This is a genomic window from Ruegeria sp. BK1, from assembly GCF_056535645.1.
In genome coordinates, this window is sequence record NZ_JBQFIS010000002.1 from 171,650 (window position 1) to 286,992 (window position 115,343).

88 protein-coding genes and 4 pseudogenes (2 of these 92 running past the window's edge) are annotated in these 115,343 nt (G+C 58.7%); 54 read left to right on the top strand and 38 right to left on the bottom strand.

The window, feature by feature from the left end; genetic code table 11:
- From ACR3E7_RS19310 to ACR3E7_RS19320, 3 genes are all read left to right on the top strand, one after another.
- Positions 1-395 carry the end of a class I SAM-dependent methyltransferase gene (locus ACR3E7_RS19310; RefSeq protein ID WP_480504059.1) on the top strand. 436 nt of this gene lie to the left of the window's left edge, so the window shows 395 of its 831 coding nt (coding positions 437-831); its start codon lies beyond the left edge, outside the window; the stop codon is at positions 393-395.
- A gap of 117 nt (positions 396-512) precedes the next feature.
- Positions 513-872 carry a group I truncated hemoglobin gene (locus ACR3E7_RS19315; RefSeq protein ID WP_480504061.1) on the top strand — a complete coding sequence of 120 codons (360 nt, stop codon included), beginning with the start codon at positions 513-515 and terminating at the stop codon, positions 870-872.
- A gap of 3 nt (positions 873-875) precedes the next feature.
- Positions 876-1,898 (top strand): adenylate/guanylate cyclase domain-containing protein, encoded by a 1,023-nt coding sequence (locus ACR3E7_RS19320; protein WP_170771605.1) that lies wholly within the window; start codon positions 876-878, stop codon positions 1,896-1,898.
- Positions 1,899-1,920: 22 nt separating this feature from the next.
- Here the strand turns inward: ACR3E7_RS19320 and ACR3E7_RS19325 are convergent, their stop codons facing one another.
- Complete coding sequence (locus tag ACR3E7_RS19325; protein WP_170771603.1) at positions 1,921-2,547, bottom strand: helix-turn-helix domain-containing protein; 627 nt, start codon at positions 2,545-2,547, stop codon at positions 1,921-1,923.
- A 145-nt stretch (positions 2,548-2,692) separates the two neighbouring features.
- Between ACR3E7_RS19325 and glyA the strand changes: the two genes are divergently transcribed.
- From glyA to ACR3E7_RS19370, 9 genes and pseudogenes are all read left to right on the top strand, one after another.
- Positions 2,693-3,946 carry a serine hydroxymethyltransferase gene (glyA, locus tag ACR3E7_RS19330; RefSeq protein WP_480504063.1) on the top strand — a complete coding sequence of 418 codons (1,254 nt, stop codon included), beginning with the start codon at positions 2,693-2,695 and terminating at the stop codon, positions 3,944-3,946.
- 10 nt (positions 3,947-3,956) lie between these two features.
- Entirely contained in the window at positions 3,957-5,339 is a 1,383-nt protein-coding gene (lpdA, locus tag ACR3E7_RS19335; RefSeq protein ID WP_480504065.1) for a dihydrolipoyl dehydrogenase, read from the top strand.
- A 14-nt stretch (positions 5,340-5,353) separates the two neighbouring features.
- Positions 5,354-6,298: a lipoyl synthase gene (gene lipA, locus ACR3E7_RS19340; protein ID WP_480504067.1), complete on the top strand. Its 945-nt coding sequence runs from the start codon at positions 5,354-5,356 to the stop codon at positions 6,296-6,298.
- A 24-nt stretch (positions 6,299-6,322) separates the two neighbouring features.
- Positions 6,323-7,696: an alanine/glycine:cation symporter family protein gene (locus ACR3E7_RS19345; RefSeq protein WP_480504069.1), complete on the top strand. Its 1,374-nt coding sequence runs from the start codon at positions 6,323-6,325 to the stop codon at positions 7,694-7,696.
- A gap of 79 nt (positions 7,697-7,775) precedes the next feature.
- Complete coding sequence (locus ACR3E7_RS19350; protein WP_170789435.1) at positions 7,776-8,198, top strand: universal stress protein; 423 nt, start codon at positions 7,776-7,778, stop codon at positions 8,196-8,198.
- Positions 8,199-8,214: 16 nt separating this feature from the next.
- Entirely contained in the window at positions 8,215-9,309 is a 1,095-nt protein-coding gene (gene gcvT, locus ACR3E7_RS19355; RefSeq protein ID WP_170791787.1) for a glycine cleavage system aminomethyltransferase GcvT, read from the top strand.
- A gap of 18 nt (positions 9,310-9,327) precedes the next feature.
- Positions 9,328-9,693, top strand: coding sequence for a glycine cleavage system protein GcvH (gene gcvH / locus ACR3E7_RS19360; RefSeq protein ID WP_170775892.1), 366 nt, complete (start codon positions 9,328-9,330; stop codon positions 9,691-9,693).
- 115 nt (positions 9,694-9,808) lie between these two features.
- Positions 9,809-12,663 (top strand): annotated as a pseudogene (gcvP, locus tag ACR3E7_RS19365) (aminomethyl-transferring glycine dehydrogenase).
- Positions 12,664-12,750: 87 nt separating this feature from the next.
- Positions 12,751-13,740: a helix-turn-helix domain-containing protein gene (locus ACR3E7_RS19370; protein WP_480506120.1), complete on the top strand. Its 990-nt coding sequence runs from the start codon at positions 12,751-12,753 to the stop codon at positions 13,738-13,740.
- 100 nt (positions 13,741-13,840) lie between these two features.
- On the opposite strand, the gene ACR3E7_RS19375 is transcribed toward ACR3E7_RS19370, so the two are convergent.
- Genes ACR3E7_RS19375 through ACR3E7_RS19415 form a run of 9 tightly spaced genes read right to left on the bottom strand, consistent with a single transcriptional unit; the run spans position 13,841 to position 23,449 of the window.
- Positions 13,841-14,560, bottom strand: coding sequence for a FadR/GntR family transcriptional regulator (locus tag ACR3E7_RS19375; RefSeq protein ID WP_480506118.1), 720 nt, complete (start codon positions 14,558-14,560; stop codon positions 13,841-13,843).
- A 3-nt stretch (positions 14,561-14,563) separates the two neighbouring features.
- The gene (locus ACR3E7_RS19380) at positions 14,564-15,397 is read right to left on the bottom strand and encodes a sulfite exporter TauE/SafE family protein (protein ID WP_480506116.1); all 834 of its coding nucleotides are present in this window, start codon (positions 15,395-15,397) and stop codon (positions 14,564-14,566) included.
- A 3-nt stretch (positions 15,398-15,400) separates the two neighbouring features.
- Positions 15,401-16,150, bottom strand: a complete 750-nt coding sequence (locus ACR3E7_RS19385; RefSeq protein ID WP_480506114.1) for a DUF1028 domain-containing protein — start codon at positions 16,148-16,150, stop codon at positions 15,401-15,403.
- A gap of 1 nt (position 16,151) precedes the next feature.
- Positions 16,152-17,945, bottom strand: coding sequence for a gamma-glutamyltransferase family protein (locus ACR3E7_RS19390; RefSeq protein ID WP_480506112.1), 1,794 nt, complete (start codon positions 17,943-17,945; stop codon positions 16,152-16,154).
- Between the two features lie 15 nt (positions 17,946-17,960).
- Positions 17,961-18,824, bottom strand: coding sequence for an ABC transporter permease (locus ACR3E7_RS19395; RefSeq protein WP_237215986.1), 864 nt, complete (start codon positions 18,822-18,824; stop codon positions 17,961-17,963).
- A 1-nt stretch (position 18,825) separates the two neighbouring features.
- Positions 18,826-19,770, bottom strand: a complete 945-nt coding sequence (locus ACR3E7_RS19400; protein WP_480506110.1) for an ABC transporter permease — start codon at positions 19,768-19,770, stop codon at positions 18,826-18,828.
- Positions 19,771-19,830: 60 nt separating this feature from the next.
- Positions 19,831-21,342 carry an ABC transporter substrate-binding protein gene (locus ACR3E7_RS19405; RefSeq protein WP_480506108.1) on the bottom strand — a complete coding sequence of 504 codons (1,512 nt, stop codon included), beginning with the start codon at positions 21,340-21,342 and terminating at the stop codon, positions 19,831-19,833.
- Complete coding sequence (locus ACR3E7_RS19410) at positions 21,339-22,436, bottom strand: ABC transporter ATP-binding protein (protein WP_480506106.1); 1,098 nt, start codon at positions 22,434-22,436, stop codon at positions 21,339-21,341. Before ACR3E7_RS19410 ends, ACR3E7_RS19405 begins: the two co-directional genes overlap by 4 nt.
- Entirely contained in the window at positions 22,424-23,449 is a 1,026-nt protein-coding gene (locus ACR3E7_RS19415; protein WP_480506104.1) for an ABC transporter ATP-binding protein, read from the bottom strand. The genes ACR3E7_RS19410 and ACR3E7_RS19415 overlap by 13 nt, the downstream gene beginning before the upstream one ends.
- A gap of 369 nt (positions 23,450-23,818) precedes the next feature.
- On the opposite strand from ACR3E7_RS19415, the gene ACR3E7_RS19420 reads away from it, so the two are divergent.
- The 3 genes from ACR3E7_RS19420 to ACR3E7_RS19430 are packed head-to-tail and all read left to right on the top strand — an operon-like array spanning position 23,819 to position 26,237.
- Complete coding sequence (locus ACR3E7_RS19420) at positions 23,819-24,835, top strand: LacI family DNA-binding transcriptional regulator (protein ID WP_170791749.1); 1,017 nt, start codon at positions 23,819-23,821, stop codon at positions 24,833-24,835.
- A 22-nt stretch (positions 24,836-24,857) separates the two neighbouring features.
- Positions 24,858-25,235: an ATP-binding cassette domain-containing protein gene (locus ACR3E7_RS19425; protein ID WP_480506102.1), complete on the top strand. Its 378-nt coding sequence runs from the start codon at positions 24,858-24,860 to the stop codon at positions 25,233-25,235.
- A 12-nt stretch (positions 25,236-25,247) separates the two neighbouring features.
- Positions 25,248-26,237 (top strand): aldo/keto reductase, encoded by a 990-nt coding sequence (locus tag ACR3E7_RS19430; protein WP_480506100.1) that lies wholly within the window; start codon positions 25,248-25,250, stop codon positions 26,235-26,237.
- Between the two features lie 49 nt (positions 26,238-26,286).
- Here the strand turns inward: ACR3E7_RS19430 and ACR3E7_RS19435 are convergent, their stop codons facing one another.
- The 8 genes and pseudogenes from ACR3E7_RS19435 to ACR3E7_RS19470 form a co-directional block, all read right to left on the bottom strand.
- Entirely contained in the window at positions 26,287-27,312 is a 1,026-nt protein-coding gene (locus ACR3E7_RS19435) for an adenylate/guanylate cyclase domain-containing protein (RefSeq protein WP_480506098.1), read from the bottom strand.
- Positions 27,305-27,649 carry an Hpt domain-containing protein gene (locus ACR3E7_RS19440; RefSeq protein ID WP_480506096.1) on the bottom strand — a complete coding sequence of 115 codons (345 nt, stop codon included), beginning with the start codon at positions 27,647-27,649 and terminating at the stop codon, positions 27,305-27,307. The genes ACR3E7_RS19435 and ACR3E7_RS19440 overlap by 8 nt, the downstream gene beginning before the upstream one ends.
- Before the next feature lie 3 nt (positions 27,650-27,652).
- On the bottom strand, positions 27,653-33,523 hold the full coding sequence (locus ACR3E7_RS19445) for a GAF domain-containing protein (RefSeq protein WP_480506094.1): 5,871 nt from the start codon (positions 33,521-33,523) through the stop codon (positions 27,653-27,655).
- Positions 33,524-34,024: 501 nt separating this feature from the next.
- The gene (locus ACR3E7_RS19450) at positions 34,025-34,402 is read right to left on the bottom strand and encodes a gamma-glutamyltransferase (RefSeq protein WP_480506092.1); all 378 of its coding nucleotides are present in this window, start codon (positions 34,400-34,402) and stop codon (positions 34,025-34,027) included.
- A gap of 19 nt (positions 34,403-34,421) precedes the next feature.
- Positions 34,422-34,511, bottom strand: a pseudogene (locus tag ACR3E7_RS19455) (hypothetical protein); the annotation flags it as partial.
- A 132-nt stretch (positions 34,512-34,643) separates the two neighbouring features.
- Positions 34,644-35,092 (bottom strand): annotated as a pseudogene (locus ACR3E7_RS19460) (universal stress protein).
- Positions 35,089-37,707 carry a TRAP transporter permease gene (locus ACR3E7_RS19465; RefSeq protein WP_170782436.1) on the bottom strand — a complete coding sequence of 873 codons (2,619 nt, stop codon included), beginning with the start codon at positions 37,705-37,707 and terminating at the stop codon, positions 35,089-35,091. Before ACR3E7_RS19465 ends, ACR3E7_RS19460 begins: the two are co-directional and overlap by 4 nt.
- A 105-nt stretch (positions 37,708-37,812) precedes the next feature.
- Entirely contained in the window at positions 37,813-38,775 is a 963-nt protein-coding gene (locus ACR3E7_RS19470) for a TAXI family TRAP transporter solute-binding subunit (protein WP_480719511.1), read from the bottom strand.
- Between the two features lie 205 nt (positions 38,776-38,980).
- Here ACR3E7_RS19470 and ACR3E7_RS19475 point away from each other — a divergent pair, with 205 nt between their 5' ends.
- Together ACR3E7_RS19475 and ACR3E7_RS19480 are read left to right on the top strand one after the other, a co-directional pair.
- Positions 38,981-41,371: a sensor histidine kinase gene (locus ACR3E7_RS19475; protein ID WP_480504751.1), complete on the top strand. Its 2,391-nt coding sequence runs from the start codon at positions 38,981-38,983 to the stop codon at positions 41,369-41,371.
- Positions 41,368-41,979 (top strand): response regulator transcription factor, encoded by a 612-nt coding sequence (locus tag ACR3E7_RS19480; protein ID WP_480504749.1) that lies wholly within the window; start codon positions 41,368-41,370, stop codon positions 41,977-41,979. Before ACR3E7_RS19475 ends, ACR3E7_RS19480 begins: the two co-directional genes overlap by 4 nt.
- 100 nt (positions 41,980-42,079) lie before the next feature.
- Here the strand turns inward: ACR3E7_RS19480 and ACR3E7_RS19485 are convergent, their stop codons facing one another.
- Both ACR3E7_RS19485 and ACR3E7_RS19490 read right to left on the bottom strand, forming a co-directional pair.
- Positions 42,080-44,548 (bottom strand): GcvT family protein, encoded by a 2,469-nt coding sequence (locus ACR3E7_RS19485; protein WP_170789027.1) that lies wholly within the window; start codon positions 44,546-44,548, stop codon positions 42,080-42,082.
- Between the two features lie 112 nt (positions 44,549-44,660).
- Positions 44,661-46,181, bottom strand: coding sequence for a trimethylamine methyltransferase family protein (locus ACR3E7_RS19490; protein ID WP_170775603.1), 1,521 nt, complete (start codon positions 46,179-46,181; stop codon positions 44,661-44,663).
- A gap of 133 nt (positions 46,182-46,314) precedes the next feature.
- On the opposite strand from ACR3E7_RS19490, the gene ACR3E7_RS19495 reads away from it, so the two are divergent.
- The 3 genes from ACR3E7_RS19495 to ACR3E7_RS19505 all read left to right on the top strand — a co-directional run bounded on the left by ACR3E7_RS19495 (position 46,315) and on the right by ACR3E7_RS19505 (position 50,097).
- Complete coding sequence (locus tag ACR3E7_RS19495) at positions 46,315-47,187, top strand: LysR substrate-binding domain-containing protein (RefSeq protein WP_480504747.1); 873 nt, start codon at positions 46,315-46,317, stop codon at positions 47,185-47,187.
- A 237-nt stretch (positions 47,188-47,424) separates the two neighbouring features.
- Positions 47,425-48,375 (top strand): GlxA family transcriptional regulator, encoded by a 951-nt coding sequence (locus ACR3E7_RS19500; protein WP_170783644.1) that lies wholly within the window; start codon positions 47,425-47,427, stop codon positions 48,373-48,375.
- Positions 48,376-48,543: 168 nt separating this feature from the next.
- Entirely contained in the window at positions 48,544-50,097 is a 1,554-nt protein-coding gene (locus tag ACR3E7_RS19505) for a trimethylamine methyltransferase family protein (protein WP_480504744.1), read from the top strand.
- Positions 50,098-50,199: 102 nt separating this feature from the next.
- Here ACR3E7_RS19505 and ACR3E7_RS19510 read toward each other — a convergent pair whose 3' ends face one another.
- From ACR3E7_RS19510 to ACR3E7_RS19525, 4 genes are read right to left on the bottom strand one after another with little or no spacing between them, the layout of a single operon-like run.
- The gene (locus tag ACR3E7_RS19510) at positions 50,200-51,540 is read right to left on the bottom strand and encodes an NAD(P)/FAD-dependent oxidoreductase (protein ID WP_480504743.1); all 1,341 of its coding nucleotides are present in this window, start codon (positions 51,538-51,540) and stop codon (positions 50,200-50,202) included.
- The gene (locus tag ACR3E7_RS19515) at positions 51,537-53,033 is read right to left on the bottom strand and encodes an aldehyde dehydrogenase (protein WP_480504741.1); all 1,497 of its coding nucleotides are present in this window, start codon (positions 53,031-53,033) and stop codon (positions 51,537-51,539) included. Before ACR3E7_RS19515 ends, ACR3E7_RS19510 begins: the two co-directional genes overlap by 4 nt.
- Before the next feature lie 3 nt (positions 53,034-53,036).
- On the bottom strand, positions 53,037-53,954 hold the full coding sequence (locus tag ACR3E7_RS19520) for a dihydrodipicolinate synthase family protein (RefSeq protein WP_480504739.1): 918 nt from the start codon (positions 53,952-53,954) through the stop codon (positions 53,037-53,039).
- A gap of 8 nt (positions 53,955-53,962) precedes the next feature.
- The gene (locus tag ACR3E7_RS19525) at positions 53,963-54,673 is read right to left on the bottom strand and encodes a GntR family transcriptional regulator (protein ID WP_480504737.1); all 711 of its coding nucleotides are present in this window, start codon (positions 54,671-54,673) and stop codon (positions 53,963-53,965) included.
- Between the two features lie 499 nt (positions 54,674-55,172).
- Here ACR3E7_RS19525 and ACR3E7_RS19530 point away from each other — a divergent pair, with 499 nt between their 5' ends.
- The 5 genes from ACR3E7_RS19530 to ACR3E7_RS19550 all read left to right on the top strand — a co-directional run bounded on the left by ACR3E7_RS19530 (position 55,173) and on the right by ACR3E7_RS19550 (position 61,152).
- Positions 55,173-57,836 (top strand): PAS-domain containing protein, encoded by a 2,664-nt coding sequence (locus tag ACR3E7_RS19530; RefSeq protein WP_170789044.1) that lies wholly within the window; start codon positions 55,173-55,175, stop codon positions 57,834-57,836.
- Positions 57,833-58,537, top strand: a complete 705-nt coding sequence (locus ACR3E7_RS19535; protein WP_170789046.1) for a response regulator — start codon at positions 57,833-57,835, stop codon at positions 58,535-58,537. The genes ACR3E7_RS19530 and ACR3E7_RS19535 overlap by 4 nt, the downstream gene beginning before the upstream one ends.
- A gap of 138 nt (positions 58,538-58,675) precedes the next feature.
- On the top strand, positions 58,676-59,431 hold the full coding sequence (locus ACR3E7_RS19540) for a hypothetical protein (protein ID WP_170775582.1): 756 nt from the start codon (positions 58,676-58,678) through the stop codon (positions 59,429-59,431).
- A 121-nt stretch (positions 59,432-59,552) separates the two neighbouring features.
- Entirely contained in the window at positions 59,553-60,281 is a 729-nt protein-coding gene (locus ACR3E7_RS19545) for an SDR family oxidoreductase (protein WP_480504734.1), read from the top strand.
- Positions 60,244-61,152, top strand: a complete 909-nt coding sequence (locus ACR3E7_RS19550) for a sigma-70 family RNA polymerase sigma factor (RefSeq protein WP_480504732.1) — start codon at positions 60,244-60,246, stop codon at positions 61,150-61,152. Before ACR3E7_RS19545 ends, ACR3E7_RS19550 begins: the two co-directional genes overlap by 38 nt.
- Before the next feature lie 10 nt (positions 61,153-61,162).
- On the opposite strand, the gene ACR3E7_RS19555 is transcribed toward ACR3E7_RS19550, so the two are convergent.
- On the bottom strand, positions 61,163-61,900 hold the full coding sequence (locus tag ACR3E7_RS19555) for a hypothetical protein (RefSeq protein ID WP_480504730.1): 738 nt from the start codon (positions 61,898-61,900) through the stop codon (positions 61,163-61,165).
- Positions 61,901-62,424: 524 nt separating this feature from the next.
- Here ACR3E7_RS19555 and ACR3E7_RS19560 point away from each other — a divergent pair.
- Together ACR3E7_RS19560 and ACR3E7_RS19565 are read left to right on the top strand one after the other, a co-directional pair.
- On the top strand, positions 62,425-63,429 hold the full coding sequence (locus ACR3E7_RS19560; RefSeq protein WP_480504728.1) for a hypothetical protein: 1,005 nt from the start codon (positions 62,425-62,427) through the stop codon (positions 63,427-63,429).
- Between the two features lie 168 nt (positions 63,430-63,597).
- Entirely contained in the window at positions 63,598-63,918 is a 321-nt protein-coding gene (locus ACR3E7_RS19565; RefSeq protein WP_480504726.1) for a hypothetical protein, read from the top strand.
- 37 nt (positions 63,919-63,955) lie between these two features.
- On the opposite strand, the gene ACR3E7_RS19570 is transcribed toward ACR3E7_RS19565, so the two are convergent.
- The 6 genes from ACR3E7_RS19570 to ACR3E7_RS19595 all read right to left on the bottom strand — a co-directional run bounded on the left by ACR3E7_RS19570 (position 63,956) and on the right by ACR3E7_RS19595 (position 68,077).
- Entirely contained in the window at positions 63,956-64,654 is a 699-nt protein-coding gene (locus tag ACR3E7_RS19570) for a GntR family transcriptional regulator (RefSeq protein ID WP_170783621.1), read from the bottom strand.
- Between the two features lie 163 nt (positions 64,655-64,817).
- Complete coding sequence (locus ACR3E7_RS19575; protein ID WP_480504724.1) at positions 64,818-66,161, bottom strand: DUF4384 domain-containing protein; 1,344 nt, start codon at positions 66,159-66,161, stop codon at positions 64,818-64,820.
- 29 nt (positions 66,162-66,190) lie between these two features.
- Entirely contained in the window at positions 66,191-66,601 is a 411-nt protein-coding gene (locus ACR3E7_RS19580) for an ExbD/TolR family protein (RefSeq protein ID WP_170783618.1), read from the bottom strand.
- The gene (locus tag ACR3E7_RS19585; RefSeq protein WP_480504722.1) at positions 66,598-67,026 is read right to left on the bottom strand and encodes an ExbD/TolR family protein; all 429 of its coding nucleotides are present in this window, start codon (positions 67,024-67,026) and stop codon (positions 66,598-66,600) included. The genes ACR3E7_RS19580 and ACR3E7_RS19585 overlap by 4 nt, the downstream gene beginning before the upstream one ends.
- Before the next feature lie 10 nt (positions 67,027-67,036).
- Entirely contained in the window at positions 67,037-67,657 is a 621-nt protein-coding gene (locus ACR3E7_RS19590; protein ID WP_480504720.1) for a MotA/TolQ/ExbB proton channel family protein, read from the bottom strand.
- Positions 67,658-67,660: 3 nt separating this feature from the next.
- A complete protein-coding gene (locus ACR3E7_RS19595) occupies positions 67,661-68,077 on the bottom strand; it encodes a hypothetical protein (RefSeq protein WP_170775560.1) in 417 nt (138 codons plus the stop codon).
- A 397-nt stretch (positions 68,078-68,474) separates the two neighbouring features.
- On the opposite strand from ACR3E7_RS19595, the gene tssA reads away from it, so the two are divergent.
- The 22 genes and pseudogenes from tssA to ACR3E7_RS19705 all read left to right on the top strand — a co-directional run bounded on the left by tssA (position 68,475) and on the right by ACR3E7_RS19705 (position 97,998).
- The gene (tssA, locus tag ACR3E7_RS19600) at positions 68,475-69,524 is read left to right on the top strand and encodes a type VI secretion system protein TssA (protein ID WP_480504718.1); all 1,050 of its coding nucleotides are present in this window, start codon (positions 68,475-68,477) and stop codon (positions 69,522-69,524) included.
- A 67-nt stretch (positions 69,525-69,591) separates the two neighbouring features.
- Positions 69,592-70,107: a type VI secretion system contractile sheath small subunit gene (gene tssB, locus ACR3E7_RS19605; protein ID WP_170356373.1), complete on the top strand. Its 516-nt coding sequence runs from the start codon at positions 69,592-69,594 to the stop codon at positions 70,105-70,107.
- A gap of 3 nt (positions 70,108-70,110) precedes the next feature.
- The gene (gene tssC, locus ACR3E7_RS19610; RefSeq protein ID WP_170775556.1) at positions 70,111-71,607 is read left to right on the top strand and encodes a type VI secretion system contractile sheath large subunit; all 1,497 of its coding nucleotides are present in this window, start codon (positions 70,111-70,113) and stop codon (positions 71,605-71,607) included.
- Positions 71,608-71,701: 94 nt separating this feature from the next.
- The gene (locus ACR3E7_RS19615) at positions 71,702-72,196 is read left to right on the top strand and encodes an Hcp family type VI secretion system effector (protein ID WP_170775553.1); all 495 of its coding nucleotides are present in this window, start codon (positions 71,702-71,704) and stop codon (positions 72,194-72,196) included.
- 77 nt (positions 72,197-72,273) lie between these two features.
- Positions 72,274-73,095 (top strand): type VI secretion system accessory protein TagJ, encoded by an 822-nt coding sequence (locus ACR3E7_RS19620; RefSeq protein ID WP_170789073.1) that lies wholly within the window; start codon positions 72,274-72,276, stop codon positions 73,093-73,095.
- Positions 73,088-73,582 (top strand): type VI secretion system baseplate subunit TssE, encoded by a 495-nt coding sequence (gene tssE, locus ACR3E7_RS19625; protein ID WP_170775549.1) that lies wholly within the window; start codon positions 73,088-73,090, stop codon positions 73,580-73,582. The genes ACR3E7_RS19620 and tssE overlap by 8 nt, the downstream gene beginning before the upstream one ends.
- A gap of 4 nt (positions 73,583-73,586) precedes the next feature.
- Positions 73,587-75,464: a type VI secretion system baseplate subunit TssF gene (tssF, locus tag ACR3E7_RS19630; protein ID WP_480504715.1), complete on the top strand. Its 1,878-nt coding sequence runs from the start codon at positions 73,587-73,589 to the stop codon at positions 75,462-75,464.
- Positions 75,428-76,498 carry a type VI secretion system baseplate subunit TssG gene (tssG, locus tag ACR3E7_RS19635; protein ID WP_170789078.1) on the top strand — a complete coding sequence of 357 codons (1,071 nt, stop codon included), beginning with the start codon at positions 75,428-75,430 and terminating at the stop codon, positions 76,496-76,498. The genes tssF and tssG overlap by 37 nt, the downstream gene beginning before the upstream one ends.
- Before the next feature lie 2 nt (positions 76,499-76,500).
- Entirely contained in the window at positions 76,501-79,218 is a 2,718-nt protein-coding gene (tssH, locus tag ACR3E7_RS19640) for a type VI secretion system ATPase TssH (RefSeq protein ID WP_480504713.1), read from the top strand.
- A gap of 110 nt (positions 79,219-79,328) precedes the next feature.
- The gene (locus ACR3E7_RS19645; protein ID WP_331252395.1) at positions 79,329-80,576 is read left to right on the top strand and encodes a hypothetical protein; all 1,248 of its coding nucleotides are present in this window, start codon (positions 79,329-79,331) and stop codon (positions 80,574-80,576) included.
- Between the two features lie 72 nt (positions 80,577-80,648).
- Entirely contained in the window at positions 80,649-81,503 is an 855-nt protein-coding gene (locus ACR3E7_RS19650) for an ion transporter (RefSeq protein ID WP_170775539.1), read from the top strand.
- A pseudogene (gene tssB / locus ACR3E7_RS19655) lies at positions 81,496-81,996 on the top strand (type VI secretion system contractile sheath small subunit); the annotation flags it as partial. The gene ACR3E7_RS19650 and the pseudogene tssB (ACR3E7_RS19655), both read left to right, overlap by 8 nt.
- Positions 81,997-82,629: 633 nt before the next feature.
- The gene (locus ACR3E7_RS19660; RefSeq protein ID WP_480506658.1) at positions 82,630-85,599 is read left to right on the top strand and encodes a type VI secretion system contractile sheath domain-containing protein; all 2,970 of its coding nucleotides are present in this window, start codon (positions 82,630-82,632) and stop codon (positions 85,597-85,599) included.
- 34 nt (positions 85,600-85,633) lie between these two features.
- Positions 85,634-87,736: a type VI secretion system Vgr family protein gene (locus ACR3E7_RS19665; RefSeq protein WP_170789084.1), complete on the top strand. Its 2,103-nt coding sequence runs from the start codon at positions 85,634-85,636 to the stop codon at positions 87,734-87,736.
- Between the two features lie 11 nt (positions 87,737-87,747).
- A complete protein-coding gene (locus ACR3E7_RS19670; protein WP_170772288.1) occupies positions 87,748-88,338 on the top strand; it encodes a DUF6931 family protein in 591 nt (196 codons plus the stop codon).
- A 2-nt stretch (positions 88,339-88,340) separates the two neighbouring features.
- A complete protein-coding gene (locus tag ACR3E7_RS19675) occupies positions 88,341-88,646 on the top strand; it encodes a PAAR domain-containing protein (protein WP_170356385.1) in 306 nt (101 codons plus the stop codon).
- Positions 88,647-88,656: 10 nt separating this feature from the next.
- The gene (tagH, locus tag ACR3E7_RS19680) at positions 88,657-90,120 is read left to right on the top strand and encodes a type VI secretion system-associated FHA domain protein TagH (protein WP_480504710.1); all 1,464 of its coding nucleotides are present in this window, start codon (positions 88,657-88,659) and stop codon (positions 90,118-90,120) included.
- Between the two features lie 36 nt (positions 90,121-90,156).
- Positions 90,157-91,497, top strand: coding sequence for a type VI secretion system baseplate subunit TssK (tssK, locus tag ACR3E7_RS19685; RefSeq protein ID WP_170755852.1), 1,341 nt, complete (start codon positions 90,157-90,159; stop codon positions 91,495-91,497).
- Between the two features lie 93 nt (positions 91,498-91,590).
- A complete protein-coding gene (gene tssL, locus ACR3E7_RS19690) occupies positions 91,591-93,024 on the top strand; it encodes a type VI secretion system protein TssL, long form (protein ID WP_480504708.1) in 1,434 nt (477 codons plus the stop codon).
- Positions 93,021-96,593 (top strand): type VI secretion system membrane subunit TssM, encoded by a 3,573-nt coding sequence (gene tssM / locus ACR3E7_RS19695; protein WP_480504706.1) that lies wholly within the window; start codon positions 93,021-93,023, stop codon positions 96,591-96,593. Before tssL ends, tssM begins: the two co-directional genes overlap by 4 nt.
- On the top strand, positions 96,593-97,279 hold the full coding sequence (gene tagF, locus ACR3E7_RS19700; protein WP_480504704.1) for a type VI secretion system-associated protein TagF: 687 nt from the start codon (positions 96,593-96,595) through the stop codon (positions 97,277-97,279). The genes tssM and tagF overlap by 1 nt, the downstream gene beginning before the upstream one ends.
- Entirely contained in the window at positions 97,276-97,998 is a 723-nt protein-coding gene (locus tag ACR3E7_RS19705) for a PP2C family protein-serine/threonine phosphatase (protein ID WP_480504702.1), read from the top strand. The genes tagF and ACR3E7_RS19705 overlap by 4 nt, the downstream gene beginning before the upstream one ends.
- Before the next feature lie 8 nt (positions 97,999-98,006).
- Here the strand turns inward: ACR3E7_RS19705 and ACR3E7_RS19710 are convergent, their stop codons facing one another.
- Together ACR3E7_RS19710 and ACR3E7_RS19715 are read right to left on the bottom strand one after the other, a co-directional pair.
- Positions 98,007-100,190 carry a serine/threonine protein kinase gene (locus ACR3E7_RS19710; protein ID WP_480504700.1) on the bottom strand — a complete coding sequence of 728 codons (2,184 nt, stop codon included), beginning with the start codon at positions 100,188-100,190 and terminating at the stop codon, positions 98,007-98,009.
- Between the two features lie 39 nt (positions 100,191-100,229).
- Positions 100,230-100,802, bottom strand: coding sequence for an OmpA family protein (locus ACR3E7_RS19715; RefSeq protein ID WP_480504698.1), 573 nt, complete (start codon positions 100,800-100,802; stop codon positions 100,230-100,232).
- A 166-nt stretch (positions 100,803-100,968) separates the two neighbouring features.
- Between ACR3E7_RS19715 and ACR3E7_RS19720 the strand changes: the two genes are divergently transcribed.
- The 4 genes from ACR3E7_RS19720 (at position 100,969) to ACR3E7_RS19735 (ending at position 109,204) form a co-directional block, all read left to right on the top strand.
- Positions 100,969-101,808 (top strand): M15 family metallopeptidase, encoded by an 840-nt coding sequence (locus tag ACR3E7_RS19720; protein WP_480504697.1) that lies wholly within the window; start codon positions 100,969-100,971, stop codon positions 101,806-101,808.
- A 236-nt stretch (positions 101,809-102,044) separates the two neighbouring features.
- Complete coding sequence (locus ACR3E7_RS19725; protein ID WP_480504695.1) at positions 102,045-103,721, top strand: ShlB/FhaC/HecB family hemolysin secretion/activation protein; 1,677 nt, start codon at positions 102,045-102,047, stop codon at positions 103,719-103,721.
- Positions 103,666-107,250, top strand: a complete 3,585-nt coding sequence (locus ACR3E7_RS19730) for a two-partner secretion domain-containing protein (RefSeq protein WP_480504693.1) — start codon at positions 103,666-103,668, stop codon at positions 107,248-107,250. The genes ACR3E7_RS19725 and ACR3E7_RS19730 overlap by 56 nt, the downstream gene beginning before the upstream one ends.
- Positions 107,251-107,269: 19 nt before the next feature.
- Positions 107,270-109,204, top strand: a complete 1,935-nt coding sequence (locus ACR3E7_RS19735; protein ID WP_480504691.1) for a caspase family protein — start codon at positions 107,270-107,272, stop codon at positions 109,202-109,204.
- Between the two features lie 5 nt (positions 109,205-109,209).
- Here ACR3E7_RS19735 and ACR3E7_RS19740 read toward each other — a convergent pair whose 3' ends face one another.
- Entirely contained in the window at positions 109,210-110,265 is a 1,056-nt protein-coding gene (locus ACR3E7_RS19740) for an OmpA family protein (protein WP_170783581.1), read from the bottom strand.
- A 150-nt stretch (positions 110,266-110,415) separates the two neighbouring features.
- On the opposite strand from ACR3E7_RS19740, the gene ACR3E7_RS19745 reads away from it, so the two are divergent.
- Complete coding sequence (locus ACR3E7_RS19745; RefSeq protein ID WP_480504688.1) at positions 110,416-111,879, top strand: caspase family protein; 1,464 nt, start codon at positions 110,416-110,418, stop codon at positions 111,877-111,879.
- Positions 111,880-111,883: 4 nt separating this feature from the next.
- Here ACR3E7_RS19745 and ACR3E7_RS19750 read toward each other — a convergent pair whose 3' ends face one another.
- The 4 genes from ACR3E7_RS19750 to ACR3E7_RS19765 all read right to left on the bottom strand — a co-directional run.
- Positions 111,884-112,288 carry a hypothetical protein gene (locus ACR3E7_RS19750; RefSeq protein WP_170789104.1) on the bottom strand — a complete coding sequence of 135 codons (405 nt, stop codon included), beginning with the start codon at positions 112,286-112,288 and terminating at the stop codon, positions 111,884-111,886.
- Positions 112,289-112,299: 11 nt separating this feature from the next.
- The gene (locus ACR3E7_RS19755) at positions 112,300-113,001 is read right to left on the bottom strand and encodes a hypothetical protein (RefSeq protein ID WP_480504687.1); all 702 of its coding nucleotides are present in this window, start codon (positions 112,999-113,001) and stop codon (positions 112,300-112,302) included.
- The gene (locus ACR3E7_RS19760; RefSeq protein ID WP_480504685.1) at positions 112,971-114,530 is read right to left on the bottom strand and encodes a caspase family protein; all 1,560 of its coding nucleotides are present in this window, start codon (positions 114,528-114,530) and stop codon (positions 112,971-112,973) included. The genes ACR3E7_RS19755 and ACR3E7_RS19760 overlap by 31 nt, the downstream gene beginning before the upstream one ends.
- A 98-nt stretch (positions 114,531-114,628) precedes the next feature.
- Positions 114,629-115,343: the 3' portion of a hypothetical protein gene (locus tag ACR3E7_RS19765; protein ID WP_480504683.1), read on the bottom strand. It continues 3,110 nt past the right edge of the window; 715 of the gene's 3,825 nt are visible here — the last part of the coding sequence; its start codon lies off the right edge, out of view; its stop codon occupies positions 114,629-114,631.

A 115,343-nucleotide genomic window follows, 5' to 3' on the forward strand; every position in this document is an offset into this window, starting at 1 on the left:
GTGGCAAGATCGGTATGGCAAACTGGACACCGGACAGTTTCATCGGACAGTTGTTCAAAACCATTGGGAAGCATGTGCCACCGCCTGCGGGTGTGAACTCTCCGGCGCAATGGGGCAGTGAAACCTGGGTTCAAGAGACGTTTGGAGGCAAGTGCGAAATCACGTCTTTCCGGCGCAAAACCTTCATGTTCCGCTACAGATCGGCCGAGCATTTTCTGGAATACTTCCGCACGTTCTATGGCCCGATGCAGAAAGCGTTCGAGGCACTGGATACATTTGGGCAAGCCGCCTTGCGCGCAGACATGATGACGTTGATCCGGGAATTCGATGTATCGACAAATGACACGTTGTGCATTGCCTCGGAATACGCCGAGATCATCGCGGAACGCCGCTGATTTCGAACGCCATTTCTCCAACGTTTCAACACATATGTTCAGGAACGTTGGAGAAATGCGCATGAGCAAATCAGGGTATGCGGGTGAAGAGTAATTTTCAGATAGGGATTTGTTAAAATGGTTGAGCGCACACTTTACGAGAAATACGGCGGGTTTTCCAAAATCAGCAAAATCGTGATTTCTTTTTACGACAAACTTTTGGACAACGATGAGGTTGGCCCATTCTTTGATCATGTGGACATGACGAAAATGGTAGACCATCAAACAAAATTCATCGCATCTTTGCTAGGTGGCCCGGCTTCTTATACAGACAAACAACTGCGTCAGTTGCATTCGCATCTTGAGATCACGAATGCTCATTTCGATGAGCTGGAAACCGTGTTGCAAGGCGCGCTTCAAAAACACAACGTGGCAGAGGACGATATCGCTGTTGTCCTGGCAGAATTCGGGAAACGTCGTCCTCTGATTGTTAGGTAAACCATGACTATCGAAGCCATCAATGAACAGTTGCTGCGTGCCATCGGTGTGGGTGTTGCGCTTTTGGACCGCGAAACACTTCGGTTCGGGTTCCGCAACGACACGTTCGAGGATTGGTTCAATACCGAAACTCAATCGTCGCATTTGCAGCAGCTATTCCCCGATCTGGAGATTGAGACGGTTCGCAAGAGCTTGTTTGAATCCGGTCGCTATACCTCGGAAATCAGTTTCAAGAAGAAACGCCGGACATTGGTGATCGCGCTGGACTTTACAGTCGCGCATGATGATGTGCTGGTTCTTGTCTGTCAGAACATCACCCGCATCAAAGAGCTGGAGTCTATGATTGATTCCTACTCGATGATGGTTGAGCGCAATACGCGTGAGCTGAAACGGGAAAAGGAACAGGTTGAAAAGCTGTTGCTGAACCTGATGCCGCGGTCTGTCTACGAGGAATACAAGACCTTTGGGGTCGTGACGCCGCAGCTTTACGATCCAGTGTCCGTCCTGATGCTGGATTTCGTGGGTTTCACCGAGATGGTAGCTTCGCAGGACCCCAGCGTGACGGTTACCGAGTTGAACGACATCTACAGCGCCTTTGACCGGATCGGTGAGCAATTCGGTTGCGAGCGTATCAAGACCATTGGTGACGCCTATATCACGGTTGCAGGTTTGCCGGATCCGACGCCGGATCACGCAAAGGCAATCGCCAATACGGCCATTCGTTTTGTCCGTTATCTGACCCGCCGCAACCTGAGCCATCCGCACCAGTGGCGCTGTCGAATCGGGCTGGCCTCGGGTTCGGTTGTGGGCTCGGTCGTGGGTATCCAGAAATATGTCTACGATATTTTCGGACCGGCGGTGAACCTGGCCTCACGCTTGCAAGAGTTTTCGGAACCGATGCAAATCACCGTTCAGGACGAAGTCGCCGAGGTGTTGAAAGATCAGTTCGACATTGAAAGTGTTGGCCTGAAATCCGTTCGTGGCTTTGAACAGCAGGAAATCTGGCGCCTGACGGACAGGGATTGAATGCGTTTTGGCTGTGTCGCCGTCATCTGAGATTTTGCGCGGCAGAGCCTTCCAAAGACACCCAAAGCACCTTTGCATCTTCCTTGCTGGTCGAGATGCAGCCGTGCCCCATTCCACTGTCGTAGTAAAGCGAGTCTCCGGCTTTCATTGGAAGCGGGCGGTAGTGTTCGGACACAAAGATCAATTCGCCACTGATGACGTACATGAACTCTTCTCCGCTATGTCTGATCCAGTTCTCGAACTCTGAGACATCGCGGGCCTTGATCGTGGCGATATAGGGCAGCATCCGTTTGCTGGTTAGTTCAGGGCACAATAGCTCGTGCAGATATGTGGGGGTGTCCCGCGTTTCGCCCTGACCTTTGGGGGTGAAGTCGCGCCGACCCGAAATGCCTGTTTGACCCGATTGCAGGAATAACTGAGGCGTGCTCATATCCAGCGCCTGAGTCAGCCGTCGAACGATGTCAAAGCTGGGGCGGGTCTGGTTGTTTTCGATCTTCGAGAGTGTCGAGCGCCCGATTCCCGCCGCCCGCCCGGCCTCTTCCAGAGTCCAGCCTTTTGCACGCCGCGCGTCCCGAATGGACCGGCCCAGTGCCGCCCCATCGTCATGTTCTTCCGCATTGGAAACATCGCCGGGGGTATCTTCAGACATGTATTCTCCTTGTTTTTCAAAGATTAGCCGGTTTTCCCAAGCTGCACAACTTCACAATTTTGAGAATAATGTTGCTTTAAGAGATATAATTCCACTATAGGAAACAAAATCTCTTACATGGGATTCGATAATACGGGAGGAGACAATGTTCAAAACTTCGCTCAATACAGCAGACCCGGTTATCGCTGCGTCGATCGCACGCGAAAGCCAGCGGCAGGCTGAGCAAATTGAATTGATCGCGTCAGAGAACATCGTCTCTCAGGCTGTGATTGAGGCCCAAGGTTCCGTGCTGACCAACAAATACGCCGAAGGCTATCCGGGTCGCCGCTACTATGGCGGGTGCGAATTTGTGGATGAGGTTGAAGCCGAGGCAATCGAGCGGCTGAAACAGCTTTTTGGTTGCGAATTTGCCAATGTGCAGCCGCATTCGGGTGCTCAGGCAAACGGGGCTGTCAAATTGGCTTTGCTCAGCCCCGGTGACACGATCCTTGGAATGTCGTTGGACGCTGGCGGCCATCTGACTCATGGTGCAAAACCCGCGCAATCGGGCAAGTGGTTCCGGCCAGTACAGTACGGACTGACCGATGCGGGGTTGATTGACTATGATCAGGTGGCGTCTTTGGCGCGGGCCGAGAAACCCAAACTGATCATCGCAGGTGCGTCCGCCTATTCCCGGACAATTGATTTCGCCCAATTCCGCCAGATCGCGGACGAGGTCGGGGCCTGGTTGCTGGCCGATATGGCACACATTGCAGGGCTTGTGGCAACGGGCTTGCACCCTTCGCCGGTCGGTCATGCCCATGTGGTGACGTCAACTACGCATAAGACGCTGCGTGGTCCGCGCGGTGGCATCATCCTGACCAATGATGCGGCGCTGGCCAAAAAGCTGGACTCGGCAGTGTTTCCGGGCCTTCAGGGAGGCCCTTTGATGCACGTGATCGCAGGCAAGGCCGTCGCGTTTGGCGAAGCACTAAAACCTGAATTCTCAACCTATATGCAACGGGTTGTCGACAGCGCCTCGGCCCTTGCCCAAGTGATGATGGCGCGCGGTTGCGACATCGTTTCTGGTGGTACGGACAATCACCTGATGCTGGTCGATCTGCGCCCTATCGGGGTGAAGGGTAAAGACGCCGAAGCCGCGTTGGAGCGTGCAGGTTTTACCTGCAATAAGAACAGCGTTCCCGGCGACCCGGAAAAACCAACTGTGACCAGCGGTATCCGTTTGGGCACTGCCGCCGGATGCAGCCGTGGGTTCGGGCCGGATGAATTCCGCCAGATCGGCCACTTGATTGGCGATGTTCTGGATGCGCTGGTCCGGACGCCCGAAGGCGATGCGACCGTTGAAACACGGACCCGCGATAAGGTCCGCGCCCTGTGCGCACAACACCCCATCTACTGAGAGACGACCCATGAACATTTATGACCTGATCGTCATTGGCGGCGGCCCGGGCGGCTATGTCGCGGCCATTCGCGCCGCCCAATTGGGGATGAAAGTGGCCTGCATCGAGGGGCGCGGGGCGCTGGGTGGTACCTGTTTGAATGTGGGGTGTATCCCCTCCAAAGCGTTGCTGACCTCCTCGGCCAAATATGCCGAACTTGCACATCTCTCCTCCCATGGCATTGCGGTCGAGGGGGCCAGCATCGACGTACCCGCCATGATGGGGCGCAAGGACAAGATCGTGGGTGATCTGACCAAGGGCATTGGGTTTCTGTTCAAGAAAAACGGCGTTGAGCTGATCGAAGGCTGGGCGCGCATTCCCGCCGACGGGCAGGTGCAGGTTGGCGTTAATACCTATGAAGCCAAGAACATCCTGATCGCCACCGGGTCCGAGCCGTCGCCGCTGAACGGGATCGAGATTGATGAGCAGCACGTATTGAGTTCGACCGGAGCCTTGGCGCTGGACACGGTGCCGGATCATCTGGTTGTTGTCGGCGCGGGCGTGATCGGGCTGGAACTTGGGCAAGTCTGGGTGCGTCTTGGCGCTAAGGTTACGGTGGTTGAATATCTCGACCGCGTGCTGCCCGGCATTGATGGCGAGATTGCGAAACTGGCGCAACGGGCCTTGTCCAAACGGGGGCTGAAATTCCAGTTGGGGCGCGCGCTGAAGGCCATCGACAAATCAGAAACCGGATTGACGCTTACGCTGGATCGGGTCGGCAAAGACAAGGAAGAGGTGATTGAGGCCGACAAGGTCCTGATCGCCGTTGGCCGCCGTCCCGTTACGCGCGGGTTGGGGCTGGAAGATCTGGGGATAGCTCTTGACCCGCGCGGCTTTGTTCCGGTTGACGGGAAGTTCCGCACCTCGGTGCCCGGTATCTATGCCATCGGCGATTGCATCCTCGGCCCGATGCTGGCCCACAAAGCCGAAGAGGACGGCGTAGCCTGTGTCGAGATGCTGGCCGGGCAGGATGTTCACGTGGACTACAACACCGTACCGGGTGTTGTGTATACCGACCCCGAGGTCGCCTCGGTCGGCGCAACCGAGGAGGCGCTGAAAGAGGCCGGTACCGACTACACGGTCGGCAAGTTCGCCTTCATGGCCAACTCGCGCGCGCGTTCGACCGGGGAAACCGACGGCGCGGTAAAGGTTCTGGCTGACCCGAGCGGCAAAATTCTGGGCGCGCATATTTGCGGAGCCCATGGCGGCGATCTGATCGCAGAACTCGTTCTGGCGATGACCAAAGGCGCCACCGTCGCCGATGTTGCCGCGACCTGCCACGCACATCCAGCCATGGGAGAGGTGGTGAAAGAAGCCTGCCTCGACGCCATGGGTCGCGCGATCCACGCCTAAGGAAGTTCAGCCAGATGACCATCCAGCTTCGCCCTCGCCACCCGGAAAAGGCCAAAAAGGCCGACAGCGTGATCCCGCGCAAGCCCAAGTGGATACGCCGAAAAAAGATCGAAAGCGCCGAGTACTATGAGACTCGCCGCCTGATGCGCGATCACGATCTGGCAACTGTCTGCGAAGAAGCCGCCTGCCCGAATATCGGCGAATGCTGGTCCAAACGTCACGCCACCATGATGATCATGGGCGAGGTCTGCACCCGCGGTTGTTCCTTCTGCAACGTCGCAACCGGACGCCCGGATGCGCTCGATGTGTTCGAGCCGGGCCGCGTCGCGTCGGCGGTCAAAAAACTGGGCTTGCGCCATGTGGTGATCACATCCGTGGACCGTGACGATCTGACTGATGGCGGGGCCGAACATATCGCACAGACCATCCGCGCCGTGCGTCATCAAAACCCCGGCACCACGGTAGAGGTCCTGACCCCCGACTTTCTGGGCAAGGGCGGCGCGGCGGAGGCCGTCTTCGAAGCTGCGCCGGATGTGTTCAACCACAATCTTGAAACGGTCCCGCATCTCTACCCGACGGTTCGTCCCGGCGCACGCTACTATACTTCGCTGCGCCTGCTGGACGACGCCAAACGCGCCAATCCCGAGATTTTCACCAAATCCGGTCTGATGGTCGGGCTGGGGGAAAGCCTGGATGACGTGCGGCAGGTGATGGACGACCTGCGCGCGGCACAGGTCGATTTCCTGACGGTTGGGCAATATCTGCAACCGACTCCGAAACACCATCCGATCGACCGGTTCTGGACACCGGAAGAGTTCACCCAGCTGGAGCAGATCGCGCGCTCCAAGGGCTTTCTGCTCGTGTCGGCCACACCGCTGACCCGTTCGTCGTTCCACGCGGACGAAGATTTTGCCGCCCTCAAGCAAGCTCGCCAGCGGGCGATTGCTGCCGGGGCATAACCAGACGCACTAGGGAGGAATACCATGGAAGCGTTAAATTCAATCGTAGGGGCCATCAATGGCGTCGTTTGGGGACCGCTGATGCTGGTTCTTATCCTCGGCGTCGGCTTCTTCCTGCAGGTCGGGCTGAAATTCATGCCGATCCTGCGCATTGGCACAGGCTTCAGCCTGCTGTTCAAAGGCCGCGAAGGGCAGGGCGAGGGGCAGATCAGCCCGTTCAACGCGCTGATGACCTCGCTGTCGGCAACTATCGGTACGGGCAACATCGCTGGTGTGGCCACTGCTGTCTTCCTGGGCGGTCCGGGTGCTTTGTTCTGGATGTGGATGACCGCCCTGGTGGGCATGGCCACCAAATATGCTGAAGCCGTCTGCGCGGTGAAATATCGTGAGAAAGACGAGCTGGGCAACTATGTTGGCGGCCCGATGTACTACATCAAGAACGGCCTCGGTGCGAAGTGGGCCTGGCTGGGTGTAGCTTTTGCCCTGTTCGGCGCGGTCGCAGCTTTCGGTATCGGCAACGGCGTACAGGCAAATGGTGTTGCTCAGGTGTTGGAGGCCAATTTCGGCCTGAATACTTCGGTCACCGGCGTTGTTCTGATGGTCTTGACCGCAGCTGTTATCCTGGGCGGAATCACGCGCATCGGTGCTGTCGCGGGCAAGCTGGTTCCGTTCATGGCTGTTGCCTATATCATCGCGGGCCTGCTGGTTCTGCTGATCAACATCGGCAACATCGGACATGCGCTGTCCCTCGTCTTCACCTACGCATTCACCCCGTCCGCCGCCGAAGGTGGGTTCGCGGGCGCAGCCGTCTGGGCCGCCATCCGCTTTGGTGTGGCACGTGGTGTGTTTTCGAACGAAGCGGGTTTGGGTTCCGCCCCGATTGCGCACGCCGCTGCCGAGACTAAAGGTCCGGTAAACCAGGGCCTGATCGCGATGCTGGGTACGTTCATCGATACCATTATCGTCTGCTCGATCACCGGTCTGGCAATCATCGCGTCGGGTGCCTGGACATCCGGTGAATCCGGTGCGGCGCTGACCAGCCATGCGTTCGAACTGTCGCTGCCGGGTATCGGTGGGTATTTGATCGCCATTGCCCTGTCGATCTTTGCCTTCACTACAATCCTTGGCTGGTCCTTCTACGGCGAAAAATGTGTCGAGTTCCTGCTGGGTGTGAAATCCCTGATGCCCTACCGCGTTTTGTGGATCGTCATGATCTACTTCGGCGCAACTGCGGATCTGGGCTTCATCTGGCTGCTGGCGGACACGCTGAACGCCATGATGGCTGTCCCGAACCTGATTGCTCTGGCCCTGTTGAGCCCAATCGTCTTCAAACTGACGAAAGAGTTCTTTGCCTCGGGCGGCCAGTCTGAAGAGCCGGGCGCAAAACCCGCCGAATAGGTTCGGCCCGACCAAAACGGGGGGGCCAACCCGGCCCCCCGCCTTTGAAACAGAATTCCATATCTCGAGGAGAGACGTGATGGCCAAGAAAATCCTGCTGCCGATTGATCATACGGATGACCGTTCCTGGAAACTGGCTCTGCCGGTCGCATTGGAACAAGCGAAATTCTACGGCGCCGAACTGCACGCGGTTTCCGTCATCCCTGAGATAATTCAATTGCCGAACCTGCCTGCGAATTATGGTGCCGGTGCCAAGGATCACGTTCGCAACGCGGTCCAGGCCATTCTGGATCACGGCGATGCCTCCGATGTGGCGATCCACATCGAAGAAGGCAGCGTCTACCGTGAAATCCTGAAACTCGCCTATAAAGAGGGGTTTGATCTGATCGTCATGGCCTCCACCAAGGGCGATTTTCCGAACTATGAAATTGGCCCGAACCTGGCCCGGGTGGTGCGGAACGCGCACTGCACCGTCACGGTCGTTCGCGACCAATCCCGCTAATTGAAAGGTTATAGATATGACATTACCGCGGCGCACGCCTTTGTATGACTTGCATGTTGAGTTGGGCGGGAAGATGGTTGATTTTGCTGGGTGGGAGATGCCTGTTCAGTATTCTTTGGGGATTATGGGTGAGCATTCGCAGTGTCGCGAGAGGGCAGCGGTGTTTGACGTCAGCCATATGGGTCAGGTGATTCTGCGCGGTGAGAATGTGGGGGAGAAGCTGGAAGCTTTGTGCCCGCAGGCTTTTGCGACGCTGAAAGAGGGCAAGGCGCGCTACGGTTTTTTTACGAACGAAGACGGCGGGATCATGGATGACCTGATCGTGTCGAATGCGGGGGACCATTACTTTGTGGTAGTGAACGCGGCGCTGCGGCATCAGGACATTCCGCATATGCGCGAACATCTGGACGGCGTCGAAGTGACCGAGATCTTCGACCGTGCGCTGGTTGCGGTGCAGGGACCCAAGGCCGAGGATGTGGTGGGCGATCTCTGCCCTGCGGCGCGGGATCTGAAGTTCATGGAAACCACGGTGGCGGATATCAACGGCGTTGAATGCCGTATCTCACGCCTGGGTTACACCGGTGAGGACGGGTACGAGATCTCGATCCCCGAGGACAAGGCCATAGAAGTGACCCGCGCGTTCCTGGCGCATGAGGATTGTGAAGCCGCCGGTCTGGGCGCGCGCGACAGCCTGCGGCTGGAGGCGGGGCTGTGTCTTTACGGCAATGACATCGACCAGAGCACCTCTCCGATCGAAGCTTCGTTGGCTTGGGCAATCCAGAAGCGCCGCAAGGAGGAGGGCGGCTTTCCCGGCGCTGCGCGTATCCAAAAGGAACTGGCCGACGGGCCTGCACGCAAGCTGGTGGGCATCAAGCCGACAGGTCGAGCGCCTGCACGTCAGGGCGTGGAAATCCAATGCGCCGAGGGCAATAGCATTGGCCAGATCACCTCGGGCGGGTTTGGCCCCACGGTGGGTGGACCGGTGGCGATGGGCTATGTGGCGGCGGGCCATGGCGCGCCGGGCGAGGTGGTCAACCTGATCATCCGGGGCAAGCCGCAACCGGCCGAGGTTGTGGCGCTGCCCTTCGTCACCCAGAATTACAAGCGTTGAAGTCAGGAGAGAAAGACCATGGCAACCTATTATTCCGAAGAACATGAATGGCTGGATGTGGACGGCGACACGGCCACGCTGGGCATCACCAAGCACGCCGCCGAGCAGCTGGGCGATGTGGTCTTCGTGGAACAGCAGGAAGTGGGTGACGAGTTCGAGAAAGACGGCGAGATCGGCGTGATCGAATCCGTCAAGGCGGCCTCGGAACTCTATGCGCCGGTGGATGGCGAGATCACCGAGGTCAACGAAGCACTGGCCGACAATCCCGGCGCGCTGAACGAAGACCCCGAGGGTGAGGCGTGGATCTACAAGATCAAGATCGCGGACGCGTCGCAACTCGAAGATCTGATGGACGAAGCTGGCTACAAGGCCTTCATCGGCTGATCCAGACCGGGGCCCTGTACAGGGCTTCGCCCGTTCGGGCCGAACCGGCTCGTGATGATGTATCGGAGGCCTGCGTGGTCTCCGCCCGACCTGACTTATTCATAGGAGCGCTGCAATGGCTTTCAAACTGACCGACTACGAAGCCTATGACTTTGCCAATCGCCGCCATATCGGGCCCAGCCCGACCGAGATGCGCGACATGCTCAAGGTGATCGGCTTCAAGACGCTGGACGCGCTGATCGACGCCACCGTCCCGCCCGCGATCCGCCAGAAAGAGCCGCTGGACTGGGGTCCGGCGATGACGGAACGCGATGCGCTGTTCCACATGAAAGAGGTGGCGAGCAAGAACAAGGTTCTGACCTCGCTGATCGGTCAGGGCTATTACGGCACCACCACGCCGGCGCCAATCCTGCGCAACATCCTGGAAAACCCGGCCTGGTACACCGCCTATACGCCCTATCAGCCCGAGATCAGCCAGGGCCGGCTTGAGGCGCTGTTGAACTTCCAGACCATGGTCAGCGATCTGACCGGGCTGGACGTGGCCAATGCCTCGCTGCTGGACGAAGCCACCGCCGCGGCTGAGGCCATGGCGATGGCCAAGCGCGGTGGTCGGTCCAAGGCCAACAACGCCGCCTTCTTTGTCGACCGCAACTGCCACCCGCAGACCATCGCTGTGATCAAAACCCGCGCCGAGCCCTTGGGCATCGACGTACAGGTGGGCGATCCCGACCAACTGGAAGCAGGCGCCGTCTTTGGCGCGATCTTCCAATACCCCGGCACCCACGGCCATGTGCGCGACTTCACCGCCGAGATCGCGGCGCTGCATGAGCACAAAGCGATTGCCATCGTCGCCGCCGACATCCTGTCGCTGGCGCTACTGAAGTCACCGGGTGAGATGGGCGCGGATATCGCCATCGGATCGACCCAGCGCTTTGGCGTGCCGATGGGCTATGGCGGGCCCCATGCCGCCTATATGGCGACCACCGACAAGCTGAAGCGCGCGATGCCGGGCCGGATCATCGGTGTCAGCATCGACAGCCGGGGCAACAAGGCCTACCGCCTGGCGCTGCAGACCCGCGAGCAGCATATCCGCCGCGAAAAAGCCAACTCGAACGTCTGTACCGCGCAGGCGCTGCTGGCGGTGATGGCCTCGATGTACGCGGTCTATCACGGCCCCGACGGCATCAAGGCGATTGCGCAATCGGTGCACCGCAAAACCTCGCGCATGGCCGCCGGTCTGGAAGAGGCGGGCTTCTCGGTCGAACCCGAGGTGTTCTTTGACACCATCACGGTCGAGGTCGGCCACTTGCAGACCACCGTTATGGAGGCCGCCGTTGCCCGTGGCATCAACCTGCGCAAGGTCGGCGAGACGAAAGTGGGCATCAGCCTGGATGAACAGACCCGCGCCGAGACGATTGAGGCGGTTTGGGGCGCCTTCGGCATCGACCGTCAGGATGACAGCTCGAACGTGGCGTACCGCCTGCCGGATTACGCCCTGCGCGAGACGCCCTATCTGACTCACCCGATCTTCCACAAGAACCGGGCCGAGGCCGAGATGACCCGCTATATGCGCCGTCTGGCCGACCGCGACCTGGCGCTGGACCGGGCGATGATCCCGCTGGGATCCTGCACCATGAAGCTGAACGCGACGATCGAGATGATCCCGGTCACATGGCCCGAGTTCGGCAATCTGCACCCCTTTGCTCCGGAAGATCAGGCGCAGGGCTATCATGAGATGATTGCCGATCTGAACGACAAGCTGTGCCAGATCACCGGCTATGACGCGATCTCCCAGCAGCCCAACTCGGGCGCGCAGGGCGAGTATGCAGGCCTGCTGACCATCCGCAACTATCACTTCGCCCGCGGCGAAGGGCACCGCAATGTCTGCCTGATCCCAACCTCGGCGCACGGGACCAACCCGGCCTCGGCGCAGATGGTGGGCTGGCAGGTGGTGCCGGTGCAATCGGATGAGAACGGCAATATCGACCTGAATGACTTCCGCGCCAAGGCCGAGAAGCATTCGGATCATCTGGCCGGCTGCATGATCACCTACCCCTCGACCCATGGCGTGTTCGAGACCACCGTGCAGGAGGTCTGCCAGATCACCCATGACCACGGCGGTCAGGTCTATATCGACGGGGCCAACATGAACGCCATGGTCGGCCTGTCGCGTCCCGGAGACATTGGCGGCGATGTCAGCCACCTGAACCTGCACAAGACCTTCTGCATCCCCCATGGCGGTGGTGGCCCCGGCATGGGCCCGATCGGTGTCAAGGCACACCTTGAAGAGCACTTGCCCGGTCACCCGGAATACGGCACCGCCGTGGGGCCGGTCTCGGCGGCGCCTTTGGCTCTCCCTCGATCCTTCCAGTGAGCTGGGCCTATGTGCTGCTGATGGGTGGCGCGGGTCTGACGCAGGCGACCAAGGTTGCGATCCTGAACGCCAACTATATCGCAGCGCGTCTGCAGGATGCCTATCCGATCCTCTACACCTCCGAGACCGGTCGGGTCGCGCATGAATGCATCCTCGACACCCGTCCGCTGGACGCCGAGGCGCATGTGACCGTCGACGACATCGCCAAACGTCTGGTCGATTCAGGTTTCCACGCCCCGACGATGAGCTGGCCGGTTGCCGGCACCCTGATGGTGGAGCCCACGGAATCTGAGCCCAAGGATGAGTTGGACCGCTTCTGCGACGCCATGCTCTCGATCCGATCCGAAGCGCAGGATATCATCGACGGCAAGATCGACGCGGAGAACAACCCGTTGAAGAACGCCCCCCACACGGTGCGCGATCTGGTCGGCGACTGGGACCGGCCCTATAGCCGCGAACAGGCCTGTTTCCCTCCGGGCTCCATGGGCGTCGACAAATACTGGTCCCCCGTCAACCGCGTCGACAACGCATACGGAGACCGAAACCTCGTTTGCACATGCCCTCCAATGGACGCGTACGCGGAAGCGGCGGAATAATACTCAGATAAATCCCCCGCCCAGCGGGGGAAACACCATCCAAGGAGCACCTTTTCTGACCTTACACAACCAGACTTGGTAAATCTGATGAAACACTACGTTGTTCAAAAAGATCAGGCGAATAGGGACGCAGTGCAGCCAATGGCAAAACGCGTTCGAAACATCGAAGTTGTTCTGCAACGCCCTGAGGATAAAGCGACCGTAGAACCGATTATGTCGTTCTACAGGGCTTTGAACAGGTTGATCGAGGCGCACTCCTATGTCGTCAACCTACGCATTCTTGCTGAAGACAAAGTTGGCGAGCCCCTTTATTGGACTGGTCGCTCTGTCATCTTCTGGGGCGATCACGAGCAGACTTGGCATCCTATTGGATCAGAACGGCTTTGGGTCGCTCAGGTCTTGAACCTTGCGCCTCGGACAATGCTTGTCGGAGGGGCTGTGATGCTGTTGATGCTGGCGGGCGGTTCTGGTCGCAAGCTGGGTGCGGTCCATCCGGGTTTCCAAGCCGGTGCGGCAGAGCAAGGGTTGGAAAGCTGCGGAACATCAACCCATCTTTCTGCGACGGGGCGCCTGCATAGTGCCAATAGCCGGATCAGTTCTCTCAGGTTACTGGCCCGCTTCGTGTCGATTGATCATGGCGAACATATAGCGGATGTATTACGCAAATATATCGGGTTGGAAGAACCGACGCGGGGGAGCGAAAGTCGGGTTGTAAATCGGCTGGTGCGTCGCTCTGGCGGGGACGAATTGGTTATTCATACGCTGAAAACTATGCTGGAGACGATTGAGGAACCGCTTAGTATTTCCGAATTGTCAAAAGTCGTTGGAACATCGACACGTCAGTTGCAGCGACGGTATCTGTGCAAAACGGGCACTAAGCTATTGGACACCTATAAAGAACTTAGATTGGAGCGGGTGCACTGTCTTTTGAGACATACCGACTTACCGTTTTCGGAAGTTGCCATTGCCACGGGGTTTTCGTCGCGGGTGGCAATGTCTCGGGCTTTCTTCAAGCACTACAGGTCAAAGCCGGAAGACAGTCGAAAGCAGCGATATTACGGTAGTTTGGATATTTGAACCTGCGGCAGAGGGTCGTTTTGCATTGAACGCCTTGCCAGTATTGTTTGCGGCTTCAAAGCAGGGAGTATTAGAATTGCGAGGCGCTGATGCTCTCTTTTCAATCCGAGTGAAGATCGGTTAAGTGCTGGGTTAGCCCATAAGTCCTTTCGCGCAACATGGCGTTGGAAACGGACAGCAGATGTGACTGCATAACTTCCGCTGCGCCCTGACTGTCACGCGCGGCAATCGTGCTGAACAATTGTTCATGCTGTTCGCCCAGACGCACCAGTGTCGAGGCGGAATATTGCGTCGCGCGCTGCCGGGTCCACTCCGATTGTTTTCGAACCGCGCGGATTGAATCGTAGACCGTCAGAAACAGCGGATTATGCGCAAGTTCCGCGATCTTGTAGTGAAATACATCGTCGGCGACCCCATAGGCCTGAGTATCAGCCGCATCCAGCGTGGCCTGCATCAGTTGCTCGAGCGTGCGCAGTTCTTTGGTAGAGGCCCGTTGCGCCGCCAGAGCCGCGAGTGCGGGTTCGATCTCTAGTCGCACTTCCATCACGTCGCGCGGCATCACTTTGGCTGCCACAGCCCGGAACGGGCTGGCACCCACTGCGGGCGGTGGTGACACAAAGGTTCCCTGACCGTGGCGGCGAAATACAGTGCCGTCTTCTTCAAGCTGATCCAGTATTCGACGCATCCGGGTGCGGGTCACGTTCAATGCCTCGGCCAGCGCCCGCTCTGGCAGCAGCTTGCCGTTCTTCAGGAAATCACCTGTTTCGATTCCCGCCCGCAAGGCTGTAGTCAGTTCGATATCTGTTGGACAATTTCCCAAAGGTCAGAACGCTCCGATCAGGTCATAGAACATGCGCAAGGACGTAAGCATCAGGAAGGCGCCAAAGGCAAGACGCAATGCACGTTGCGAGATCGTGTGAGCGATGCGTACGCCGACATGGGCAAAGCTGGTCGTCAGCGGGATGATCAGCGCTGCCGCGATCAAGTTGACATAGCCAAGCGAGAAGGGCGGTAGCCCCGTCCGCCCCAGCCCTGTCGCCGCATAGATCAACGCGCCGGGCAGGCCGATGACGAAGCCGATGGCAGCTGATGTGCCGACAGCGCGGCGGATGTCATAGCCCAAAAAGTTCAGTACGGGCACGCAGACCGTGCCGCCACCGATGCCCATCATTGCCGAAATCGCCCCGGCAAATACGCCGGTTGCAGCCCAAACGCGGGGTGAAAAGCTGCGGGGCGGGCCGTCATTGCCGGGCTTGCGAAAGATCATGTCCAGCGCGACCACAGCTGCCACCGTGGCAAAAACAGCAACCAGAATATAGCCGCTGACCACACCGCCCAATATCCCGCCGATCACCACGCCGACCAGAATGGCCGGGGCCCAACGTTTCAGCAACGCCATATCCAGCGCGCCGCGCTTATAGTGCCCCCAGCTTGAGGACAAAGCAGTGAACACGATGGTAGCCAGCGATGTTCCAACCGCCACCTGCATGGTCAGCGCCGGATCACTACCTGTCAGCGACAATGCGAAATACAGGGCAGGGACGATTACGATCCCTCCGCCAACCCCCAGCAACCCGGCCAGAATACCGCCGAACACGCCAGCGGCTGCGGCAATCGCGATCAAGGTCGCCAGGGTGGAAACGTCAATCCCGCCCATGCATCACGCCGAATCAGTGGCCAGTGAACGGCTGACGCGCCCTTCGGCCTGCCGCTGGGCCTCGGCCTCGGCAATCGCTGCGTCAAGGGCGGTGCGGTCGGGATTGCCCGAGAAATTCTGTTCGCTCGGCATCGCCTCGGCGAAATGCAGGTACCGCTCACTGGCGACATCATAAAGCCGTCGCAGTTCGGCCAGCGGATCAGAATGGTCGTCGCTGCGCAGATCTAGCCAAGAATGGGTCTGACCGCGATTGATGACCAAGCCGGCAGCCTGCTTGCCGCGCTTGTCACCGCCTGCACGCTCGCCCGCCTCCATCGCCGCCATCAACCGTTCGGGGAAGGGCAGCGCGCCCTCGGCCGCATAGGTTTCAAAGGTCGCATCCACCACTTCGGGTCCCGCCAGCATATTACCCGCGACCGAGTGCATCTGCCCGATCCGATGCCCGGCCCAGTCAACGCAGGCCGATCCGGTACAGGCGGCGAAATTGCCATGTGCATCCATAAGATGGGCCTGCCGCGCGTCCCGGCCGGTGTCGCGGGCGACCAGATCATCCAATACCGATTGCGCGGCCTCTCCAGCCTCAAGTCGCCTTAAGCCTTCGGTGCCCCAAACCGGGTTCGAGAAAGCTTGCGAAGCGATGGCGCTACGCGGGCCAACATTGGGAACACGCGCGCCACAGGCGAAAAAGCGGCTGGCCACGATAAGGCCGATGGCGCCGGTTTCCGGGTCTTTTGCAATCAGAGAATAGGTCATGTCACCGTCCCACCGCATAAGCTTGCATCAATCGTGGCGTCGCCGCCGCGCGCAGAGTTCCGTCTTTTTCGCGCAGGGCTGCCGTAAGGCGACCCACCGTCCAAGGCTCGGCCACCGAGACTTTGTGGCCGCGTGCGCGCAGGTCCTCGATCACGGTTTCGCCGAATGTGGCCTCGATCATCATCTCGCCGGGGGCGGTGGCGCGGGGATAGAACGAGCCTTGAAAATGCATCGAGTGAAACAGCGGCGCGTCCATGCATTCCTGCAATCCCAGCCCGAAATGTACGAAGCGCAGGAACCAGATCAGCTGCCATTGATCCTGCTGGTCGCCGCCGGGCGTGCCAAAGACCAGTTGCACGCCTTCTTTTTCCGCCAGACTTGGCGTCAGCGTCGTGCGCGGCCTGCGCCCCGGTGCCAGTGAGGTCGGCAGCCCCGGTTCCAGCCAGAACATCTGCGCCCGACTGTTCAGCGGAAACCCAAGCCCGGGAATGACCGGAGAGCTTTGCAGCCATCCCCCCGAGGGTGTGGCCGCCACCATGTTGCCCCAGCGGTCGATTACGTCCAGATGCACCGTGTCGCCGCGCTTCTCGGTCAGGTGCGACATGGTCGGTTCACCCGCGCTGGCGCCGGTTCTGGCCGAGAAATCTCGTTCGGCGCGAGCGATGTAGGCATCGGCCAGATGTTCAAAGCCGGGCACCCGGCCGGGGCGTTGATCCTGCGAGGCATCTGGGGTGATCAACGCGCGGCGCTCGGCGGCGTAGGCGTCGCTGAGCAGGTAATCCATCGGGATGTCGCTATGGTCGGGATCACCGTAATAGGCCTCGCGATCCGCATAGGCGAGCTTCATCGCCTCGATTACTGTATGTACGAACTCTGCCCCGTTGGGGTCCATCGACCCAAGGTCGATCCCCTTGAGGATCGCCAGCGCTTGCAACAGAACCGGACCCTGGCTCCAGGCTTGGGTCTTGTGCACGGTCCAGCCGTGATAGTCATAGGTCAGCGTGTCTTCATACGAGGCCCGCCAGTCGGCCATATCCGCGCGCGTCATCACGCCGGAATTGCGCTGGCCCGAGACATCCATCACCGAAGCCTCGGCCAGATAGTCGAAGATGCGGTCGGCAACGAACCCTTCGCGCCACGCCCGACGGGCAGCGTCGATCTGATCCGTGCGGTCGTCATGCGCGGCTTCGGCATCGGCTACAAGACGTTCATAGGTTGCGGCCAAAGCCGGGTTGGCGAAGTTACTGTGCGGTTCGGGTGCTTTGCCATCGGGCATCCATGTCTCTGCCGAACTGGGCCATTCGTCTTTGAAAAAGTCGGTCAGCCCGTCAATAGTATGGGCCACGCGCGGCAAGACAGGGTGGCCGTCGCGCGCATAGTCGATGGCGGGTTGCACCACGTCCCGCAGGGGCAGTACGCCATGGTCGCGCAGCATCAGCATCCAGCCGTCGAAGGCTCCGGGGATGACCGTGGCCAACAGGCCCGAGCCGGGGATCAGGTTCAGCCCCAACCCCGTGTAATGTTCAATCGTGGCGGCGGCGGGCGCGGGGCCTTGGGCGCACAGCACTTCGGTCTTGCCGGTTTTGGCCGAGTGGAAAATTGCAGGCATGTCGCCTGCGGGACCGTTCAGATGCGGCTCGACCACTTGCAGGGTCAGCGCAGTGGCAACGGCGGCGTCAAACGCGTTGCCGCCCTTTTCCAGAATGCCAAAGCCCACAGCCGAGGCGATCCAATGGGTCGAAGTGACGACGCCAAAGGTGCCTCGGATCTCGGGGCGGGTGGTGAATTCAGTCATTCCTAGTCTCCGAAATCAATGTTCGCGCGGGTCCAGCGCATCGCGCAGCCCGTCACCCAGAAGGTTGAACCCCAGCACCACAAGGAAGATTGCGACGCCTGGCCACATGGCCATCCACGGGGCCTGATTGAGGAAGTTTTTCGCCGTGTTCAGCATCGAGCCCCAGCTAGGCGCAGGTGGCTGCTGCCCAAGGCCAAGGAAGGACAATGACGCCTCGGCAATGATGGCGGTGGCGATGGTCAGTGTGGCCTGCACCAGAACCGGCGGAAGCACGTTGGGGAAAATGTAGCGGCTGAGGATTTTCGAGGTCGGCAAGCCGATGGCGCGGGCTGAGGTGACGTAGTCCTCGGCCCGGACTGATAGCACCTGCCCTCGGGTCAGGCGTATGAAGACAGGGGTCGCAGACAGGCCAATGGCGATCATCGCGTTGGTCAGGGACGGCCCCAAAAACGCCGCCAGAGCGATGGCGAGGATCAGGAAGGGCGCGGCCAAAAGGGCCTCAGTGCAGCGAGAGATGATGGCGTCGATCCAGCCGCCAAAATAGCCTGCGACAATGCCAAGTGGAACGCCCAGCAGCACCGCAATCCCAACCGAGACAACACCTGCCAGCAGCGACGCCTGCGCGCCCCAGATCATGCGGGACAGTACGTCTCGGCCAATTTCATCGGTGCCGAACGGATGCGCTGCTGTAGGTGGTTTGCGCACAGCACCCCAGTCGGTGGCTGCCGGGTCGGGAACCGGCAGGATCGGGGCCAGAAGGGCAATCAGCACGAAAAACGTAACCAGAAAACCGCCCAGCATGGCGCTTTTATGCGTGCGGAATTTCTTCCAGACCCGATTTTCCGGGCGGCGCGAGAGGATGGGATCAGCTAGGGCCATGTCAGGCATTCCTCAGACGGGGGTTCAGCAGCACATAGGCCACGTCAGCCAGCAGATTCATCACGATGAACCCCACGGCTGTGACCAGCACGATGCCCTGCACCACAGCGTAATCGCGGTTGAACACAGCATCGACGACCATCTTGCCGAAACCAGGGATGGTGAAAATCTGCTCTGTCAGAACGGCGCCTGCTATCAGCTCTCCGAATAGCAGGGCGGTCAGGGTCACAATCGGGGTCAGCGCGTTGCGGAAGGCGTGTTTCAACACCACGCGGCGTTCATACAGGCCCTTGGCGCGCGCGGTGCGGACATAGTCGGATTTCAGCACGCCCAGCATCGCCGATCGGGTATGTCGCATCAGCGTCGCGGCCAGCGCAGTTCCCAACACAAAGGCAGGCATCAGCATGGTGGTGATGGATTTCACCGGGTCCTCGGACAGGGGTACATAGCCTGAGGCTGGCAGCAGGTTCAGCTTTACCGAGACCAGCAGGATCAGCATGATCCCCAGCCAGAAATTCGGAATGGAAAGCCCGGACAGTGCCACGATATTGGCGATGTAGTCTGTAATAGTGCCTTTCTTGACCGCCGACAGAATGCCCGCTGGTATCCCGATCACCAGCGCAAACAGGATCGCCATGATGGCAAGCTGGATCGTAACCGGCAGCTTTTCCGTAATCAGCTCGGTCACGGGCTGATTGGTGCGCAGCGAAATGCCCAGGTCCCCCTGCAATGCATTCCCGACCCATGTCAGATATTGCACTGGAATGGGGTCGTTCAGACGATATTTCTCGCGTAGGAATTCCAGCACTTCGGGGTCACGTTCCTCGCCTGCCATGGCCAGCACAGGGTCGCCGGGCAACAGCTTTTGCAGGCTGAACACGAAGATCGAGATCAGCAGGATCGTGGGGATCGCAATCAGGATGCGACGCAGAATGAAAGACAGCATAACAGGGGCTTTCGGATAAAATACCCGCCCGGCTGGAGGACCGGGCGGGCCGTGAGTGGCTTATTTCTCCAGTTTCACGCCTTCCAACCGGATCATCCCATCCGGATAGGGGGTGAAGCCCGAGAGGCCATCATCAAGTGCCCAGATCCATGTCTGGTGATACAGGTACACGATGGGCATATCCTGAGCCAGAATGTCCCGTGCAGCGTCATAATCCGCCTTTCGCACATCAAAATCGGTCGAGGCGCGGGCGTTGTTCAGCATCTCGTCCACTTTCGGGTCCGAGTAATGGCTGTCATTGATGCCGCCACCGGTGGTCATGAACTGGTGGATATTGCCATCCGGGTCCACGCGGCCCGACCACCCGATCTGGCTGGCCTGATAGTCACCGGCACTTTGATCGGCCAGCAGGGTGGCAAATTCCTTGGACGTGATCTCGATTCTGATCCCGGCTTCGGCCGCCATGGCCTGCACGACCTGCATCAGTTGTAGCGGAACGGTGGTGTTGGGAACCTGAACCTCAAGGTCGATCCCGTCGGGGAAGCCCGCCTCGGCCAGCAGGGCCTTTGCTTTTTCCACGTCACGCGCGGGCACCGGGTGATCGGCGTCATACCATGGAGACGTGGGCGGGAAGGGCTGGTTGCCCGGCGCAAACGCACCTTCGAACACAACCTGGTTGATCGCATCGCGGTCCAGCGCATAGCTGAGCGCCTGACGCAGACGTTTGTCATTGCCCCACGGGTTGTCGCCCTTGTCACCATTATTCACATTGACGGTAATGCCCTGATATCCAAGCGAAACAGCGCGTTCAACGTTGATCCCGCCATCACCTTCAGCCTGCGCGAGGTCAGTCGCGGCCAGACGTTCCAGCATGTCGATGTCACCCGATTGCAGGTTGGCCAGACGGACGGTTGTGTCCGGAATGGGCAGGAAGGTGACGCTATCGAAATGGATTTCACCCGCGTTCCAGTAGTCAGGGAACCGCTCGAGCGCGATACGATCCTGAGCGACACGTTCCTTGAACTTGAACGGGCCCGAGCAGACTGGGTTCAGACCAAAATCCGCCCCTGCCGCCTTGGCTGCCGTCGGAGAAACCATCATGCCTGAGCGGTCGGCAAATTGCGCCAGCAGGGTCGCGTCGGGCGCGGCCATGGTAAAACGAACAGTGTAGTCATCGACCACATCGACACCGGTCACGGACTTCAGCTCGGACTTACGGCGCGATTCCTCAAGGTTCTGCGACCGGTCGATATTGTCGGCCACGGCCTGTGCGTTGAACGGCGTGCCGTCATGGAACACCACGCCTTCGCGCAGGGTCATGGTCAGGGCTTTGCCGTCCTCGCTCCATTCCCAGCCGGTGGCCAGTTGCGGGATCAGCTCAAGGTCAGGGGTGATGTCGACCAGCTTATCACACATCGAGGCATAGACGATGCGGCCAACAAATGTGCGCGACTGATCGGGGTCCAACACATCTGCGTCGGATTGCAGAGCGATGCGCAGGTCGGCGGCTTGCGCGCTGAGCGCGATTGCACCGAGCAGTCCGGCCAACAGACCGGTTTTCAAGACATTCATGGTGTTTCCTCTCTGTTTTCGGCAGAAGCCGGGGGCGTTTGGACAGCCGCGCGATACAGCGCGAACCGCTCTTCTGCTCCGGCGCTGCGGCGTCGGGGCGGGGCCGGTTTTCCGGCCTCTGGTATGGTTTTCCAATGATGGCAGGCGACGTGATGGCCCCTGCCTGCGTCCTCCAGAACTGGGGGTGTCGTCCGGCAATTGTCCTGCGCAAAGGGGCAGCGGGTATGAAACCGGCACCCTGCCGGTGGCGCAGACGGACTGGGTGTTTCCCCGTTCAGCGCCATGTGATCACGTTCACGCCCTGGCTCGGGTTCCGGGATCGCGGATAGCAGTGCGTGCGTATAGGGGTGGCGCGGTTCCTCGAACACCTGATCGGCGGGGCCGGTTTCAACTACCTGCCCCAAATACATCACAGCGATGCGGTCGCTCATATGCCGGATAACGGCCAGATCATGAGCGATAATGACCAGCGTTAGATCCAGATCCTCTTTTAGATCGTTCAGCAGATTTACCACCTGCGCCTGTACCGACACATCCAAAGCCGAGACCGGTTCATCCCCGATCAGCAGCCGGGGACCCGAGGCCAGCGCACGGGCAATTCCGATCCGCTGGCGCTGGCCACCCGAGAATTCGTGCGGATAGCGGTTGGCGTGATCTGGAAGTAACCCGACCTGCGCCAATAGCGCGGCAACCTTTTGGCGACGCGCGCCCTCATCAGGCTCATGCGCGTGCACTTCTAACGGTTCGCCGACCAATTTGCCCACCGTCATTCGGGGGTTCAGGGACGAGAACGGGTCCTGAAACACGAATTGCATCTGTTGGCGCAGCGGGGCCATGTCACGGCGGGGCAGGTCCTGAACCTCTTGCCCGTCAAACAGAACCTGACCCGAGGTTGGCCGATCCAGCCGCATCAACAGCCGCGCAAGCGTTGACTTACCGCAACCGGATTCTCCGACGATGGCAAAGGTTTCGCCCTTATGCACCGACAGAGAAACACCATCGACCGCGCGCACTTTGGTTTTGCGCTCGAACAGGCCGGTGCCGAGTGTGAAATGACGGGTGAGGTTTCGTGCCTCAAGGATTACATCGCGCATCTGACCCCCTTGAGCTGCTCCAGCGGGGCATAGTGGCAAGCCACTGCGTGGTTTTCCCCGACATCAGACAGCACTGGACGATCGGCGCAATCCTCGGTCGCAAAGGGGCAGCGCGTGCGAAAGCGGCAACCCTGCGGCATGTCCGCCAGCGCAGGCACGGTGCCGGGCACAGTGATCAACCTGTCGAGAGATCCGCTCATGCGCGGGACCGAGCTCATGAGGCCAATGGTGTAGGGGTGTTGCGGATCATCGAACACTGCATCCACCGGGCCGCTTTCGACGATCTGTCCGCCATACATCACCGCCACATTCGTTGCGATTTCAGCGACAACGCCCAGATCATGGGTAATGAACACCGCGCCCATTCCTGTTTCAGCCTGAAGTTCCCGGATCAGGTCAAGGATCTGGGCCTGAATGGTGACGTCCAGGGCCGTGGTCGGCTCATCCGCGATCAGCAGCGAGGGATTGTTGATCAGCGCCATCGCGATCATCACCCGCTGCCGCATTCCACCTGAAAGCTGGTGGGGATATTCGTTCAACCGCTGTTCCGGGGCCGGAATGCCAACGCGCCGCAGCATGGTCAGTGCGCTTTCATCGGCTTCTGCAAGAGTGCAGTTGCGGTGATGCAGGACCGCCTCGGTGATTTGATCTCCGATCTTGAACGCGGGGTTGAGCGAGGTCATCGGCTCTTGAAAGATCATCGCCATCCGGTCGCCCCGCGTAGCGGCGTCCAGTTGCTGCGTCCGCAGGTCGTATCTGCGGCCTTCGAATTCTAATTCACCCGAAGGGATTTCGATCACATCGAGCGGCAACAACCCCATCAGCGCCATGGCGGTCACCGATTTCCCGCAGCCGGATTCGCCCACGATACACAGTGTATCGCCTGCTGAGACGGTCAGGTTCAATCCGTCTACGGCGGTGGCAGTTTGGCCACGAAAAGACAGGCTGAAGTCCGAAAGCTTCAGGATGGCATCTCTTTTTTCAGGCTCAATATTGGGTTTTGAGCTGGGCACGAGTGAAACCTTTATAGCAACCTATACGCAATTGGTTGCATTGCGGCAAAATGTTTGTCAACGGATGATTGAGGTTTTTTGATCGTGCAATGGTTGTTTTGAGGAAACTGCCCGATTTGTAGGCATCGCTTTTTGGCGCGGTCTTGAACACCTTAGTACAGCAACTGAGTTGGTGATTTTGGCTACTGCTTTGAACATACGGCCGAAATGTTCTTTCTCTGCGACGTGCCGGTGCACATGCCTAGGAAGTAAGCGGATAAGCGTCGAGCTGAGGGTCGAATGGATTCCAAATTCGTCGCCAAAACCCGATTGAAACATTTCAAAATAGCTTGAAACGTTTTAAATGGTGATTCTCGCAAGGTGGAAAAAATGAAAAACCCGACGATTGTTGACATAGCGAAACGTGCTTCGGTTTCGGTCGGGACCGCATCGAACGTGATGAACCGGCGTCCTGTGGTTTCGAAAGCGCTTGTCGAAAGGGTCGAAGCCGCAGCAGCCGAGCTTGGCTACAACCGCAATACGTTGGCCGCCAGCCTGCGCAGCAGCAGAACCGGGGTTATCGCATTGGTTGTGCCCAATATCGAAAACGCATTTTTCTCGGAAGTATTGCAAGAAATCGAGAACCTTGCGCTGGATAGCGAGAAAAGCGTCATGTTTATGACGACAGGCGAGGACGAGGCGCGAACGCGCCGACACTTGCAAGCAATAATTTCCCGGCGTGTGGATGGGCTGATCATTGTGCCTGCCTTCGACTACCAGCCCGCTTTGGCGGAACTTGAGCGATACGGTATTCCGATCGTTGTTGCCGATAGGATTTCACAAAAAAATCCATTTCCCTCAGTCTCTGTCGATCACAAGGCAGCCGGCGAAATGGCAGGCCGGCATCTATTGGAGATTGGCGCACGCGATGTCGTGTATTTTGGGCACAGCCGTCCCGATTACTGGATTCTGAAACAGCGAGAAGATGGGTTTAGTGCCGCTCTGGCCAACCAGCCTGAGCAGGTATCGGTCAGGTCGTTCAGCCTGTCTTTGGACGTTTTTGTAGGCAAAGAACAGGCGCTGACAGCGTTGAAGGCCCTGGATAAGCCACCGCAGGCGATTTTTGCGGCCTCGAACCTTGCGTCGAAAAGTGTATTGCCTGCGCTTCAGGCCAAAGGGTGGTCCATTCCCGGTGATACACGCTTTTTGGCGATGGATGACTTCGAGGCGCTGACCATGATGCAGCCGGGCATCTCTGTGATCAGCCAGCCTTCGGCCCAGATCGCCAGTCAGGCCTGGCAGAAGCTGATGCATTTGATTGATGGGGAAGAGGCGGGCGAAAACGCTCTGTTGCAGCCAGAGTTGATTGTTCGTGGTTCAACACCCGTCATAGCCGCAAGTGCGTGACAATGGCCGCGGGGGTAAAGACATGACCCAATCAGGCTCGACCCTGGCCGAGAACATCTTTGCCGACGGGATGCCTCGGAAACGCTTCGGCTTTGTGGATTGCGCTGCAGCCGAAGCACAAGCGGCGGCGCTGTTGGGACCATTGGGATTTACGGGCGATCCGCGCACACCGATGGCGCGGTTGAGCACCGGTGACAGGCAACGAGTTGAGATCGCACGCGCCCTTCATTGTAACCCGCGTGTGCTGATATTTGACGAAGCCACCACTTCGCTGTCGCGCAGCGAACGCGAACGCCTGTTCAACGTGGTTAAGTCGATCCGCAACGGCCGAAAAGACAGGGCGAAGACCATGGCAATTCAATGCCGTCGGGCAAAAAAAACTGGTACGATGTTTACTTGAAGGAAAATGAAGATGGATAAACGGCGGGTGGGTCGGACTGACCTCGTAGTTGATGTTTTGGGCCTCGGTGGCGCTCCACTGGGTGGAAATTTTGTGGACCTTGGCTATGGTCAGGCTGCCGAATTGATCCAGGCCGCGAAGGATGCTGGGATCGGGTTTTTTGACACAGCGCCGTGGTATGGTTTTGGTCGGTCCGAGCGGGTCATGGGGGATTTGCTGCGCGGCACTGACTACGTCCTGTCTAACAAGGTCGGGCGTCTTCTGGTTCCCGGAAGCGTCGAAAATCCGATGGATTTTGGAATGATCGACCCGCTGCCGTTCCACGTCATCTATGATTACAGCTACGATGGGGTCATGCGCAGTTTCGAAGACAGTCTCCAACGTCTCGGACTGGACCGCATAGATATTCTTTTGGCTCATGATATCGGAGTATTCACCCACGGCGATGAGAACACGCGCCATTTCAAAGATTTGGCTGAGGGTGGGTACCGTGCAATGGACGAGCTGCGTCGCGCGGGCAAGGTTAAGGCAATCGGACTAGGTGTGAACGAAAATCAAGTCTGCATGGATGCACTGGGCATCGGCAACTGGGATGTTTTCCTATTGGCCGGTCGTTACACTTTGCTGGAACAGACGCCATTATCGACGTTGTTCCCCGCCTGCGCCGAGGCCGGGACATCAATAATCTGCGGTGGCCCGTTCAACTCGGGCATTCTTGTCGGAAGAGAGATGTGGAACTACGCCAAAGCGCCCGAGGATGTGGTCGCCAAAGCAAGAGCTTTGCAAGAGGTTGCTGATGAATTTGCGGTGCCTCTGGCTGCTGCAGCCCTGCAATTTCCCCTTGGTCACGACATAGTCACGTCAGTGATCCCAGGGCCGCGGGACAAGTCAGAACTGGAACAGATCATTGAATGGTTCAACGCGGACATTCCAAACGATTTCTGGCTTACGCTGAAATCGAAAGGTCTGCTGGATGATCAAGCGCCGGTTTCACAGTCTTAACCACGCTTTGACGACGCTGCGAATGTTGCCACCACGGCTGCACCCATCGTCAAAGCGCATGGATGTCAAAGGGTTCTGAAAAGCCTTTGATTGTGGTGTTGCCGTAGGTTTCCAGCACGGGTGTCCCGTTCAAAAGATCGCAGGTTTCCTGATCAACCAATATCCGACTGCCAGTCTTCTGGGTCTCCGATTCAAGGCGCGCGGCGAGGTTTACGGTTGACCCGATACATGTGTAAGTCGCGCGATTGTCTGTTCCGGCATAGCCAGCGACAACTTCGCCGGTCGCAATCCCTACACCGATTTTCAGGTCGCTTTTCCCTTCGGCCTGCCGTTCGAGATTGAGAACCTCGATCATACTGTGCATTTCCTGCCCAGCGGTCACCGCACTTTGGGCCGAGTTCGGCAACGGTTGCGGCACCCCGAATAAGGCCATCAAACCGTCGCCCAACATCAGGCTGACAATCCCGCCATTGCTGGACACGGCTTCGAACATCAAAGTGTAGAAGGTGTTGAGCAGATCAATCGTTTCTTCAGGGGCCAGATCTTCCGACAATGTCGTAAAGCTGCGAATATCGCAGAACAACACAGATGCATTCGCGCGTTTTCCGCCGATGGCAAAACCGGATTCCTGCAAATCCTGCGCTACTTCGGTTGTGGCAAACCGTTCAAGCAGGCGTTTTTGTTCGTCGCGCAGCCTTTTCTTTTCAAGCCCGCTGGACACCCGCGCCCCAAGCAGGGTCTTGTTGACCGGTTTGGGCAGGTAGTCTTCCGCGCCCAGTTCGATACAGCGCACGACATTGTCCAAACCTTCGACCGATGACGTCACAATCACGGGCAGATCGCGTAGTTCGGTACTTGATTTGATCGCCTCTAGAACCTGAAACCCATCCATTTCAGGCATTTCGATGTCCAATAACACCAGGTCAAAAGATTGACGGGACAGCATCTCCATGGCGACCCGGCCGTTTTCCGCAACTGAGGCGTGATGACCCAAAAGCTCGACATTGCGGGACAACAAAAGCCGATTGACCTTGTTGTCGTCGACGATCAGCAACTGGCCGGGGGTTTCAATCATCAATCAGGCTCCGAAGGGCTGTGCCCGCCTTGGTTAGAGCGGCCTCCAATTGTGTCGCATCGGACAGATCATCGGCTGCGGGAAGCGCCCCGAGTTCGATCTGCTTTGCCAGCTCTGCCAGTGCCGCTGCGCCAAAAGTATGCGCATTGGACTTGATCGAATGGGCCGCGCGGCGATAGCCGTCTGCGTCTGATGCCGCAAGGGCGGCTTTCAGGTCGCCGATCATTCCGGGGGCTTCCTCAAGGAACGTATTTACAAGTTCGGCCGCAAAATCCTCTCCTGTGGCGTCTTTCAGCTCTGTGAATATCTGGTGGTCTAGTATCGGTTTGTCTGACATGGATCACCTTTTCGAGCTGGGAACATTTAGCAGTGCTTCGATCAGAACCGGGACGCGGATGGGTTTGGTGATGTAGTCGTCCATTCCGGCGTCCAAACACATCTCGCGGTCGCCCTGCATGGCGTTTGCGGTCATGGCGACGATGCGCGGGCGGTTTTTGTCGGGAAAGCCCTGAATGATACGGCGCGAGGCTTCCAGCCCGTCCATCTCGGGCATTTGGACATCCATGAGAACCACGTCGTAGGTCTGCCTGATCACACTGTCGACCGCCTCGACCCCGTTGCTGGCCAAATCAGCGCGATACCCCATCTGTTCAAGCAGGCGGAGCGCCAGCTTCTGGTTTACCAGATTGTCCTCGGCCAACAGGATGCGCAGCGGGTGCCGATTTGCCATATCCGGGTCGGATTGCGGTTTGTTCGAGGATTTCGCCGGTATCTTGCGCGTCTGTTCTGTTGCAAACAGCGTGACCAACGTGTCGAACAGATGGGATTGACGCAAAGGTTTGGACAGGTTCGCGGTAAACAACCCGTCTTCGATATCCATGTCGCGCGGGCCAAGAGAGCTGAACAGGATCAAAGGCAGAGCGGGTTGTGACTTGCGTATCTTTTGGGCCAGTTCTTCGCCGTCCATCTCCGGCATATGCATGTCCAAGATTGCCAGATCAAACTGATCCTCGGTTGCCAACAGTTTCAGCGCCTCTGACGGGCTGCTGGACACTGTCGTGCGGGCACCCCATTTTTCGGTCTGCAACAACAGAATTTTGCGGTTGGTGGCATTGTCATCCACCATCAGAATGCGCTTACCTTCAAGTTCGGGCTGGATACCGACCAGATTGCGCGCTGATGATTTCACCGGCTTTGCAGGCTTGGCCCGGATCGTGAAGACAAAGGTCGACCCATGCCCTTCGCCTTTGCTTTCCGCTTGCATGGTGCCGCCCATAAGCTCGGCCAGTCGTTTGGAGATTGCAAGACCAAGACCCGTACCGCCGTATTTCCGGGTCGTCGAACTGTCGGCCTGACTAAAAGACTGAAACAGGCGGCTCATACCTTTTTCAGACAGTCCTATGCCCGTGTCCCTTACCCTGAACGTGAGCTCGATATCGTCCTGCGTAATGGCAGAGCGTTCAACGGACAAAACCACCTCGCCACGTTCCGTAAACTTCACGGCGTTGGACAATAGGTTCAACAATATTTGCCTGAGACGGGTCAGGTCCGTGCTGATCGCTGGTGGTAACTGATCGTCGAATTCATACGCCAGATCCAACTGCTTTTCGGCTGCTTTGCCACTGATCAAGTCCAGTGCACTTTCGATACATTCCCGAAGGTCGAACGGATGGGCTTCGATATCCATCTGTCCCGCTTCGATTTTCGAGAAATCGAGGATTTCGTTGATGATCCCTAGCAACGCGTCACCGCTGTCGCGGATCGTATTGGCATAATCCCATTGCTCGGTATCCAATTCGGTGTCCATCAACAGCCCGCTCATGCCGATGACCGCGTTCATCGGTGTTCGAATTTCGTGGGACATCGTTGCCAGAAAAGCGCTTTTGGCTTCATTTGCCTCTTCTGCAGCCTTCCGGGATTCTTCGGCCTCACGGAACAGGCGCACATTTTCAAGCGCGATGATCGCCTGATCGGCGAAGGATTCAGCGATGGCAACTTCGTCGTCCCGAAAGGCGCGGGACGATTTGCGAATAAAGACCAGATTGCCGAAACAATCCTTGCCGCGCATCAGCGGCACCATGAAAAAGGCTTTGAACCCCTGTTGCTGCACAATCTTAGTGTCACGAGGGGACAATTCACCAAACCGGGATTCGTCAAAAAGAAGAGTTTCGCCGCTTTGGATGGCACGCGAGGGCAGGTTATCCTCGGGGTCAATTGGGAGACGCTCGGTCCAAGTGATTTCTTCAAGACCTTTGGGGGTTGCGGCTGCGACCTGCCAGTAGTGAGTTTTGTCCGCCTGCATGGCGATCGACAAGTCGCAATCTATCAAAGAGGTTGCCAGCGTTACGATTTTCTCGAAAACCGGTTTGGTGTCGGTGGGCGATTCAGAAATGACCCGCAGCACGTCCGCGCTGGCGGTTTGACGTGCAAGGGCGGTCTGCGTATCGTTGAAAAGTTGCGAATTCTGAATTGCGATAATCGCCTGTGACGCGAAAGTTTCCATTTGTTTGATTTGCTTTTGGTCAAAGGCGGCGGGCTTGCGGCTTCCCATGCTGATAACACCTATTGTGACGCCATCACGTATCAGAGGGACAGACAGAACGGATCGGTACCCTTCAAGATGCGAGATGAGAACCGGGTCGTAATTTGCGTCGGCTTGAGTGTCTTCCACATAGTCGGCGCGCCCATGCAACAGGGCGCGCGCAGTGGCTGATTTTGAGCCAGGCTCGAACGGGTGCGCTTTCAGAAATTCAGCGAAAGAGGCTGAAACATTGTGCCCGGCGAAGTAGTGGAATTTACCGTCTTCGGGCTTTTTCAGCGCCACGAATGCATCCTGAAGGCGGCAGATGCGGGAGGAAACTGCCAACAACGATTGCAGAACCGGTTCCAGATCGTCGGGGGACCGGGAAATAACCTCCAGTACTTCACTGGAGGCTTTTTGATATTCCAGCGACTCTTCAACCTCGGCAGTGCGGGCTTGCACCTCTTCGAAAAGCCGGGTGTTGTTGATAGCGATCAGAGCCTGTGCGGCGAAGGTTTCCAACAGGTTTATCTGCTTTTCGTTGAAGGCCCCGACCTGCCTGTGCGCCATGACGATAACGCCAAGTGTCAGCCCGTCCTTGACCAACGGAACCCCCAACGTGGTCAGATAATCGCCAATCTGCGCCGCCTCTTTCCAAGTGTATGATGGGTCGTTGCGCGTATCTTCGATGTAAACCGTCTTGCCATGCAATGCTGTGCGCCCGATGCACGAGCCTTCTTCGGGCGCGATGGGGTTTTCCGAAAGAAACGCAAGAAAGGCGTCACTGACATTTCGGGACATGACCACGCGGTACAGCCCGTCCTCTGGGTCCCGCATGGCAAAATACGCGTATTCAGGGTCGCAAATCCGCGATGACACCTCCAAAATCGCGTCTAGAACCGGCGGCAAATCGTTGGGCGAGCGTGAAATGACATCCAGAACTTCGGAGGTTGCGGTCTGGTATTCCAGCGATAGCTCGACTTCGGCGGTGCGTTCCTTGACTTCGCGGAACAGGTTGGCATTGGTGATGGCAATCGTGGCCTGATCGGCGAAGGTTTCCAGCAGCTTGATCTGTTTTTCGGAAAATCCGTCCACCTCGCGCGAACCCACTGAAATCACACCCACAACTGCGCCGCTTTTTACCAATGGGACGCCCAGTACCGAACGATATTCACCAACGCCGCTTTCCTCCATCCAAGTGTAGGTTGGATCGGCCTGAACATCTTCGATGTAGATTGTGCGTTTCGACAGGATGGCACGCCCGGTGACACCACTGTCATTTGGGGAAATAGGGTGAGCCGATACATAGTCCGCGAAAGTGGTATCCTTGGTCCGTATCGCGTGAATATGAAAAAGCTGATCGTCGGGGTTCAGCATCGCCACATAGGCGTCTTGCAATTCGCAGATACGCGATGCTTCCTCCAGAATGGCGTCCAAGACCGGGGACAATTCGTTTGGCGAGGCCGAGATGACCCGAAGCACTTCCGAAGTCGAAGTCTGGTATTCCAACGCCTGAGTGACCTCTGCCGTGCGATCCTGCACCTCGCGGAACTGGCGCACATTTTCCATCGCAATGACGGCTTGCGCCGCAAAGGTCTTAACCAACGCGACGTCGTCGTCTGAAAAAGGCGCAACTTCGCGCCGATAGAGGACAATCACCCCTAGCCCGACGCCGTTCTTCATCAGCGGGACCGCAAGAACCGAACGGGCACCCTCGATTTCGACCATCTGTACCCGACGAGGATCGCGATCCTTGTAGTAAAGCGGGTCAGAGGCGATATCGTCCTGCCGGATTACCTTGCCGTCGATCATTGGACGGATCGCAATCAGTTCGGTTCGTGTCAGAGGTTCGACAAAGTGTTTCAGGGCGTTGTCAAAATCCTCGGTCGCGCCGATGTTGGCCGGGATCGTCGCAAGCTGTTGGTCCTGATCGGCCACGCATAGAAAGGCCAGCGGTGCTTTGCACAAGCGGCTGGAATTTTCGAGGATGCTGCGGAAAACAGGGTTGTCGTCGTCGCGGCTGCGGCTGATAACTTCCAAGATTTCGCGGGATGCTTCCTCTCGCTCGAGCCGTTCCTGCACTTCACGAAACTGGCGGGTGTTTTCGATGGCGATCACCGCATGTTTGGCGAATTCTTCGATGAATTGCACATCCGAGTCAGAAAACGGGCGCACTTCACGGCGACTGACCGCAATTGCTCCAATCGCCTGATCCCCCTGCATCAGCGGAACCGCAACGCGCGACCTGATCCCTTCAACGTCGACCATCTCGACGGCGGTCGGATTGCCCGAGCGGTAGTAGTCGGTATCGGCAATATCGTCGATGCATACGACTTTGCCGGATCGAATTGCGGTTGCAGCTGTAACAGAGCCGTCAAGCGGCCATTCCTGCCCAAGTTCAACCTCGGTTTGTTCATGACCCCATGCCGCCGCCAGACGCGCATGTGTTCGGCCTGAATTCACAAGAACAAGCGCCGCCTGATCGGCACCGCACACCTCGGTGGCTTGCTGCAAGACCGTTTCAAAAACGCGCGCATCGTCATCTCGGCTCTTGCTGATGACACTTAACACTTTCTGTGTCGCAGTTTGCCGTTCAAGCTGTGTGTGCAGTTCGGTCAGTTGGCGTGTGTTGTCGATAGCGATGACGGCTTGGGCCGCGAAACCCTCAACCAACGAGATCTCGTCCGGGGTAAAGGGGCGCACTTCGCGTCGGTAAATACCGATGACGCCTACGGGCGCGCCATCGGCTGACATCAGCGGCACCGTCAGAAACGATCGGACACCTTCTTCATCCACAAGCTGGCGGCGCCAGGGATCGCCATTGATGTAGTGGTCGGTCAGCCGCAGATCGACATTGTGAATAACCCGCGCTTCGCGGACGGATTGCGCGATTTGCAGATTGGAATCCAAAGACCAGCGATCAACACCGACCTGATAGGTTGCCAACTGATCTCCGAAATGAGCGGCGTATTCCAGGTAGGTTCCCGCCTTGTTCAGAAGGCTCAATGTCGCCACGTCTGTTTCACATAGTCGGGCCGTGTTTTCGAGGATGGTCTGGAAAACGGGTGCCTCGTCATCCCTGGACTGGCTTATGACCTCAAGAACCTCGCGCGCGGCCCCCTCGCGTGCCAAACGGGTCTGCAACTCGCGAAATTGGCGGACGTTTTCGATTGCGACTACCGCCTGCGTCGCAAAGGTTTCGATCAGTTCGACCTGATCGTCGGAATAGGCGCGCACCTCATCGCGGGCCAGCATCAGGCATCCGATCGCGGCACCATCCAGTTTGAGCGGAACAAGCAATATGCTGCGGCACCCATGGGTGTCGACAACAAGCTTGAAGCGTGCGTCACCCGCTTTGTGAAAATCGGTGTCGCCCATGTCCAGAACATGTTGTGTTTGACCGCTGAGGATGGTGTCGGCGACAAGAGAATTGCCAGGCTCCATCGTGTATTTGCCGTCCAGCCAGAGCTGCCGGATGTCCGGGTGCAGATTGACGCTGGCAACCAGTCGTTGGAGGGCGTCTTCTTTGCGCCCCAGAACCAGACCGGCGAAAACAGCGTCGCACAGGTCCTTCGCCAGCGTCACGATCAGATCGCAGACGGGCTGCACATCTTCCTTAGCTTCCGAGATCGCCCGCATAACCTGCGCGGTCGCCTCGAACCGTGCTTGCTGGTCATCTACGCCGAGCATCGCATTTTGCCCAGACCGCGATACTGAATTCTCGGCTGTCCCTGATGTCCTTTTCTTACCCACCTGTGCTTAAGCTCCCAGGCAAACCAATGAAGTACACTAAGCCGGATTTTAGAGAGCGTAGGCTAGAAGTCACTGAGTTTCTTTGCCCATTGCGCCAATGGCAACTTTGGACCTGATTTGATTGGGCCCAGACGCCTGTTTGGAAAGGAATGAAACCTCTGGTCCAGCTTGGCCGCTGGTCAGGTTTGCAGCGGATACGCTTGTTGGTGTTATGGCCTCTAAGGTCTCATTCGTTTTGGCAAAGCTTCCTGCCCCTGCGCAGCAGAGCCCACCCACCAAGCGTTATGACGAGAAAGGTACTTTGAACAAGCCTCGCGACTAGCTTAGGACATGTTCAATACCATTTCGCTGAGCGTTCCCGTCCGACGGATCAGGTCGATCTGCAGTTTGCCGGGTCTGGCCGCCTCGGCTGGGGTCGGCAGCGCTGGTCAACAGGCCCTACTTGATCAGGATCGCATGCAGGCCCGAGTTCAGGTCACCCGTCTTGACCTCATGGCCCGTGGCGGTCAGCGCCTCTACGAATTCAGCCGCTTCGGTTTCCTGTTCCACATCCATGCCGGAGCCGTTGCGATGCACGAAGCGGCTAGTCTCGATCGCGTCCTGCGGGTTCATGTCCCAGTCAAGGATCGCGATGATGGTCATATCCACATTGTTGATGATGTGGCTGCCACCGGGCGAGCCGATACGTAGGTAAAGCTTGCCATCTTTCATCACGATGTTCGACTTGAACAAAGAGGACCAATATTTTTTGCCGTACAGGATATCGGTCACTTCCATCAGGCGCAAAATGTCCGGCGCTTTTTTGGCGCGCGTCAAAGGTGATCAGCGTCTCCGATTCGGCGTTCCAATACAGCACGCACGCACCGCCACCAATGCCGGACAATTGCGGCTCGACCAGGTCTGGCATCAGCTGAACGGCGATCATCGCGTCTGAGGGCAGTGCCGCCTGCGGCCAGCACAGCACCGGTTATCAGAAACGTTTGCATCATCAGGTGCTCTCCCGGGCGATGATTGACGGTTGATTTCTTGTACTGTGCTTGGGGTGTTTCTGTTTGATCTAGCCAGCCGCAGAGGCCGAGCGCACGACGTAGACTGAGACTTCTGAGTGTCTGACGACGCGTGCTGCGTTTGGGCCGAGGAGGTAGTCTTTGAGGTCGGGCCGGTGTGCGCCGATGACGATCAGGTCGCTGCCTGCTTCTTTGGCCGTGTGCAGGATTTTCTGATAGGCCGTGCCCGTGGCGACCACATGGCGTACCTGTGCGTTGCGCGCTTCGCCCAGGACCGATTGACCCAGCGCCTCGAGCGCTTCTTGCGCTTTGGCCACGGCTTGCTCGTGATGCTCGGGCTCGAAGAAGCTGCCGACAAAGGATTCCCAAAATCGGGCAGCACCGTAACAACATCAAGCTGAGCATTGTCGAGCTCTGCCAGCCGCGCGGCCTGACGTAGGACCTCGGCATCGGTTTCGGGCTTCCCGGCATCTACGGCACAGAGGACGGATTTGATCATGATGTTACCTCTTGTTCGCTTGTGCGGGCTGCACGGCTGCGTTGCAGGAAGGCGATGAAGCCCAGCAAGATCAGCGCCGGGATGAAGATCAGCTCTTTGGGGGGCTGGTTCTGGGGGGCCTGCACGGTGGTGATGCGGACGGGCTCGTCGGCGTAGTAGTCGAAGTTCGACAGCTCGTCCGAGACCGGGGTGCCGAACAGAGGCTCATCCAGCTTGACCAGGCCGTCCTCCTCAAGCGGCAACAGGCCAAGGGCGTCGATGCGGGCCGCACCATCACCCTCGTCGCCGACCGTCAGGACCACGGTGGTTTCGGTCATGTTGCCGGTGTCAAAATCGGGGCCCGCGACCTCGATCCGCAGGGTGCTGCCCGGTGCGGCGTCGCCCACGGCTTGCTCCAGCTGTGCCGGGTCGATCTGCGCGAAGGGCGGCGCGATGCGGTTCATGAAGAAGTCCGGACGGAACAGCGCAAAGGCGATCAGGATCAGCGCCACGCTTTCGTAGATGCGGTTGCGGGTCAGGAACCAGCCCATGGTGCCGGCGGTGAAGATCAGGATCGCGATGGTCGCAGAGATGGCCACCAGAATGCCCTGCACCCAGCCCACATCAATCAGCAAGAGATCGGTGTTGAAGATGAACACGAACGGCAGCGCCACGGTGCGCAGGCTGTAGAAGAAGGCGGTAAAGCCCGTCTTGATCGCGTCGCCTCCTGACACGGCAGCAGCGGCAAAGCTGGCCAGACCCACGGGCGGCGTCACATCGGCCATGATGCCGAAGTAGAACACAAACAGATGCACCGCGATCAGCGGCACGATCAGACCGTCCTGCGCGCCCAGTTCCACGACCACACCCGCCATCAGCGAGCTGACGACGATATAGTTCGCCGTGGTCGGCAGGCCCATGCCCAGAATAAGGCTGAGCAGGCCCACTAGCGCCAGCATGGCGATCAGGTTGCCGCCCGACAGGAACTCGACCAGATCGGCCATCACCTGCCCCACACCGGTCAGCGTCACGGTGCCCACGATCACGCCTGCCGTCGCGGTGGCCAGCGCGATGCCGATCATGTTGCGCGCGCCGTCGATCAGGCCGTTCCACAGGTCGGCCACGCCAGCCATGAAGGCATTGGCCGTGTTGTTCTCACCCCGAAAGATCGATTTCAGCGGCTTCTGCGTCAGCAGGATCACGAACAGCAGCGATGTGGCCCAGAAAGCCGACAGACCTGGCGATTTCTGCTCGATCATCAGGAAGTAGACCAGCACGATGATCGGCAGCAGGTAATGCAGACCGGCCTTGTAGATCTCGGCAATGACCGGCAGCTCGACCTCTTTGGCGTTGGGGTCATCGGGGACGAGATCCTCGACGCCCGAGGCCAGTTTCAGCAAGATCATATAGGCCACAACAACCAGCGCCGACAGCACCAGACCCGAGGCACCGGGGATCAGCGCAATCACCGCCTTGATCGGGTATTGGATGCCATAGCACAGCCCGGCAAAGCCCACAAAGAACAGCGCCATGCCACCGATCGTGCGGCCCATCGACACCACGCGGTTGCCCAGCGTCGGCATGTTCCGCTTCACCGCCTCAAGATGCACGATATAGACCAGTGCGATGTACGAGATCGCCGCCGGCAGGAAGGCATGCGTGATCACCTCGACATAGGAAATGCCCACATATTCCACCATCAAAAAGGCCGCTGCCCCCATCACCGGCGGCATGATCTGACCGTTCACCGAAGAGGCGACCTCGACCGAGCCCGCCTGTTCGCTGGAAAAGCCCACCCGCTTCATCAGCGGGATGGTGAAGGTGCCGGTAGTCACCACATTGGCAATCGAAGAACCAGAGATCAGTCCGGTCGCCGCTGACCCCACCACAGCCGCCTTGGCCGGGCCGCCGCGCAGGTGACCCAGCGCGCCAAAGGCCATCTTGATAAAGTAATTGCCCGCACCCGCCTTATCCAAAAGCGCACCGAACAGCACGAAGAGGAAGACGAACTTGGTCGAGACGCCCAAAGCGATGCCAAACACACCTTCGGACGTGATCCACATATGGCTCATGGCCTTTTTCAGGCTGGCGCCCTTCCACTGGATCACCTCGGGCACCCAGGAGGATGAGCCAAAGAACACATAGGCCAGGAAAATCGTGGCAATGATCGCCATCGCCGGGCCAAGCGCACGCCGCGCGGCCTCGAACAGCAACAGCAACCCAGCCAGGGCCACCCATTTGTCCACGTCATCGGCCAGCAGGCCATTGTTCACGACTTTTTCGTAGAAAATATAACCATAAAGCGCGATCACCGCACCCACCACGCCCATGATCCAATCCTGCACGGGGATGTAATTGCGCGGGCTGGATTTCAGCGCCGGATAGGCCGCAAAGGCCAGAAAGATCGCAAAGGCCAGATGGATCTGGCGCGAGTTGTTCACCACGCTGCCCGGCAGCAGCACATTCGACAAGGGCGAGGCCAGCACCACCTGAAAGACCGACCACAGCACCGCCACGATGGCCAGAAACAGCCCCACATTCCCCGCCGGATTGCGCGCGCCCGCGTCAGAGGACGCCACCAGATCCTGAAGCTCTTCCTCGGATAGCGGGCGGTTGGATTGTGTGTCGGAACTCATCTGGCGTCTCCCGTCATATGGCCGTTTCGGCCTTATCGTCCACCCGGCTGCTCCGGGTGCAAAAGGGGCGCGCCCGTCACAGGCGCGCCCCACATCAGGTCCGGCTTACTGCAGCCAGCCTTTTTCCTTGTAGTACTTCTCGGCACCCGGATGCAGCGGCGCCGACAGACCGTCCGAGATCATCTCTTCGGGCTTCAGGTTCGCAAATGCCGGGTGCAGCTTTTTGAAATCGTCAAAGTTTTCAAAGACCGAGCTGACAACCGCATAGACCGCGTCATCGGATACATCCGCCGAGGTCACAAAGGTCGCGCCCACACCAAAGGTCGTGGTGTCGCCATCCGAGCCGCGATACATGCCACCGGGGATGGTCGCGGTGCGGTAGTAGGAATTGCCGTCGATCAGACCATCGATCGCATCGCCGGTCACGTTCACCAGAACGGAATCACACGCAGTGGTCGCCTCCTGGATCGAGCCCGACGGGTGACCCACGGTGTAGATCATCGCATCGATCTGGTTGTCGCACAGCGCCGCCGACTGCTCAGCCGCTTTCAGCTCCGAGGCCAGCTCGAAATCGTCCAGCGTCCAGCCCACGGCCTCAAGCACAACATCCATCGTGCCGCGCTGACCCGAACCCGGGTTGCCGATGTTCACGCGCTTGCCCTTGAGGTCTTCAAAGCTGGAAATCCCCGCATCCGCGCGCGCCACAACCGTGAACGGCTCAGGATGGACCGAGAACACCGCGCGCAGGTTCTCAAACGCGCCCGCATCTTCGAATTTCGAGGTGCCGTTGTAAGCATGGTACTGCCAGTCAGACTGCGCCACACCAAACTCCAGCTCACCCTCGCGGATGGTGTTGATGTTGTAAACCGACCCACCCGTCGATTCCACCGAACACCGAACCCCATGCTCCTTACGGCCCTTGTTAACCAAACGACAAATCGCGCCACCCGTCGGATAATAAACGCCCGTTACACCACCCGTGCCAATCGTGATGAACTCCTCAGCATAAGCCGCAGGCGACAAAAATGCGGCGGTTGCGAAGGCTGTGATAGAAGATTTTTTGAGCACTTTGACACTCCTGTTGTCAGTTTTTTTGATCCTTGTGAGAATGACTGATCCACCCGAAACGTCGTTTGGAATCAGCCATTCAGATGGCAAGGAACTAAGCGAAACCAGACAAGGCGTGTCTATACGGTAGATTACGTATAGGCTGGTGATTCAAAGAGCAGCCACCGCGATACGGCCCAGGTGAAAAGACCGTCTGGATTGACTATTGGACACGACAGCACAGCAACCCTTCCATCAAGATCACTCAGAGCCGGCCCGCAGGCGCAGATCACTGCGTGCGACGCTGGCGCTATGTCTGGCGGGGCTGCAATTCGTAGCGGTGCTGTCCGTGACATTGTCGACTTTTGTCAGTTCGGAAAAAGCCCTGCTACGGCAATCGCGGATTTCTCTGAACGAGGTCAGCGTCAATGTCATTGGCCAGGTGCGAAACTTTCTCAATCCGGCACAGCAAGTATTGGATGCCACTAGGCGGCTGGCGGAAAACGATGTGCTGGATATCAACGACACTTCGGCGCTGGAAAGCCATTTCTTTCAGCAAATTCAGGTGGCTCCGCAATTGGCAGGCATCTATCTGGCAGACCACAGCGGGCGCTTCGTTTATGTCATGCGGACCGAGGAGCCAGGTCGGTATCGCACAAAGGTGATCCCGCCCTTTGCCGCTGAACTGACCGAGCATCCGGCAAGTTTTCAGTGGCGCAATGACCGGTTTACCCTTTTGGAAACGGCGCAATCCCAGACAGATACTTATGAGGCGCGCACCCGGCCTTGGTTTAGGATGGTATCCGAGGCGAAGGCCCCGATCTGGACCCAGCCTTATATCTTCTTCACCACCCGCCAGCCAGGGATTACGTATGGGGTGCCGGTTTTGGATGACGAGGGAAACATACGGGCCATTCTGGGGGTGGATATTCAGATTGACGCCCTGTCGGGGTTCTTGCTGGATATCTGGTCAGAGCGCCGCGGGGCTGCGCTGGTTTTGAACGAGGATGGTTCCGTCCTTGCCCACCCAACTCTTGTTCTGATCGACCAGGACGCGGATTTTGACAATCCTGAACTGCCAATGGTGGATCAGATTGACGACGAATTGGCCCGCCAGGCCTTTGGTGCTTTGGCGCAGAGGGGCAGCAGTCAGATCACCGGACCTGTTCATACTGATTTCGAGTTGGACGGTCAGGACTATGTTGCCATGTTGATCGATGTCTCGGAGCCCGGTTTGAACTGGCTGATCGGGCTCTATGCCGCCGAGGATAATTTTATTGGCGAAGTCAAAAAGAACCGGGTGCAAGGGATCTGGATTGCCCTGTCCATTGCGATTCTGACGGGCGCCATCGGTCTGGCGCTGGCGGACCGGATTTATGCCCCTGTGCGCATGTTTGCCAGTCAGACGCGCCGCCTGTCCAGTGGAGAGATCCCGGCCGGAGAAAGCCTGCACAGCCCCTATCGCGAGCTCGAGGATACCGGCGCGGCGCTGGCGCAGCAGGTGAGGCAGCGGCAGCGTTTTGAGGCGGCCTATGGGCGCACTTTTGATTTGGCGTCGCGTGGGATGGCACAGATTTCTCCCGAAACCGGCCGGTTTCTGCGGGTGAATGAGCAGCTTTGCGACATCATGGGGTATCAGCCGGGTGAGCTGGAAAAGATGACGCTGGCCGATATCCTGCCTGCAGATGGCAAGCAGATCGCTGTGACACTCCGCGAAACGCTATTGCAGGATTCTGAGTTTATCGTTGAAAATCCCTTTGTTCGAAAGGATGGGTCGAATATCTGGCTGCGTGTGAACGCGATTTTAATTCGCGACGAAAGTGGCGCGCCAGATCATGCGGTAGCCATCATCGACGACGTCAGTGACCGCAAGCTAGCCGAGGCTGAGGCCAGTCGTCTGAGCCGCGACCTGTCCCATGTGGCACGGGTGAACCTGATGGGGGAAATGGCATCGGGCTTGGCGCATGAGCTGAACCAGCCGCTCAGCGCGATTTCATACAATGTCGATGCGGCCATTATGACGCTGGACGAACTGGGCGAGACGGACCCGGAGTTGACCGAAATTCTCAGCGATGTTGACCGTCAATCGCGTCGTGCCGGTGACATCATTCGTGCCTTGCGCGATATGGTCCGCAAGGACCGGGGGCGGCAAACACCTTTCGAATTGGGTGGCCTAATCGCGCAGACCATCACCCTGATGGAGGCCGAGGCCAAAGCCCATGATTTAGCGCTGAGATATGATCGGGTAGACCTGCCGCCGGTGATCGGAAACCGGACCCAGATCGCTCAGGTCCTCGTGAATTTGCTGCGCAATGCGATCGACGCCTTGGCTAGAGACTCAGCCGGGGTCGGATCTATCGTGATCACCGCACATGCCGCAGAAGATGTTGTCGAAGTCCGGGTTGAAGACAACGGCCCCGGGGTCAGTCCCGATGTGGTACTGTTCAACACCTTCGACACACAAAAGGCCGAAGGCATGGGATTGGGTCTTTCGATCTGTCGCACGATCATCAAGACGAATGGCGGTGAAATCTGGCATGACCCGTCTGTTCTGTCGGGCGCGCGGTTCTGTTTCACCTTGCGGCGCAGCGACCGTTCCGGGAAAGAAGATACATGACCGAATTGACCGTCTATATCATTGATGACGATGATGATGTTCGTATTGCCTTGTCCCGTTCTTTGCGCAGGCGCGGCATGACGGTTGCGCATTTCCCTGATGCTCAGAGCTTTCTGGATCAGGTCGACGCAGATGCTTCTGGATGCCTTGTCCTGGACTACGGGATGCCCGACATGGACGGGCTTGAACTGCAAGATTACCTTGTCCGGCAGGATTCGACCCTTCCGATCATCTTCATCTCGGGGCATGGTGGCATCCCGGAATCTGTCCGTGCCACCAAGGCGGGGGCGATCGACTTTCTGGAAAAACCCTTTGACCTGAGCGTTCTGACAGACCGGATCGCAGTGGCTTGGGAGTTAGGAGAGAAGTTGCGCCAGCAAAAAGCGCGACGGCTGGATCTTGCGGAAAAGCGAGGGCGCCTTACAGATCGGGAAGACGAGGTATTGCAGTATATTCTGCGCAACCCCGGCCGCACCACCAGCAAAGAAATCGCAGCACAATTGAATATCAGCCCGCGCACGGTCGAAATTCATAGGGGGCGCATTCAGCTGAAAGTTGGGGTAAAAACCACAATCGAACTCTATGAGTTGTTTGGTAGATCGCCCTAGAGGTCGAACAAGAAAGCGCCCAGCCTACTGGCGGCCGGGCGCAGGTTCATCTCGACAGATTGACGGTTCGACTTCGGCTTTCGCGATACAAATGCCTCGGCTACGCGCGCATATTTGCACCGTTGGCGTCGTATGCAGGTCCCCCCAGAACTTCGGCGTCGTAGAACTCGCCCAGGATTTCCACCTGCAGCTTGGTTCCCGGTGCCGCACTGTCCGAGGCGACATAGCCCATGGCCATCGACTTGCCGACACGGTGGCCGTAACCGCCGGACGAGACATAGCCGACCGCTTCGCCGTCTTTCAGGATCGCTTCGTCGTTTGAGACGTCGATGCCGTCCACGTCGATGGTCATGGTGACCAGCTTTCGTGCCACGCCGTCTGCCTTGAACTTCTCGGTCGCTTCCCTGCCTACAAAGTCCTTCTTCCAGTTGATGAAGACATCCATGCCGGATTCGACCGCATTGAAATCAGGGCGGAAATCGGTGGTCCAGACGCCCCAGCCTTTTTCAAGGCGCAGCGACATCAACGCGCGTGCGCCGTACCAGCGATAGCCCAGATCGGCCCCGGCCTCTTCGATCGCCTCGGCCAGACGCAGCAGGTACATCGGCTTGCAATAGATCTCAAAGCCCAGCTCGCCCGAGAACGAGATACGGTTCAGGATCACCGGCACGCCGCCTACGAAGGTCTGGCGCAGATCGCGGAACTTAAGCGCATCGGCGTTTACGTCGTCGCGGGTTATACGGGCCAGCAGTTCGCGCGATTTGGGGCCTGACAGCGCGATCCCGTGCCAGTCATCCGAGACATTGGCATAGCTCACGTCCGCAGGCAGGTCCTTTTCGAACCAGCGGCGGTGCGCATCCTGCATTGCGCCCGATCCGAACAGCATGAAATGGTCATCGCCCAGACACGCCACGGTCAGGTCACCGTACAGACGGCCTTTTTCGGTCAGCATCGGGGTCAGCGCCAGACGGCCCGGTTTCGGGACATAGCCTGCAAGAGTGCGGTTTAGGTAGTCTCGCGCCCCGGCGCCCTTGAACTCGTGCTTGGCAAAGTTGGCGATCTCAATGCCGCCCACGGCCTCTTGCACGGCTTTTACTTCGCGCGCCACATAGTCGTGGCTGCGGTTCCGCTCGAAAGTCGGGGTTTCATGCGCGTCTTCGGCGTTGCCAGCAAACCACAGCGCGTTTTCCAGACCAAAGCCTTGCCCCATCACGGCGCCCTTTTCGACCAGACGGTCATAGAGCGCGGTGGTTTTCTGCATCCGGCCTTTGGGCAGCGTTTCGTTCGGGAAGGTCATCACGAAACGACGCTCGTAGTTTTCCGAGGACTTGATGGTGCCCCAGTCCGGCGTTGCGAACTCGCCAAAGCGGGCGACGTCCATTGCCCAGACGTCAATCGAGGGCTCGCCGTCGATCATCCATTCGGCCATGGTCAGGCCAACACCGCCGCCCTGACAGAAACCCGCCATGACGCCCACGGCGACCCAGTAGTTCTTCATGCCCGGAACCGGGCCGATCATCGGGTTGCCATCTGGGCCAAAGGTGAATGGGCCGTTGATGGTGTCCTTGATGCCGGATTCGCCGATGGCGGGGATACGCTCGAACGACATTTCCAGACGGTCGGCGATGCGGTCCAGATCAGGTTGCAGCAGTTCGTGGCCGAAATCCCACGGCGTGCCATCGACCTTCCACGGGGTCGATTTCGGCTCATACGTGCCCAGCAACATGCCGTGGCGTTCCTGACGGAAATAGATGTTGGCCTCATAGTCGATACCCGCAGGCAGACGACCCGCTTCACCCAGGCTCTCCATGCGGTCCCTGATCATCGGGATCGCATCGGTGATCAGATAGTGGTGCTCCATCGGCTGCACCGGCAGGTGGATGCCCGACATATGGCCCACCTCACGCGCCCATAGGCCACCGCAGTTCACGACCTGCTCGGCGTTAATGACGCCTTTGGGGGTGGTCAGATCCCAGCTGCCATCAGGGCGTTGGGTCATCGACGTCACACCGCAATGGGTGAAGTATTGCGCGCCGTGGTGACGGGCGGATTTTGCAAAGGCATAGGTCGCGCCCGAGGGGTCCACGTCGCCGTCCTGCTCATCCCAGAGCGCGGCGTGATAGTGTTTGGGGTCGATCAGCGGGTGACGCTCGGCCAGTTCCTGCGGGCTGATGAATTCCTGATGCAGGCCCATGTAACGCGCTTTCGAACGCTCGCGCTTGAGATAATCGTACCATTCCTTGGTCGAGGCCGCGTAGAAACCGCCGGTGATGTGCATGCCGACCGAGTGGCCCGAGGTTTCCTCGATCTCTTTGTACAGATCGATGGTATAGCTTTGCAGGCGCGATATGTTGGGGTCCGAGCTGATCGTGTGGATCTGACCCGCCGCGTGCCAGCTGGAGCCTGAGGTCAGTTCATCGCGTTCCAGCAGGACAACGTCCTTCCAGCCGAACTTGGCCAAGTGGAACAGGATCGAACAGCCTACAACGCCGCCGCCGATGATGACGACTTTGGCATGGGAGGGCAGTTGTTTGCCGGATGTGGTTTCATCTTTTTGAATCTCGGGCATGAGAGGGTCCTGTGTCTTTCGTTTGGCTGGGGAAGGGGGCTGTCTGCCCCCCGCCGCGCTGGCGCGCGATTCCCCCCGAGGATATTTTTGGCCAGATGAAGAGATCCCGGTGCTAGTACCAGGCGTCTGGGATTTCTTCTTTGCGCTTGGCAACATAGGCGGCCAGTTCTTCTTTCTTGGCCTCGTCCATTTCAGGCGGCTGGTAGTCGTTCAACATTTGGTTCCAGCGTTCATAGGCGCGGCGGCGCATGTCCTTGGAGCCGCCTTCTTCCCAGCTTTCGACATTTTCGCTGTCGCTCAATCTGGGCTCATAGAACGCGGTCTGGTAGTTTCGCATGGTGTGGGCGCAGCCCAGGAAGTGTCCTCCGGCCTTGACCTCGCCATAGGCGTCGCGTGCAAAGGCCTCGTCACTAGTATCCAGGCCCTGGCTGAGCACTTTCTGGTAAGAGCCGAGACGGTCGGCATCCATGATCAGTTTTTCGAACCCGGTGCACAGGCCACCTTCGAGCCAACCGGCTGAGTGCAGCACGAAGTTGGCTCCGGCCAGCATGGTGGAGTGCATGGAATCGGCGGATTCGTAGGCGGCTTGCGCGTCTTCGATCTTGGAGGCGGTCAGCGAGCCGCCGCAGCGCAGTGGCAGGCCAGCCCGACGGGCCAGTTGTCCGATCGCATAGTTCGACATCACCGGTTCAGGCATGCCAAAGGTCGGTGCGCCGGATTTCAGCGACATGGATGACAGGAAATTGCCCAAGACAAAGGGCGCGCCGGGGCGCAGCAGTTGCACATAGGCGCAGACCATCATCGCCTCGGCCATGGCCTGTGAGACGCTGGCGGCAGTACTGACAGGACCCATTGCGCCGGACAAGATGAACGGAACCACGATCATGCCTTGGCCGCGAGTCGAATAGACTCGCGCCGCTTCGGTGACAACGCGGTCGACCAGCAGCGGAGAATTCGTGTTCACGTTGCCCATGATGACGCAGTTTTCGCGCATGAAGTCCGCGCCAAAGACAATCTCGGCCATGTCGACACTGTCTTGCGCCCGGCTCATCTCGGTGATTGCGCCCAGATGCGGTTTGTCGCTGAGGGTCATATGCGCAAACATCATGTCCAGGTGGCGCTTGCTGACCGGAACATCGCAGGGCTCGCAGGTGACGAACCCGCCATGATGCAGATATGGGTGCATGTAGGTCAGTTTGACCAGCTTTTCGAACGCGTCGATGTCGCCATAGCGGCGACCGCCCTCAAGGTCGCGTACGAAGGGCGCGCCGTAGACAGGTGCAAAGACCTGATTGCCTTCTCCGATCACCACTGATCGTTCGGGGTTGCGCGCGATTTGGGTAAAGCTCTTAGGTGCCTTGGCGCACAAGCTGCGAATCCATTGTGCGTCGGCCCGCACAATATCCCCTTCGACCCGCGCACCTTCACGTCGCCACAAATCCAGCGCCTGCGGATCGTCGCGAAATGCGATGCCTACATCCTGAAAAATCCAGTCAACCTGTGCCTCAAGCCGCGTCAGGGCCTCTTCGGTCAGAGGGTCGAAAAACGCCAGTTTGCGCTGGATGTATGGGGAGGCCGGAACCGAACCGGGCTCTGAACTGTGGGACCGGGATTGACGCGAACGCCGAGCCATAGTGAATCACTCCATTCTTTTTCGACATATTAAGACCTTGAAATGGCGCTGTGATGCTTGAAAAAAAGAATGCGTAGCATAAACAGTATTTATGCAAGAACTCTGGAAACTTCTCGGATCTCCGCGGCATCTCGTGGTATTTGAAGCTGCCGCAAGGCTTCAATCCTTCACGCGGGCTGCGCAAGAGCTTAACGTCCAACAACCGGCGGTCAGTGTCGCGATCCGACGTCTTGAGGAGGGGTTGGGAACGGTGCTTTTTACCCGAAGCCACCGTCAGGTTGTCCTGACCACGGCAGGCGAGAGGTTGCTGGCCGATGTAACCCGCGCTTTTGAACAGCTCGCTCTTTCTGTCTCATCCATCCAACAGCTTGGTCAGACCGGATATGTGACTCTCAGCGCTTCGACGGCTTTCAATAACTATTGGATCATGCCGCGCCTTGCTGACTTGCAGCAGCAACACCCGCAAATTGACCTGAGATTGCAGTCCAGCGACCGGGACCCCGACATCGACGCGGAAAACATCAGTCTTGCTGTTCGGCAGGGGGACGGGAACTGGCCGGAATGCGAAAGCGCCCTGATCGCGCCCGAGGTGATCTATCCGGTTGCATCACCGCGCGTCATGGCGGCGGCTGTTGATCTGCGTAGCTTGCCCAATCTGCTGACCCAGCGCCTGATCCACTTGGAAGAGCCCATTCGTCAACGTCCAAGTTGGCGAGATTGGTTCGCGAATTTTTCGGTCAATACAGCGGTGCCGCAAACGGGTCTGCGTCTCAATGACTATGCTCTGGTCCTTCAGGCTGCCATGGCCGGTGAGGGCTTTGCCTTCGGTTGGAAACACCTGACAGACCGGCTGATTGAGCAAGGTCTGTTGGCGGCCAGACCGGAATGGCAATGGACAACGGGGAAGGGGTTTTACCTTATCTGGTCGAAGAGAAGACCCTTGTCTGATGATGCGCAGAGGGTCAAGGAATGGCTTCTTGCCACCGCGCAAGCAGAAGCCGGATAGACCTGCACAAAAGGGACCGTCTCGCCTTACATCAAATATTTTCCAGTACCGGCTGAAAGAAGCGGGCTGCTATACCGAAGAGCCGACGCGGAATGGTGTGACCCGTGAACGTAACCCTCGACCGTCCACATTTTGTCCTGAACACTTTGTGCGCTTGACGCAGAAAATACAGTGATATAGCGCAGAAGCGCACCCTTAACGGTTTTGGTGCGCGACCAGGCGGCGATTGAGGCGTTAATGTCCCCACCCCAAAAGTTTGTGTTCTTTCTGACGGATGAGTTTTCGCATCTGGCGTTTTCCTGTGCAGTCGAGCCTTTGCGAATTGCAAACCTGATCAGTGGTAAGGAACTATACGAATGGTCCTTGCGCTCGGAAGATGGGGTATCGGTTACGTCGTCGAACGGTTCAGAAACGCTGGTGGACGGGGATTTTTCTGTCGTCCCGAAATGTCATAGGTTGCTGGTGTTGTCTGGCATCAACATGCGCAATCATGTCAGCCGCCCCTTGTTGGCGGCGCTGCGGCGTGAACGTGCGAAAGGAACAGAGATCGGTGCGCTGTGCTCGGGCGCATGGATATTGGCAGAGGCCGGTTTTCTGGACGGTATGAAAGCCGCCATCCACTGGGAATATCACGACAGCTTTATGGAAGAGTTTCCAGATGTGAATCTGGTGCGCAGTGTCTTTGTCGCGGACGAAAAATACATCACCGCCTCTGGAGGCACGGCGACCGCCGACCTGATGCTGCATTTGATCGAAGCGGATCACGGTGAAGACCTCGCCTTGGATGTCGCAGACCAGATGGTCTATGTCGCCGTTCGTAACGCCACCGCTGAACAGCGCGTTTCCTTGCAATCCAGAAATGGGATGCGCAACAAACATCTGGTCGGCGCGATCCGTGTCATGCGCGATCATATCGACGAGCCGGTCTCGCCTTCGGTTATTGCAACGCAGCTCGGCATTTCGACCCGCCAACTTGAAAGGCTGTTCGGCAAATACTTGAATTCGACTCCCAAAAAATACTATGTCGAAATGCGAATGGACCGGGCACGGACGCTGTTGTTGCAGACCGAGGATTCGATCACCGACATTGCGTTGGCCTGCGGATATGAAAGCCCCGGTCATTTTTCGAAAGTCTATCGTGCCCATTTTGGCGTTTCGCCTCACGCGCAGCGCAACAAGATAGACTAGCTTCATACGCCAGGGCCGACCCGGGGCTTCGAAGGTTGATTCGAGTCCCGGGCCCTTGTCGTGTCGCACGCGGCACCATCATGTCGCATCTATCAAATATGCTTCGCTCATTTTGACGCAGCCGCGTTCGGCAACTGCCATATTCTGTGAAAATCCTGGAGAATCCCGATGACCACAGAAACTCGCACCCGTTCCCGCTCTGGCGGTCGTTCTGCCCGGCGGGCCATTCGTACCGCTCCGGTGTTCGACATGCTTTCCGGCTTGACCCGCAACTTGCCGGTTTGTGAAGTCATGGACGGCGCCCAGGTAGAGTTGATCGACAATGCGGCCATGGACATTCTGGAAAATGTCGGTGTCCAGTTCCGCGACCCGATCGCGCTGGAAGACTGGAAGAAGGCTGGTGCAAAGGTCGTTGGCGAACTGGTCTATCTGGATCGCAACATGGTGCGCGAGTTGATCGCAACCATCCCGGCGCAGTTTACATATCACGCGCGCGATCCGAAAAAGAATGTGATGCTGGGCGGCAAGCACTCGGTCTTCGTGCCGATGACCGGCGCGCCCTTCCTGCGAGATCTGGAGGATGTGCGGCGAAACCCGTTGCTGGAAGATCTGGCGATGTTCCACAAGCTCAGCCACATGATGCCGGCGCTGCACAGCTCGGCCCACCATATTGTCGAGCCCTACGATCACCCGATCAGCCAGCGTCACTTGCGCATCACATATTCGTCCATGAAATATTCCGACAAAATGTTCATGGGTATGACCACTTCGCCCAAAAACGCCGAAGACGTGATGGATATGTGCGCGATCCTGTTCGGCGATGAGTTCATCGACAACAATCCCGTCACCACGGGGAACTGCAATGGCAACAGCCCGCTGGTATGGGATGAAACCATGCTGGGCGCGATGCGCGCTTTCAGCCGACGCAATCAACCCGTTTTGTGCTCGCCCTTTGTGCTGGGTGGCGCAAACACGCCGGCATCCGTTCCCGCCACCGTGGCGCAGCTGACGGCTGAGGCCTTGTCGGCGCTGGCCTATACACAGGTGATCCGCAAGGGGGCCCCGGCGATCTGGGGTCACTATCTGTCGACTGTGTCGATGAAATCCGGCGCGCCGATGGCGGGCACACCCGAGATCAGCCTGATGAACTTCATGATCGGTCAGATGGCGCGGTTCTATGATGTTCCGTGGCGCACCTCGAACACTTTGGGCGGTGCCAAGACCTTTGACGCGCAGGCAGGCTACGAATCCGCAACAACGCTCAGTGCGGTGATCCATGCCGGTGCGAACTATATCTGGCACTCCGCCGGTTGGAACGAAGCGGGAATGCATTGCTCGGTCGCCAAGTTCATCGTCGATGCGGAACAATGCGCCATGGCCTATCGCATGGCAGAAGGCCCCAAATGGCACGATTTCGATCAGGCGCTTGCCGCGGTTCCAGATGTTGGGCCCGGTGGTCACTACTTGGGCCATCCGCACACGCAAGACAATTTCCAGGAGGCGTTCTTCATGCCGGAACTGTTCGACAACAACTCGATCGAGCAATGGCAAGCAGAAGGCAGTGTCGAGATTACCGAACGCGCGTTGAAACACGCCAAAAAGCTGTTGGCCGAGTACCAAGAACCCAAATTGGACGAAGCCAAGAACGAAGAGCTATTGGATTACATCGCGCGCCGTGAACGTGAGATCCCTGCAGCTGATGAACTGAACCAGACTTACTGAGAAAAGTCTCTCCCCGTACTGGCCCGCCTCAATAGGCGGGCTTTTTTTCGAGGTGGGAAAACAATGTTGCGGGCGACCGAGCGGATCCGCCCGGCGCCCTGACTATTCTACACGCGCGCGCCATTCCTTCCACCGAAGCACGGCGTTGCCGCCGATTTCTCTGAAGGGTTGCGGTGGCAGTCGTTTTGGTTGAGCTTCTGCCGAGAAGTGCTGTGAGATGGCTGAACTGTGACCGCAGGCGAGTTCTGCCGCCGCGATACCTGTGAGGGTTCCGCGCGCAGTGCCCAGCCCGTTTTGTACGCAGCCGGAATAGACCCCGGTGTCGATTTCGCGGGTGACTGAAACGCCGTTCAGGCTCAGGCACAGGTGACCTGCCCATTGGTACTGCATCTTCATGCCAGCAAGCTGGGGGAAGCGCGCGTCGAATTTGCGCTGCATGACCTTTGAGGCGCGCGTCAGGTCGCGAGCAGTAGCGGTCATGCCGGGGCGTAAGGCGGCGCAGGTTCGGGTGATGATGCGGTTGCCGCCTTGTCCGGTGTCAATACGGCGCATGGTGGTGCCCATGGGATCGGACGGGGTCACTCCCCAGCGAGGTTGGCCGCCCAGTTTCTCCAACGCATCGCTGCCCAATTCCGGGGTCATCGACGCAAACAGAAACAGATGCATCAAACGGTCGCGCTCGAGCCCAAAGCTTTCAAGGTGGCCGTTGACGGTCAGGATCACCATGGGTGCCGTGACGCTGCCTTTCTCTGCCTGCACGCGCCAGTCTTTGCCTTCGCGGGCAAAGCCGGTGACAGGGCTGTTTTCAAAAAGACGCACGCCTTGCCCGACCAGACCGTCCGCCAACCCGCGGATATAACCGGCGGGCTGCAACATCACCGTACCTGACGTGTAAAGCCCTGACGTATAGTGGTGCGAGCCGGTCAGTTCATACATTTGCCGAGCATCCAACATCTGGCTTTCTTCGCCCAACGATGTCAGGTGCTGCGCATAGCTTTTGTTGTGCGCCTCAGCCGTGTCGCTGACCGCCCCATTGACCTTGCCCGCCGGGTCAAAATAGTTCGGGTCGATTTGATATTCCTGAACGGCCATGCGGGCAAAACGGATCGCTTGTCGGTTCAGATCAATCATCTTGCGATCGTCACCGCTGCCTGCATAGTCGTCCGAGGCCAGATCATGCGGCAGGTCGATCATGAAACCCGAGTTTCTGCCTGCTGCGCCTTCGGCGATCCGACCGGCCTCAATGACCACGACTTTGGCCTCGGGTTGCAACTGTCTAATACGGCGTGCGGCTGTCAGTCCCGCAAAGCCCGCCCCAACAACGACAAAATCAGCAGTCTGATCCTCGTCCAGCTCCGTCGGCTGAGCTTGCGGACCCAGAATCGTGTTCCAAGCAGCCGGTCCGCGTTGGACCGGCAGGGTTTTAGCGGTGTACCGCGTCAATTCACAGCCTCATCGGCGTCATCGGCAAGATCAATCCAGATGGTTTTCAGCTGGGTATATTGATCATGGGCATGGACCGAGTTGTCGCGGCCGCCAAAGCCCGACTGTTTGTACCCGCCAAACGGGGTCGAGATGTCGCCTTCGCCAAAGCTGTTGACTGTGACAGTCCCAGCCCGCAGGGCGCGGGCACCGCGAATGGCGCGTTTGGCATTGGCGGTGAAGATCGACGCACACAGGCCGTATTCGGTGTCATTTGCGACCGCGATCGCCTCGTCAAAGCCCGAGACTTCGATCACCGACAGAACCGGGCCAAAGATTTCTTCGCGGGCCAGAACGGCATTGTTGTCTGCAACTTCGACCACGGTGGCATCGACAAAACCATCCTTGGCAGTGCCGCCGATCAGCACATTTTCGGCCTGGTCCAGATAGCCGCATACCTTGGTGTAATGCCCCTCGGATACCAGCGCGCCCATGCGGGTTTCCGGGTCCAGCGGGTCGCCGATATTCCACTGTTTCGCATGATGCGCGATACGCTCCAACAGCTCGGCCTTGACGTCCTTGTGCACGATCAGGCGGGACGAGGCCGAGCAGTTCTCGCCCATGTTCCAGAACGCCCCGTTGACCAGATGCTGGGCCACGCGGTCCAGGTTTTCCGCATCATCCATCACGATGGCGGGGTTCTTGCCACCCATTTCAAGCACCACTTCTTTGGCGTTGCTTTCCGCCGAATAGGTCAGGAACCGTTTGCCGGTTACGGTCGAGCCGGTGAAGGACACCATGTCGACATCCATATGCCGCCCGATGGGTTCGCCCACATTGGCCCCGCCTCCGGGAACGATGTTGAGAACACCGGCTGGAACACCGGCCTCCATCGCCAGTTCAGCCACACGCAACGCCGTCAGCGTGGTTTCCGCCGCTGGTTTGATCACCAGCGAACAACCCGCCGCCAGCGCCGGACCGATCTTCCACGCCAACATCAGCAGAGGGAAGTTCCACGGCAGCACAAGGCCGACTACACCGATGGGTTCGCGCACGACCATTGCGATGTGATCGTCAGACGCGGGTGACACCTGATCATAAATCTTGTCGATCGCCTCAGCATGCCACTTCAGACAATGAATCGTCTCGGGCACATCCACCGTTTCGCAATCATAGATGGTCTTGCCGCTATCGATGCTTTCCATCACCGCAAGTTCCCGCGCATTGCGGGTCATCAGCTTGCAGAGACGGATCAGTATGTCCTTGCGTTCGGACGGGTGCAGTTTCGACCAGCGGCCATCGTCAAAGGCTTCGCGCGCCTTTTCGACGGCAAAATCCACATCTTCCGCACCACATGCGGCGATCTCGGTCAGAGTCGCGCCGGTCGCCGGGTTGGTGCTGGTGAAGGTCTTGCCCGAGATCGCCGGACGGAAGCTGCCGTCGATAAAGGCACCGGTGGGCAGGTCCAGACCCGCGGCGATGGATTTATATTCGTCCTGTGTCAGCAAGCTCATGCCTTATCCCTCCGCCACGATGTCAGCGATTTTGCGTTTCAACACGCGCGTGACCTGTTCCAGCGCGCGTTTGTCATCCTTGTTCAGACCCTTCAGCGGCGGGCGCATGATGCCCGCGTCGATACCGTTCATGGTGACGCCGTGCTTGATGGTCTGGATGAACTTTCCACCCTGTTCCAGCACATGCATCAGCGGCAGCATGGCCGACATGATGCGGCGGCCTTTGTCAAAGTTCCCCTGGACCACGCAGGCATTGTACAGCGCCACATGTTCCGCTGGCAGGAAGTTCGACCCACCACAGACCCAGAACGGCGCGCCCCAGGCAAAGAATTCCAGCGCCTGATCGTCCATGCCGCAGCCCAGCTGGATATGCGGATAGTCACGCGCCAGCAGGTGTACCCGGTTGATATCGCCCGAGCTTTCCTTGATGCCGCAGAAGTTGCGGCTGCGACCCACGCGATCCAGAAACTCTTCGCCCATCATGGTGCCGGTTCGGTGCGGATAATTGTACAGCATCACCGGCAGATCAGCCGCCTTGTCGATGGTCAGCGCGTTCAGCGCGTTTTCCCGGTCGGTGGGCACCGAATAGGCCGGGCTGGCCAGCAGGATCGCATCTGCGCCAATCTCACGCGCGCCTGTCGCCAGCGCAATGGAATCCGGCGTCATCATCGCACCGGTGCCGACGACCAGCGGCAGGCGGCCATTCAATCGTTCATGGGTGAACTTCGCCAGCTCCAGGCGCTCGGCCACCGGCTGCGCATAGTTCTCGCCGGTGGACCCGCCCGAGATCAGGCCATGCACACCGTTTTCGATGAGATATTCGATCACATCCGACAGCGCGTCCCAGTTGACGCTGCCATCCTCGTGATATGGGGTCACGACGGGCGTGTAGATCCCTTCAAATTTGAACAGGGGTGTCATTTACATCCTCATGCAGGGGTTTTGCGCGCAAAAGATCCAAGCGGTACATCAAGCCCTGCGGGCGTGACGAACAGCTCGATCTGGTCGCGGGACAGGTTCCAATGGTCGATGGCGAGCTGCGCGGCAGCCGCCTCATCGCCCGCCTCGATGGCGGCGATGATGGCATCGTGCTGACTGCTGGCGACTGATAGGTTTTCGGCCATGTGTTGGTCCTGCGGCTGATAAAAGGTCATGCCAATTCTGGCGTGGTCAATCAGCAGTCGCTTGAAGGACGGCAACAGATAAGTGTTATCTGCCATGGTGCCGGTAATCTCGTGGAACAGGTTGTTGGCCATTGCCCGGTCCGCACCCGAACCCGAGCGCAATGCCGTCTTGAAGCCTTCCTGTGCGGCTTTCAAATCGGCAAGTTGAGCAGTTGTGGCATTCTTTGCCGCAAGGCGCAGAATTGCCCCATAAATCATTGGTGCGGCCAGAAAGAAATCACGCAGGGTCGTGTACGACATCCCGGTTACCCGCGCACCGCGGTTTTCGCGAAGCTCCAGATACCCTTCGCCCGCTAACAGTCGGAACACTTCACGCAAGGGCGTGCGGGACAAGTCGAACTCTTCTGACAACGTGGCTTCGTCCAAATCTTCCCCTGGCGTCAGTGCAAGCGTCATCACCGCTGTTTTCAAATGCTCATAGAGCTGCGTTTTCTTGCGCCGGGATGCATCTTTCATCTCAGGTCCTCTCATCGCGCGCCCCTGCGATCTGTGAAATCAGAATCGCGACAATGGGGGTTGTCTCTCGGTCAGATACCTTAAAATGCAAGTTGTATACAATTATAATATTTTATCATCCGCACATAATTTTTGCTCGAAGGTCCAGGTGTAGGCCCTGTGATTGGTCGGCGAGGCCATGGGGCAGGCGTGGCGCGCGATGCGCACCCTGAGGGGTGCAACACTGGCCGTTCAAGACGGTAAAGTCTGGACATACAATTGAGACATGACCCGACATCCCCCTGAGACATAGAAACAGAACAATCATGACATCCGAATTCGATCTTGGATTGTCTGCTCAATGCGGGGCGATCAAACAGGTTTAAATTCTGTCCAATTCAACGCCGTCGGTTTGGGTTCATGCATGGATACAATTGATACAAATAGCGACATCAAATGGAAAAACTGTCATGGTTCTTTAACCTGTTCGCCAGTCGAACGCTCGCAAAGGACGGTGGTTTTGGAAGATTTTGCCCTACGCTCCGAACTTGACGCCGATGCGGCCATTGCCTTGCTGGAAGATGCGTTTTCCGGCGTCGCCTGCGGTATGGCGCTGTTGGATGAAGATCTGAATTTTGTTCTGGTTAACGAGAGCTTTGCGGATATCGCGTTCGGTGGTGAAACTGCATCTCGGTTTAGCGGGAAAGTGGACAAGATACCTTTCGAGAACTGGTCTCTGGATCATTTCCAAACCCCGGATGGTTTGGAAGAAGTAGGGCTCAAGGCCGATCTGCGAAGAGCCATTACATCTTGCGAGCAGGGTATGGCATGGAAATTGCGGGACGGGCGACAATTTCAGGCTTCAGCCAAACGCGCCCAAATTGGCGGATATCTGGTCTCGACGACCGAGGTGACACCCCGCGATACGATGGAGGCCGCCGAACGCGCGCGGAACATGTTGCGTGAAGCGGTGGACGCCTTGGATGACGGGATCATGTTGTTCGACAGCGACATGAATCTTGAGGTCTTCAACACCCGCGCCTCTGAGTTCTTTCAAAGAGATGGCAACCGTTTCGAACCAGGCCAGTCGTTTGAGGCGATCTGGCGCCGTCTCGCGCTGGATGGATTCTGGGTTCTGGAGGACGGCGTCGACCCAGAAGACCGTGCGCGGCTGGCGGTTGAAAACGTGCGAAACGGGGCCAAATACCGCGAAATCCGGCTGTCTGACGGGCGTGAACTGTTGGCCTCGTCGCACAAGACCGATCAGGGCGGGTACCTGCTGGTTTACCGCGATCGCACCGATCAGGCGCGGGTGGAAAACCTTCTGGAAGACGTCATCGAAAACCTGCCCGTGGGCGTCGCGGTCGAAGATGCAAACCATCGCCTGACCCATTGCAACGACGCGTTCAGCCGTTTCTACGGTATTTCGGGCGACGAATTGAAGTCGCTATCGCGGGCGGATCGCATCGCCCAATTGTATGACAAGCTCGAGGCCCTGAACGACGTTCCTTGCGACGGCTTCCCGCTAAGCGCCCAACGCTCGATCATGCGCGCCCATAGCGAACAGTTCATCCCTGTTGAGATGAAATTCAGGGACGGGCGCCACATCCTGGCCGAACGTGCCTCGACCACACGGGGCGAGACCATTTTGGTGATGACAGACACGACCTCGCTGAAGGAAGCGCGGGATATGCTGCTGGACGCTTTTCAGGCGCTGGATGAAGGCATGGTGCTGTGCGACGGGGACATGAATTACGTCTTTGGCAATGACGCCTGGAAAAAGATGAATTTCGAAGGGGCTGAGCACATGATCCCCGAGGTCGGAGACAGTGTCGTTGAAAACCTCGCCGCCCTTATCGCCATGGGGCACTACGACATGGGCGGCATGTCGGGCGAGGAATACATGCAGTGGATGATGTCCGAGATGTCCCAGCACGGCAAACGGGCGCATGTGAAGTTCGCCAACGGCCGGCACATCATGGGTTCATCGCACCTGACCTCCTACGGTGGTGCGCTGCTGTTTGTGCGTGACATTACCGAACAGCAAAAGCTGGAAGCTGAACTGGAGCAACAGCGCGAGATCGCGCATCAGAACGAGAAACTTTCGGCTTTGGGCGAGCTTCTGGCTGGGGTCGCGCATGAGCTGAACAACCCTTTATCTGTTGTTTTCGGCTATTCTCAGATGCTGCAAGGCAAAATCAACGACCCGGTCTTGTCGGAACGTGTCGACCTGATCTGCCAGTCTTCGGAACGGGCGGCCAAGATCGTGCGTACTTTCCTGGCCATGGCACGGCAACGTCCGACTAGCATGGAACCCTGCCCGGTCAATGACATCTTGGAAACGGCGCTTGAGGTCTCAAGCTATTCCTTGAAATCCAACGGAACCGAAGTGGTTGTCGATCTGGACGGATCAGATCCCCATGTTACGGGGGATTTCGACCAGCTGGCACAGGTGTTTAGCAACCTGATCGTCAACGCGGGACACGCAGTGCGCAACAAGGGTGCGCGCGGGAAGATCACGGTTCGAACCCGGCATGAAGGCGGGCAGGTGCAGATCGACATTTCGGACAATGGCAACGGCATCCCCAAGGACATCCAGCCACGCATTTTTGAGCCCTTCTTCACCACAAAGGATGTCGGCGAAGGAACCGGGATTGGCCTGGCCTTCAGCCACCGGATCGTTGAAAGCCACGATGGTACTTTGACCGTGGCCTCGACCGTGGGGCAGGGGGCCACATTCACCGTTCGCCTGTTGGCATCGGAAGATGACAGCGTTCTTCTGACTGGTCCCGAGGTTGAACACCCGTCCAGCCGCTCGGTTCTGGTCGTGGATGACGAAGAGGGCGTCGCGCGGCTGATCACCGATTTGCTGACCGAGGCGGGATATACAGTGACCATGTCCACCGATCCGACTGCTGCACTGAAGTTGGCCGAGGCACAACAATTCGATGCGGTGCTGAGCGATTTCAAGATGCCTCAGATGAGCGGTGATACTTTCTTTCGTGCTCTGCGGGCTGTTGCCCCGGAAAATGCCGCCCGAACCGGATTTATCACCGGTGACGCGATGAGTACGCAGGTCACAACCTTTTTCAAAACCTCGAAACGCCCCCATATCGAAAAACCCATTATGCAAGATGAGTTGCTGTCCCTGCTGACATCCTTGATCGGAGACTCCACGAAATGACCGCCCCTCGAATTGCTATTTGCGATGACGAAGCCCCCCTGCGTCGCATGTTGCACGACCATCTCAGTGAATGTGGATATACCGTGGATCAGGCAGCCAATGCACAGGAACTGGCCGAACTGCTGGAGGCCGGAGAGCCCGATCTGATCGTTCTGGATATTCGTATGCCAGGCAAGGATGGCCTGACCGCTTTGCGCGAAATCCGCGAAACCTCGACCGTTCCGGTGATGATGCTGACGGCGGCAGGGGATGTGGTGGACAAGGTGCTGGGACTGGAGTTCGGGGCCGATGACTATCTGGTGAAGCCAGTGGATCTGCGCGAATTGCAGGCCCGCGTCAACGCCGCCCTTCGGCGGAACAAATTTCAGACTGACAAGCAGGAATCGCTGAACAGGTTGTCGGGCACAGTACCTTTTGGAACCTGCCGCCTCGATCTGGATCAGGCTCGGCTTTTTGGTGCCGATGGGCAGGAAATCCCAATCACCGCGATGGAATTCAGCCTGTTGCGGGTTTTTGCAGAAAACCGCGGGCGTGTGCTGAACCGTGACCAGCTGCTGGAACAGGCCCATGATCGCGGGTGGGAGCCTTTCGACCGCTCCATCGACCTGCGTATCTCTCGGATCAGGCGCAAGATCGAACACAACCCGACAAAGCCCGAGGCGATCCGAACCGTGCGCGGCATTGGATATGTCTTCAGCTAGAGCGCTGGGGCCATGATGAACCACACCCGCTGATAAAACGTCAACCCATTGATACAAATGAGACAAACCGCAACATCCTGCTGAGACAGACGGGGCGGATAAGGGGCTATGACAACCTTTTTGTATCGGAGAAACCCTATGCGTCTTGTTAAACCCGCCATCCTGACAGCCTGTATGTCGACCGGTATCGCCGCGCAGGCAAACGCGTGCGACATTGAACATTCCCTACGCTACTCGATCGACGGGCAGGGTGAGCATAGCGTGCATTTGAATGATGTCCTAATCGACAAAGGCGACCATTCAAGCGGTTTCGCGCGGCTCAGCAAAGGGCTGGTGGCCGGCATCAACGAGGTTTCGATTGCGTTCACGGCCCGTGATGCAAACAGCACGGCGCGCTACAGCGTCCACAAAAGCTGCAAGGGCGGCCTTCCAGATGAAACCCCGATTGCGCAGGTTAGCTTTGACAGCACGGCGACCAAGACGCTGCAATTTGACACCGAAGTGCAGGACACCGCAATTTATCCCGGCGTGGAAAGAACCGACGGCTCTGGTCTGATGGCCGCCGTGCAATCACTGCAGGATGCCATTCGCAGCCGCAATAGCGACGCGGTGTTTGCTTTGCATGGGCCTCTGCTTGCCAACATGGTGGCCAACGGCGCGCCGCTGGAACGGATCAATGCGCATGTCGGCGGTATGATTGCCGAAGGCGAGCTGCACATTCAGGACGAGCTTGAGATGAAAGCTGTTCTGGACGGTCAAGCCTGGCAGGTGGTTGGCCCACGGGGTGAACCGCCCGTGTCCATTACCCGGACGCATTCTGACGGCACCCATGGGTGGTCAAGTGGTACGTTGTGGATCTTCGTCGACGGAGCATGGGCCATTCTGGAACCCTGAGCGGAGGGTGTCGCGCCTGCGGGCGCAATGCTGCACATCCCAAAAATTGAAACCCCAGCGCCCCGTTTTGCCCTTCTCCCGTGTCTTATCCAGTGAACTGACACCATAAGGGGTATTTGAAATGGTCGGAAAAACACTGATCCTTGGGGCCGGGCGGGGCGTCGGGCGCGCAACGGCGACCGCGCTAGCCAAAAAGGGGCGAAACGTTGTTGCGGTATCACGCTCGGCTGTGGATCTGGACAGTTTATGCGCGGAAACAGACAACATCACGCCCGAAGTCATGGATGCCTCCGAGGATGGCGCGGTATCTGATCTGCTTGGAAAACACGGTCCCGACACGGTTCTGCATATCGGTGGGATCAAACCGCAGATGGGGCCGATCAGCAGCTATGACTGGTCGGATTTCTGTGCGCCGTGGTTCAACGACACCAAGATAACCTTCGATCTGGCACAGGCCGCGTTGAACGGTGCCATACCTCAAGGCGGTACTGTCCTCACCTTTGCCAGCGGCGCAGCCCTGAACGGATCGCCCTTGTCCGGGGGGTACGCGGGGGCAAAACGTATGCAGCATTTCGTGATGAACTACGCGCAGATGGAAGCAGACAAACGCGGGCTCGGTCTGACCTTCGCCACGATCTACCCCAAACAGTTGATCGCGGGCACCGCCATCGCGCAAGAGGCAGCGAGAGCTTATGGGCAGATGCGCGGCGGCGATGCGGCCAGCTTCATGCGCCAATGGGACACCCCCCTGACACCCGAGGCGATTTCTGCGCATATGTGCACCTTGGTCGCCCATCCCAAAGCCGGGGCCTATGGCATTGACGGCGCGGGCGTGGAAAACTTGGGGTGACATGAAGCCTGATTTGCCAACGACCAATGCCGCCTTGACCGCTGCACTGACGACACTGTGTCCTGATCTGCATCGCTTTCTGTCGCGTATGATGGGATCCGTCTTTGATGGCGAGGACGTGCTGCAAGACACAATGCTTGCCGCGCTGCGCGCCATTGAGACGGGGGCTCGGGTCGAAAACCCCCGTGCATGGATGTTTCGGATCGCTCGGAACACCGCGCTCAACGCCATCCGCGCCCGAAAGTCGGAGCAGGCCATGAAATCCCGCCTGAGTCATTTCGAAGAGGTCACACAAACTTTGCCGGTTTCGGGCGGGACGGCGGATACGTTGCGCCCTTTGATGGCGCTGACGCCTAGACAGCGCAGCGCTGTCATCCTGTTTGACGTGTTGGGATACAGCGCTAGCGAGGTGGCCGATATCTCGGATTCCAGCATCGACGCGGTCAAGTCGACGCTCAAACGTGGACGCGCGGCGCTGAGATCCGCGCCATCGGAGCAACTGGGCGATCTGAACGACACTGACAAAGTGCTTTTGGCGCGATACACTGCCTGCTTCAACGCACATGACTTTGATACGATCCGCGCCATGCTGGCGGAGGAGGTGGCGCTGGATGTCGTCAGCATCGAACACCGCACCGGCGCTGAGGCGGTGGGCGGGTATTACTCAAACTACGCGAAGGTGGCGGATTGGATGATGGTGCCCGGCCATGTGGACGGGACGCCTACGGTGTTGGTCTTTGACCGTGAAAAACCCGGCATTGCCCCGGTCTATGTCATTCGCCTGACCTTTTCGGACCAAAAACTGCTGCGCATTCAGGACTTTCGCTATGCGCGTTACGTGATGCAGGATGTTCACTGGCGGCGGGTATAACCTGATTGTCTCAGTTCAGGATGATAGACCATTCGCCGTCGATCCTGGCCCAATAGGTGCCAAGGGGCTGTGTCCAGGCGCTGCCATCGTACTTGTAACGGGACGTCAACGCCACATCGTACCCATCGGTCAGGCGTTGGAAGATCCTGCCTTCAGCGGCGGGATAAAAGGTACTGTTTTCGGGCAAGTCAAAGATACCTTCTGTCACGGCATGGATCAGATGAGCAACAAGGGCATCCCGATCCAACCCGCCTTCGACACTCCTGTCTATGACAAGTTGCAACGCGCTCAGTACGGCTTGCGCATCCCGCGCAAGGACTGTGTCGCGAAACGCGTCATAGGCCGCAGCCAGCCCGTCAGGGTCGCCGGGTTCCAACGCTTCGAATAGAGGATTGCCGGGTTTCGTCAAATGAACCGAGAATGCCACTTCGCCCCCGCCAGACAGGTCAGCCTTGGAAGACGCCGCCTGATTTTCAAAACCCCCGGCACAGGCGGACCTGATCTGAAACATCGCGCTCTGATCACCTTCAAATCGGATGTGAACCCGATTTTCGCCTTGAATGTTCCATTCGGCAAAGCCCAGAACGTTTTCATCTGGACCTACGAATTTGCGGTAGTACACGTCATTCAGAAAGATAATCGCGTGGCCGTCTTCGATGCTGAATTCAAGGACGTGTTTTAGATTACAGCTTTGGGCTGGATGGGCCGTAATAGCAGCCGCAAAAAGGGCTGGTTTCCAAGGAAACATCATCTCTCCTGTCAAATTTTCGCAGAATAGAGTGCCGGCTTTTCGTCCATGCTGCCCGTGCCGTGTGTCTGTAGTAGGTTGCGCCCCGTATCAAATGTATCACTGTCGCTTGGGTCAGATGCAGCCCGGAGAACCCGAAAAAGTGGTGGAATTACAATTGATACACTCCGCGGCATGCGGATGATACACAGCGCGTTCAGCATCCCCTCATCACGCGAAGATGGGCTGTTTTGCCCTCGCGGCTAGCATGGAGCAGGTCATATGAGCGCGACGAATTTCGTCCTTTTCGCGATGGGGGTCGGTGGCACGACCTTCGCCTTCTGGGGATTCTATACGCAGGCTGGGCAACAAAACTTTGACGGTATGAGCGGCATGATACCGTTCGCCGCCGGGGTGCTGGGCGCGTTGTTTCTGTTACTGTCCATTCTTTTGGCGGGCTATCAGTATTTTTTTCACCCATGGCTGTCGCGCCGGTGCCCCCGGCTTTTCCTGATGCGCCGCGATACTCAGAGCAAAATCACTGGGTGTTGCTGCTTGCCGTTGTCGCGATGCTGGGCCTGTTTGATCTGTTCTGTCGCTTTACGGTTGGGGTTTCCGGTATCCTAATTGCGATTTCATGGTTCGAGGGCACCGGGTTTCATTGGGTGCTGGGCGCGCTTTTTGTCTTTGTGCTGTTTCTGCACGCCTTACTTGCATCAACCTCGCTTGTCACCATCCATGCCCGGTACTTTGGTCAACCGGAACGCTCGGTCGTGGTTGGCCATGATTTGCACAACGAGGTGTTCCGGCTCTATCCCGCGGGCGAGATTGTCGCGACGTCCAGCGCCGTCCACGATGACAACGACGTGTTCACCGACCGTTTTTCCGATCTGCGATGGGAGAAAACCCTGCGGTTCGGCCAACGGGCCGAGGATACCTTGGGCTGGCAATCCTTCACCACAGCCGCAGCGATAAAGGCGGGTCTAATGCACTGCCTGACCTTGGTGATCCTCGGGCTGTTCTTTATTGGGCTGATTGGCTGGTCTGTCGACTATCAGGGGGATTTGGGTGATAGCTCGGGCCGACCCCTGGAAGATGGCTTTGCCTGGCTTTGGACCCATCACAGGGCTTTGTTTCTGGGCGCAGTTGTCAGCGGCACAGTCGCGATGATAGCTCTGGCCGCCTCGGTTCATGATCCGAAATTGGTTGCGCAACTTCAACCGGACGAGGTTTTTGCGCAGCTCCCCGATACAATCCAGTCCGGCGCCGTTATTCAAGGCGTTGTTACAGATCACACAATCGAACAGTTGCATTTCAAAAACCAGTCTGGCCCGCGCATCTCGCACTACAATGTATTGGTTCGCTTGGACGGGATTTTCGCCCGTCCGGTCTGGATGCGGATCAGCCTGGGCACTCAGAAATCAGTTCGTCTCTGGTTGGAAGGCGCCGTCGCGCAACAGGAATACGCCCAACCTTTCGTTGTGCAGCAGGACCTGTCCATCATGCCGCAATCGCTTCATGGTCAGCGGGTCGGGATCAGCGGTAAGTAGTTTCGTACTTAACCCACAAACCAAGTCGCTTTCTTGCAGGATCACATCATGACAACGCCCCCTCTCTCATGTTTCTGGAAGGGTTTGTAAGCGGTCTTGTCTACAGTGAATTGCAGCGCACTGCCGGTTAGTGAAGCGTTCGCGCAAACGGTTGCGGATAGTACGATATTGGCTGAAACACCTGTTCAGGAGGAAAAGCTTGAACTGGCTCCGGGCGATGACGGCGACCTTCGCCTTGAATGCCTCGAGGGGACCATGGACGTGATTATCAACTCGCGGATCTATCGCCTTGCCGATGGCGAAATTCTGGCGGTTCCGATTGCCAAACCCAGTGAAGTGGATCTGGAGTGCAGGTTTGCAAATATCAGGTTCTCGGCTGGAACAAAATGCTTTACACGCGGGCACCTTCGCGCGTTCTTTCTGAACGGAATGGCGATTTTGCGATGTTTTGACAGGCCGGTGCCCGCCTCTCTTTCTGATCGAAGCTGATTTGGCCTGGAACTGCCTGTCCGGACCCAAATCAGGTTCAAGCCTTGTCTCTTTCCATCTGTTCCGGTCTTTCGATTGGGCGGTTGTCATCTCGGTACAAGGCCAAGTGCGCCCGAATGGCGCCGATGCATTCCGGTAGATCGCGGGCAATGGCGGCGTCATAGATCGCCCGATGTTCACGGCGTGTCAACTGAGAGAAGCCAAACCCTTCAATTCGGGACACCGCGCACATTCGGAAGGTGTCGTAGACCGATTTGTAGATCCGCATCAGCAGATCAGAGTTGCACGCCCCCAACAATGTGCTGTGAAACACCCAGTCCTGCCGGGACCAGCGTTTGACAAACGGTGTGACATCTTCTGCTTGCTCCATACGCGCCTCGATATAGTCGAGGTTATGATGTGCCGCGTTCAGCGCCATCTCCCATTCGAAATCGCCCTGTTTCAATGCCAGCTCAACCGCTTCGCATTCCAACACCATTCGCAAGTGTGCCGCCTGTTGGAACGTTTCATCTGAGTGTTCCACGGCGCGAAATCCGTGGTTCTTTTCATTTTCGACAAACCCTTCACCGGCCAGGCGTAACAAAGCTTCGCGCAATGCTGCGGTCGAGCATCCGAATTCGTCTTTCAAGTGCTGTGGTTTCAGCCGCTGGCCGGATTTCCAACGCCCCCAAATCAACCCATCGCGCAGGGTGTCGTAAATATCGGCTGATGACGTGCTGTCAGGGGATATGTCCATGCCAAATGCCCTATGGGGCGGTCGTCATGGGGTCAAGAAATTTTGGCGAGAATTTTCCATTTCATTTTGCGGGCCATGTTTCGGAATTCAGGACTTTTGCATCCACCGAAACATTTGGAAATGGTTGAGACAGCGAAACGCCTCTGTCTCAGGTTACCGATCTTTACCGCGCGGCGGTGGTGACAAAGAAATAGACCCACTCGCCCTTGAAATCCGGGTTGTCCGCACGGACTTCGGCAATGCGGTTCTTGAGGAATTGCAGATAGCCTTCGGCGGGTTCCACCAAGGGCCGCTCTGTCTGGTAAAGCGGCTCGGACGCGGCGAATGCGACGGCGATTTCCTGACCGTAGGGAGGGCCGATGGTGATGAACAAGCCCGGGTCACCCTGTTGCGCCGCGCCGACCTGTAACCGAGCCTTGGCGGGCGTTAGCTCCATCGGGGTGGAGGTGTTGGGTCTGAGGTGGATCACCTGTCCTTCGGCATCGAAGTAATCGACATAGACATAGGCGTCATAGTCGGCACCGGTCAGTTCCAGTACTAGTTGCTGGCCATCAACATAGCGAAAGTCGCGAGCGTGGATATCCTGTCCGATCAGCAGCGGATTGGTGATCTGATCAGTGGATTGCGGCAGGCCCACATCGGCAATCCCGCTGAGCGCGCCACATTGCGGGCGGGGCAGGATACGAATGTTGTCATCCACCCGAATATTGCTGCCCATCTGCGCCTGTAGGGTGGTCAGAACCGGGTTGCGCAGCCCGTCTTCGGGGATATGACCGATGACTTCCAGAGTATTGCTGTCAGGCCGAAACTGCACCTGAAGCCGTGCGCAAGGCACTTGCGCCAGCAGGCCGTCGATCCCATCCCGCAGGTCTTGCGCGCGGGCACCGGCATCCTCAGGTCGCATGAAGCTTTGGATCGCAGCCAGTGAGACCGGGTCGATAGGGCCGTCACCGGTGGTGGAAAAGACCTCGGACGCGCTGGTTTGCGGAACATCGGGGATGGTCTGGGGCAGGGCGACGGGTTCGGGTTGCAGAGGCTGGGCCTCCTGCGCTTTGAGGGTCGCAAGCGGGGTCGTCTGCGCTGGCGGCAGGTTCAGGACGACAGGCTGCGCTGACACTGCAGCCGAAACCAGTTGCACCGCTGCAACCTCAGCCGCTTGCAGCGGCGCGGCTTCGGCGATGGTCTGTGCAATCACTGTGGCCCCGGAATCCTGAGGCGTTAGAGCCTGCGGCGCGGGTTCGGCGGCCACGACGGCTTGCTGTGGCAGGGGCGCGGCGGTGGCAGAAGACTGCGCGATTGCGCTTTGGCCCAGTTGCGCGCCGGTGGCGTCCTCAGCCTGTGCGGCCTCTGGTTCTGGTCGGGCTTCAATGGCCTGACTTTGCTGCACCTGATGTGCGGCAAGCTGCATCCGGGTTTCTGGGACGGGCTGTTCCGCTACGGGATCAGGCTGAACGCTCCAGACAAGGGCAATGGCTCCGCCCACATGCAGCAAGACCGAGCTGACCAACCCGATCCCCCATATAACCGGCCCCCGGTTCACCGCACTGGCCCCGGTGGTGTCACCACAAGCACCACATCGCGCGCGCCCATCGCCTCGAACTGAGCAATCCGGGGTAAGATCGCACGCAGGGCGGCGTCTCGGTGGGCGTTGATGCGGATCAGGACGTCCGGCTGCGTCGTCAGCAACGCCTGAATACGCGGTTCGATCTGGTCGGGTTCAATAGCCTCACCGTCCAGCGCCATGGTTCCGTCAGCGGCAACGGACAGGGTGACGCCACCTGCGGGCATGTCCGCACCGGTCAGGGCTGTGGGTGGTGAAACTTCGAAGGGCGCGGTGGCATCCATGCGACCGATCAGCATGAAGAAGACCAGCAGAAAGAACACAACGTCGATCAGGGCAATGATCGTCTCGGGGTGACGGCGCGGGGTGGGGCGGGTGATCTTCATGGGCGCGCCTCAAGCCGGACCACGCGCATGTTCGCTGCCCCGGCGCCGGTGACAGTATCCATGACCGAGACAAGCGCTTGCAGTTTGGCCCCACCGGTCGGCAGAATGATGACCTGAAGTGCAGGGTTCGCTGTCAGGCGCGCCGTCATCTCATCGGCTAGTGCGTCCAGCGTCATCGCCTGCCCGCGATGATAGGGCGCCCCATCGCCACCAATACGAACCAGCAAGGTTTCCGAACCCGCCTGACCCGACGATGCCTGCACAGGCCGATCGGATTGCGCCAGCGCCGGGATCATGTCGAGGTTCAGATAGGTCGATGTCACCATGAAAAAGACCAGCAGGATCAGCATCACGTCGATCATCGGCACCAACGAGATCAAGGGCCCCGTCGGTTTGCGTCTGTTCAGGCTGAGATCGCTGTCCATCGCCATGATCCTAATGCGCGCCGCGCTCCTCCAACACCATCAGACGGCCAACTGCGTTCTCGATGGATTGCGCGCCGGCCTCGGCCCGGCCCGACAAAAGCGAGGCGCCGATGGCGGCCGGAATGGCAACAACCAGCCCCGCAGCGGTGGTCAGCAACGCTTGCCAGATCCCTCCGGCCAGAACCGAGGCGTTGGCTGCACCCTGCGCCAACTCAAGCTCCTGAAACGATTGGATCATCCCAGTGACCGTGCCCAAAAGCCCCAGCAGGGGTGAGATCATGGCGATCAGCTCCAACACACGCAGCCAGCTGTTCATGGCGGCAAATTCCAGATTGCCGCGTCGGGTCAACTCGGCCATCAGGGCGGGGCCCTTGAAGCCGTCGATCAGCGCCTGCATGGCATAGGCGCAGACCCGGTCGGCAGGGGATTTCCCCGCAGCCACCGCCTGCTGCGCCGCTTGTCGGTCGCCGCCCGACCATTGAACAAAGGCCGCATCCCGCGCCGGTCCGCCCGCGCGCACCGGGGCCAGCTTGATCAATTTGACGACGATCACCGTCAGCGACAGCAGGGACAACAGCCCGAGGATGGCAATGATGGGCCCTCCGGTGCCCAGATTTTCCAAACCCGGCATGGCTTATTGCGCCAGATTGGCAGAGGTCTTGCTGTCCAGCGCCAGCAGCGGGAAGCAATCGACCGGGTCCGCGTTCTGCGGTTTGCAGGCGGGCAGATCGTGCAGCAGAACCTCGGATATGTCGGAACAGTCAATCTCGGGGATCTCGAACAATTTCAAAACCGTCCGTTGCACCGGCAAGGGGGCTGCGTCGATCGACAAGAGCCGGTCAATTACCCCGTTGGTATCAAGGATGGCCAGCGACATCTCGAACGCTTCAAAACTGTTGCCGGTCTGGTTTCGAAACAGAAAGAAGGCCCGGCAGCCGCCGGATTCGCCGGGTTCGAACTTGTTCAGCTCGATGGAAAGCTTGCCGTCCTCGGCCTGCGCAGTGACAGCGGCAAGCGACAGCGCAATGGCCGCGAATAGTCGTGATTTCATTCTTCTCCCCATTTTCCGATCTGGCAGTCTTGTTGACCAAACTCGCAAGCCCGTTTGCCGGTGAGACGCGGACCGGGCTTGTCTGATCATTGCAGCAACACCCCGCAGCCGAGAAGAAAAAAATTCCCGTGCAAGACAACTAACTTGGTTAGACATAAGAAAAAACGCGCCTCGGCGCTGGTGCGACCAAGTCATGTCGCAAAAAAAACGTATTTATTAGGTTTGACTTTACGCCGGGTATGCGGCTGATTCATCACAGTGACTGCGCATGATGTGCGAAATGTGAGAAAATGTCGTGGCCTTGTGAAGTAGTTCATTTAGGTCGTCAACGATATCACGTTAAGCGGTGCCAACAAACAGACAAGTGGTGAATAACCGCGATGTTATTGGGGAGAGTATGAATTTATCGTCTTATCTGGAGCCCAGAAGCGAAGACCAGCCAAGCGGAGAAAACCTGGAATACGATCCGGCGTTTACCGATCTGGAAATTGCCGCGCAGCCCGGTGAAGAACGGCAGATGGGTGACGAGGTGGTCGCCGCCGAAGAACAGGATTGGGCTGAAGTCGAGACCAAGGCGCTGGCGGTCATGGAACAAAGCCACGATCTGCGCGCAGCAATCTATCTGGCCGAGGCCGTGTTGCACACCAAGGGTCTGCCCGCGTTTGCGACGACCCTGAACTATGCGAAATCCCTGCTTGAGGATTTCTGGGACACTTGCCACCCTGAGTTGGACGAAGACGATGGCGACGCCACGATGCGGATCAACGCGGTGCGTGGTCTGGCCTCGACCGACCGGATGGTGCGGGCGCTGCGGCGCACCGGTCTAACCGACAGCCGCATGTTCGGGCGCATGACCCTGCGCCATCTGGATGTTGTGGATGGCAGGATCAACATGCCCGCCGATCTGGATGATATACCGGATGCCAACGGCGTTGCGGCGGCCTTCAAAGATACCGATGACGAGGTTTTGGCGGCCAATGCCGAAGCAGTGTCTGCTGCGCTGGAAGATGTGGGTGCGATTGATGCGGTGTTTACGGACAAGACACCGGGCGAAGGCCCCAATCTGGACCCGCTGATCGAGGCGCTGAAAAGCATCCGACAGGCCTTGGCAAAATATGCCGATGTAGGCGAGGTTGCCGCCGAAGATGTGGCCGATACAAGTGCCCCCGCCGCAGCCACGGCTGCTGCAGGCGGGGCCGGTGCCGCGGCTCCTGCGGGTGGCGGTGCGATCAACTCGCCTGATGATGTAACCCGGATGCTGGATCGCATCATGGACTATTACGCGCGGTGCGAGCCCTCCAGCCCGCTGCCGGTTCTGCTGGAACGCGCCAAGCGGCTGGTCAACGCGGACTTTCTTACGATTATCGAAGATATGGCCAAGGAAGGTCTGGACGAAGTGCGCCAGATTGGCGGCCTGAAAACCGATGATGATGACCATGGATTTTAATCCACTTCCGGCAAGGCCGGGGCGTGGATGGACACAAAAAACTGACGGATGAATCGAGGAGCAACAGATGGCTGACAGTTCACAAAAATTCATAGCCCGGAACAGGGCTCCGAGGGTTCAGATCGAATATGATGTGGAGCTTTACGGCGCCGAGAAAAAGGTACAGCTGCCCTTCGTCATGGGCGTCATGAGCGATCTGGCGGGCAAGTCCGAGGTGGAACAGCCTGCTGTTGCCGACCGGAAATTCCTGGAAATTGACGTCGACAATTTCGACGACCGGATGAAGTCTATGGCCCCGCGTGCCGCCTTTACCGTGCCCAACACGCTGACCGGTGAGGGCAATCTGGCCGTGGATATCACTTTTGAAAGCATGGATGATTTCAGCCCCGCCGCCATCGCGGCCAAGGTCGCACCGCTGAAAGAGCTGCTGGATGCGCGCACACAGCTGTCCAACCTGATGACCTATATGGACGGGAAAACCGGGGCCGAAGATCTGATCTCGAAAATCATGCAGGACCCAAGCCTGCTGAAGACACTTGCTGCGCAGCCCAAACCGGGCGGCGACGCTGCCGAGGAGGAATAAAAGATGGCCGATCAAGAAGCCAAGGTAGAAGCCACTGAGGGCGCAACAGCGTTCGGGTCCTCGGAATTCGAGGCTCTGCTGACCAAGGAATTCCGCCCGAAATCGGATCAGGCGAAAACCGCCGTTGAAAGCGCGGTCAAGACGCTGGCCGAACAGGCGCTGGCCAATACCGGCCTGATCTCGGACGACGCGCTGCGCTCGATCGAAGGGATTATTGCCGAGATCGACAAAAAGCTGACCGAACAGGTCAACCTGATCCTGCACCATGAAGAATTCCAGCAGATGGAAAGCGCGTGGCGCGGTCTGCACTATCTGGTGAACAACTCTGAAACCGACGAGATGTTGAAAATCCGCGTGATGAACATCTCGAAGAAAGACATGCACAAGACCCTGCGCAAGTTCAAAGGGACGGCATGGGATCAATCGCCGATCTTCAAGAAGCTCTATGAGGAAGAATTCGGCCAGTTCGGTGGCGAGCCCTATGGCTCGCTGGTGGCCGATTATCATTTCGACCACAGCCCACAAGATATTGAGCTGTTGGGCGAGATGTCCAAGATCGCAGCCGCAGCCCATGCGCCGCTGATCACTGGGGCCAAGCCCAGCCTGTTCCAGATGGACAGTTGGTCAGAACTGGCCAACCCGCGCGATCTGACCAAGATCTTCCAGACCCCGGAATACGCCGCATGGCGGTCCCTGCGCGAAAGCGAGGATTCGAAATATGTTGGTCTGGCGATGCCGCGTTTCCTGGGTCGTCTGCCCTATGGCTCCAAAACAGAACCGGTCGAGGAGTTTGCGTTTGAGGAAGATACCAGCGGCGCCAACAGCGACAGCTATAGCTGGGTCAACGCGGCCTATGGCATGGCGGTGAACATCAACCGGTCGTTCAAGGAATATGGCTGGTGCTCGCGCATTCGCGGTGTGGAAAGCGGCGGTACGGTCGAAGGCCTACCCGCGCATACATTCCCGACCGACGATGGCGGCGTGGACATGAAGTGCCCGACCGAGATTGCAATCTCGGACCGGCGCGAGGCGGAACTGGCCAAGAACGGCATGATGCCTCTGATCCACCGCAAGAACACCGACTCGGCCACGTTTATCGGCGCGCAGTCGCTGCACAAGCCTGCCGAATATGACGACCCGGATGCCAGCGCCAACGCCAATCTGGCCGCGCGTCTGCCTTATCTGTTCGCCACCTGCCGTTTTGCGCATTACCTGAAATGCATGGTGCGCGACAAAGTCGGGTCGTTCAAAAGCCGTCAGGACATGGAAAGCTGGTTGCAGGAATGGATCAACCAGTATGTTGACTTCAACGCCGACATTTCCGCCGAAGCCGAGAAGGCACGCAAGCCGCTGGCCTCGGCCGAGGTTGTGGTCGAAGACGTCGAGGGCAACCCCGGCTATTACTCCTCCAAGTTCTTCCTGCGGCCGCATTATCAGCTTGAGGGCCTGTCGGTATCGCTGCGCCTCGTGTCTAAGCTGCCGTCTGAAAAGTCCGGTTAAATCAAAAACTTCGACGGCATGTGAAGTGGTTCACTGCCGTCGAATCAAACCTCGCATATCTCAGTGACATCACTAGTCCTTAAAGGAAGGTAAAATGGAAAACGTATTCATCAAAATGGACTTCCCCGGTGAAGCCCGTGAAAAACAACACTCTGGCTGGATCGCTTGTAAAGAGATCAGCTGGGAAGTTGCGCGCACCCTGGATATGGGTGACATGGGCACGACCCAACGTGGATACGCAAACGCGAATTTCGGTAAGGTCTCATTGACGACTGAACTGAGCCAGGCCTCGGCCAAGCTGATGACGTATGTTGCCTCGGGCCGCGCCAACAAAGAGATGAAAATTCACCTCTGCCGGTCGGGCGATGACGAAAAGAAGGGCATGGAGCCTTACCTGATCTTCACCCTGCGCGACGCCATCGTCGACAGCTATTCGGTCTCGGGTGGTGAGGAATCGATCCCGTCGGAAAACTGGACTGTTGCCTATCGCGGTATCTCGATCAAATACCGCATTGCCGATTTCAGAGACGGCAAGCTCAGCGATTGCAACGAGTTCAAGTGGAACCTGGAAACCGGCGACGTCAGCTGATTTCCTCCACGATCCGGGCTTTGGCGGTATGTGCCGCCCAAGCCCACACTACCCATTTCTGACCATACGAGGGCCGCATGACGCCGGAAGACCATCTAAGAACAGGCGATCTGACTGCCACGCTTGCCGCCCTGCAAGACAAGATCCGCGCAAATCCCGCAGATGCCAAGCTGCGGATTTTCCTGTTTCAGCTTCTTTGCGTTCTGGGTGACTGGAAACGTGCGATCACCCAGTTGAAGCTGAGCGCGGAAATGGACGAAGCGGCCACGATGATGGCCAAGACCTACCGCGAGGCAATCATCTGCGAGGTGTACCGCGAAAAAGTCTTTGCGGCGGAAAAGACACCGATGATCTTTGGCGAACCCGAAGAGTGGCTGGCCCATCTGATCGAGGCCCAGAAGCTTACCGCAGGCGGCAATTTCGATCAGGCTGCCGTGATGCGCGCCAAGGCTTTTGACGCCGCTCCTGCCACTTCGGGCACAGTGAATGGTGAGCCGTTCGAATGGATTGCCGATGCGGATATGCGGCTGGGTCCTGTGCTTGAGGTCATCGTGAACGGGCGATATTTCTGGCTGCCTTTCGCGCAGATTGCACGGCTTGAAATCGAGCCTCCCAGCGACCTGCGCGACGCGGTCTGGACCGCCTGCACTCTGACCGTGGCCAGCGGCGGTGAGATCGCTGCGCTGATCCCAACGCGCTATCCCGGCACAACCCAGCAGGGTGACGACGCCGCGCGGCTGGCAAGAGCCACAAGTTGGATGGATGCGGGGTCCGAAACATTTGTGGGTCTGGGCCAGCGTCTGCTGACGACGGATCAATCGGATGTTGCGCTTCTGGACGTGCGCGAACTGGTACTGAACGTGGCCACCGAGGCCGGGGAAGCGGCAGGAGATGGCTGAGAAGACCCTTGCCGAACGCCTTCAGCCTTCGCTGCTGGACCGGCTGACTGACAATGCGCCGGACCAGTTGAAAGAAGGGCGCGACGCGCGGGTCATCGACGTCGGGCGTCTGCGCGAGATTATCCAGCGCGACCTGTCGTTGCTGCTCAATACCACCGATCAGTCCGATCTGATTGATGAAGATATCTATCCCAACGCGGCCAAATCGGTTCTGAACTATGGCATCCGCGAAACCTCGGGAGCGTTTTCGACCTTGCGGCAGGCGCAGCGTATTCAGCGCTCGATTTCAGATGCGATTGAGGCGTTCGAGCCCCGGATCGTCAAGGGTTCGGTCTCGGTTGATTTGCGCTCTGAAAAGGGATCGGGCGAGATGCACGTGGAATATGACATCCGTGCCGTGATGTGGGCGCAGCCAATGCCGCTGGAACTCTATCTGCGCAGCCGGGTCGATGTAACGACCGGCGAAGTCGCAATCGAGCGGAGCTAGCGAGATGGACACACGGCTTCTGAAACACTACGAAACCGAATTGGCCTTTCTGCGTGAAATGGGGGCCGAGTTCGCGGCGGCCTATCCCAAGATCGCATCCCGTCTGGGCATGGAGGGGATCGAGGTCGTCGACCCCTATGTGGAACGTCTGCTGGAAGGCAGCGCTTTTCTGGCCGCGCGGGTGCAGCTTGAGCTTGAGATGCAGTTCCCGGCCTTTACGTCGAACCTGCTGGAAATTGTCTATCCCCATTATCTCGCGCCAACGCCGTCCATGATGGTGGTGCAGTTCGAACCGGATGTGGCCAATGCGGCGCTGAAGGAAGGTTATGACATTCCGCGCGGCACACCGTTGCGTTCGCATCTGGCTGAGGGCGAACAGACCGCCTGCGAGTTCCGCACCTCAGCGGACATGACCATGTGGCCGATCGAGATTACCGAGGCCGAATATATCGACGGTCGCGGTGAGCTGGTCGCGGCAGGAGTGGCTAGGGATACCGAGGCACGGGCCGGTATTCGCCTAAGGCTGAACCGCACCGACGGCGCGCCGATGGCAGAGCTGGCTCTGGACAACCTGGTGCTGCATCTGGACACGCAAGGCGGCAAGGCCTGGTCACTGCATGAATTGCTGGCGACCCAATGCGTGGGCCTGACCGGGCGTTCGACCGATCGCCGCGCCGATTGGGCTGTGCGTTTGCCCGCGGCGGATGTGACCCCCAAAGGGTTTGAACGCGACGAGGCCCTGTTGCCGACCCCACGCCAGTCCTTTGACGGCTACCGCCTGCTTCAGGAATATTTTGCCATGCCCGAACGGTTCCTGTTCGTGGAACTGACAGGTCTGCAGCCGGCTTTGCAGAATTCGGCAGGCACGGATGTCGATATCTATATTCTCTTGCAGGACGGTATGCGCGATGTGGCCCCAGCGGTCACCCCTGCGGCTTTTGCGCTGAACGCAGTTCCGGCGGTGAATCTGTTCCACCGCCGCTGCGACCGGGTGCATCTGACGCAGATGGACACGCAGCACCATGTGGTGCCGAACAGGACGGCCGGTCTGGACTACGAGATTTTCTCGATCCAGCGTGTCATCGGCATCAAATCAGATGATGAGGGCGACATCCCCTTCCGCCCCTTCTACAGCGACACAGACCTGACCGCAGCGGGCGACAACCACAGTGCCTATTACACGATCAAGCGGCGGATGCGGCAGCGCAACGAAAAGGAACGCCTGCGCGGGGTACGCACGTCCTATCTGGGGTCCGAAGTCTATCTTTCTTTGGTGGACCGGGCCGAGGCGCCGTATCCCGGCACGCTGGATCAGCTTGCGGTCGAGGCGCTGTGTTCGAACCGTGACCTGCCGATGCTGCTGGCAGCCGGTGGGGCGGATGTGTTTCATCTGCCCGAAGGTGGCCCGGTCAAATCAGTACGCACGCCGGTAACGCCGACCCGGCCCCATGCCACGTTGGCGCAGGGCGACGCGGCGTGGAAACTAATCAGTCATCTCAGCCTGAACTACCTATCCATCTCGGGCGATGGCAAGGAGGGCGGAGCCGGGGCGCTGCGCGAATTGCTGGGCATTTACGCGCCGTTGGGTAACCGCGTGACCGAGAAACAGCTTGAGGGCGTCGTTTCGGTCAACAGCCGCCCGATCGTGCGACGCATGAGCGACGAGGTGATAAGCACCGCCGTACGCGGGCTCGAGATCACGCTGGGCTTTGACGAAAGCTTTTACGAAGGCACCAGCGTCTACGTTCTGGGCGCAGTGCTGGAACGGTTTTTCCGCAAATACACCACGATCAACAGTTTCACGGAAACCGTTCTGAAGACCGAAAGACGAGGAGAGATTGCCAGATGGCGACCGGCAGCGGGTCTGGGCAGGGTCATTTGAACCTGCTTGCCGCTCTGGCGGCGCATCCTGAAAGGCATCACGTCTTTCAGGCGCTTCGCGTGATCGAGGCGCATTATGCTGACGCGCCACGTCTTGGGGAATCGCGCCGCCCGCGCGAGGACAAAGTGCGGCTGGGGCAAGAGGTCTCGCTGGCTTTCCCGCCCAGCACGCTGACCCGGTTCCAACCGGCCTCGGATGATGCACCGGGAAAGCTGAGCAACTTGTTCTTTGGCTATTTCGGCCCGCAGGGGCCCTTGCCGCTGCATCTGACCGAATTTGCCCGCGACCGGCTGCGCAACCACCGCGACCCGACCTTTGTGGCCTTTGCCGACATGCTGACGCACCGGATGCTCAGCCTGCTGTATCGCGCCTGGTCTGCCGCCGAACCCGCACCCAGCTTTGATCGCGGCGATGATCCCTTTGAACAAAGGGTGGCCGCACTGGCCGGGTACAAAGGCACCGGCTTCGATAATCGAGACGCGATGTCGGACATGTTGCGGCGCTTCTTTGCGGGGCATTTGGGGTCAGGTACCAAAACGGCTGAAGGCCTGATCGCCATCCTGTCCGACTATTTCGGCGTCGAGGCACATGTGCAGCAATTCGTCGGCACCTGGCTGGAGCTAGAGCCCGACGACACATGGCAATTGGGTGCACCTGCGCGGCTGGGGCAATCCACCAGTATCGGCAACCGGGTCTGGTCGCGGTCTGCTAAGTTTCGCATCCGTCTGGGGCCCGTCTCGCTGGAGGACTACAAACGCCTGCTGCCTGGCGGGGTGTCGCAAAAACGTCTTGAAGCGATCCTGCGCACCTATGTCGGTGACACGCTGGATTGGGAGGTCAATCTGGTGCTGGCCGGTGACGAGGTGCCGCGCGCCTCGCTGGGCGGTACAACCCAATTGGGCCACACAAGCTGGATTAGAACCCGCGATGACCCGGACGAGGCCCGCCCGGATGCAGAGGATCTGATCCTATACCCCGGATACATGAACCAAGAATTCGAGGCCGACAAATCGGCCCCCAACGAGAGGTATTGAAGATGACGGAAATCAGCCGCGTGTCGCTGTTCGGCAAGCTGAACAAGCTGGGCTATCAGGCGATCGAAGGGGCCACCGTGTTCTGTAAGATGCGGGGCAACCCTTATGTCGAAATCCAGCACTGGCTGCACCAGATCCTGAACGGTCAGGACAGTGATATTCACCGCATCATCCAGCACTATGATTTGGACCCCGGCAAGATCGCGTCCGAACTAACTCGTTCGCTGGACATGCTGCCGCGTGGGGCGTCCTCGATCTCGGACCTGTCGGACCATCTGATGGACGCGATGGAGCGGGGCTGGGTCTGGGGCTCGCTTCTGTATTCCGACAGCAAGGTGCGCACCGGCTATCTGATCCTTGGTATGCTGAAGACGCCTGCGTTGCGCAACATTCTGGCCAGCATGTCGCCGGAACTGGCCAAGATCGGTGCCGATGATCTGGCCGACAAGTTTGCCGAAGCCACCGATGGCTCGCCCGAGGACACGCTGGGCGCGCAGGATGGTTCAAACGTCGGTGGCGGGGCCGAGCCTGGCGAGGCCAGCGGCGCGATGGCCCCCGGTGCCATGGGCAAGGGTGAGGCGCTGGAGCAGTTCTGCACCGACCTGACAGAACAGGCTCGCAATGGTGAGATTGATCCGATCGTGGGTCGTGACGAAGAAATTCGACAGATCGTCGATGTGTTGATGCGCCGCCGTCAGAACAACCCGATCCTCACGGGTGAGGCCGGGGTGGGTAAGACCGCCGTTGTCGAAGGGTTCGCTTTGCGGATTGCGCGTGGCGATGTGCCGCCTGCGCTGAAAGATGTGCGCCTGCTGGTGCTGGATGTGGGTCTGTTGCAGGCTGGTGCCAGCATGAAGGGCGAGTTTGAAAACCGTCTGCGTCAGGTGATTGACGAGGTGCAGGCCAGCCCAACGCCGATTGTGATGTTTGTCGATGAAACCCACACTCTGGTCGGCGCTGGCGGCGCGGCTGGCACGGGCGACGCGGCCAACCTGCTGAAACCGGCGCTTGCACGGGGCACGTTGCGCACCATCGGCGCGACCACATGGGCCGAGTACAAGAAATACATCGAAAAAGACCCGGCTCTGACCCGGCGATTCCAAGTCGTGCACGTCGAAGAGCCCGATATCCCCAAGGCGGTTTTGATGATGCGCGGCATTGCCTCAATGCTGGAAAAACACCACCGCGTGCAGGTATTGGATGAGGGGATCGAAGCGGCGGTGACTCTGTCCGCTCGCTATATCCCCGCGCGGCAATTGCCGGACAAATCGGTCAGCTTGCTGGACACGGCCTGCGCGCGGGTCGCGGTGTCTCAGCACGCGGTTCCGGCCGAGGTCGACGACAGCCAGCGCCGGATTGAGGCTCTGACCACCGAGTTGGAGATAATCGAACGGGATGAAACTGCTGGATATGACGTCGCCGACCGGCGCGAGGCCGTGAATGCCGCAAAAGAGGCGGAAGAGGCGCGGTTGGCCGAACTCAACGGGCGATGGGAAGCCGAAAAGAAAGTGGTCGAAGACATCCTCGATCTGCGGGCTAAACTGCGCGCTGGCGGACAGGAGGTCGAAGGCACCGGCACCGCCGAAGGCGAAGCCGCGACCGAAGAAGCACCGGGTGCACAGCCCATCGACCGCGACGCGCTGCTTGCGGAACTCAAGGCCAAGAACACCGAGTTGGAAGAGGTGCAGGGCGACAGCCCCCTGATCCTGCCCATCGTTGATCATCAGGCCGTGGCCAGCGTTGTCGGCGACTGGACCGGTATACCCGTGGGTCGCATGGTCAAGGATGAGATCGAGACGATCTTGAACTTAGAAGACCGTCTGGCGCAGCGCGTCATCGGTCAGGATCACGCGATGAAGATGATCGCCAAGCGGGTGCAGACCAGCCGCGCGGGGCTCGATAACCCGAACAAGCCCATAGGTGTCTTTATGCTCGCAGGTACCTCGGGTGTCGGTAAAACCGAAACCGCGCTGGCGCTGGCTGAGGTGCTTTACGGGGGTGAACAGAACGTCATCACCATCAACATGTCCGAATATCAGGAGGCCCATACGGTCAGCAGCCTGAAAGGCGCGCCTCCGGGTTATGTCGGCTATGGCGAGGGTGGTGTTTTGACCGAGGCGGTGCGACGTAAGCCGTATTCCGTGGTGCTGTTGGATGAGGTCGAAAAGGCCCATCCCGACGTGCACGAGATCTTCTTTCAGGTCTTCGACAAGGGCGTGATGGAGGATGGCGAGGGCCGTGTGATCGACTTCAAAAACACGCTGATTCTGCTGACCTCGAATGTCGGCACCGAAATGATCATGGATATGTGCGCAGATCCCGACCTGATGCCCGAACCCGAAGGCATGGCCAAAGCGCTGCGCGATCCGCTGCTGAAAGTGTTCCCGCCCGCCCTTTTGGGACGTCTGGTGACGATCCCCTATTACCCGCTTAGCCCCGATATGCTGGGCGAGATCACCAAGCTGCAACTGGGCCGCATCAAGAAACGCGTGCAAGAGGCCCACGGCGTGCCGTTCGAGTACACGGATGCGGTGGTCGAAGAGATCGTCAACCGCTGTCAGGAGTTGGACAGCGGTGGGCGCATGATTGACGCGATTGTGACCAACACGATGCTGCCCGACATATCTGCCGAATTCTTGCGTCGTATGATGGAAGGGCACGAGGTGTCGAAAGTCACGATCGACGTCAAGGACAATGATTTCACCTATGGTTTTGACTGATCCCCGGCCACACCGGGCAGAAAAAACTCTGTTCTGAAATTGAGTTCACAGAAGGCGCCTTAAGAACTGTGGTTGTTTGAGGCGTCACTGCAAAAGGGAAAGGAAAACCAGTGGTTAAACACGTTGTCATGGACATGAAAAAGGTCCCCATCAAGGTAACAGGCCTTGAGATGGTGAAACCACCAGAACTGTCGTTCAAAGTGGTTGTCGAGCTGGACAAGAAGATGGAAAAAGGTGTCGAGAAAGACCCTCTTTTGCAGCAGGAATTTCAGGCCTCGGCCAGCGAGGTTTTGGAGCAGACCAAGAAGACGATCGAACAGAAATGCAAGGTGTTCGACAAAGCGTTTGTTCAGATGGTTAACAAGGGCGCATCCGACAAGGACATGCAAAAGCAGCTCAAGGGTCTGAACGACGCGATCAAGAATGACATGAAGATCGCTGAAAAAGGCGCTGAGCTGGCCGCGCAAAAGGCGTGGACCAAGCTTCAGGCCAAGAAAAAGGAATGGAAGAAGTTCAAGATCAAGGTTGCAGTGTCCATTGCAGGCACCGTGGCTGGTCTGGCTGTGTCCATTGCGGCGATGGCGACCTCTCCGTTCTCGGGGGGCGCGGGGGCCGCGTTCGGCATTCTTGGGCTGATCAAATCTGGTGTATCGCTGGCCAAGGATATCGGCAAGCTTGCAACGGATATCGATACTGCCAAGAAACACCTGTTGGTCGAGTTGAAGGTAGTTGAGAAAGCCGCCCAGAACAAAGGCCTTTACGCCGCAAACGAAATTTCCGCCGCCGTGCTGAATGAATTCGTGGGCGTCGCACAACCTTCGATCAAGACCGTCGAAGATGCGGCGGATACGCTCAAGGCGAAATACGCCCAGATGGTCGTCAAGGTGCATGATCTGTCCAAAAAGCTGAACAAGGTCCTGAAGGAACAAGACAAGCTTAAGGCCGAGTTCTTGAAAGAGGTTGCCAGCAAGCTGAAGAAGCATCCGGTGAAGGACAAAAAGGCCCAGTTGACCATGATCAGTAAGGCTTTGGACACTGCATTGGCACCCAATTACAAGGCGGTCGATGAAGCGATCAGCAAGGTCCAGATAATGTATGCGGACACGCGGACATGGGCCCCGAAGATCAAGGACCTGATGAAGCGCGTCGCACAGTTGAAGATCAAGGACCCCAAGGGCCTCAAGGTCTTCCGCGAAGGACTGAAATTTGCCGCGCTGGCCACATCGCCGATCGACGGAAACGCGATTGCGAACACCACCAAGGATCTGGCTTTGGGTGTCGGCGGCGCGGTTGGCGGGTATGCTTATGACAAGATCACCAGCAAGGCGCTGGACGGAACGGTGTTTGACGCCGCCTGACGCAGGTCAGGGTAAAGAATACGGGGCGCGCGGGTAGGACCGTGCGCCCCGAACGGACGACAGGAGGCAAAGTTGGAAACCGGAATCGGAAAGGGTGAAACGCTCCGTGATGCTGTGCGCGAATTTGTCGAGCGCAGGACGGTCACGAACACGATTTTGGGTGTGATTATCTTCAACGCGATCACGCTGGGCCTGTCCACCTCGTCGTCGATTCAGGCCAATATCGGTCATATCCTGAGCGTTTTCGACCAGATTGTTCTGGGCATCTTCGTCACCGAGCTGCTGCTGAAATTCTACGCCTATCGGATGAGCTTTTTCAGCAATGCCTGGAACATCTTTGACCTTGTGGTGGTGACACTGGGCCTGTTGCCCAACCGCGATGGCCTATCCGCCCTGCGGGGGTTGCGGGTCATCCGCGCGATGCGCTTGCTGTCGGTCATTCCGCAGATGCGATCCGTGGTGCAGGCATTGCTGGACGCGCTGCCAGGGATGGGCGCGGTGATCATCATGATTTCGATCGTGTTCTATGTCTTTGCCGTCATGGCCACGCTGATGTACGGTCCCGATTTCCCGGAATGGTTCGGCACGCTTGGTCGGTCTCTTTACACGCTGTTTCAGGTCATGACGCTGGAAAGCTGGTCCATGGGCATCGTGCGCCCTGTGATGGAGGTGCATCCCACCGCATGGATATTCTTTGTGCCCTTCATCGTCATCACTGCGTTTTCGGTGCTGAACCTGTTCATCGGTCTGCTGGTCAACACGATGCAATCGGCGGTGGAGGATGATGCGGTCGAGGAGTTCTCTCACCTTCGGGATCTGGTGCGCAGTGAAACAGATATCGTGGACGACCGGGTGAAAGAGCTGCTGGTCGAGGTCAGAGCCCTGCGCAGCGAAGTGGCGGAATTGAAAGGACAGGGGGATGGCTGACAATTCCCAGAAATTCATCGCGCGCAACAGGGCGCCGCGGGTTCAGATCGAATATGATGTCGAGCTTTACGGCGCCGAAAAGAAGGTGCAATTGCCCTTCGTGATGGGCGTTATGAGCGATCTGTCCGGGAAATCCAAGGCCGAGACACCCTCGATATCCGACCGCAAGTTTCTTGAGATCGACGTCGACAATTTCGACGACCGCATGAAGGCGATGGCCCCGCGTGTCGAATTTGCCGTGCCCAACACGCTGACCGGCGAGGGCAACCTGTCTGTCGATCTGACCTTCGAGAAGATGAGCGATTTCAGCCCTGCACAGATCGCTTCGAAGATCGAGCCATTGCAGAAACTGCTTGAGGCCCGGACACAACTGGCCACGTTGTTGGCCTATATGGATGGCAAGGCCGGGGCCGAGGCGCTGATCGAAAAGATCCTGGCCGACCCGGCTTTGCTGGCGACATTGGCCAACAGCCCGGTTGACGCGCAGGACAGCCAATCGACGCTGGACGCCCTACGCGAAATGGCCCCGGAAGACGCGCCTCAGGACACTGCGGTCGCCGATGCGCTGGCCTCATTGCCCGAAGCCGAGGACACAGCGCCCCGGGGCGAGACCTCGGATGTCTTGTCCGAGTTGTCCGCTGCAGCCCCCGAGAGCGCGCCGGAAGATACAACTGTGCAGGATGCGCTGGCCTCTGTTCCAGACGCGGTTGACGCCGATGCCGAACCCGATGTCACCGCCGGAGTGCTGTCCGGCCTTGCCAACGCCGCCCCCGACGAGGTCCCGCAGGACACTGCAATCGAAGATGCGTTGGCGTCTATCCCCGAGACTGAGGAACAAGACGCGACAGATGACAGCGCGGATATCCTCTCGGAACTTGCCGACGCGGCGCCCGAGGATGAGGAGGATACCAGCCTCGATGATCTGCTCGGCGATCTTGCCGATATGGCTCCGGATGACGCCGCCGAAGATACCTCTGCCGCCGATGCTTTGGCCTCACTACCCGATGCGGTCGCGGAGGAAGATGCGGATGACAGCGAAGACATCCTCTCGGACCTTGCCGACGCCGCACCTGAGGATGAGGACGAGGATACCAGTCTCGACGATCTGCTCGGCGACCTTGCCGATATGGCTCCGGATGAGGACGTTGAAGATACCTCTGCCGCCGACGCTTTGGCCTCACTGCCTGACGCGGTAACAGAGGACGACGCGGATGACAGCGAAGACATCCTCTCGGACCTTGCCGACGCTGCACCTGAGGATGAGGACGAGGATACCAGCCTCGACGATCTGCTCGGCGATCTTGCCGATATGGCTCCGGATGGGGACGACGAAGACATTTCTGCTGCCGATGCTCTGGCCTCACTACCCGATGTGGTCGCGGAGGAAGATGCGGATGACAGCGAAGATATCCTCTTGGACCTCGCCGACGCTGCACCCGAGGAGGAGGACGAGGATACCAGCCTCGACGACCTGCTCGGCGATCTCGCTGATTTGGCTCCGGATGGGGGCGAAGAAGACACTTCTGCTGCCGATGCTTTGGCCTCTCTGCCCGATGCGGTCGCGGCTGAAGACGTAGATGACAGCGAAGATATCCTCTCAGAACTTGCCGACGCCGCACCTGAGGATGAGGACGAGGATACCAGTCTCGACGATCTGCTCGGCGACCTTGCGGATTTGGCTTCAGACGACGAAGACAGCGACGAGACTGACGATATTTTGTCTGAACTCAGTGACGCGACGCCCGAGGAGGAAGACGAAGATACCAGCCTTGATGACCTGCTGGGTGATCTGGCCAATATGGCGTCGGATGATGATGACGCCGAGGACAGTTCGACTGATGATGCCTTGGCGTCTTTGCCCGATGTGACGGAGGACGAGGATGAAGGCATGGATCTGGACGATCTGCTGGCGGATCTTGCAGATGAATCTGAACAGTCAGACGAAGATGAGACGGATGATATTCTGAGCGCTCTCCCGGATATTGAAGAGGACGCGGATGCAGATGACCTCGACGATATTCTGGGCGATCTGGCGGATACCGCGCCAGAGGAGGACGAAGACGCCAGCCTCGACGGTCTGCTGGATGATCTGACAGCAGAGGATGAAGACACGCCAGAGGATGATTTGGATGCGCTTCTGGCGGATCACACCTCTGACGATGATCTGGACCTCGATAGCCTGCTGGCTGATGACGCGGACGAAGCGGACGACGGGGATGAGTTCGATCTGGACAGCTTGCTGGGCGATGACGACGAGCCTGCCTCGGACGATACGGACGATACGGACGATTTCGACCTCGACGGTCTGCTGGCCGAGGATGATGATACAGATGATACCTCGGCGCCGGATGGGGCCCAACCGGATGGTGAACCGGTGCTGGCCTTTGGCCGCATGAGCGCCGACCGGCCCGAACCTGAACAGTTGAAACGAAGCCGATTCCGCATTGCCATCTTTGGCGATTTCTCGGGTCGTGCGGCACGGGGTGAGATGGAAACAGGCGATGCGCTGGCTGCGCGTGCGCCGATCCTGCTGGACCCCGATACGGTCGAAGATGTGATCTCAGGCTTTGCCACCACGCTGGTTCTGCCTATCGGCAAGGACGGCGCGGGGATCGAGGTCAAGCTGACCGAACTGGACGATCTGCACCCTGACGAACTTTATGAAAAGGTCGCGCTGTTCGAAGGGCTGTCGGGCTTGAAAGGCCAGCTTGGGGCCGGAGCAACCGCCGAGCATGCGGCGAAACAGTTGACCGCTTGGGGCGAGGAATTCGGACGGGCCGTGGTTCCACCGCGCAAGACTTCGGGTGGCAATACCGTGCGGGCCGACTTGAAGCTCAGCGATTTTCAGAAGTTGATCGGAGATACGAGCGGAGAGCTGGCGCAGCCTTCTCCGGTGGATGATCTACTGAAACGGGTGGTCGGGCCGCATATTCGCAAACTACCAAGCCCGGATGTTGCAGCGATGAAAACAGCAGTGGATGAGGCGCTGAGTGCGGCGATGCGCATGGTTCTGCATCATCCCGAATTCCAGTCGATCGAGGCGCAGTGGCGCAGTCTGGACCTGATCGCGCGCAGCGTTGAGGATGACGATACGCTGGACGTGATCCTCTATGATGTCTCAGCCGAGGAAATTGGTGCCGATCTGGCCTCGGAGGAAGATCTGGCGCAGACCGGTTTGGTCCGGCTGCTGACCGAGGGGCCGTTGGATGAGGAAAACGGGCGCGGCGGCTATTCCGCCCTGATCGGGCTTTATACGTTCGAGGAAACCCCCCCTCATGCCGAGTTGCTGGGACGTATCGGCCGGGTAGCCGCTCATGTGGATGCGCCTTTCATCAGCGCAATCACGCCCGCCTATTTGGACGTCAAGAAAGAGGACCGCCACCCGCTAGTGGTCAAGGCCTGGGACACGTTCCGCGCCATGCCTGAGGCCGGGCATGTAGGCCTTGCCTCGCCGCGCTTTTTACTACGTCGGCCCTATGGGGCCAAATCCGAGCCCATCTATGAGTTTGAGTTCGAGGAATTCACCCAAACCGAAGGTCTGCGTGGCATGCTATGGGCCAATCCGGCGGTTCTAGTAACGATCCTGCTGGCGCGGTCCTTCAAACAGAATGGTAAGGCGATGAACCTCGGCTCGGTTATGAGCCTGGGCGGGGTGCCCTATCATTTCGTTAACGACCGCTATGGCGATCAGGTGGCGTTGCCTTGTACCGAACGCAACCTGTCGCTGGACAAGCACGAACATTCGGTTCAGCGGGGCTATATGCCGGTGCTTTCCGTCAAGGGACGGGATGAGATCCGGCTGGGATCATTCAACTCGGTTGCAGGACAAGAACTTCTGGGGCCATGGTCAGGCGTTCCCGCCCCGGCGCCGTCGCCCGATATCCCCGCGGAACCCGAGTCTGAAGACACCCCCGCCGAGGAGGATTTCAATCTAGACGATCTGGGGCTGGACGACGATACCGGTTCTGACGATGACGCGTCGGATGATGTTGATGATTTGGACGACTTCCTTGCTTCCTTCGATAACGACACCGATGAAGACGAGGATGATGATGAAATGGACCCGGAGCTGGCCGCTCTGCTGGCCGATCTATAACGGCGTGTCCAACGCGATTTGGAAGGATTAGGAAATGTCTGACAATCTGCAAAGCAAGGAATGGCCGCTTCGGATCACCGGCAGTTACAAGTACAAGGAAGAAGAGCTCGTCATCCGCCGCGCGATCATCAACGAGAAGATGGGCGAGTTGACCGAGATACAGGTTGAGTTGCTGTCGTCGGACAAGACCATCAAGCTGGAAGAGCTGCTGGGTAAAATCCTGACGATCCACATGGCCTCGAGCGAGGGGAAAGAGCGCAAGTTCACCGGCACGATCGTGCGCGTTGAACGGCTGGCGCTGCGGGATGGGTTCGTGCATCTGCTGGCCGAGCTACGTCCGTGGTTCTGGATGCTTCAACAGACCACCAACAGCCGCATCTTTCAGAACATGTCGGTCGTCAAGATCATCGAGGACGTTTTCAAAGCACACGGGTTCTCGGATTTCCAGAAGAAGCTAAGCGGAACCTATGAACAACGGGAATATTGCGTCCAGTACCGGGAAACCGATTTCGACTTTGTCTCACGCCTGATGCAAGAAGAGGGCATCTATTACTTCTTCGACTATGCCAAGGCGAATAACAAATATGAAACGTTGGTCCTGTGTGACGGGCTGTCGGGACACACGCCGCTGACCGGAATGTCGGAGCTGTTTTACCGGGCGGGCGACGACTACAAACAGCGCCTGCCCGACAGTGTGACCGAATGGGCCACCGCACAGCAGATCGTTCCCGGTGTCGTTGCCTTGGGCGATTTCAATTTTGAGACACCCAGTGCCAAAATGGCCTCGGTGTCGAAAACCATCCTTTCGCCCGATCACAAGCACAATAAATATGAGCTGTACGACACGCCCGGTCATTACAGCGACGCCAACAAGGGCAAGCCGCGCGCGCAGGTTCGGATGGAGGCTGAAGAAACCGAATATGACCGCCGCCGGGGTCGTGCCTCGGTCCGGGCGATGGAGGTCGGAAAGACCTTCACCCTGAAGGAACATCCCGACAAGGATCAGAACCAGGAATATCTGGTCACGGCAGCCACCTTCTATTTGCAGACGACCGAAGGCTACGGATTTGTAAAGAACGAAAAGGATCTGGATACGGGTGCGCTGGAGTTTCCTGAAGACAACAGCGAAATGTATATGGTTGAGTTCGACGTTCAGCCCAAGAAGGTCCAGTATCGCAACGCCCGTACCACGCCCTGGCCGGAGATTGCTGGATTGCACACCGCAATTGTCACCGGCCCAGCGGGCAAAGAAATTTACACCGACAAATATGGCCGGATCAAAGTGCAGTTCCACTGGGACCGTGTAGGTAAAAAGGACGAGAAGACCTCGTGCTGGGTGCGTGTTGTCACCCCGTGGTCCGGTAAGAACTGGGGCATGATCCACATCCCGCGGATTGGGCAGGAGGTCGTCATCCAGTTCGAAGAGGGCGACCCCGACAGGCCCATCTGCACCGGCATGTTGTATAATGCCGAAACGATGCCGCCCTATGATTTGCCGGCAAACCAGACGCAGTCCGGTATCAGGACCCGGTCGTCAGAAAAGGGCAAAACCGACACGTTCAACGAGCTGATGTTCGAGGACAAAGCGGGGGCGGAACTGGTGCGCTTTCAGGCGCAGAAGGACCATGAAAAGCTGGTAAAGAACAAATCCACCATCACCATCGGCTATGACAAGCTGGACACGGGCGGCAATGGAGGCGACGGCTGTCTAAGCCAGGTGGTCAAGAAAGACGTTGATGAGACGATCAAGGAAGGTGATCACACGTTCACGATCGAAAAGGGCAATCAGGACGTTTTCATCAAGACCGACCAGACGGAAACGGTCGAAGGGAAATCCACCCGAACCGTCACCGGCAACAACACCGAGACGATTAAGCAGGGCAACAAGACAACGACCGTGAAAATGGGGAACATTCAGGTCGACGCCAAAGCCGGGAAAATCACCATAACCGCGATGCAGTCGATCGAGCTTAAGGTCGGGACCTCTTCGATCAAGCTGGACCCGACCAGTATCACTGTCAAAAGCACGATGATCAACGTTCAGGCGAACGCCAAGCTTGACGCAAAAAGCCCACTGACGACGGTCAGCGGCGATGCTATGCTGACCCTCAAGGGTGGCGTGACGATGATTAACTAGGGGTCGGATGGATGAGCGAACGATTTGCCAATTTGACCAAGACACCCCAGATGCCCGCGGCCCGGATGCTGGCCGATGCCAATGCGCGATTGGGCACCAAGCTGGACGCGCCCGCCAGTGCGCCTCTGGATGTGGTTCTGGCTGAGCTAGATGAAAAAGGTGCCCCGATTGACATGCTACGACTGCTGGGCGTGGCTCTGCCGCCGCGTGAACGGGTATGGTGGTCCTGTCTGGCGGCGCGCGACTATATCGGCGAGGCGCCTGAACACAACACGCCGTCGCTGGCAGCGTCTGAGGCTTGGGTTTTTCGCCCGACGCCCGAGAATCGTGAAAAGGCTGAACAGACGATAGACTTGGCCGATCCGGATGATGAGACGATAAATTGCGCCATGTGCGCGCTTTATGCCGATGGGACACTGGGTACAGGTGAACTTGCCGGGATGACCGCTCCGCTTGGCGCGGCCGAGGCGCTGGCCTTTGCCATGAATGTCACCGCGATGGGTTATCATGAGGGCGACTTCGATGCCTATGTGCAATTGCTGATCGACCGTGGCCTTGATATCGCCCGTGGTGGAAACGGCAAGCTGGAGGCGAAGGAGTAGATATGGGATTTCCTCAGGCCCGCGTTGCGGATCTCCACACCTGTACCTTTCTGGCGCCACCGCCTGCGCCCCCCGCGCCGGTGCCTGCGCCGATGCCCATCCTGCCGCCCTGCTGCCCGACAGTGTTGGTGGGCAAGATGCCTGCGGCGCGAATATTTGACATGGCCACACCCGCCTTTCCGCACCCGATCATCAAAGGCTCGGCGACGGTTTTGATTGGCAAGATGCCAGCTGCGCGGGTGATGGATACATGCGCCTGTGGCGGGCCCATCGTCAAAGGTGAATTTACCGTGCTGGTCGGAGGATGAAGACAGAAGAATGACGGTCACGCTCAAATTCCAATCCACCGGCGTCGTGCCGGGCGACGGGCGTCCTGTATCGATGCAGGGGGGATCGCTGACCGTAGGGCGTGGTCCGGCCAATGATCTTGTTTTGCCCGACCCCGAGCGGACGCTCAGCAAGAACCATTTCGTGATCGAGGATCACAATGGCAACGTGGTGATCGTAGACCTGTCGACCAACGGGACCTTTCTGAACTATTCCAAGATTGCTTTGGGTCGGACGCCGACGCCGCTGAACAATGGCGATGTGCTGACGGCGGGCGGTTATGAGATGGTGGTCGAGATCGGTGCCGATCTGCCTTCGTTCGAAGAGATGATCCCACAGCCGATGCGGCAGGGCAATGTCTCGCCCGGACAGTCGCAAAACGCGCCGGATCCCCTGGATTTGCTGGACGCGTCCTCGCCGGGCGGGGATTTTCTGGACGACCTGCTGGGTGGTGAAGCCCCCAAAGGGCCGGGCCAGATCGCAACGCCTGATCCCATGGACGAACTGCTGCCACCACTCGGCGATGATGACCCTTTCTTTGCCAAACCGGCGGATGCGCATCAGGGCATGGGGGCGAGCGACCCGATGCACAACCCCTCGGCCACGGATGCGTTTTCAGCGCCCAGCAGTGGCGGCGGCGCGAATCTGATCCCCGACGATTGGGATGACGACTTCCTGTCGCCGCAAGAGCCGTCCTCCTCGGACCCGTTTGCTGCGCCACCGCCGGAACCGGCCGCTCCACCGGCCAAGCCAACACCTGGCGGGCGTGCGGTCCCACCTCCGCCGTCGGAACCAGTGGCTCCGGCGCCTGCGCCCGAGCCTGCAAATGAGCCCACAGTAGTCGAAACGCCTGCTCCCGCTGCGGCAAGTGGGGACCAATCCGCCGCCCGCGCCCTGCTTGAGGCGCTGGAGGTGGACGATCTGCGCATCGACGACGCCGATCTGCCCGCCACGATGGGCCGGATGGGGCGCGTGTTACGGGCAATGATCACGGGTCTGCGCGAAATTCTGATGACGCGTACCTCTATCAAGTCTGAATTCCGCATTGATCAGACCATGATCAGCGCCGGCGGAAACAACCCGCTGAAATTTTCGATCAGCGCCGAACAGGCGATCGAGGCGTTGGTGAAACCGCGGGTCAAAGGCTACCTCGCCTCCGAGGAGGCCACCGCCGAGGCGTTGAACGATATCAAGGCCCATGAGGTCGCCATGGTCACAGGGATGGAGGCCGCGCTCAAAGGCGTGTTGTCGCGGCTCGACCCCGAGGTGCTGGCCGGGAAAATCGAAGGCTCCGGCAAACTTGGGTCACTTTTCAAGGGTAAGAAGGCCCAATATTGGGAAGTGTATGAAAAGATGTATGCGGAAATTTCGGATCAGGCCGAGAATGATTTTCACGATCTCTTCAGCCGGGAATTCGCGCGTGCGTATAAGGAACAGCTGGAAAAGCTGAAGTAACGCCCCATCGGGCGCAATAACAAGGGAGGGCAGCCATTGTCCTGGGACAGCAAGGTGCTTTGGACCGAAGGGTTGTTTTTGCAGCCCCACCATTTCCAGCAGGCCGACCGGTATACCGAGGCGCTGGTGGCCGGGCTTGCGCGCCGGGTGACACCCTATGCCTGGGGGCTGAGCGCGCTTGAGCTGGATGACGAGGTGCTCAAGGTCGGGCAAATAGCGCTCAAATCCTGTTCAGGGCTGACGCCGGACGGGCAGGTGTTTCGCGTACCGCAGGCCGAAGATCATCCGCCCGCTTTGGAAGTGCCCGAAACGATCAAGGATTGCGTTGTTTACCTGACCGTACCGCAGCGGCGCCAAGGCGCGTCCGAGGTGGATCTGAGCGGTGCGGAACAATCCGTCAGCCGCCTGCGTCCCGCCGAGCAGGAAATCACTGACGTGATGAGCCAGCAGAAAAAGCCGGTAACGCTGGGTGTTGGTAAGCTGCGACTTCAATTTGCACTGGCGGTGGACGATCTGGCCGACAAGCTGGCCATTCCGATTGCCCGCATCATCGAAGTGCGCCCGGACAAAGAGATTGTACTGGATCGCGGCTTTGTGCCCTCGGTCCTAGATGTGCGCGCAGCCCCGGCACTGGCGGGGTTCATGAACGAGCTTGAGGGAATGCTGTCGCACCGGATGCAGGCGCTGGCCGGGCGGCTGTCCGAAGGCGGACCTGCCAAGGGTGCCGCGGAGATTTCGGATTTCCTTCTGTTGATGGTGATCAACCGCAACCTGCCGCTGGTGCGCCATTTCGCCAATATCGAAAACGTGCATCCCGAACACGCCTACCGCGTTTGCGCCGCACTAGCTGGCGAGTTGGCGACCTTCATGAGCGCCGAGAAAGAAGCAGTGCAATTCCCCGCCTACCAGCACGACAACCTGACCGAAAGCTTTGCCCCGGTGATCCGAGTGCTGCGCCAATATCTCAGCTCGGTGCTGGAGCAGACGGCGATCTCGATCCCGTTGGAGCCGCGCAAATACGGCATTAGCGTCGGTGTGATTGCTGATCGCAAGCTGATCGGCTCGGCCGGATTTGTGCTGGCAGTTAATGCGGATATCCCCGCCGAAGACGTGCGGCGGCACTTCGCGGGTCAGGCCAAGACCGGCCCGGTTGAGGAAATCCGCCAATTGGTGAACTCGGCCCTGCCAGGCATCACCTTGCGCCCGCTGCCGGTCGCGCCGCGCCAGATCCCGTACCATTCGGGCGTGGTCTATTTCGAACTGGACGCAGCCAGCCCGTATTGGAGCAAGATGACCACTTCGGGCGGGATCGCGGTACATGTGTCGGGGCAATATCCCGGCTTGCAGATGGAGCTGTGGGCGATCCGCAATCAGTAGCCGTCCGGGCCGCTGATTGGTACGAAACAAATTGATGGGGTTGCTTGCGTGGACCACTGGACTATGCGGGCGCTGTGAGGAAGCAGGTAGATCATGTCCGACAACGATCCTTTTGCCGAACCGGACGATACAGACAAGACGGTCATTCGCCCCAACCCGGGTGGACGACGTCAGGCCGGGACCATGCCGCAACAACCTGCCCCGCCTCAGCAACCGGCGGGCTACCCCGAGCCGATGGAAGCGCCACAGCCACAGCCCGCTGCGGGAGCGGACGGATATGGCGTGCCTCCGGTGCAGGCCCCACAGTCGCGCCCGCCACAAGGCGGCGGAGAACAGGTGGCCGCAACCGGGATGAACCGGCTTAACGCCTGCGCCGCGCCTTTGTTTTCGCTGATCAGCCGCATCCGCAACCGCGCCCAGCACATGGACCCTGACAAGTTGCGCCAAAGCGTGGTGGCCGAGGTGCGCAGCTTTGAAAATGCCGCCCTACAGGCGGGCATCCCAGCGCAATCGGTCAAGGTGGCGCGTTATGCTCTATGTGCGACGCTGGATGATGTCGTGCTGAACACGCCGTGGGGCGGTCAGTCTAGTTGGGCGACGCAATCACTTGTTGGCACCTTCCACCGAGAAACAGTGGGCGGGGATCGGTTCTACGACCTTTTGGCGCGGCTGGAACAGGAGCCTGCGAACAATATCGAGCTGCTGGAATTCGTCTACATGTGCCTGTCGCTTGGCTTTGAAGGCCGCTTGCGGGTCGAACAAGGCGGCCCGGATAAGCACTTGCAAATCCGGCAGGGCTTGGCGCGGGTCATCCGAGCGCAACGTGGCCCTGTCGAACGTGATCTGGCCCCGCATTGGGCAGGTGTGGACAAGCCATACCGTGCGCTCAGCATGTGGAAACCGGTCTGGATTGCGCTAGGCGTGACGGCTCTGTTGCTGGTGATCGAATTCAGCGGCCTGTCTTACGTTTTGTCGAACAAGACCGAAAATCTAGTGGGTCAGATGTCGGTGATCGACGCGGGCCCCGTGACCGAGTTGCAGCGCCGCGCGCCTCCGCCACCGCCACCTCCTCCGCAACAGCAACCTCAGATCGCGAAGGTCGTCGAATTCCTCCAGCCCGAGATTGATGAGGGGCTGGTCGAAGTCTTTGAGAAAGGCAATACGCTGGTCATCCGCATCAAGGGGTCGGGCATGTTCGGTTCAGGCTCGGACAGTCTGCAAGACAAATTCCAAGAGCCGGTGCGCCGGGTTGCCGTGGCGTTGAATGCCGAGCCGGGCACGGTGATCGTGACCGGACATTCGGACAATGTACCAATCCGGTCCGCGCGCTTTCCATCCAACCTCGCCTTGTCGCTGGCGCGCGCAAAATCGGTGATGAATAAGATGTCGCCCGAATTGACCGACCCCGATCGCCTCAGCGCCGAAGGCCGGGCCGACAGTGACCCAATTGCCGACAATTCCACCCGTGAAGGCCGTGCCACCAACCGCCGGATCGAAGTCCTGTTAGTGCAGGAGGATACCCAATGAACATCAGTAGATTCTTCAGATTCGTTTTCATGTCGATCTACACCGTGCTGTTCTTTACGGCGACGGCTCTGTCCTTGTGCCTGTATTTCTTCGGCCCGCTGATCGGGTCGGACGAATGGCGCCCGCTGGACGGGATGACCACCCGGCTGATCTGGTGCGGTGTGATCTACGCGTTTTTCCTGATCATCGCGCTGACCATTTTCTTTATCCGCCGCAGACGCGAAAAGAAGCTGACCGAAGAGATCACCGAGGCCGTCAGCGATGGCGGCGACATGATCGACAGTGAAATTTCAGAGCTGCGCGGCAAGTTGAAAACCGCAATGGCGGCACTGCGCAAGTCCAAGAACGGGCGGCGGCATCTGAATGAGCTGCCGTGGTACGTGATGATCGGCCCACCGGGCGCGGGTAAGACCACGGCGATTGTGAATTCCGGTTTGAACTTTCCGCTGGCTGATGAGATGGGTAAAACCGCGATTGGCGGTGTGGGCGGCACGCGCAACTGCGATTGGTGGTTCACCGAAAACGCCGTTCTGATCGATACGGCCGGGCGATACACGACGCAGGAAAGCGATGCGCAGGTCGATAACGCGGCGTGGATTGGGTTCCTTGGACTGCTCAAGAAATACCGAAAGCGTCAGCCTATCAACGGGGCGATGATCGCAATCTCGTTGTCGGATCTGTCTTTGCAGGATGAGATCACACAGAAAGAACACGCAAAAGCCGTGCGCCGTCGTCTGGAAGAGCTGCGCGAAAAACTGGGCGTGCGCTTTCCGGTCTATATCCTGTTCACCAAGGCCGACCTGATCGCCGGGTTTGCCGAATTCTATGACAATCTGGGTAAGGAAGACCGTGAACAGGTTTGGGGTTTTACCTTGCCATTGGACAAGTCCCGGTCTGAGCAATCCCCGGTTGCCGCCTTTGATGAGGAATTCGCGTTGCTTCTGGGCCGTTTGAACGCCCAATCGCTGGAGCGGATGCAGACTGAAACCGACCCGCAGCGCCGCGCCTTGGTTGCGGGCTTCCCGATGCAGGTGGCCTCATTCCGCAAGGTGGCGCATGAATTCCTGACCGAGGTGTTTCAGGACAGCCGTTATCAGCATCGCCACATGCTGCGCGGGGTCTATTTCACATCCGGCACGCAAGAAGGCACCCCCATTGACCGGCTGATGTTGGGCATGGCGCGCACCTTCGGGATCGGACGTCAGGCGATTGGTTCGGGGCAGGGCTCGGGGCGGTCGTATTTCCTGACCCGCCTATTCGATCAGGTTATTTTTCGTGAGGCCGGTCTGGTCAGCGCCGATGACAAGGTCGAGCGACGCTATAAGATCACCAAATGGGCCTCGGTCGCGGCGACGCTGATTGCCGCTGTTGCAGTGGGTGCTTTGCTGGTGCGCAGCTTCTCGGGAAATTCCGAGTTGATCGCTGAGGCACAAGAAGGCGTGTCCGCTTATCAGGCCGCGGCCGCGACTCTGCCGCCCAGCCCGGTGGGCGACACCGATCTGGTACCGGTAGTGCAGGCGCTGAACACACTGCGCGATCTGCCCGCCAACCCGACCCTGTCCGACCCGGACCCTGAAACGCGCTTGACCTACGGCCTGTATCAGGGGGACGTGATAGGCACGCAGGCGGCGCAGACCTACCGCGCGGCGCTGAACCAGCGCCTTCTGCCGCGGCTGCTGTTGCGTCTCGAAGAACAGATGAGCGCCAATATCAACAACCCCGATGTGCTGTATGAGGCACTAAAGGTTTATCTGATGCTGGGTCTGCAAGGTCCGATGAACCAGAACCTGGTCAAGGAATGGATGAATATCGACTGGACGGTGTCCTTCCCCGGCCCCTCGCGCGAGGAATTCCGCGCTGATCTGAACGACCATCTTGAGGCATTGCTGAGCCAGCCGATGCAGGCCGTCGCGTTGAACGGCCCTATGGTCGAGCAGATACAGGGCTTGCTGTCCGAACTGCCACTGGCGCAGCGCGTGTATAACGGCATCATTTCAAGTCCATCCGCGACGGCGCTGCCGGAATGGCGTATCACCGAGGTTGGCGGCCCAGCGGTTGCGCGCGTTCTGGTGCGGTCCTCGGGCAAACCGTTGAATGACGGGATCGAGGGGATCTTTACCTATCGCGGTTTCAACGACGTATTTGTCGGCGAAGCAGTTGGCGTAGCCAAACGGGTGCAAAAGGAAAGCTGGGTTCTGGGTCCGCGCGGCGAGGCGGAACAGACCGAACTGGCGCTGGCGGCGCTCAGCCGCGATGTTCTGGACCTGTATTACAACGACTATATCGCGCGCTACGACGCGATGCTGGGCGATATCGACATCGTACCGATGGAAAGCCTCAGCCATGCGGTCGAAGTGACCAATGTGCTGTCCGGGCCGACCTCGCCTATCGTCAACATCCTGAATTCGATCTCGGACGAGACGAAGCTGACAGAAAGCCGATCGGTCCTGCCCAATTCCGAAGCGCTGAGCGATGGGTTGTCCAGCGCAGCCAGCCTTGAGTTGCAATCGGCGACCTCGGTCCAGACGCAAATTCTGCTTGAGGCACTGGCTAAGTCCAGCGGCGCGACGGTGTCCGAGCCGGTGCAAGAGCCGGGTCAATATGTAGAAGATCGCTTTGCCTGGCTGCACCAGCTTGTTGACCGGCCCGAGGGGCAGCCCTCGCAATTGGATCAGTTGATGGGGTCGTTGACGGGTGTCTATCAGGAACTGAACAAGATGTCCTTCAGCGGAACCTCGGGCGGTGAATCTGGGCAGGCTTTGCAGCAATTCCAACAGGAAGCGGCGCGCATTCCCGGCCCGATGGAACGCTGGGCGGTGCAGATCATCGACGGATCTTCGGGGATCACTTCGGACAGCACGCGAGCCTCGCTAAATGCGCGCTGGCAGGCCAATGTGCTGCCCTTTTGCGAGCAGGTCGTCACTGACCGTTACCCGTTCAGCCGCAGATCAGGTGCGGATGTGGCGATGGGCGATTTCAGCCGGTTGTTCGGCCCGCAAGGTCTGATCGACACGTTCTTTACGGACAACCTCGCCAAACACGTGGACATGCGCACGCGCCCCTGGAGTTGGAAAAGCAGCGTGAACGAGGCCGATCTGGGAATCAGCCAGGCCGTTCTCACCCAATTCCAGAACGCCGCCGAAATCCGCGAGGCTTTCTTTGCCGCAGGCCCTCAACCGCAGATTCAGTTCCAGATCATGCCCGAGGCGCTGGACCCCAAAGCCAAGGGCGTCACGCTTGAGATTGACGGCCAGTCGCTGGAGTTCCGCCATCGCGGCGGGTTGCCGTCGCCGATGGCGGTCACGTGGCCGGGGCAGGTCGGGTTGGCGCGGGTCACGTTCCAGCCCGACAAGCGCAACATCGAAAGCGTGCTGTCCAAGGACGGGCCATGGGCGTGGTTCCGTCTGCTGGACGCGGCCGAGGTGCGGCGGACTAATGTATCGGACCGCAAGAAGGTGATCTTCAACGTCGGTGGCCGCATTGCGATCTTCCAGTTGCAATCCGGCTCGGTCATCAATCCCTTTGCCCTTCCGGCGCTGCAAAAATTCAGCTGCCCCAAATCGTTCTGATGCAGCGCAGCGGATTTGGCGCATTTGGTAAAATGCCGTCGGTCGGGGATTTCTTCCGACTGGGGGTGACGCAGGATTTCGTCCAGCCGTGGGACACGTGGATACAGCACAGCATGTTGGCCACGTCTGAGGCTTTAGGCGCGTCATGGGATGCCCACTACATGTCGGCCCCGATCTGGCGGTTCTGTCTGGCGCCGGGGCTGGCGGGGCCGCAAAAGATGCTGGGTGTACTGATGCCCTCGGTGGATCGGGTCGGGCGACGTTTCCCGCTGACCCTGGTGGCTGGGGTGTCCAACGAAGGTTCGGCCATTCTGACCCATTTCCGCGCGGATGCCGTGTACCGTCAGCTCGAAGATTTGGCCCTGGCCGCGCTTGAGGACGACATGACCCGCGACAAGCTGGCCGAGGGGCTAGAGGCGCTGCCCGTTCCATTGCAGGAACCCACATCCCCGGTCCGGGCCGAGGGTAAAACGCTGGTTCTGACGCGGGGCGAGGTCTCGGACAGCCTGTTGCCTGACCTTGCGGCGGGGCTGGTGTCGCATCGCTATCACACTCCGACAATCTGGAGCACCGAAATCGCCGGTGTCCCCCGCATGATGGTCTGCGAAGGTTTACCGCAAGGGGCAAACATGCAAGGCTTATTCAATCTTCACGCGTCAGTCTGGACCGAGGCACGGCCAATATGAATTCAAGTCACCGCGTTCGGTACAGCGCCCGCAGCCATGTGGGCCTCAAGCGGAAGCTCAATGAAGATGCCATTCTGGCACTGCCCGAAGAAAGCCTGTGGTTGGTCGCCGATGGTATGGGGGGCCACGAGGGTGGCGATTTTGCCAGTCGTTTGGTGGTCGATATGGTGGCCGCAATCCCGCCGGGCCTGCCACCCGCGGACCGTCTGGTCGCGTTGCGCGATGTGCTACAACAAGCCCATGTCGCGATTGTGCACGAGGCCGAGGCGCGCGGCGGCAAGACCATTGGCACCACCGTGGCCTGCATGATGCTGGCCAATGGCCATTTCGTCGGGCTATGGGCGGGCGACAGTCGCATCTACCTGCTGCGGGACAACCAGATTCAAATGCTGACCACCGATCACTCGGTCGTTGCCGAACTGGTGCTGGCCGGACAGATGAGCTGGGACGAGGCCGAGCAGCATCCGCAGTCCAACGCCATTATCCGAGCGGTCGGGGTCGGGGATGTGCTGGAACTGGACAAGATCCGGGGCGAGGTTCAGCCGGGCGACCGGTTCCTGATCTGCTCGGACGGGCTGAGCAAATACGCGACATTCCCGATGCTGGAAAAGGCTCTGTCTGAGATGCCGATCGAAACCGTCGCGGATCAGTTAATACAGATCGCGCTGGACGGGGGCGGGGCCGATAATATCTCGGTGATCGTGGTCGATATTCCCTAAGCCCCGCGCTATTGCGCGAGAGTGGTCAGGATACGGCTGTCCAGCGACAAAATCTGCGTTTCCACATTGCGATCCTGTTCGCGCAGCGCTTCGGCATATCCGGCGGCGGATTCCGTGGTGGGACGCAGTGTGTCGAACAGTTGATTGTCGGTATGCAGCACGATTACCTTGCTTTTGCCCAAGGTGCTGTCATCAACCTGAAAGGCAATGCCGCCGTTTTCCTGACTTTCGGGGATGGAATACGCCACACGAACCGACAATGGCCCACTTTCTCCATCCCGCAGCGCGGCAATCCCGTTTTCTTGACGTGTCACGTTTGGCAGTAAGTGGAACACGTTACCAGACACATCGAGAACCGAGACAGATAGGAACCCGTCCTGCACATCCTGCGGCAGGTCCACGTCGATCACCGGGTTCTGGCCGACAACGTAGTCTCCGGTCGGATTGGGGGCGTCGTTCTGTTCACCGTTATAGAACGCTATTGAGATATCGCTGGTGGGTGCTGTTGGCAGGAAATTCTCGATCAGGCAAAGAGTCGGGTTCAATACATTCACGCCGCCCAGATCTATCGGTCGCGCTCCGACCAAAGCTGTCAGGGCAGTGTCCAGGCCGGTCAGGCTGTCTTGCGAGGCCAAGGTGCCAATGACCCGAACCGGGGTCTCGGGGCCGTATCCGGCAGTGGGGGCATTCTCCAGCTTTAGCGCGCCGCAATCGGCTAGACCGGCCAGGATCGGTCGGATATCTGTGGCGGACAGGAACAGCGGCTCAAGTTCCAGCTCGACAGTGCCTTGCAGTCCGGCGGGCAAGCCAGCCGAGTAAAGCTGTTCCAGCTTGTCATGCAGCGCCTGATCCGTGGTTTGCCCTGTCAATTGAGCGTCGTTTCCATTCACGACCAGCCGCCATTCATCCAGCTCCATCACTGTGTCGATAACGTCGCTGACCGCAGCGCCCCAGCTTTCCGAGATATCTCCGGACGCGAGCGTCAAATCAACCGTCCCACCCTGATCGGTGATCTCGCGGGTCATGGCATCACGAGTGTCTTCCGAGGGCACAAAGCCGACGGCGCGCGGCGGCAGGCCCTCGCGCTTGTCTGCCACCAGCGTATAGGGCGCTGCCACGGGATATTGGGGCCCGGTAAAGTCGTCGAATGCGCCGCTGAAATAGGCACCGGCGCCACCGCCGACAATGACCAACGCGCCAAGGGCGGCAACCAGACCGGTGCGTGATTTCTCGGGCGTTTGGGCCGGAGGTGCAGCGGGCGCGGCGACGGCAGGGGCCGGCTGCGCAGGAGTCGCTAGTTTACTTTTGGGAACGATAATCGTCGCGTCGTCATCGGTGTCAGCAGGGGGGGCTTGCACCTGTCCCGAGCGGGTCGAGGACAGAGCTCGCAAAACATCGCTGGCCGATTGATACCGGTCATCGGGGTCCGGCGCGGTCATCTTGTCCAGCACGGTTTTCAGAGGCTCGGGCACATCTGCAGTGTCCAGTGGTTGCTTTTTGCTTTCCACAACCTCCAACAGGTTACGCCCGGAATTGGCCTTTTCGCCACGGAAGTTTGCCAGCAGCAGCGCGCCCAGCGAATAGATATCAGTGCGCTGGTCGGTCTTGCCCGACAGCTGCTCGGGCGCGGCGTAGGCGTATTTGCCCGCGAACTCTCCGCCCACGATGGTTTCGGCACCAGGGTTGGTGTCCTTGGCGATGCCAAAGTCGATGATTACCGCCTGTGCCGGATCACCGTCACGCAGGATGATGTTGTCCGGGCTCAGGTCACGGTGGACGATGTTGCGCGCATGCGCGGCCTCAAGCCCTTCGCAGACGCGCTTGCAGATGGTCAGAATATCGTCCGCCGACATGGGGCCATCGGCCAGTTTCCGGTCCAGCCCCGGCCCGTCGACGTAGTCCATCACCAGATACACATGCCCGTCGGCGGTACGGTTGTTTTCGGAATACCGCACCACTGCGTCATGGCGGATGTCGCGGATTTCTTCCTCGCGGGTCAGCAGGACCAGATAATCTTCGTTGCTGGAGAACTCGGCCTTCAGCACCTTGAGCGCAGCCAAACGCCCCGAAATTTCCGAACGCGCCCGGTAGACATCCGAGGTTCCGCCCCGCCCAAGGATCGCCTCGATCCGATATGTGTTGTTCACCAGATCGCCCGGCTGAAACAGATCGCCTGCGCGGGATTCAGTCATGCTGCCCTCGTTATTCTTTTGTCTTCAGAGGCTACGGATTCAGCCGAGGGCCTGGAATTCGACGCGACGGTTTTCGTCTGCGCGCGGATCGGATTTATTCAGCGGCTCGGCCTCACCCACGCCCAGCACCTCAAGCCGTTCGTCGGCGATACCGCAATCGCTGACTAGGAAACGTTTGACTTCTTTCGCGCGCAGCAGCGACAGGTTCTGGTTGTAATCCGCAGACCCGGCGCTGTCGGTGTGACCGATGATCTGGAAGACGCTCACATCCACGTTTTTCATCGCGTTACACAGCGCCGACAGCTTCGGCTTTTCGTCGTCGCGCAACGCGGCAGATGCGAAATCGAACCGGACCTGAATATTTACCTGATCTTCGGCCGCAACAGGCTGATATTCCGCAGGCGCTGCGGCTACGGTGGTTTCCTCGACCGCTGTGGAGGCGGTATCGGTGTTGGACGGCACGATGACCAGCCCACGCGTCTTTTGCTTGTTGAACGCGTCGGTGATCTCGTCTTCCGTCAATTCAGTGCTCTGCGCAAACACAACCTGCGCCGAACAAATCAGCGCCACAAACGGCACCGCGATATATTTCCTAGGCGAGAATGCAATCATTACCAAAGTCCTTCCCTGTTTGACGGCAAGAGTATCCGTGCCTCAGGGACGCGGCAATGAAGAATGTCACATATAGGGGGCAGAAACGCAGGCAAATGCGTGACATCCCGACCGGTGGCTTTTAGGTTTGGTGCGACAGGCACGACAAAACAGGAAAATAAGGCAGATGCGCATTGTTCCAGCGATCATTCTTGGAGTCGCGATCATCCTTGCTCCGGTCATCTGGTATGTCGTCCCGCTGATCGTTCCAATTGAAGACGACTTCGAAGGGCCCGCCATCGATTCAGGCGCACGGATCGAAATCGAGATGCTCAGCCAGCAAGTCGAGGATATGCGCGCGGAAATCGAACGGCTCTCGCTTGAAATTTCGCGCGCGCAAAGCGGGGCGGCGGCACCGTTGCAGGGGGCTGATGGAGCGGATGATTATGGCTATGACAGCTCAACCCCCAACGAGATTATTGATGCCTATGCGCAGGTCGTGCTGATTGCCGACCGCAACAACGTCAATCAGGATCTGCAACTTGCCAGTTCATCCTTTCTGAAAGAGGCGTTTGGACTCCCGCGCGAAGACCTGACGGATAGTTGCCAATCCATGACCAATCCGCGTCTTGAAGAGAATTTGGTGCTGGAAGAGGTCGGGCCGGTTCGTGTGCGCATGCTGAAACCTGCAATCGAATCTCTGCGAACGGTGTTCGACAATATCCGCCGAACCGACCCCGACCTTTATGATCGTATCAACACGGCCGGGTCGCTTTGTGTGCGTCGGGTGCGCGGAGCGACATCGTCGGCCTCGGCGCATGCATATGGTCTGGCTGTCGACCTGAACGTCGACGGGGTTCTGGATACGCTGGGTGACGGGAAAACCCAGCTGGGCCTGACCATTCTGGCTGATTTCTTCCGGCAGGAGGGCTGGGTCTGGGGCGCGGCCTGGGGGCGCGAGGATTCGATGCATTTCGAGGTCAGCCGCAACAAGATTGAAGAGTGGCTGGAACAAGGACTTTTATAATTTTGTGTGTTGCACACGGTATTGTGAACTGGGACACGGACAACCATAGAATCAACTGAGATATGTATAGCCGCAATCCAAACGGGTATCCGGTGGTGGGAAATACAATCTTGCTTTGGCCTGGGGGCTGGGCTTTTCTAGGTACTGTTTCACGATTTCAGCAAGGGTAGCGAATGCCAAGATCTATGTATCGGACGATCACGCGAATTCCACGTCTCAGCATGATATTTGTATTCGTGACCGTTGGTATTCTTGCGCTTTCTGATATGGCGCTTGCACAAAGCGCATCGAACCTTGCGCCATCTACGTTTCAGCCGCAAAATCAACGCAATAGCGGGCCCGTTACTGTTGCACGCGATCCCGGTGCCCCGGTCCCCGAAGGTGCAGACCGGCTGTTTGTGACTGTTGGTAGGGTCGAGATCGAAGGTGCGCTGCCGCAGATGGAGGCCGCAAATGATGCCTTTATCGCGCGCCTTTCCGGCAAACGTGTTCCCGCGTCCGAGATCTTTGCTGCCACCAATCGTCTGGAAAGTGCTTATAACAATGCGGGGTTTGTCCTTAGCCGGGTCGTTCTGCCGCAACAGACCTTGCGCGACGGCGGGACGCTTCGGATCGTCGTGGTTGACGGGTTTGTCGAACGCATCGACGCTTCGAAAGTGCCCGAAAGGGTGCGCGATCGGGTCGTCAAAATTACCGAGCCGCTGATCGGAAAACGCGGCATTAAGCTACAACAAATCGAACGAGCCTTGCTTTTGGCGGGGGACACGTTCGGCATCCGGTTGGCCTCGACCCTGTCGGCGGGTCAGGCCAATGGTGGCACCGTTCTGACACTGGACGGTGAGTTCAAACAATTCACTGGCTCTTACGGGTTCGACAACACCTTGTCCGATGATCTTGGCCCCGTGAACCTGAGCCTTGGGCTGGAGTTCAACGGCCTTCTGGACCTGGGTGAGACATTCTATTTCAACCTCGGCGGCTCGCCCACACGGTTCTTTTCGGACGATGCCGAATATCGAATTCTGGCGGCGGGTGCAGTGTTCCCCATAGGCTACAATGGCTTGACGATCAACGCCGAGGTCACGTCGAGCACAGCACAGCCCGACACCGATTTTCTGCCGAATGAAAGCGAATTCGAACGGTTTTCGCTACGTCTGTTTTATCCTTGGATCCGCTCCCGGCAGCTTAACCTGTCGTCGCAATTGATCCTTGATCGGATCAGCGACACGCAGGATCTGCTGATCGGCCCGTTCGAAATTCCGATCTTTGACGACGATGTTAGCGTGTTGCGCGCGACGTTGGATGCCACACGCGCCTATGACAATGGTGGCTTCCTGCGCGGTGGTGTGGTGCTGTCACGCGGTTTGGATATTCTCGGGGCGCGGACCTCGGTCGGGCCGGGCGAAACCCCGTTTTCGCGGCAGAATGCCGAACCCGAGTTTACAAAACTGGTTTTGTCGGGGCAGTATCAGCGCCCCCTGAGCGCCAACTGGTCGCTTAATGTGAACGGTCGGATACAGACGAGCTTTGGCGATGCACTGGTGACGTCGGAACAGTTCAGCATTGCAGGCACCAGCGAACTGTCGACCTTTGACGCGGGGTCCCTGCGCGGTGATGATGGTTGGGTGGTTAGGTCCGAGGTCGGACGGTCCCAGCGTGTCGAAGTGGCGGGTTTTCCTCTGATTCTAAAGCCTTATCTGTTTGGCGCCTATGGCGAATTGGGTATTGAAGAGCCAACGATTCTAGAACAAAGCACAACTACGGCCTATTCCTACGGGATTGGGGCTGATCTGATTACGATTGAAGACTCGACCTACAAGTCGGGATCGTTACGAGTTGAATATGGGAGGGGTGAACGCGATGACCTGGGGGAAGACGAAAACCGCTTCAGTATTGTTGCTAGTCGTAGGTTCTAAGTACCGCAACAGCATGCTGCGGTGTGCGATCCTGTCGGCGACGGCGGCGCTGTGGGGCACGACGGCGCTGGCGCAATCGTTGCCAACTGGTGGGACCGTGGCAGCCGGCACCGTGACGATCACGCAGCCCAGCAGCACGCAGTTGGACATTTCGCAAGGGTCGAACTCGGCCATTGTTAACTGGAATGGCTTTTCAATTGGTGCCGATTCAACGGTAAATATCTTCCAACCCGGACAGCAGAGTGTAATCCTGAACCGGGTGACGGGCGACACGACCAGTGAAATCCTTGGCCAGTTGAATGCCAATGGGCAGGTGTTCCTGGTCAACCCCAACGGGATTTTCATCGGTCCGAATGGTGCGGTCAACGCGGGCGGCTTTGTGGCCTCGACCTTGAACATAACTGATGAAGACTTCCTGAACGGGCGCAACAATTTTGCCGGAAACGGAGCCTCGGCGGCGGTGGAAAACGCAGGCACGATCTCGATCGTACCGGGCGGCTATGCGGCGCTGATCGGCGGCAAGGTCTCGAACTCGGGTCTGATCCGGGTGCCGCTGGGCAAGGTCGGGCTTGGCGCGGGTGAGCAGGTGACGCTGGATATTTCCGGCGACGGCTTTTTGCAGGTTGCTGTGCCCTCGGACAGCGATGACGCGATGATGGAGGCGCTGGTTACCAATTCCGGCCGGATCGAGGCCAATGGCGGATCCGTCCACCTCAAGGCAGCCAGCGCCCGCGATGCGGCGCGTCAGGTGATCAACATGTCCGGTGTGATCGAGGCGCAATCAGTGGGTGGCGTGTCCGGCGCTGTTGTGCTTGGCGGCAGCGGCGGTGCGGTTCAGGTCAGCGGCCGAATTGACACTTCGGCGCAGGAAACGCTGGTGGCAACCTCGCTACGGCCTAAAGTGCGTGGGGGATCAATCACCATAACCGGCGAAGCGATCACACTGGCAGGTGCCACGTTGACCGCCGACGGGGCCGTGGGTGGCGATGGCGGCACCATTCTGGTCGGCGGCGATTTCCAAGGCGGCGGCACGCTTCCCACCGCGCAGACCACCTTTGTAGATGCGGGTACGACGATCTCGGCCGATGGCGGGGATGAGGGCAATGGCGGCCGCGTGATCATCTGGTCCGACGATCTGACCGAATTCCATGGCCAGATTTCGGCCCGTGGTGGGGATATTTCGGGCGATGGCGGCTTTGTCGAGGTCTCGGGCCAGACCGATCTGGTTTATCGGGGTTTTACCGACCTTCGCGCCGCGAACGGGGAAACCGGCGAACTGTTGATTGATCCGGTGAACATAACGATCCCGGGCACGTTGACCGAAGCGGGCCTGGAAGCCCAGCTTGAATCTGCGGATGTGTTTCTGACAACGTCGATGGCCGGGTCGGATGCGGGTAATATTACGATAAACGCCGATATCGACTGGATGGCGGCCAATACGTTGTTCCTGGTCGCGGATAACATGATCACGATCAATGGTGCGATCAACGCGGTCAGCGGAGGGTTGCTGTTGAACGCAATGGGAGCGGTTGACGGCGTTGGCCGGATCACCACTGGCCCGGGCGGTAGCATCAATGTGGCCACGTTCAACCTGGTGGCTGGTTTCTGGGACCAGGTCTCGGCCACATTGCCCAGCTTTTTCGCGGGGGATTTCATCGTCTCGCCCAACGCCACATTCCTGCGCGCCACGGGCGGCAACGGATCTGGCGCGAATCCGTTTCAGTTGACCGATGTCTATGGGTTGCAGGGCCTGAACGGCTCCAGCCAGTCCTTTGCACTGGCCAACGACATCGACGCATCGCCCACGTCCAGCTGGTCCTTCGGCTTTGTGCCTGCCGACTTTTCAGGCACACTTGAAGGCAACCGCTTTGCGATCGACAACCTGTTTGTGAACAACGATTTCGTATTCGGCGGTCTGTTTGGAACTTTGAATGGCACTGTGCGCAACCTAAGCATCCGCAACGCCAACGTGACGGCGCAAGGCGGCGGTATTCTGGCCGGTGAAAACACCGGCACAATCTCAGCCGTCAGCGTCTCGGGGCGGTTCAACGGCAGTGACGACGTGTCAGGTGGCCTGGTCGGCATCAACAACGGCGGCACGATTGTCGACAGTTTCTCGACCGCGACCGTTTCGGTCGAACAGATCGAGGCCGATTTCGTCGTTGCAGGCGGTTTGGTTGGCGAGAACTCGGGCACGATCCGGCGTTCGCACAGTGTCGGCCCGGTATTGGGAGTTGGCTTCGGCGACTTCATTATGGGCGGCCTGGTGGGTGAGAACTCGGGCACCGTGGTGGATTCCTATTCGAACTCGAATGTCGATGGCACCAGCCAGTTCTCGGGACCTGCCAACACGGTAGCGGTCGGCGGGCTGGTCGGGTTCAACAATGGTGGTTCGGTCATACGCAGCTATTCCGACGGGTTTGTCGACTTTTCCGGCAGCGATTTCCCCTCGCTGGGCGGGCTGGTTGGCATTAACACCGGGTCGGTTTCAGCCTCGTTCTGGGATACGGAAAACTCGGGTCAGGGAACCAGCGCCGGTGGGACCGGTCTGACCACGTTTCAGTTGCGTGATACGGAAACCTTCTTTGCCATCGCTTCGGCTGCGGGGTGGGATTTCACTAATACATGGGCACCCGGTGTTGGCGAAGTCGGCCCCGCGAATTACACCACCTCGCCGGTAGTGTTCGCTATCCCCGATAATATCGCGGTACTGGATGGCGAAGAGCCACCAAACTTCACCACCGGCACGATCAATGGCGGCCCCTCGGTTTACCTGTTTGGCCCCGAGTCGGATTCACTGGACACCTCGACCGTGTTCCAGGGGCTGGAGTTTTTCGAAACCGAAGGGGGTGAGACTTTCTTCTTCCTGACGACGGACTTCCTGTCCAGTGCTGCAGATGTTGGCTATCAGGTGGCATCCCTTCCCGGCGCGGTCGTTACCGTTATCGACCCAATCCCGGTGCCGCCAACGCCCGAGGTCGAGGTGACGCCAACCGTTGACACAACCATTACCGGCGGCGGCGGCGGAGGTGGGACTGCCGTGACAACCGTGACCGAGGCCGAAACCGCGCTTGGAACGGTTGACAATGCCTCGCAGGAATTTGGAGGAGAGATCGCCTCTTGCGCAAGCAGCGGTGACAACGTCAGCGAGTATTTGGCCTGCTTAGCCGAGGCAATGGACGACTATGCCTCTGAGCTGGACGGTATCGTGAAAGGCCTGCCGCCGGGTCTGGAGTCGGTGGGTGACATCATTCGCGGTGCCAGCGCGGGTATCCGCGAGGCTGGTGATGAAGCCAATCGCCGCTTGTCGCTGGCCACTACCGCCGAAGAGCGCAACGCCATCCGCCGCGAGGCGGTTCAACAGGCCCGTCGGCAGATCCGTCAGGCCCAACGTGAGATCCGCAAGGCCATCACGTTGATAAGAGCAACCGATCCCGAGCTTGCCATCGTTCAGAACCAGCAGGTAGAAACGATTGTGGCTGCGGTCGGTCAAGCGGAAATCGGACTGACCCGCGCCATCGGGCTTTGATACGTCGGAGAGTGGACCTGTGTCTCTGAAACGTTGCTTCGCAGCGCTTATCCTGATGTTGTTCAGCGCAACCATGGTGCTGGCGGACAAGCGAGTTGCGCTGATCATCGGCAATTCCGATTACGTGTCGGTCAGCCCGCTGGGCAACCCGATCAACGATGCCTCGGATCTGGCTATCGCGCTGGAAGGGCTGGGGTTCGAGGTGTTTCTGGGCACCGACCTGACTCGGGATGAGATGCTGTCGCTGGCAGAGTCCTATGGCACGACTGCTGCGGATTCCGATGTATCGCTATTGTTCTACGCCGGGCACGGGTTTCAGGTGAACGGGCGCAATTATTTGGTCCCTGTTGATGCGCAGATCACCAAGCCCGAAGACATCCCCGAGCAGACAATCCAGATGGAGGAATTCGTCAACCGGATGGAACGCTCGGACGGCATCCGTCTGGTGTTTCTGGATGCCTGCCGCGACAACCCGTTCGAAGGAACGGGACTCGAGGTTGGTGGCGAGGGTCTGGCACGGGTTGGCAGCGCGGCGGACTTCATGTTTGCCTATGCGACGCAGCCGGACAACGTGGCCTATGACGGCACCGGCCGGAACAGCTTTTTCACCGAGGCGCTGCTGAGCCATATTTACACACCCGGGCAGGATATTTCGGATCTGATGATCTCGGTGCGCAAGGACGTGCTGGCCTCGACAGGGGGAAGGCAGATTCCGTGGGATAACTCGTCCCTGACGCGGCAGTTCCGGTTCGACAATAGCCCTGTCACGGCGTCTGAGGAGACGCTGCTGTGGCAGGTTGCCGCCAATGCGCAGGATGCGTCCCTGATGCAGCTCTATATGGATCGCTACCCGCAGGGCGCACATGTGAATGAGGTTGTGGCCTTTTTGGACCGGGCCGGGCAGGGGCAGACACTGACCCGCGCGGTGGCTGTCGAGAACAAAGACGAACAGGCTGAGCGTCTGTGGAAGCTGGCGCAGCGCAGCCGGATGCGCCCGCTGCTGGAGTTCTATCTTGAGCAATATCCCGACGGAGCCCATGCGGCACAGGCGCAGCGTCTGATTGCATCCATCCCGCGCCCCGAGGACAGCACACCCGGCGGCATATGTGAACGTTTGGCTACCCACCCGCGCGACCGCACGGCCAGCATCCCCGGCGTGCCGTTCAACCGTCTTCAGGAAAACGCCCTGACCGCCATTCAGGCGTGCAGTGCTGCAGCGGCGCAGACGCCTGACCTGTCCCACTACGTGGCCCTGCTGGCGCGGGCTACGATTGCGGCAGGGGATGTGGACCGGGCGGTGACGCTTTACAAGCAGGCAGCCGAAGCGGGGGACTTGCGGGCCATGGTTTCTCTGGCGCAATTGCACGAGGGCGGCACCGGTGTTCCGCAAGATCAGGCCGCTGCGCTATCTCTGTATGAACAAGCCGCCCAAGGGGGCAGCTTTGATGCGATGATCAATCTTGCCGTAACTCTGTTTGAAGGTCAGATCGTCCCCAAGGACGAAGCGCGCGCAATTGCGCTGTTGCAACAGGCAGCGAATGGGGGGTCAGCCAAGGCGACTTTCAATCTGGGCGTTCTGGCGCAGGATGGAATTACAGGTTCGCCCGATCAGGCACTTGGCTATTTCCAGCGCGCCGCACGTGAAGGCGAATATCAGGGCTATTTGGCAGCGGCGATCCTGCTGGACGAAGGGCGCGGCATGCCCCGCGATCCGCTTGAGGCCGCGCGCATGTTGCTGCGTGGCGCGGCTGAGGATGACGGGGCGATCATGAACCAACTGTCGCTGGCCTCGGACCAGTGGACGCGCGAGACGGTGATGGAAGTGCAAAAGCTGCTGCAAAAGGCCGGGTACTACAACAGCACCATCGACGGTGTGCCGGGGCCGAATTTCATCTCGGCCCTGCAACAATGGCGCAGCGGCGGATTCGATCCGATCATCCTGGCGGCGAACTGACGCCTCTAGTTCACCGGCACAAATTCGATCCGGCGGTTGCGGCGTTTGCCCTCTGCCGTGTCGTTCGAGGTCACGGGGCGGCTTTCGCCATAGCCCACGGTTACAAGACGTTCCGGCGCAATCCCCTGATCGACCAGATAGGCGTTCACCGCCTGCGCCCGCCGTTCGCTGAGCACCCGGTTGGCCGCATCTGATCCATCACTATCCGTATGCCCACCGATCTCGATCGTCAGGTCCGGGCAGCGGTTCACGATGTCATGCAGGTTGGTTAGCAGCGGGATCGAGGCGTCGGACAAGCGCGCGCTGCCCGAGTTGAAATAGATATTGCCGGTGCGGGACAGGATCTCCATCCGGCCTTCGCAAGCCTCGCGGTCCAGATCACCCTTGGTCTCAAGCGCCGCAGCGCCGGGGGTGGCCGCCGCCGTGATCAATTGCGGCGGGGTGCCCGCCTGGGCGCGGTCGAACACAAACCCAAAGCTGACAAAGCCAAAGGGCAGGATGTCGACGCCCGCGGCCTCTTGCAGCTTGCCGCGACCCTCTTCGAGGTTGAAATCGGGCAGGGCGATGGCAATCGGCGTGGTATTGGCCACCGCCACGCGGTCATTGTCGACCAAAGTGATGGCGACCTGCGCGACGCCATCCTTGGTCACACCGTGTAGCGACAGAGAATAGGGAAGGTCGATGATCTTGTGCCGGGCCTGATGCAGGTCGACCAGCTTTTCGGGCGGAAGCTGGGCGGTGATAATGGCCTCGGGGTATTTGAAGGTTTCAAAGAACAAAAACCGCATCCGCACGTTGCGCAGGTCGATCTTGGTATCCACGCTGTCCATCTGTACCCGGATCTCGGCGGCACCGTCCGGGCCGATCACGCCTGACAGGCTGGCAAACCCGCTATTCTCCGCGACCGAGCTTTTCTTGACCGACAGGAATTGCAACTCGGACGCGGCACCATCCAGCGTCCAGCCGTGTTCAAACGGATCAGCGCTTTGCGCCCATGTCGCGTTGGCCAGCATAAGGCTGGCTATGGCAAAAAAGCTTCGCATCAGGTTTGAACGCGGCATGTGTGACCCTCTTCCTATGCTTGATCGCCAATCCGGGATATGTCAGGCGATGGCCACAATAAAGTCAAACGATAGATTTAGATATATTCAGATTGGCATGATGCTACGGCGTCACGGGTGTGATAAAAGAACGGCGATAAAGGATCCGATGTGTTTCGCATTTTCTACCCTCTGATTGCGATAATCAGCCTGGTATGGACCAGCCTCGCCTGGGCCGAGCCCCGCATTGCGCTGGTGATCGGAAATTCGGCCTATGGCTCGGTGTCGCCGCTGGACAATCCGGTCAATGACGCGACGCTGATTTCCGGCAAGTTGACCGAGCTGGGGTTCGAGGTTCGTAACCTGACCGATAGTTCCCAGATCGAGATGAAGCGTGCCATTGCCCAGTTTGGCCGCGATCTGCGGCAGGGGGGCGAGAATGCGGTGGGTCTGTTCTACTACGCGGGTCACGGAGTGCAGTCCTTTGGGTCGAACTACTTGTTGCCGGTTGATATCTCGCTGAGCGATCCCGCCGATCTGGATTTGATGGCGGTCGAGGCGCGCTCGGTCCTGCATCAGATGGCCTCGGCGCATAACAAAACAAATATCGTCATTCTGGATGCCTGCCGGAACAACCCGTTCGAAAATCTCGCCGATATGGATGACAACGGTTTGGCTGAGATGAAGGCTCCCACGGGCACGTTTCTGGCCTATGCCACTGACCCCGGCGGCGTCGCGCTGGACGGTGAAAAGGGCAACAGCCCCTTCACGCTGAGTTTGGCGAGCCATATCGAAACACCGGGGATGGCCATCGAACAATTGTTCAAGAAAGTCCGCGTGGATGTGCTGGAACAGACCCGAGGGCTGCAAACGCCGTGGGATACTTCGTCGCTGACGCAGGATTTCGCGTTCTCACCCGAAACTCAAACGCCCATCGTTCAAACCCAGAGCGAAGATGAGCTGTGGCAGGAAGCGATCACAAACCGTGATCCGGTGCAAATCATGCTGTTCATGCGCGCCTATCCAGACAGTATTCATGCTGACGAGGCCAGCGAGCTGTTGCAAACCGTACTGGCCGAATCCTTCGGCACCGTGCCGCAACCAAAAGTGCCGGCGCAAAAAGTGGTCGAAGCGAACGAAACTGAACGCCTCATGTATGAACTGGCGCTAGCTGATGACACGGTCCACGCCTATGAGGTCTATTTGCAGAGCTTCCCCGAGGGGGCGTTTTCAGGCAAAGCCGCTGAACGTCTTGCTGCCTTGCAGTACGGCGAGGAAACCGTCACCCGCAAGACCGAGCCAGAGGCCGAGGTGTCAGAAATCGCGCCATCGGGCGATACCCCGATGACTTTGGACTCGATATTGGATTTCGGAAACGACCATGTGCGCGGACAGACGATCAATCAGCTGGTGGCAGGCGCGCCACTGTTTCCCCCGATCGAAGGGTTGCCGGATGAGCTGTGGAAAGACCAGTCTTGCTCGAACTGCCACCAATGGACGCCCGAGGACCTGTGCAATCAGGCCCAGACCTATGTCAATCGCCCCGAGGCCGGGAATGTCGCCAAACAGCACCCATTTGGCGGCGGTCTGAAGGTTAACCTACGCCGATGGGCATTGGGCGGATGTCAGGGCTAGGGTCCTAGCCCGACAATTTCGCCAGATCAGCGCTGAGCGCGCGTGCATCCGCGATGCTCTTTTGCAGGGCTGCAAGCCGGGCATCTGGCGTTGCACCGCCGGGGGCGTCGTTCAGGACGCGGTCAATGCGTGCGGCTGTTGCCGCGTCACCTCCTCCAATCGCATCCCGCTGTTGCAGTATTTTCAGTTTTAGCTGGGCCAATTCTGTTTCGGACGTGCGAATTTGCGCGGCCAACGCATCATTTCGAGCCTGCGCCGATGCAACGTCACCCTCGGCGGCGGCGATCCGGTCGTCATAGGCTCCGGTGGCAATGCCCGAAACCCCGGCAAAGAACCCTCCATCCGCCGGGTCGGTCGTGGTCTGACATGCGGCCAGCACAAGGCAGGGAAGGGCGGCAAAGCGCATCATTCTGTCCCCCATTACAACGACGACGCCAGATCGCTTGCGATCCCGCGCATTTGGGTGATCTGGTTCGACAGCGCTGTCAGGTCTGCATCAATGGGCGATGCCGTCTGACCACGGGCAATTGTCAGCGTTCGTGCCTCGGTGAACTCGGCCTGTCGTTTGGTGGCACCGTCTATGGCCAATTCCATCTGGGTAAGGTTGCCGTTGGCTTCAGCCAGTTCTTTTTCGATCAGCGCCGGGTCCGCCTTGCCCGCAGCGATGCTGGCGTTCAGCGCGTCCAATTCAGCTTTCTGCGCGGCCAGTACCTGGTTCATGACAGTCAGCGTTGTCTGCATCTCGGCGGCATTGCGGTCCAGATCTTCTCGGATCTGGCGCAGTCGCGCCTCGCGGCCGGCATAGTTGCGCTGAACAAAGGCCACATAGGTGCCGGCAAGCGCGCCAGCCCCCAAACCGATGGAAATCCCGCTTCCCGCATCGTCGCTACCACCCAGCCCAAAGCCGATCCCGCCGCCAATCGCACCTCCGGCGACGGCACCCTGAAGGATGGTCTTTTGCATGGCAGCGGCCTGTTTGACCAGATCTGCCTCGGCCTGCGTTGACCCAGTTGGCGCTGTCGCCGGGGCCGAACTCTGGCTGCTGTCGCCGCAAGCCGACAGGACCAGAGACAGTGTAACAAGACCTGCGCCTATTCGGGTGGGACAAAATCGGCCAGCCATTGGTAACTTCCTTTTCTGCTATCATCTGCTTGCGACACATGCCGGAGGAACAGCGCGGCATCCCGACGCAATTGCGCGTCGGCAAAATTCAGATCACGCGACTCCGACGCGGCACTTACAATCGAAATATTTATGTCGGGCGGGAAAAACACGACGGCGCGGCGTAGCACTTCGTCGTAGTAGCTGCGACTTTGGTCCAGCCGCCGCAGGATGATCCCGCGTGAACGGTAGATGTCGTAGATATCGTTTCGCGCCTGTTGCAAAACGGGCAGAGCGCTGTCATCTGAGCGGGCAATATCTTCGATTTGGCGCAGGGCATCCTCGGCAATGGTCAGTGTGCGTTCGACGCTGCGCAAGGCTACGATATCAGTGCGCAGCCGTTGCATCGTTGTGGCTGCCAGAAAAACCGAGACTTGCGCCGCATCCTCGAACAATTGCGCGGCCGAAGCGTTTTCAGGCATTGGCAGTCCCTGCCGGTACCTGTCTAACGCCGGGCCAAGATCACGGGTCAGCGGGTCAGTCAAATGCCCCAAAGCCATCAGGGCCGAGGCAAGTTGCTCGGGGTCTGCCTCGGTCATCGTGGTGGGGATTGGATCGGCAATAAGAGCTGTCGCACCGTCCAGCCCCGATAGTTTCTCGTGCGCGAAAGTTGCGAACAATCCGTCTGGAAAGGTCTGCAAATAGGTTTCGAACGCCCGTTTGTCTGAACTCGAGGCGATCTGCCTCCAATGTTCCAGATCGGCAGCGATGTCGTCTTGGGGCGTGCTGCCCGGCAAGCCCGGCGCAAAGCTATGTTCGTCCAGAACCGATTCCTCAACCCAAGGGATCTGGCGCCCTTCCGTCTCGAGAACCACTTGTTGGCGGACCCGACCCAGCATCAGTCGAACGTCCAGATCTGGGGTTGAGATATGGTCTAAAAGCCCCGAGGTGAACACGCTGTTCTGACCTTCGCCGTCATAGGCCACATTGCCGGGATCCGTGGCATAGGCGATCAACAGACCAGCGCCGCCGCGCATTCGGACCAGCCCTTGTTCCACTAACCCGCTATCCGAAAACGGATTATTGCGGCAGGCGTCCAACAGCAGGATGCCAACATCCGGCCCTGCCTTGGCCATCACGTCCCGCACCCGGTCCAGCGTCATCGAACTGCGCTGCAGCGAGCCGAGATCTGACCCTTGGAAATCGGTGCCGATCAGGTAATTCGCCCCACCGATTTGCACCCCGTGCCCGGCATAAAAGAACACGGCCATTTCCGCCCCTTGCGCCGCGATACCGAATTGATCCACCGCGCGTTCCATGGCTGCGGCGTTCTGGTTTAAGGCCTGAATGACGGTAAAGCCCAGCTCCTTTAACGCGTCGCTCAAGGCGGAGACATCATTGCCGGGGTTGCGCAGCGACATATCCGGCGATGCATAGTCCGAATTGCCTATCATCAACGCGACACGGTCCGAAGCAAGTAGCGGAGATGCACACAGAACCGCGCAGAAAAACAGGGCAACTCGGCCAGCAATCAGGCGGATCACATTCATATACTCACATTACCGCAAAGAATCGAATGACCACAATTCGTTTTCCCGCACGACGTTAAATTCGCGGGCTAGGCCGCGCCTGCCGCCTGGGACACAGTTTAGCTTGTCCGTTCCTTTGCCAGCCGTTTGGCAGCCTGATCCCCGGCAACGTCGACCTGATGCTTAAGCTCCTGTGCCACAACAATCATCGCCGCATGCGGGTTCAATTCGGTGTCCAGCGGGCGATAGCTGTTCAGCGCCTCAGACAGTTTTTTGGTGCGCTTCGCAAAGCTGGAAAGAATAGCGTGATCAGCAGAGTCGTCGGGGACAACATAGTTTTCGAGCAATTTGTTGATTTCCGGTGTCTTGAAATACCGAGAGTCCATGCCCGGTTTCGATTTCACCGCGCTGGCCTTGATCCGCGACCAGGCTTTCACGTCGGGCTCCACATCACAGGGCAACCAGTCCACATCCGCGTGCGAACCAATGGTTTCGAACTCTTTATCCTGCAGGGCCGCGCGCAGATAGGCGACCACGCCCTGACACACGTCCGCGCTGTCTTCGAACGCCTCGGGCGTCAGGCCACAGCTTTGCAGCGCGCGGCGGGCCTGTGCGTCGCCATCGATACAGGCACCATAGGCCAGAACGCATTTTCCAAGCGTGGTGTTGACCTTGATCGCTTCACGGGCGAGGCGGCGGTTCTTGGGCTGCTCGCGCGCCAAAACAAACAGCTCCCAACCCTTCTGGATTTGTTCGCGGCCATGTTTCCCGAACCAATAGCTGTTGAGGAACTTGCCGATCTTCTCGATACTGGTCAGAACAGCCGCGCCGATA

Bases quoted from the DNA above. Each gene is read 5' to 3' on its own strand.
- ACR3E7_RS19315 (WP_480504061.1), top strand. From the start codon at position 513: ATGGTTGAGCGCACACTTTACGAGAAATACGGCGGGTTTTCCAAAATC.
- ACR3E7_RS19320 (WP_170771605.1), top strand. From the start codon at position 876: ATGACTATCGAAGCCATCAATGAACAGTTGCTGCGTGCCATCGGTGTG.
- ACR3E7_RS19325 (WP_170771603.1), bottom strand. From the start codon at position 2,547: ATGTCTGAAGATACCCCCGGCGATGTTTCCAATGCGGAAGAACATGAC.
- glyA (WP_480504063.1), top strand. From the start codon at position 2,693: ATGTTCAAAACTTCGCTCAATACAGCAGACCCGGTTATCGCTGCGTCG.
- lpdA (WP_480504065.1), top strand. From the start codon at position 3,957: ATGAACATTTATGACCTGATCGTCATTGGCGGCGGCCCGGGCGGCTAT.
- lipA (WP_480504067.1), top strand. From the start codon at position 5,354: ATGACCATCCAGCTTCGCCCTCGCCACCCGGAAAAGGCCAAAAAGGCC.
- ACR3E7_RS19345 (WP_480504069.1), top strand. From the start codon at position 6,323: ATGGAAGCGTTAAATTCAATCGTAGGGGCCATCAATGGCGTCGTTTGG.
- ACR3E7_RS19350 (WP_170789435.1), top strand. From the start codon at position 7,776: ATGGCCAAGAAAATCCTGCTGCCGATTGATCATACGGATGACCGTTCC.
- gcvT (WP_170791787.1), top strand. From the start codon at position 8,215: ATGACATTACCGCGGCGCACGCCTTTGTATGACTTGCATGTTGAGTTG.
- gcvH (WP_170775892.1), top strand. From the start codon at position 9,328: ATGGCAACCTATTATTCCGAAGAACATGAATGGCTGGATGTGGACGGC.
- ACR3E7_RS19370 (WP_480506120.1), top strand. From the start codon at position 12,751: ATGAAACACTACGTTGTTCAAAAAGATCAGGCGAATAGGGACGCAGTG.
- ACR3E7_RS19380 (WP_480506116.1), bottom strand. From the start codon at position 15,397: ATGGGCGGGATTGACGTTTCCACCCTGGCGACCTTGATCGCGATTGCC.
- ACR3E7_RS19385 (WP_480506114.1), bottom strand. From the start codon at position 16,150: ATGACCTATTCTCTGATTGCAAAAGACCCGGAAACCGGCGCCATCGGC.
- ACR3E7_RS19390 (WP_480506112.1), bottom strand. From the start codon at position 17,945: ATGACTGAATTCACCACCCGCCCCGAGATCCGAGGCACCTTTGGCGTC.
- ACR3E7_RS19395 (WP_237215986.1), bottom strand. From the start codon at position 18,824: ATGGCCCTAGCTGATCCCATCCTCTCGCGCCGCCCGGAAAATCGGGTC.
- ACR3E7_RS19400 (WP_480506110.1), bottom strand. From the start codon at position 19,770: ATGCTGTCTTTCATTCTGCGTCGCATCCTGATTGCGATCCCCACGATC.
- ACR3E7_RS19405 (WP_480506108.1), bottom strand. From the start codon at position 21,342: ATGAATGTCTTGAAAACCGGTCTGTTGGCCGGACTGCTCGGTGCAATC.
- ACR3E7_RS19410 (WP_480506106.1), bottom strand. From the start codon at position 22,436: ATGCGCGATGTAATCCTTGAGGCACGAAACCTCACCCGTCATTTCACA.
- ACR3E7_RS19420 (WP_170791749.1), top strand. From the start codon at position 23,819: ATGAAAAACCCGACGATTGTTGACATAGCGAAACGTGCTTCGGTTTCG.
- ACR3E7_RS19425 (WP_480506102.1), top strand. From the start codon at position 24,858: ATGACCCAATCAGGCTCGACCCTGGCCGAGAACATCTTTGCCGACGGG.
- ACR3E7_RS19430 (WP_480506100.1), top strand. From the start codon at position 25,248: ATGGATAAACGGCGGGTGGGTCGGACTGACCTCGTAGTTGATGTTTTG.
- ACR3E7_RS19435 (WP_480506098.1), bottom strand. From the start codon at position 27,312: ATGATTGAAACCCCCGGCCAGTTGCTGATCGTCGACGACAACAAGGTC.
- ACR3E7_RS19440 (WP_480506096.1), bottom strand. From the start codon at position 27,649: ATGTCAGACAAACCGATACTAGACCACCAGATATTCACAGAGCTGAAA.
- ACR3E7_RS19445 (WP_480506094.1), bottom strand. From the start codon at position 33,523: ATGCTCGGCGTAGATGACCAGCAAGCACGGTTCGAGGCGACCGCGCAG.
- ACR3E7_RS19465 (WP_170782436.1), bottom strand. From the start codon at position 37,707: ATGAGTTCCGACACACAATCCAACCGCCCGCTATCCGAGGAAGAGCTT.
- ACR3E7_RS19480 (WP_480504749.1), top strand. From the start codon at position 41,368: ATGACCGAATTGACCGTCTATATCATTGATGACGATGATGATGTTCGT.
- ACR3E7_RS19485 (WP_170789027.1), bottom strand. From the start codon at position 44,548: ATGCCCGAGATTCAAAAAGATGAAACCACATCCGGCAAACAACTGCCC.
- ACR3E7_RS19490 (WP_170775603.1), bottom strand. From the start codon at position 46,181: ATGGCTCGGCGTTCGCGTCAATCCCGGTCCCACAGTTCAGAGCCCGGT.
- ACR3E7_RS19500 (WP_170783644.1), top strand. From the start codon at position 47,425: ATGTCCCCACCCCAAAAGTTTGTGTTCTTTCTGACGGATGAGTTTTCG.
- ACR3E7_RS19505 (WP_480504744.1), top strand. From the start codon at position 48,544: ATGACCACAGAAACTCGCACCCGTTCCCGCTCTGGCGGTCGTTCTGCC.
- ACR3E7_RS19515 (WP_480504741.1), bottom strand. From the start codon at position 53,033: ATGAGCTTGCTGACACAGGACGAATATAAATCCATCGCCGCGGGTCTG.
- ACR3E7_RS19520 (WP_480504739.1), bottom strand. From the start codon at position 53,954: ATGACACCCCTGTTCAAATTTGAAGGGATCTACACGCCCGTCGTGACC.
- ACR3E7_RS19525 (WP_480504737.1), bottom strand. From the start codon at position 54,673: ATGAAAGATGCATCCCGGCGCAAGAAAACGCAGCTCTATGAGCATTTG.
- ACR3E7_RS19535 (WP_170789046.1), top strand. From the start codon at position 57,833: ATGACCGCCCCTCGAATTGCTATTTGCGATGACGAAGCCCCCCTGCGT.
- ACR3E7_RS19540 (WP_170775582.1), top strand. From the start codon at position 58,676: ATGCGTCTTGTTAAACCCGCCATCCTGACAGCCTGTATGTCGACCGGT.
- ACR3E7_RS19545 (WP_480504734.1), top strand. From the start codon at position 59,553: ATGGTCGGAAAAACACTGATCCTTGGGGCCGGGCGGGGCGTCGGGCGC.
- ACR3E7_RS19550 (WP_480504732.1), top strand. From the start codon at position 60,244: ATGGCATTGACGGCGCGGGCGTGGAAAACTTGGGGTGACATGAAGCCT.
- ACR3E7_RS19555 (WP_480504730.1), bottom strand. From the start codon at position 61,900: ATGTTTCCTTGGAAACCAGCCCTTTTTGCGGCTGCTATTACGGCCCAT.
- ACR3E7_RS19570 (WP_170783621.1), bottom strand. From the start codon at position 64,654: ATGGACATATCCCCTGACAGCACGTCATCAGCCGATATTTACGACACC.
- ACR3E7_RS19580 (WP_170783618.1), bottom strand. From the start codon at position 66,601: ATGAAGATCACCCGCCCCACCCCGCGCCGTCACCCCGAGACGATCATT.
- ACR3E7_RS19585 (WP_480504722.1), bottom strand. From the start codon at position 67,026: ATGGACAGCGATCTCAGCCTGAACAGACGCAAACCGACGGGGCCCTTG.
- ACR3E7_RS19590 (WP_480504720.1), bottom strand. From the start codon at position 67,657: ATGCCGGGTTTGGAAAATCTGGGCACCGGAGGGCCCATCATTGCCATC.
- ACR3E7_RS19595 (WP_170775560.1), bottom strand. From the start codon at position 68,077: ATGAAATCACGACTATTCGCGGCCATTGCGCTGTCGCTTGCCGCTGTC.
- tssA (WP_480504718.1), top strand. From the start codon at position 68,475: ATGAATTTATCGTCTTATCTGGAGCCCAGAAGCGAAGACCAGCCAAGC.
- tssB (WP_170356373.1), top strand. From the start codon at position 69,592: ATGGCTGACAGTTCACAAAAATTCATAGCCCGGAACAGGGCTCCGAGG.
- tssC (WP_170775556.1), top strand. From the start codon at position 70,111: ATGGCCGATCAAGAAGCCAAGGTAGAAGCCACTGAGGGCGCAACAGCG.
- ACR3E7_RS19615 (WP_170775553.1), top strand. From the start codon at position 71,702: ATGGAAAACGTATTCATCAAAATGGACTTCCCCGGTGAAGCCCGTGAA.
- ACR3E7_RS19620 (WP_170789073.1), top strand. From the start codon at position 72,274: ATGACGCCGGAAGACCATCTAAGAACAGGCGATCTGACTGCCACGCTT.
- tssE (WP_170775549.1), top strand. From the start codon at position 73,088: ATGGCTGAGAAGACCCTTGCCGAACGCCTTCAGCCTTCGCTGCTGGAC.
- tssF (WP_480504715.1), top strand. From the start codon at position 73,587: ATGGACACACGGCTTCTGAAACACTACGAAACCGAATTGGCCTTTCTG.
- tssG (WP_170789078.1), top strand. From the start codon at position 75,428: ATGGCGACCGGCAGCGGGTCTGGGCAGGGTCATTTGAACCTGCTTGCC.
- tssH (WP_480504713.1), top strand. From the start codon at position 76,501: ATGACGGAAATCAGCCGCGTGTCGCTGTTCGGCAAGCTGAACAAGCTG.
- ACR3E7_RS19660 (WP_480506658.1), top strand. From the start codon at position 82,630: ATGGCTCCGGATGAGGACGTTGAAGATACCTCTGCCGCCGACGCTTTG.
- ACR3E7_RS19665 (WP_170789084.1), top strand. From the start codon at position 85,634: ATGTCTGACAATCTGCAAAGCAAGGAATGGCCGCTTCGGATCACCGGC.
- ACR3E7_RS19670 (WP_170772288.1), top strand. From the start codon at position 87,748: ATGAGCGAACGATTTGCCAATTTGACCAAGACACCCCAGATGCCCGCG.
- ACR3E7_RS19675 (WP_170356385.1), top strand. From the start codon at position 88,341: ATGGGATTTCCTCAGGCCCGCGTTGCGGATCTCCACACCTGTACCTTT.
- tagH (WP_480504710.1), top strand. From the start codon at position 88,657: ATGACGGTCACGCTCAAATTCCAATCCACCGGCGTCGTGCCGGGCGAC.
- tssL (WP_480504708.1), top strand. From the start codon at position 91,591: ATGTCCGACAACGATCCTTTTGCCGAACCGGACGATACAGACAAGACG.
- tssM (WP_480504706.1), top strand. From the start codon at position 93,021: ATGAACATCAGTAGATTCTTCAGATTCGTTTTCATGTCGATCTACACC.
- tagF (WP_480504704.1), top strand. From the start codon at position 96,593: ATGCAGCGCAGCGGATTTGGCGCATTTGGTAAAATGCCGTCGGTCGGG.
- ACR3E7_RS19705 (WP_480504702.1), top strand. From the start codon at position 97,276: ATGAATTCAAGTCACCGCGTTCGGTACAGCGCCCGCAGCCATGTGGGC.
- ACR3E7_RS19710 (WP_480504700.1), bottom strand. From the start codon at position 100,190: ATGACTGAATCCCGCGCAGGCGATCTGTTTCAGCCGGGCGATCTGGTG.
- ACR3E7_RS19715 (WP_480504698.1), bottom strand. From the start codon at position 100,802: ATGATTGCATTCTCGCCTAGGAAATATATCGCGGTGCCGTTTGTGGCG.
- ACR3E7_RS19720 (WP_480504697.1), top strand. From the start codon at position 100,969: ATGCGCATTGTTCCAGCGATCATTCTTGGAGTCGCGATCATCCTTGCT.
- ACR3E7_RS19730 (WP_480504693.1), top strand. From the start codon at position 103,666: ATGACCTGGGGGAAGACGAAAACCGCTTCAGTATTGTTGCTAGTCGTA.
- ACR3E7_RS19740 (WP_170783581.1), bottom strand. From the start codon at position 110,265: ATGCCGCGTTCAAACCTGATGCGAAGCTTTTTTGCCATAGCCAGCCTT.
- ACR3E7_RS19750 (WP_170789104.1), bottom strand. From the start codon at position 112,288: ATGATGCGCTTTGCCGCCCTTCCCTGCCTTGTGCTGGCCGCATGTCAG.
- ACR3E7_RS19755 (WP_480504687.1), bottom strand. From the start codon at position 113,001: ATGGCTGGCCGATTTTGTCCCACCCGAATAGGCGCAGGTCTTGTTACA.
- ACR3E7_RS19760 (WP_480504685.1), bottom strand. From the start codon at position 114,530: ATGAATGTGATCCGCCTGATTGCTGGCCGAGTTGCCCTGTTTTTCTGC.